Genomic DNA, 113,067 nt, shown 5'->3' with positions numbered 1-113,067 from the left:
CCTCCCGTTAGTCGTGGGGAACCTACAGTCGAGCCGTGCACGGAACCGCGGAACCGGAGACCGGCGGCCGGGTGCTCGCCCCGGCCGCCGTCGCCGAGGTCGCGACACTGGTTTTTCTGCTGCTGACGGTCTCGGCGACCGGGATCCTGCCCTGGACGAAGGGATTCGACCTGGGCTTGCACGCGTGGGTGACCGGCCACCGCTCCGTCGCGGTGGTCTCGTTCGCTGCGACCCTGACGAGCACGGCGTCCTCGGCGTTCGCCGTGCCGGCGGTGTTCCTCGCCGCGATCGCGCTGACGCAAGGCTCGCTCGGTCCGCGACTGGCGCGCGCCGCTATGGTCACCGGGGTCGTCGGGTTGGGCGTGTTGTGCCGGTTCGGGCTCTCCGCGCTGATCGCGCGGCCGCGACCGCCCGAGACCGACTGGGCCGCCGCCGCGTCGGGCCAGTCGTTCCCTTCGGGTCACACCTCGGACGCGATCCTGGCCGCGGGCGTGCTCGCCCGGCTCGCGGCGCAACGGCTGCGCGACCGGCCGGTCCTGCGCGCGACGCTGTGGATCATCGCGGGCACCTACGTGGTGGCGATCGCGTGGACCCGGGTGTACCTCGGCGTCCACTGGCCCACCGACGTGATCGGCAGCATCGCCTTCGGAACCGCGTGGGTCCCCTACGGCTGACCGATCTGATCGGGCTCGACACGACCAAGGCTGTCGCGGACTCCATGTACGCGGAGTTCAAGGAGTCGCTCTACGCCGCCCCTCCGCTGCTGCTGCGCATGGTCGACGCCGGGCTGTACGGCAAGAAATCCGGTCGCGGGTTCTACGACTACAGGAAGGATGCCTGATGTACCAGCTCGCCGTGGAGCACGAGGAGCTGCGCACCGCCGTGCGTGCGATGGTGGAGAAGGAGATCGGGCCGTACGCGGCGGAGGTCGACGAGCACGAGCGGTTCCCGGCCGAAGCGGTCGAGGCACTGAACAAGTCGAGTTTCAACGCGGTACATGTCGGCGAGGCCTACGGCGGCCAGGGCGCTGACGCCATCAGCGCCTGCATCGTGATCGAAGAGGTCGCGCGCGTCGACGCGTCCGCGGCCCTGATCCCCGCGGTGAACAAGCTCGGGACCCAGCCGATCATCCTGTCCGCCTCGGAAGATCTCAAACAGCAAGTGCTGCCCGACATCGCCGCCGGTGCGCTGGCCTCCTACGGCCTGTCCGAACGCGAAGCCGGCTCCGACACCGCGTCCATGCGCACCCGCGCTCGACTCGACGGCGACCGCTGGATCCTCGACGGCACCAAAGCCTGGATCACCAACGCCGGCGAGTCCACCTGGTACACCGTCATGGCCGTGACCGACCCCGACGCTGCGAAGAAGTCCAACGGCATCTCCGCGGTCGCCGTCCACAAAGACGACCCGGGCTTCTCCATCGGCTCGAAGGAACGCAAAACTCGGCATCAAGGGCTCCCCCACCCGCGAGATTCACTTCGAGAACTGCGCCATCCCCGCCGACCGCATCATCGGCGAACCCGGCACCGGGTTGAAGACCGCGCTCGCGACATTGGACCACACCCGCCCCACCATCGGCGCTCAGGCGCTCGGCATCGCGCAGGGCGCTCTCGACGCGGCCGTTGCGTACGTTAGGGAACGTCGCCAGTTCGGGAAGACGATCGCGGAGTTCCAGGGCGTGCAGTTCATGCTCGCCGACATGGGTATGAAAATCGAAGCCGCCCGCCATCTCATCTACGCTTCCGCCGCGGCTTCCGAACGCGGTGACAAACGCGCGGGCTTCATGGCGTCCGCCGCGAAGACCTACGCGTCCGACATCGCTATGGAGGTCACCATCGACGCCGTCCAGCTCTTCGGCGGCGCCGGCTACACCCGCGACTTCCCGGTCGAACGCATGATGCGCGACGCCAAGATCACCCAGATCTACGAAGGCACCAACCAGATCCAGCGAATCGTGATGGCTCTGGCCCTGCTCAAGGGCTGACTCCGCACGCGCGGCCGCGGACGTCCACTGAGGACAGCACGTTCGCGGCGCGCGCAGCGGTGTCAACCCGCGATCGCCATGCGGGCTTCGCGCGCCCGGATGGCGGTGACGCCGCCGTCGACCAGCAGGTCCGCGCCGGTGATGAATCCCGCTTCCGCGCTGACCAGAAAGGCGCAGGCGTTGCTCCACCGCCTTGGTGCGGAGCTCGGCTATCTCGCATTGGATCGCGCCGGCGCGGGCTTCGCCGTCACCACCGCCGACACGCCATGCTGAGACGCGTCGTCGATGTTCGCCGAGCCGGGCGGCAACGGGAACGAGCCATCACGATTGTCGGCACTGACCCCGGTCGTTCCGCCTGCGTCGACATCCCTGCTCACTTAGCCATCACCCGAATGGCCCTGCACGAAACCTCGAACCTCATGCAGCCCGCACCGACGCCAGGCGAAGCCCACCACCACGAAGCAAAACACCAGGTCAGACTGCGCAATTGGCCCCGGTGAGCACAGCAGGAAGAACGGAGACACAACAGAGCCCAGACTGGCCGTTAGCAACCGCAAACATGATCTTGAATTCGATAAAACCGCAGGTAGAAGCCCTGCAATCGACGACTGTTTCAAGATCACTGCGGTCAAACCCGCGGGCTTTTAATCCCCAGGAATGCCGTGTCAACGAGTGCCGCGTAGTGTCGGTCAGGGTTAAATTGTGCAGGCCAGGCCGCATTTTTCATCGACGTTAGTGTTAAGCAGTGTCGCGGCGTATTGGGCGCTCTGCGAGCAATGGAGTCCAATCGGAGACCGGCATCGGTCCACAGCGTCCACCGCAGGCCCCAGGCACGCCACCCGTCGCTTCGCAAAGTCGTAATCTAGCCGCCGTTGGACCACCTTTTGCACAAGCCTATCTACCTCGACATTTCGTCTTTTTCAACGGCGTTGTGGCCGCAGGGCAAACGCGATGGTGCCTGCGGCTGTGTTCAGCGCGATGGAGATTCCAGCGAACAACCTCTGATTCAGCACCTGCGCACGGAGGTAATCATGTGCACTGATCGAAAAGTCGCCGTGGCGGGTATCCATGATGTAGCCGGCGGGGTGGCCTCGGGGACGCCGTCGGGCACCTTCGGGCCGGCCAGAACAGTGAAATGACTGCGCCCAGGGTGACGAGCGGAGCGCCCCACCGAAGCGCGGCCGGAAGCAGCCGGGCCAATCGTGGAGCCATCATCGCGGCAGGCTCCTCGAATAGGCGGAGAAAGATCTTGCCGACCGTGATCACAACTGCCGGAAAGACCCGACGAACGCGACGAACAACACCGGAACCGGCAGATGTGGCGCGCCGGGTGTAAACGAATCGAGGAGGATGGTCAGCGAGGCAACCACCGCGAACGCGCACCATAATGCGATCATGCGCACGGTCGGCCTTCGTCGTCGGTTCGTGCGGCGGCTTCTTCGTTCATATGCGGGCTTTCTCTGGTCGTGGGATGCCGTCGCCGATGCGAATGTCCCAGCCAACGCCGAATTGGCCGCCGTCGTTCGGATTGATGATCCGGCCGGTGACGTCGTGGCCTGCGGCATGGGTGTCGAGCAGGGGTTGACACATGTTCGCCAGCGGAATGGAGACGGTTCTGCAAGTGGATCCGCCATGCCCAGCACATCGCCGGCCAGGACGCGTTCGCCGCACGAGTCGCCTTCGAGGTGGTCGGGCAACCGGCGCAAGGTGAACGCGAATCGCTGATGGCTGAGTGGCGCCGATTCCTCCAACCGGAAGTCACACGTCGCCCACCATGCAGACAGTGATCTGCTAACCAAAGCCGGCGCGCCGGCTCGCACCCCACGGGACGTCGACGCCCGCAACGTTGCTCTGACTCTCCCCGAAATCGGCACCGACGGCTTCAGAAATGCAGCCGATACCGCGATCGCCGACAGCGACGGCACCCCAGCGAGCAATGCGGCCGGCTGTCGGGTCCGGCTACGGCCTGCCCAGGTCAGCGTCCACGAGAGCCTGGACGACTTGCGCCTGGCGTTGCGGCGAATCGCGGACGGTGCGGCTCATCTCGACGTGCAGGAAACCCGTGTCGTCCTTGGCGGCTGCCTTTCCCTGGACGTTCGTGGCGCCCTCCAGGCCCGTGCACCGGTCTGCCCAGCCGCGGCACACCGCGAAGCCAGCCACCATCAAGCGGTCGGCGGCGCGGTGGGCGGCGCCGCCGGCGGTGGCGGCGCCCGACGACAGCACGATGTCCGTCGACGGCAGGTTCTGGTCGTGAAAGCCGTGCAGTTGCACCTGGGTCAGCCCGCGCGCTGCCAGCGAGGCAGCGATGACGTGGAACACCGAGTCCTCTTCGTGGGCGACGTCGGCGTGGCTGTCATCGGCCTTGCGGTGGGCCCCCGCGACCAGCAGCACCGCGCCCGGCACCCGCCGGAACAGGTCCACCCCGAACAGTTCTGTCCGCAAGTCGAACCCTGGGTGCGGCACCTCGACGACCAGCGACGGCGGCGCCGAGCGATCGATCACGTACATCCCCCACGCTCGTCTGGTGCCCGGTTCGTTCGTCGCGATCGTGTAAGGCCGTCCGGTCGCCGGGTCGACGCGGTCCTCGACCGAGAAGCCGAGTTTCCGAAAGTCCCCGGTGTCTCGGCGATCGAGCAGCGCGGTGAGGCCCGCGGCGGCCGTCCGCCGTTCAGCGGCGATGGGCGGGCGGTAGGGCTGGTCTGCGGACAGCGCCGAGGTGAACTCCGTGACCAGCGTGTCCAGACCGGCTTCCGGCCCGTGCGCCACGGGCGCCGGCGTGGCTCCAGATCTCAGCAGGAGGGTCAGCACCAGAGCCAAGGCCAGGCCGACGCCAACAACACTGAGTAACACTCGACGTGACCAGATCACCATATCCAGTGTACGGATTCGCTCCATGTGCCAGCCTTGCCCCCGTTTGCCGAAGGTAGAGGCCTTGTAACGCTACTGTCGGTTTCGTTGATACGTTCATGAAGCCCGAATGGGTGGCAACGTTCCATCAACGGCCGGAGGGCCGGCGATCCTGTCGGATCGAGTGAGTGAAAGGCCTCGAGGGACCAGGTGAACCGGCCGAGAAGACCCGTCGACCGTGCGGCGCGGCTCCGCGAACAGATCCCCGAGTCGGGTTTTCCGCGCGGGGTCGGAGTCTCCTTGGCGACCACCTTCGTGTTGCTGGTGGTGGTCGCCGTCTTCACCGCCGTCTACCTTTCGACCGCCGGGCCGCTGTCGCTGCTCCACGCGGACGAGGCCGCGAGCGCGGTTTCCGGAGAGGTCGCCGCCGACCAGCAGCGGGCGACCACCGCGCTCGCTCAGAGCGCCGCGACCTCGGCCGCCTCGGTTGCGGACGACCTGCAGATCGCCGCCAGTTCCGGCGTGTTCGACACCGTCGACGACGCCGCACTGCTCACCCGGCTTGGCGAGACCTACCCGGAATGGCGCGGCACGGTCTTGTACGACCGGGCGAAGAACAAGGTCCTGGCGGCCCACGGTGAGCCGGTGCCCGTGGAGACGTTGCGCGGGGTCGCGGTCGTCAAGCTCACCCTCCGCCCGGTCGCGCGTTCTGGTGATGCGCCGCTCGTGCTCACGGCTTTCCCGCTCGGCGGCGCGAGGGCCGGGCGGCTCCTCGTCGTCTCGGCGGCGCTGCGCGAAACGACCGGAGATCTGGACAAGGCGGCGCGGCAGCAGGTCCGCCTGGTTACCACCGAGGGCGCGGTCCTGCACTCGCTCGGTACCGCGGTACCCAAGCAAGACACCGCTGCGCAGGAGCTGCTCACCCGCGCCGCGTCGGCTGCCGCCGCCGGTCAGTCCGGTGTGCTCACCGGCGACGCCGGCGGTGACCCCGGCCGGCCGGTCGCCCCCGTCGTCTCCTACGCGCCGGTGACCTCGGCCGAGATCGGCGGGAGTCTCGGCCTGTCCGTGGTGTCCCTGAGCCGGGTTCCGGTTGATCCGGTGCCGGCCCGCTGGCCTGGCCTGATCCCGGCGGCTGCGCTCCTCGGCCTGGCCCTCGCCGGGTTCGTGCTGCTGCGCCGCGCAGTCGTCGCACCGGTCCGGCGCCTGCGCACCGACGCGCTCGCCATCGCGGCGGGCGTGCTCGCCGAGCGGGTCCGGCAGTCGCGGATCCGCGAGGTCAACCGGGTGACCACCGCGTTCGAGTGCTACCAGGCCAAGCTGCGCCGCCGGAAGCCGGCGGCGAGCGTGAAGCCGTTCCTCTCGGCCCAGTTGGTCCTCGTCTTGGTCTCCCTCGCCTTGCTCGGGTGGTCAGGCGCCGTCGCCGCAACACTCGGCCGGCAGCACGCCGAGGTCTCGCCGGCGCTGCTCAGCGAGCACGGCGTCCGAGTCGCGCGTTCAGCCGACAATTTGCGCCGTAGCCTCGTCGAGGGCCTGACCGATCTGCGCTCGCTCGCCCGCCTGGCGGCGGGGAAACAGCCGGATCAGGTGCGCGGCATGCTCGGGCAGCTCGCCGACAGCGAAAGCCGCTTCCGCAGTGTCTACGTCGCCGATGCGCAGGGCGGAGTGGTGCTCCAGGCCGGGCGCGAGTCGTTGCGCGAGCCAGGGAAACTGCCCGCGGGCGAAGGCCTGCACCAGCACAACACCAGCGGCCGCGTCCCAGTTGTCTACGCGTTCACCCCGCTACCCGGCTCGGCGAACACCCTCGTCGGCGAGTACGACGTTCCGCGGATGGCCGAGCTGCTCGGCTCCGCGGGCGGCCGCCTCCGCGTCGTCGACGAGGGCAAGCGCACCATCGCCGACACCGAGGGCTACCTCGCCTTCGCCCCGCTCACCGATCCGACGCTGATCAAGAACGTGGACGCCGCGCGGTCCGGCAAGGACGCCCGCGAGACGACCTCCGCGGCGCTCGTCGCGGCACAGCGGCTGGCGACGGACGGCACCACCGCCTCGTTGAAGTGGGTTGTCGTCGCCGAACAGCCGGTCGGGTCGCTCGGTCTCGCGGACAACACCGTCAGGGACGGCGCGCGCGTGGCGGCACTGCTCGTCGCCGTCGTCGCGCTGCTGCTGTTCGGCTGGCACCTGCTGATCGTCGTGCGGCCGCTGCGCCGCGTCGGGGACGCGGCCGTCCGGATTGCCGACGGCGACACCGGCGACGTCGTCTACCCGCAGCGCCACGACGAAATCGGCACCATCGCGTCGTGCGTCGAGATCTGCCGGCAAGCACTTGCCGATGGCGCGGACCGACTGGGTGAGGTCCGTCGCCCGGCCGGCGCGGCGACGGACAAGACCGAACTGTTCCAACGCGTCCGCCGCGAGCCCGGCCCGCGGCGCGCCAAGCCGAGGGCCGCGCAGCAGGAACCGGCTCCGGCTCGCAAGGCATCGCAGGCCGAACACCGGGACCGGGGCGAATCGGGGCCGCCGCGCGACGAGCGGCGTCGCGAGCCGGCCGGTCCGCGGCGGCGACCGCCGGTGCGGCCTCAGCAGATCTCGGCGGCGCAACCGCGCACGCAGAACCCGCCGCCGGCCCGCGCCCTGACCGCAGAAGAGCAGGCCCGCCGGGATTACCTGCGCTGGCTGGACGAAGCCGGAGTCTGACGTGCTGTTCCTGTACCTCGTGCTGCTGCTGGCGTCGGCGGCCATCCTGATCGCCGGAATTTCCGAGCAACGGCAGCACTACAAGCACCTGCACAGCATCCCGACGCGCGTGCTCGTGAACGGCATCCGCGGGAAGTCGTCGATCACCCGGCTGTGCGCGGGCGCTCTGAGAGGTGGCGGGCTCGTCACCACGGCGAAGACCACCGGCACCGCGGCCCGGTTCATCCACCCGGACGGCAGCGAGGAACCGGTCTACCGCAAGTTTGGCATCGCCAACGTCGTCGAACAGATCGGCATCGTGCGCCGCGCCGCAGCCTACCGGCCGGATGCGCTGGTCATCGAGTGCATGGCGGTGATGCCGGACCTGCAGGAGATCAACCAGAGCAAGCTGATCCGCTCGACCATCGGCGTGCTGTGCAACGTCCGGGAAGACCACCTCGCGGAGATGGGCCCGACGCTCGACGACGTCGCCCGTTCGCTCAGCCGCTCGATGCCGGTCGGCGGGATCTGCCTGACCGCCGAACGCGACCGGCTGCACATCCTCGAGGAGGAGGCGGCGAAGCGGAACTGCAAGCTCATCGCCGTTGACCCGGAGTCGGTCACCGACGAGGAGATGCGCGGCTTCAGCTGGATCACCTTCAAGGAGAACGTCGCGATCGCGCTGGCCGTGGCCGACTTGCTGAAGGTCAACCGCACCTCCGCTCTCGAGGGCATGTGGGCGGCGCCGCCGGACCCGGGTGTGTTGCAGGTGCACCAGTACCGGGCGGGGCGGCGCCTGCTGCGTTTCGCCAACGTCTTCGCCGCGAACGACCCGGAATCGACGTTGATGAACATCGATCAGCTGCGCCGCCAGGGCGCGATCTCGGACCCGCTCCACGTGATCATCAACTGCCGGCCGGACCGCATCGAGCGCAACGGCCAGATGGGCGCGCTCATACCCCGCATCGCTCCACAACGCGTGGTGCTCATCGGCGAGCCCACGCGCAGTGCTCGCGTCGCGATCCCCGCCGAGTGGCAGGATCGCGTGGTCGACCTGGGCGGTTCACGCTCCCCGAGGGAACTGTTGCGCGGCATCGTCAGTGGCGTCGAGGTGGAGGCGTCGTTGCTCGCCATCGGCAACATCCACGGCCAGGGGGAATTGCTCCTCGAAGAACTCGCGAAACTGGAACCCGCCGCCTGATGCTGACCACCTCCCTCGCCCCTGAGGTCGCCACCGTGGGGCTCGCCATCGGCTTGCTGTTCTCGCTGGTGTGCTACCTCACCACGAACCTTTCTCCCGGCGGCATGATCACGCCCGGCTGGATCGCGCTCACGATTGTGGAAGACTACCGGCGGGCGGCGATCATCGTCCTCATGACCGCGCTGACCTACGGCGGTACCAAGCTCCTGCAGCGCATGGTGATCCTCTACGGCAAGCGGTTGTTCGCCGCGGTGGTCCTGCTCGGCGTGGTGCTGCAGACGACGTTGCTGATCGTGCTGCAGGCCGACTTCCCGCTGCTGTTCGTCCATCAGACGCTCGGCTTCGTTGTGCCCGGGTTGGTGGCCTACCAGCTCGTCCGGCAGAAGCCGATGCCGACGATCATCGCCACCGGCGGGGTAAGCCTCGCCAGCTACGCGATCCTGATCAGCGGGGTGCTGGTCGGCTTGGTTCCCACGGTATGAGGTGATGATGCGCAAGGCTCTGCGAATCGGCGTACTGGCAGTGATCATCGCGATCTCCGGCACAGCCGCCGTCTTCGTCGCGACGCGAGACGACAACGAGATCATGGCGGTGTCGGCCTCCTCGATCCCGGCCGGTGCTGCGGCGACCGGCGGTTACACCTACGAGCGGCTGGACAATCCGCCCCGGACGATCGTCCGCGACTCGGCGGGGGCCCAGCTCGCATCTTTCACCGACGGGTCGCGCACGGTGATGCTCACCGGTCCGAGCCGGACCTTCACCGAGTCCCGCTTCACGAAGGTCACGGTGACGTCCACCGCCTGGATCCGCCTGGCCCCGCAGGAGTGGAGCGCGGGCGCGGAAAAGAACACGTGGTTCACCGACTGGCTGCCCAAGACCGTCGGCGACACCTCGGCGGACGTCCTCGCCATCGCACTGCAATACACCGACGGCGCCGCCGATCAGATGTCGAAGAAGTTGCGGGTGGGCGGTGACGCCAGCTTTGGCCCCGACAGCGCCGAAGGCCGGCTGGAGAAGTCCGACTTCTACGACTACCTCGGCGTCGACTGGGACTTTGCCGGCGGCGTGCACGAGCACGCGGAACCGATGCGGGCGCGGTCGCTGGACTGCTCCGGGTTCGTGCGCATGGTCTACGGCTACCGCTCCGGGTATCCGCTACTCGGCACGAACACGAAGGGACCCGGCCTGCCCCGGCGCGCGTGGGCGCTCTCCGAACTCGGCCCGGGCACCGAGGTGATCCACGACGAGAAGAAGCAGGCCACGAATTTCAGCGCCCTGCAGCCCGGCGACATCCTGTTCTTCAACCTGGAGCCGCAGCTCGGATCGCAGGTATCGCACACAGGCATCTATCTGGGCATCGACAGCGACGGGCACCGGCGCGTCCTGTCCAGCCGCAAAGTCGCGAATGGGCCGACGTTCGGCGACGCCGGCGGCGTGTCCCTGATCGATGGCGCGGGCACCTACGCCAAAGCGTTCCGCGCCGCCAAGCGGCTGTGACGTTCGCTGGCGGTCCTGGCCGACGATCGCACGACCCGGCTTCGGCGGTGCATCCAGCTCTCGTGCGCCATGTACGGCCCCTCCGGCCATCTCGAATAGCGGTCGGTATGTCGCACCGATGGGCGCTGAAGTTACGCCGACGAGTTGTGCGGGCAAGCGGCCGGCGAAGTGTTTGCCTGATGACAGCACTTGAGCAAGCACGGCCGGCCTAGACACGATTGCCCTCGGACCGAGCTGGAAACGCGGTGATGACCTTATCTGGCGACATAGACCGTCGAGGTCGCCGCTGGGCGTCCCACAGCCGGTTCTTTACCTTGTCGATCGTGTCTTTGGCGCCGCGGAGCAGGAGCAATGCCTCGAGTTGGGCGATCGTCTCGCTGTTGGACAACTCGTCGCCGACCGGCCGCCGATCGGATTTCAGCCGATCACAGGCATCGCTCAGCCGCGCTTCTGCGGCGGCCGGGTCATTGTTGATCTTGTGGGGGAGGAACAGCCGACGACCATTACATGTGGGCACACCTCTACTACCTCGCCCGCATCGACACGCTCATCGAGCAGCAGCAGCGCCTGATCGAGGTGCTTCGCGAGCGTCGCCGTTCGGTCCTCGCCCACGCTCTGCACGAGGCTGGACCGCGAGTGCGTTTGTTCGGTGCATGACCGCGCAGATTGACTAACGGGGCGCTACGCCGAGAAGACTGACGCCGGAGTTCAACTGGTGACCGCACGGAACGTGAAGCCAGCGACGTCGTCGACCACGGGCAGGACAAGATCGAACGAGCAACCTGCACGACCCTCTCACCGGCCGCGTGCCGGTCGAGCCCGCCGGACTGCTGCGCGATGTCGAATTTAGCCGGTCACGTTCTTCCCGACTCGCGGCGCCAGACTGCGTGATCCACTTCCCACGCGGTGCGCCGCAGGCAGTCGGCGAGCGCGGCCAGCAGTTCCCGGGCCTCCGGCACGGTCACCGGTCGGTCTAGGTGCCGCTGCAGCCAGCGCAGCACCATTCGGTCGGGTTTCACGTGGTTGTCGTCTCCGGCGAGCATCCACAGGTAGGAAAGCCGCGCGCCGGCACCGTGGCCGGGCACCTTCGCTAGCTGCAACTCGGTTTCCGCCAGTCGATCGGGATCGGCGAGCAGCTCCGCGACATCGCCGATGCGTTGCACGCCAGCGTTGGTCAGGACCTCCGAGTAGCGGATCGCGGCCGCGGCCTTGAGGATGCCGCCTCGGGGGCTGGTGCGGCCGCGGTTGCGGAGAACCTCGCCGGCGACCCGCTCGGCGCCGAGCTGGCGTCCGAGATCTGCCAAGGCCTCCACCGGGTGTTCACGGTCGGTGCCGAGCACCGTGTCTGCGGCCGCCGCCGGCAGCATTGGGTCTACCAACGCGTCATGATCGGCGTAGGCGCGGCACACGCGCAGGACGCCGCTGTATCGCGCGTTGATCGAGAAGACCGCGTCGAGCACGCACAGCGGCAGGTGCGTCCACCGGACACCGCGCGGTTCAATGGTCAACTCGGCGGACACGGCCGCCACAAGTCTGTCGATATCGCTGCTCACGGTTATCCCCCCTCTCCCTCGGGCGGCAACACTAGTCACCGGGTACGACAGTCCCGACACTCTTGATTTGTGCAAGACAGTGCATCTCGCGGCCGCCTTGACTTCCGGTGCTGACCGTGCCCGCGCTGGCGTCGCCGCATTCCAGCCGCAGACATGCCGTAGGCCCGATGAATCGATGGCGGTCGGGCCGCCGTTCAGGGGGTGTATGGGCGAAGGCCCTGCTAGATCGCGTATTTCCAGATTGCGAGCCCGTACGCTGAGTACCAGGCGCCGACGAGCACGAACACTGCGGCGACCGTCACCATCGTGGCCGTGCGACGGTGTGCGAGTCCGGCCGCAATCGGCAGCAGCAACGCGAAATCGGGCAACAGAAACCGGGTCTTGAGCGCCGGCAACCCGGCAGTGCACACGACCAGCACGACAACGCCGACCGCATACGCGGCCAGCTGCCACGGCACGCGCCGGCCGGCAACCACAATCACCGTCAGGCCGACCGCGGCCAGCGTCACCAGCACGACAAGCGTTTCCCACGCGCTGCCTGCGCTGAACAGAGACCGCGACACCCACCGCCAGGTGTCGATGCCGGGGTCGGGACGTACGTTCCACCCGCGGCGCTCGACGTCCGCCCACCCGGTCAGGCTGCCTGTGCGTACGGCGACCATGCCCCAGTAGCCGAGCAGGCCGAGCGGCGCGACCACGGCGCATATGAGGGCCAGCCAGCGGCGACGGCCGCGCCACGCGTCGATCACCGCCGCCACGACCACGACAGCGATCAGCACGGATGCCGTAGACCTGGTGAGTCCAGCGAACACCGTCGCGCCGGCGGCGAGGAACCAATTCCGCTCGAGCACGCCGACGAGCGCCCACACCGCCAGCGCGGTAAACAGCGACTCCGTCATGACCATGCTCTCGGTGATCGCCATCGGCGCACCCGCCCATAGCACGGCCAGCAACAACCCGACGCGCGACCCGCTCACCAACCGGCCGATCCGATACAGCCCGCAAGCGGCAGCGATGCCGGCGACCGTCGACACGATCAGGCCGGCCGCAGTCAGGGAGATGCCGGGCAGCTGGCCGACCAGCTCGGTGAACGCCGGGTACAGCGGAAAAAACCCGTACGGTGCTTCAGGAAACGGGTGGCCGCTGATGTCCACCGGGTGGGGGACGCCGGTGTAGTTGGCCTCGGCGATGTGCAGATACCACCAGCCGTCCCACGACCGCAGCCGGTCAAGCAGCGGCCGGTTGCTGTGCGCGGCCATGATGGCCAGCACGCCCACGCTGAACAGCCGGACCGCGAGGAACAGCCCCGCCGCGCGCACGTAACCCGACTGCGCCCACGGCAACGCACGCACGCGAGATCGGAGTGCGGAGAGGAGATCGGCCGAACCAGGAGGAGGCGCGGCGAGCGCCCGTCCCTCCGTGTTCGGCACAGGTCTGTCCGCGACGTCCGTCAACGTTGCCCCCCTTGGGATTTGACTCAGCCATGATCCGTCGAGTCGATCAAGAACAGCGTTACGCCGCTTCCGGGTGATGAGGGTCACCGCTCGCCGTCGGTAAGACGAACCCGAGGCGACCTGCCAAACGTGGCCGCCGACCCGGCGGCAGTGGACCTGCATCGACCCGATGAGATCGACTTCGGGGCGACTACCGGCACCGCGGTCGTCGACCTCGTAATGCTCTTCGGATAAGTCTTTTACGCAGCTCGATTGCGGTCCAAACGTCGTTGCTCGTCCGGCGACGTACCCGCGACTACGGAGTAGCTGTGACGGCCTGTTGGGCATCGTGTTGACGGAGGGGCGCAAGCTCGCTGTCTACGGGGCGAATGGCTTCAAGAAGATTCACAAGGGAGGCGCCAAATGGCCGTGGCGAAGGACTATTACGACGCCCCGGCCCTGGGAGGGCCGTTCGAGCTGGCCGAGCCGGCTGCCGTGCTGGATCTGATGTTGACCGAGGCCACCGAGGCTGAGGTGGGCGTGATCGCCGAGCTGTCCTGGGATAGCGAGGACCACAAGTCGATCCTCCAGTTCGGTATGCGCAGGAAGCACGTCGGGTTCGTGTTCTCCATGGCGAAGGATGACAAGAGCGTGATCAGTGCGTCAGGCGCGACCTCGCGGACGCCAGTGGCCTTTGACTACCAGCTGCACGAGCGCGAGGTGCCGAGCAACGCGGAGGTTTCGCTGGACAGGCGGTCAGCAGCGCGACCGTGTAGACGTGTTCCACCGGCGAGCCTTTGGCGAGCGCCTGCCGCAGGTGCTGGCACACGTCGAGGGCCTGCTCGTAGGCGTCGCGGAGCGCGTTGCGGCCGTCGCTCGGGTAGAAGCGGCCGCCACCGCGCGGACAGGTCCCCGACTTCGAAGGTGAAGCTGTGCCCGCCGGTGTGTTCTTGCGGCAGCAGGCACCGGTGGATGTCAGCGAACTCGTCCGGCTCGCTTGTGTGCACCTGGCAGACCCGCCGGATCGACACGTCCCGCCCGGCGCGGCCGTTTAGGTCGAACGACAGCCGACGAGCTGTCCCGGATCCCGGGCGTGATGTCGACGAGGACCCACCTCGGCACCGAGATGCACCTCGAAGGCAGGCAGTGGCGGCTCGACGCGCTCGACTCCGGTCAACAGGCTGCCGTCGAGAAGGCAGCCAAGGCCGCCGCCCCCATCCGGCGAGGCGCGCCCGTCGACATCACCACGCCCACCTACGCCCCGCTGATGTCCGCCCTGAGCAAAGACGGCAGAGCGACGGCGATCGACATCGCCGACCAGGTCGGCCTTCCGGCGTCGACAGTGCGGCGGCAGCTGGGGCGGCTGCTCAAGGCAGGCGCGCTGGCGATGCGGTGCGAACTGTCACAGCTGCACACCCGGTGGCCGGTGAGCGTCATCTGGTGGTGCCGCGTGCCGAAGCCGCTCCTGCTGTCCGTGGTCGCCAGGATGCGAGCCGAGCCGCGCGTGCGAATGTGCATGTCGATGACCGGGCCCGCGAACTTCGTCGTCTTCGCCTGGACGGCGGGGCTCACCGACCTGATGCAGCTGCAGGGTGTGCTCGAGGACCTGTTGCCTCCCGGCGCTCTCATCGACAGCTCGGTGACCCTGCGGACGCGCAAACGCGCGGGCTGGCTGCTGCGCCCCGACGGCCGGCTGGACACGGACTCGCCGCAGCCTGCCCAGTAATCCCTTGTTCCGCCATCTGATCCGGCGTCCACTCGTCGGGTCCCGGATCGAAGGACGAAATAGGTACGCTGCACACTGCCGAGGAATTGATATTCAAACGCCTCGAATTCCCTGACGTCACCAAGGGCGTTTGCCGCCACCGCCGCAAGAAGGTGGATCAATTTTTGAGCCACCGGAACCGCATCACAAGACGACAGGATCTAAATACTTACTCGCCAGAGATTCGATCGAAACCACCCATGCGCGTCGTCCCGGAACGAGCACACTCACCCCGGACGGAGGCACTTCCTCGTCCGGGGTGACTGTGGGCGGCTGTCAGCCGGCGATGGCATCGGCGGCGCTCACGATGATGTCCGCGACCTTGTCCGGCAGCGAGACCAGCACCGCGTGCGAGGCCCCGGGGACCACGACGGTGTGAGCGCGAGCGCGCTCGGCCATCCACTCCTGGGCGGCCGGCGGGATGTTCTTGTCCCCCGTCGGGATCAGGCTCCACGTGGGAATCCCCTGCCACCCGGCCGCGCCGGAAGGCTCATTGAGCGCCTCGGCCGTGATCGGGCGCTGCGTGACGGCCAACAGCCTCGCCTGTGACAGCGGGACGTCGGCGGCAAACTGCTGCGGGAACAGGTCCTGCTTCACGTACAGGTCGGTTTGCCCGCCCGGCAGTGCCACCTCCCGGAGCGTGTCCCCGAGTGTGCTGCCCGGGAACTTCGCCGACAGCGCAGCCGCGGACTCGCCCTGCTCCGGAATGAAGCCTGCGATGTAGACGAGCGCCTGCACCTTCGGGTCGCCGACCGCGGCAGCCGTGATCACCGAGCCGCCGTAGGAGTGCCCGACCAGCACCACCGGGCCGTCGACGCTGTCGACCAGCGCCTTGACGTACGCCCCGTCCGAGGCGACCCCACGTAGCGGGTTGGCCGCCGCGATCACGGGATAGCCGTGCCGCCGCAGCCGTTCGAGCGTCCCGTTCCAGCTCGACGAGTCGGCGAATGCCCCGTGCACCAGCACGATCGTCGGCTTGGGTTTGCCGCTGCCCTTCGCCGGTTCGCGCGCCGCCGCCGACGACTGCGCGGCGGCGAAGACCGCGGCGCCTACCAGCACGGCGGCCGCCGACGCGACCTTGGTCAGCCCGATGCGTGTGCGCATTTCTTTGCTCCTCGAGGATCCGGTGCGATTCGACCGCGCTGGAGAATACCTCCGAAGCCGATTTTCGCACGCCGTCCTCCCGATCCGCCCGAACACATTTCCCGAAACTACTCGTGCACGTTGCACCAAATGAATCGCTGGCATGATCCTTGCGGAGAATGGCACTGATGCCCCTTGCCCACCGGCCGGCATCCCGGTGTGGCCGACATCACGTCAGGGAGAGCCCGGGCGAGTTGTCGCGCAACGATCCTTCACTGACCGATTTGACCGATTCTATGCTGCGGAAACCTCTTCTTCTACAGATAATCCAGACCAAACGGACATGGCACGAAAACTTTTACTGACAGTCACTGAAAGTGACTACAGTGCAAATTCAGGAGAACCCGTTGTGCCCCAACGCACAGTGGCCTCCAGGAGGCGGCGCTGCAATCATGCTCCGAAGTCATAGGAGGTGCTTAAAGGAGCGGATAACATGACCAACACCATCTCCGTGGACGGCACGGAACGGCATCCCAGCTGTCCGACGATTCCTGCGCCGCCGCGGAAGCGGACATCGAGCCGGCGAAACCCCTGGCTCGACGGCCGCGTCACTATCACCTGCCCGGTGTCGGGGCGGGCGGCCCGAACCCGAGGGAAGGCAGTATCCATGTCCGATTCCGTTCCCCCCGCCCCGCACCCGGCGACCGATTCGGGGATCACCGACGAGGCCATCTCGAAGAGGACCATCGACGGCGTCGACTACATCTTCAACCTGATGACGCCGGCGCCAGGAGCCAGCACCGGCGGGCACACCCACCCCGGCACCATCTACTCGGTCGTCCACAGCGGCGCCCTCACCCACGGTCTGGCCGGCTGCCACACCGAGGTGATCCGCCGGGGCGAGCCCTTCGTCGACCACGCTGACGAGGTCCACATCGGACGCAACCTCGGCTCCACACCCACCGTCGTCGTCGGACTGGCGGTTCTGCCACACGGCGCACCGTTCACCGAAGCCGCGCCGGATCCCGGCTGTGGTCACCGGTGACCGATGGCTGCGGATGCCGGAGGGTCATGTTGGTGTGCCCCTCGTGCCCCTCGTCAGAGGGAGCGGCACGGCTTCGCAGACCCTGTCGCCGACGGTCACCGACAGCACTCGTTGTGCTACTGTCGCCGGAAATGGTACGGAATTCGCGCAGGTTCCGATCTTGCCACGGGACTCGAACCGAGACGTGTGGCGGCGGTGCCCTTTGGCGCCGCACCGGCTGCGTCGAGGTCCGCGCTCGGCGCATCAGTCGGTGGTCAGCCGGCCCTGTCGACCGGTGAAGACACAACAGCGTCCGGGCAACGAGGACTGATTTCCGGACCGGTCCGCACCGGCGCGTGCCTCGCCGGAGCGCGTCGGCGCCTCGGCCCCGCCGGGGAACGAGAAGATTGGGGCTGTCCGTGTCAAAGGAGACCGGCGTACTCGGTGATCGCGTGCTCGCCAAAGTGGCGGTACGGATCATGCCGTTCCTGGCGCTGCTGTACTTCGTGAACTACCTGGACCGGGTGAACATCGGTTTCGCCGGTCCGAACGGGATGAACAAAGCCCTCGGCTTGACGTCCACGGCGTTCGGCTTCGTATCCGGCATCTTCTTCCTCGGTTACCTCATCCTCGAAGTGCCGAGCAACCTCGCGTTGCACCGGTTCGGCGCCCGGCGCTGGCTGGCCCGGATCATGATCACCTGGGGTGTCCTCGCGACGGTGCTGGCGTTCGTGCCCAACGCGACCACGCTGATCGTCCTGCGGTTCCTGCTCGGCGTGGCCGAGGCGGGCTTCTTCCCCGGCATCATCCTGTACCTGACCTATTGGTTCCCGGCCGCGCAGCGGGCGAAGGCCGTGGCGCTGTTCATGGTCGCCGTGCCGGTTTCCTCCGCCATCGGATCCACGGTGTCGAGCCTTCTGATCGTGGGCGGCCACGGGCTGTTCGGCCTGGACGGCTGGCGGTTCATGTTCCTGGTCGAGGGCGTTCCGGCGATCCTGCTGGCCTTCGCGACGTGGTTCTGGCTCACCGACAAGCCGGAAAAGGCGAAGTGGCTCAACGCGGACGAGCGGCAGTGGCTCATCACCGAACTCGAAACGGAACGGAAGGCGACCATTGCCGAGCACCACTGGCCGCTGAAGAAGGCCCTCACCCACCCTCGGATCCTCGCGCTGGCGTTCGTGTACTTCGCCATCGCCTACGGGTTGTACGCACTCGGCTTCTTCCTGCCGACGATCATCGCCGGGTTCGGCGCGGAGTTCGGCACGAAGCTGAGCGTGGTCCAGTCCGGGCTGGTCAACGCCATCCCGTACGTGATCGGCGCCCTGGTGATGGTGTTCTGGGCGCGCCACGGCGACCGCACCGGAGAGCGCAAGTGGCACGTGGCGCTGCCCATGCTGGTCGGCGGGGCCGCCATCCCGATCGCGCTGTACCTCGGCAACCCCTACGCCGCGATGGTCGCCGTGACAATCTGCGCCGTCGGCGTGTGCTGCGCGCTGCCGACGTTCTGGGCACTGCCCTCGAACTTCCTCGCCGGAGCTGCCGCGGCGGGAGGGATCGCACTGATCAACTCCCTGGGCAACATCTCCGGCTTCGCGGCTCCGTACATCACCGGCTGGCTGCGCGACCTGACCGGCACCCAGCGCACGGGTCTGTGGGTCGTCGGCGCCTGCATGGTCGCCGGCGCCATCGTCACCATCGCGCTGGGCGCCCGGCCACGGATGTCCGCGGTGCCGGAGCGGAAGAACAGCTCCGCACAGGAGTCGTAGCCGTTCTCGGCGGACCGGCGGCTACATCATCGCGGCGAACATAATGGCCATGCCGGCCGCCATCAGTGCCTGGGTGGCGATGGCGAGCTGGGCGCGGCCCGAGGCCGGCGGCTTGGCGTGGCGGCGCGCGAGGAGCTCCGAGATCCACCAGGCGCCGGCGACGGCGGAGCCGATGGTCAGCAGCCAGTTGAGTCCGGTGATCAACGGGGATGTGCCGGCGGTGTCAGGTGTCGTGTCCACAATGGGCATGTGCATGCCGGACATGCGCATGCCGGGCATCGGAGGACCGTGCTGACCACCAATACCGGCGACCTCGACCGGAGCCGGTGGCAGGCCGTCGGTCATCACCGCGTACATCCAGGCCATCGCGAGCATCATCAGAGCGTGATAGGCGTTGGCCCGGCGATGTTCCGCGGTCCGCACAGCGCCGGCGACGAACCAGACAGCCGCCGACAGGAAGACCAGCAAGGGAACTGTTGTCGGGAGGTCGTCACCGTGCGTCCACGCCATCAGGGCCATCGCGAAAGCCATGAGCGCGTGCAAGGAATGTCCGATGACGCCCTGCAGAGAGAGGCGAACGACGACGATTCCGTGCACGCGCTCAGCCACGCAGATGGCGAAGAGCGCGGTGACGACCCACCGAAGAACAAGATCGTGGATCATCGGGACAGCGCACGAGTGACATGCGCGGTGATCAGCTCGTACATCCGGCGGATCGTCTTCGTGTCGTCCGTCATGATGTCGTAACCGTGGTCCACATCGGACACCTCGACGTACTCGGCAAGCGAGCCGGCGACCTCGAGCTTGTCCGCGTACTGCCTGGCTTCGTTGCGCAGCCGGTCGTACTCCGCGGTGATGACCAGGGCCGACGCGATGCCCGTGAGGCCTTCGGCGTTGGCTCCCCAGGCCGGGGAGACGAAGCGGTGGCGGCGAAGGGCGCGGTCGGGCACGTAGGCGGTGTCGAAGACCTCGCAGAGCCAGGGCTGAAGCACCGCTTTCGAGCCCAGCGGGGTCGGTTTCCGCGAGGGCGGGGTCACGATGTCGAGCGGTGGGTAGTGCAGGATCTGCAGCGAGATGGCGGGGCCGCCGTTCTCCAGCGCCATCCGCGACACGGCCGCGGACAGGTTGCCGCCCGCGCTCTGGCCGCCGACGCACAGGCGGGTGCCGTCCCAGTCTCGCTCCGGTTCCGAGGCCCAGCTGACCACGTCGTAGAACTGTTCGACAGGCGTGGGAAAACGTGTCTTCGGAGCCAGTGCGTAGTCGGTGTTGAGCACGACGACACCAGCGTGCGCGGCCAGAAAACGGCACCAGGCGTCGTCCTGTTGCCGGTGCCCCACGACGAAGCCGCCGCCGTGGGCGTTGACGTACACGCCGGGGACGCCGGCCGGGGACGGCGGGAAGTACAGCGTCGCGGCGACCGGACCGTGGCGAGTTTCGACGCTGATGTCGGTGGTGCGGACAGTGATTTCAGGGAACCGAGGTTCGCCGGCGGGGTGGATCGCCGAGTTGATCTTGGCGGCGAACCTGCGGGCGACGATGTCGGCCACCGGCCGTCGCGACAGTACTGACATGAATCCTCGTCTCGTTTCGATCCGGTCGCGGCGACGGTCAGCCCTGGTGCTGCCGGGCGCTCGGGTGGCGCAGGTGATCGCGAGCCACGATCTCCTCCGGCTCCAGCATCGTGATCATCTCCACGCCGGGAGCGCAGATGCACACGGCGACGAACCGCGCCCAGGAGTCCGGGTCCGGGTTCGCGACCTGATAGTGCACGACGTCACCGCCGGGCTCCCAGAACGCCTCGCCCGCAACGATTTCCCGGGGCTCCTCACCTTCCAGCTCGAAGAAGATCTTGCCTTCCGTCACGTAACCGAACACCGGTCCGGAGTGGCGGTGCGGCGCGAGGCCCGGGTCGGCCGGCGGGAGTTCGACGAGCTGCGTCATCGCGTGCGAACCCTCCGGAATCGCGGGCGGAGTGGCGTGGAGGAGATCGGTGACCTTGACGTTTCCCTTGGCCAGCATGGCTTTTCCTTTCGTAGAGGACGAGCGCGAGGTGCGCTCCGTCCGGTTTCAGGCGGTGGTCGCGGTGTGGCCCAGCAATTCGCCGACTGCGCCGAAGGTGGATTGCGTCGGCCGTTCGCCGGTCCGGTCCAGACCGAAGACGGCTCCGTACGAACGCAGCGCCGCGAGGTCGCGGTGATCGGCAATGGTGACCGAGGCGGATGGGGCCGCCGTTTCCCGCGCGGCGAAGACGTAGATTTCGGGCCGTAGTTCATAAGTCGTGCACTCGTCGGTGCCGGCGCGCCCGGCCGCAGGGCCGGCCAGGCAGCGCCACGAGTACGAACTCGGTTCGAGGTGGACGTGCTCGTAGCGGCTTCCGTCGCCGTAGGTCCACCGCACTCGCCGGCCCAGGAGCGCGGCCGTGGGTGCCGGTTCGGTTCCGCTCGTCGCCAGTCCCTCGATGCGGCCCGGCAGGAAGGTGTGCTGCACCCTGGTCCGGTCCTCCGCCGGATCCCCGATCGTGCTCACGACGGCCAGGCTGCGTCCGTGTTCGAAGTCGAGGACGAGGCTCACAGCCGCGTTGGGCACGTCCCGACTGTGGTGAAACTGCGTGTACACCAACCCTTCCGCGATGTCGAAGGCCTCGTAGTCGTCCCGCCCGGACACCACCGGGTGCGGGTCGCCGGGTCCGGGCTCGTAGCTCCAGTCGACGATCGTCGCGCCGAACCTGTGCGACACGCGGCTGCCGTGCGAGTTCGTGAACACGATCTCGCGGCCGGTCACAGTGGAATCTCTGGTCATCAGTGCTTTCTCCGTTCGTCGTCGGACCGCAGACACCGGTCAGGTGAGGACGGGGTTCTTTTCGACGTCCCAGCTCACGTGCAGCGATTCCGGGCCCCGGAACGACGTGTTGGGGACGTAGCGGAACTCCTGGTGGTCGAGAGTCATGTGCGGCAGGCGCCGCGTCAGCTCTTCGAGGTAGATGACCATCTCGAGCCGCGCGAGGTGGTTGCCCAGGCACATGTGCGTGCCGGCGCCGAACGCGATGTGCGCCTTGGCGTCCCGGTCGATGTCGAACCGCTCGGGCTCGTCGAACACCGCGTCGTCCTGGTTCGCCGACGCGATCACCATGAGGATCTTCGCTCCGGCGGGAATCGTCACGTCGCCGACGAGCACGTCTTCCTTCGCGATCCGGCGCCAGGCAGCGACCGAAGGGTTGAGCCGCAAGCACTCCTCGACCGCGCCGGGGATCAGCGACGGCTGAGCGCACAGGCGATCCCACTGGTCGCGGTTCCGCAGCAGCGTCACGACCGCGTTCGCGGTGGCGTTCGTCGTGGTTTCGTGGGCGGCCATCGCGCCGCCCATGACGTTCGTCTGCAGCCAGGTGTCGGAGATGACGTCCGGGTGTTCGCGCTGCATCTTGATCGCGTGACCCAGCCAGCCGGGCGGGTCGTCGAGCTCCTTGAGCTTCCCGATCACGCGCTCACCCATCGCCCAGAACTGGCCCAAGCCGTCGGCGGCCCGCACCTGCTCCTCGGGACTCGGCCGTCCCCAGACGAACTCCGTCATCGACGTGGCCAGCCTGCGCACGGTGTCGACGTCTTCTTCGGGAATCCCCAGGAACTGCAACGCAACCAGGCACGGGATGTCCCAGAGCATGTCGGCGATGAGATCGGCGTGGCCGCGCTCGACGAAGCGGTCGATGTAGTCGTTCGTCGTCTGCCGGATGTAGGGAGCAAGGGGGTCGATCCGATCGGGCATGAACGCCGGAGCGTTCAGCCGGCGGTACTGCCGGTGCATCGGCGGGTCGGAATCCGCGAGAACGGGGCAGGGCGCGAACTCGTATTTCTCGAGTTGCGCACCCGCCGCCTCCGAAGGCGGCGTGACCGGCGTCAGCGTGATGGCCGCGGAGAACTTGTTGAACTGACTGAAAACCGATTTGACGTCTTCGTGTCGCGCGACGACCCAGTAGTCCGAGTCGTCGTTGTAGAACACCGGCTGGCTCTCTCGGGCCCAAGCCAGCGAGGCTCCGGGATTCTCCTGGTATTCACGGTCGAAGAACGAGAAACCCGCGGCGGTGTGAGCGACCGGGCATCCGGTCGCCGGTTCGTTGCTGCTGACAGCGCTGTCCATGGGCAGCCTTCCTCTCTTCTTTGTGCGATCAGAGATCGAGCCGGATCTTCGGACACGCGGCTCGGCTGATGCAGATCATCAAGGTGCTGTTCTCTTCCTGCTCCTCAGGACTGAGAACCGAGTCGCGGTGGTCCGCGCGGCCCGACACGATGTTCGTTTCGCAGGTCCCGCACGTGCCTTCCGAACAGGAGAACGGTGCGGGAATGCCGGCCGCCCGCGCGACGCCGAGAATCGAATCGTCCGGCCCGACCGAAACGGTGATCCCGGTTCGCACGAATTCGACTTCGAAGTTGTCGAGGACGGTCTCTTCGAGCTGGGTCTTGGGAGTGAACCGCTCCAGGTGGATCTGGCCGGCGATGCCGAAGTCCGCGGCCATCGCCTCCACCGCGCACAGCAGACCCTCCGGGCCGCACACGTAAACCGCGGTACCCGGAAAGACTCCGGCGAGGATGCCCGCGAGATCGATACGGCCGTGGGTGTCCTCCGGAACCAGGGTCACGCCGTCGCGGTGAGCCTGTTTCAGGTCGTCGGCGAACGCCATGTTGCCCCGGCTGCGGCCACCGTAGACCAAGGACCATTCGGCGCCCGCCCGATCGACCGACTCGATCATCGGCAGGATCGGGGTGATCCCGATTCCGCCGGCGATGAACAGGTACCCGGGCGCTTCGACGAGGCGGAAGTTGTTGCGCGGGCCCCGAACGGTGAGGCTTTCGCCTTCGCGCACTTCCCGGTGGACGCGTGCGGAACCGCCTCGGCCGTCCGGTTGGTACAGCACGCTCACCTGCCAGGAGCGAAGGTCGCTCGGCTTACCGCACAGGGAGTACTGCCGGACCAGGTCCGGTCCGAGGACGAGGTCGATGTGCGCCCCCGGCGTCCACGCGGGGAGGTCACGCCCGTCGGCGGGAACGAGGGTCAGCTGCGTGATGGTGTCGGTGATCGGCGTTTTCGCCTTGACTTCCATCACGAGGTCGTCGTGCGCCTGGTTCTCGGGATCCGCCCACCGGGGCTGTCGACCGGAGTGTCCGGCCTCGAACTGCGATGCCATGGGGACTCCTTCGGATTTCGCCGGGTGCCCCGACGCGTGCTTCGTTGCACCACCGCACGCCGGCGACTCGGCCGGTTCGTGCGTCGCTGACTGGCAGCCCTTGTAATCTCCGTCACTGTGGGACCACGCACATGGGGGAGATCACGGGAGGCGGTACGGAAGTTACGGATGTCCGTACCGAGCGCGGCCGAAGACACAGCTCTGACCTGCTAAGTCCAGTGCCACAACGGATTTCCCGACGAGACGGGCCAGGCCAGGTCCACAGTGGCGGACCTGGCCTGGCTCGGGTGGTGGGTTCAGCGGTTCGTCAGAGGGATTGGGCGATGTACCAGGAAGCGATCTGGCTGCGTGAGCCGAACCCGAGGCGCGTCATGATGTTGTCGATGTGGCTCTCCACCGTGCGCGCGGAGATCACCAGAGCCGCCGCGATCTGCGGGCTGGTCAGCCCTTTCGAGATCAACGCCGCGATCTCCTGTTGCCGGCTGGTGAGCACGGGTGATTCGCCCTCGGGAGCCGACTCGGCGACCTGTTCCGCCAACGCGTAGGCGATGATTCCCGTCGGAGATCGCTTTGCGCCCGCCTGCATGGCGTTGGTCAGCGCCCGGGACGGCATGGTCTGTTCGAGCTGGGCGAGACAGGCGGAGTGGTAGCCGGTGAGTTTCGGCCCGAACGCCACCAGCTCCGTTCCCGTGCGCTGCCAAAGGCTTCGAGACGCGCCGAGCAGCTGCGCCGCTCGCTCGCACTGACCGGTCGACCCCGCGATCCAGGCGAGGAGCTCGGTCATCAACGCGGTGCCCAGGGACGGATCGAAGTCGCGGTGATCGCGCAGCGCGTCGACCGCGGCCGTCTGCGCCGCGGTGCAGTCGCCTCGCAGCCAGTGGTCGAGGCCTTGGCTCCATTTCAGGTAGGAGCGCGCCCAGAGTTCGTTGCGCCGGTGGCACACCGCCAGCGCCGCAGTGCTGACGGCCAACGAATCGTCGCTGCGACCGGCGAGGGAAAGCGTGACGGCGTACTCGAAGGACGTCATGAGCCATTCCGGGGTCTCGTCGACCTCGGCCAGCTCTGGCAGCGCGACCTCGAAGTGGCCCTCGGCCTCGGCGAGGTCGCCGCGAAGCTGTGCGGCGAGTCCCCGCAGACCGCGGCACTGGGCCGCCGCGTCCGCCAGGTGGAGCCGCGTCGCCAACGCTTCGCACTCGTCGAGGCGCTGCGCTGCCGCCTCCTGGTCGCCTTGGAGCAGGCTGACCCTGGCGGCGACCCACAGCGCTTTCGCCCGAGCCGCCGTGGGCGCTCGCTCGCCCTCCGGCGCGCCGAGCGCCTCGTCGGCCCAGGTGCGGCCTTCGGCAATGTACCCGTCGGCGTACCAGCGGTAACGCAGCCCGGCAACCAGCTCGAGCTGGTAGTCGCCGCCCGCGGCAGCGGCTTCGAATGCGGCGCGGAGGTTTTCGCGCTCGACACGCATCCACTTGGCCGAAGCGGCTTGCGCGGGCCCGCTCCACGAACGTTCCAGATCCTTGACCACGTCGAGGAAGTACTGCCGGTGCCGGACGCGGAAGCGCGCGGAGCCGTCCGTGAGCTCGAGGACCTCCGCGCCGTACGCCCGGATGGTCTCCAACATCCGGAAGCGCCTCGACGATTCCTGGTCCTCGACGTTCAGCACGGACTGGTTCACCAGGGAGCTCAAGAGATCGAGCGTGGGGCCGCCGTCGTCGCCGCACACGCCTTCGGCCGCGGTCAGGTCGAAACTGCCCGCGAAAACGGAGAGGCGCGCCCACAGCCGACGTTCCGCTTCCGTGCAGAGGTCGAAACTCCAGTCCACGAGAGACCGGAGGGTCTGCTGGCGCGGCGCGGCCGATCGGCTGCCGATGGTGAGCAGCCCGAACCGGTCCGACAACCGGTCCAGGATCTGGTCGAGCGACAGGATGCGCATCCGGGCGACCGCCAACTCGATGGCCAGCGGAATTCCCTCCAGCTGAATGCACAACCGCGCTGCTGCGGCGGCGTTGTGCTCGCCGAGGGCGAACCCGGGGGACGCGGCCACAGCACGTTCTTCGAGCAGCCGGATCGACTCGAACTGCGCCAGGGCCTCGAGGCTGACCGGCTCCGCGTCGTCCGGAACGGTGAGCGGAGGTACCGGGTAGAGCAGCTCCTCCGTGACGGTCAGCGACGTGCGGGTGGTGACCAGGATCCGGGCCGAGGGCGCGTGCCGCAGCACTTCGTGGACCACCAGGGCGGCCCCGGCGAGGACGTGTTCGCAGTTGTCGAGGATGAGCAGGATCTCGCGATCGCGAAGATAGTCGATCAGCTTCGCGGTGGCGTCGCGATTCGACTGGTCCGCGATCCCCAGCGCGTGGATGACCGCCGCCGGCACGTCGCCTCCGTCCGAGACGGAGGCCAGCTCGACGAAGTACACGCCGTTCTCGAAAAGGTGGTTCATCTCGTCGGCGAACTGCAACGCCAGCCGGGTCTTGCCCACTCCCCCCGGACCGATCAAGCTCACGAGCCGCCCGGCCGACAGCCGGTCGCGGATTTCCTTGCGCTGCTGACGCCGGCCGACGAAGCTGGTGGCGGTGAAGGGAACGTTGCCACTGCGAGCTCTCGCCTTGGCCACGGCACCTCCACGGGTCGGCTGAACGATCAGGCGCGCGCTGCCTGGTCGACGGTTCTGCCCATGATGAGTTCGAACCCGATGGGGGTCAACCGGCGCCGGCGATGCTCGGCTCGCTCAGTGGCCGCGGGCGATCCACTCGTCCAGGTGCGGCGATTCTTCGCCGACCGACGTGCCGTCGCCGTGTCCGGTGTGGACCCGGGTGCCCTCCGGCAGGACCAGCAACCGGTCCCGGATCGACGAGATGATCGTCGGGAAGTCGGAGAACGAGCGGCCGGTCGCGCCCGGGCCGCCGGCGAACAGCGTGTCACCGGTGAACAGGACGCCGGCCTCGGGCAGGTGCAGGCAGATCGAGCCCGGTGAGTGCCCCGGCGTGTGGATGAACTCCAGTGCGGTGCCCGCGACTGCGATCCGTTCGCCGTCCTCGGCACGCCAGAACCGCCGCCCCGGATGGGTCAGCTCCCACAGCTCCCGGTCGGCCGGGTGCAGCAGGACCGGTGCGTGGAGGTGCTCCCCCAGCTGCGGGGCGACGGTGACGTGGTCGTTGTGACCGTGGGTGCACACGATGCCGACGACGTTGCGGTCGCCGACTGCCTCGGTGATCGCCTTCTCGTCGTGGGCGGCGTCCACGACCACCACTTCGTCGTCGTCACCGACGAGCCAGACGTTGTTGTCGACGTCCCACGTGCCACCGTCGAGTTCGAACACGCCCGACGTGACGACGCGGTCGATCCGGAACTCGCCGCTCACAGGATCACCACCGACCGCAGCACCTCGCCCGCGTGCATGGTGTGGAAGGCCTTTTCGACGTCGTCGAGGGAGATCCGCTCGGTGACGAACTTGTCCAGGGGCAGCCGGCCCTGGCGGTGCAGGTCGATCAGCATCGGGAAGTCGCGCTCCGGCAGGCAATCGCCGTACCAGGACGACTTCAGCGAGCCACCGCGGGCGAAGAAGTCCAGCAGCGGCATCTCCAGCCGCATGTCCGGGGTCGGGACGCCGACGAGCACCACAGTGCCGGCCAGGTCGCGCGCGTAGAACGCCTGCTGCCACGTCTCGGGGCGCCCGACCGCGTCGATCACGACGTCGGCGCCGAAGCCGCCGGTGAGCTCCTGGACGGCGGCGACCGCGTCGGTGTCCGAGGCGTTGACCGTGTGCGTCGCGCCGAGGTCGCGCGCCCAGGCGAGCTTCCGGTCGTCGCGGTCGACGGCGATGATCGTCGTCGCGCCGGCGAGGCGGGCGCCGGCGATCGCGGCGTCACCCACTCCCCCGCAACCGATGACCGCCACCGAGTCGCCGCGGCCCACGCCGCCGGTGTTGACCGCGGCGCCGAGCCCGGCCATCACACCGCAGCCGAGCAGACCGGCGACCGCCGGGTCCACGGCCGGGTCCACCTTCGTGCACTGCCCGGCGTGCACGAGGGTCTTGTCCGCGAACGCGCCGATGCCCAGCGCCGGGGTCAGCTCGGTGCCGTCGGTCAGCGTCATCCGCTGCGTCGCGTTGAACGTGTTGAAGCAGTACTGGGGGCGGCCGCGTTTGCACGCCCGGCACTGCCCGCAGACCGCGCGCCAGTTGAGGACGACGAAGTCCCCCGGCCGCACGGATTCCACCCCGGCACCGACGCTTTCCACCGTGCCGGCGGCTTCGTGGCCGAGCAGGAACGGGAACTCGTCGTTGATGCCACCTTCGCGGTAGGTCAGGTCGGTGTGGCAGACGCCGCACGCCGCGATCGCGACGACCACTTCACCGGGGCCGGGGTCCGGGACCACGATGTCGGTCAGCTCGACCGCCGCGCCCTTCGACCGGGCGATCACCCCGCGCACCTGCTGTGGCATTCCCTGAAACCTCCGTTGGTCACCAGCCGAGGCATGCGTGGCAACGCATGCCTGACGCGACCCTAGAACGGGTGAGGGCGGGTGCGACCTGGTCGTTGGTCGAGGGAAACCTGGTCTTCCGGCCAGGGTCGGCGGTCGTTATCGTGATCCCGGTGTCCGACCACATCGAGCTGACCGAGCTGCGAGAGGTCGTCGAGGGCCCGCTGCGTGAGATCGCCGCCCGGTTCTCGCGGTTCCTCGCCGACCGCTGGCCGCACCAGGCGCTCGTCATCTTCACCCTCGAGTGCACCGGGCGTCCGCGCAAGGTCGCCGGTGCCGCGGCGATCACCGAGAAGATCACCATCGCCGAGCTCGAGCAGCTCAAAGCCACCGTGCCGCACGACAGCCAGCTGACCACGCACGCCGGCCTCGGCGGCGCCGACCGGACCGTCTGGGTCGCTCTCGACGCCGGCGGCACCCTGCTCGCGCTCGTCCCGCGGTCGCCACGGGCGCGGTGCCCGCAGCCGGCGCTGCTGGGCGCGCTGTTCGGGATCGTCGCGACCTCCATCCGCCAGCAGGTCGAGCAGGCCAGCCCCGACTACCTGGCCGAATCCCGCGCGGCCTCGACCGAACGGGCCCGCACGATCGCCGAAATGGCCGCGGCCCACGAAACCGCGCTCGTCACGATCCTGACGGCGCTGCGCTCCACCCGCCTGGACGACCGCCCCGCCCGCCTCGCCGCGACCGACTCCGCTTCGGCCGCACTGGTGGCCCTGCGCTCGGCGCAGACATCCGACCTGGCCCTGTCCGAAGAGCCGGCCCACTGCGCGTTCACCAGGCTCCGCCGCGAAGTCCGGCAGATGCTCCGCCACCACGACGCGGAGCTGGAGTTCGTCACCCCACCGAAAGACGCGCACCCGCTGCCCGGCGAAATCGCCCACGCGGCCCGCGCCATGACCTGCACGGCGGTGCTGGCCTTCACCACCCAGCCCGACCTGACCCGCCTGAGGGTCGCCTGGTCCACCGACGCCACCACGCTCCACCTCGACATCCGCGACCGCGAATCCGGCCACCTCGACGCCGCCGGCCTCCGCCGCCAACTCGACGGCCGCGCGAAAACCCTGGGCGCCACCGTCGAGGTCGACGCCGTCCCCGGATGGGGCAGCCGCGTCGCCATCGCCGTGCCGTTCGAGCCCGCCTCGGACCAGCCGGACGACGCCCTGTTGTCCACGCTCAACCGGCGTGAGCTGGAAGTCTTGCGCCTGGTGTCTCGGGGGCAGCGGAACAAGGCGATCGCCGAGGCTCTCGGTATCACGGAGAGCACGGTGAAGTTCCATGTGGCGGGGGTGTTGAAGAAGCTGGAAGTGAGTTCGCGGGGTGAGGCCGCTGCTTTGGCGTTGGCGGCGGGAATCGCTACTGCTGACTGACGGGGTGCGAGGGAACGCCTCGCCCGCGTTGGCTCACCACGATTTCCCACCCCGTTCGAGCAGTCGGCTCAGCTCGTCGGCGAGGGCGACCGATGCCTCGATCTCGGCCTTGCGGATGGACACGCTTTCCACCAGGAACCCGAAGGGCAGATCGAGTTTGCGGCAGAAGGCGATCAGGTCACGGGCGGTCGCCAGGCAGTGCTGGTAAGACTCGGCCAGCGTGTCATCGGCATGACGCAGCGAGTTTTCCAGCCAGCGCGGGACGTGGACGCCGAGCCACTTGAGGAAGGCCAGCGTCTTTACCGAGCCACACACCGAGAGCGTGAACACCACGGGCTTCGGTTCCAGGTGCTGCTCGCGGCAAGCGTAGAAGTAGTCGGAGACCATGCTCTTCGCCGCGTCGGAGCTGTAGATCACCTGCGAAACTCGGCAGGTACGGAAACGGCCGCTCCGCCGGGTTACGGTCACTCTCGTCGTCAATGTCGTACAACGCCAGACCGTCCACCTCCAAGGAGCCCAACCGCGCCAACGTCGCCGCGGTGATCTCCCGGATCCGCTCGGGATCAGTACTCAGACGGGGCGGCGTAATGCCGAACAACAAGATCTCGCTGCCCGCATCGGTCACCAACGTCCGAAGAGCCGCTCCGTCACTGTCGTCCACCATGCCCGGAAGCTAGCAGCTCAGGCGTCGGACAGCAGGCAACGTCCTCGACGGCCCTTCGGCCGGGACAGCGAGTCGCCCATTGAGTGTCCACAGTGGCCATTTTCGCGCCCGGTGAAGCGTGTCCGAAACGTTGCCGTCTCGTGCACCTCAGGCCGTAACGGCCGGCCTCGACCGCCGATGTTTTGCGGCGAGGTCAACGAGGTTGGGTGGTACAGAGTGGACGATCACGACATCGAGAACCATCCGGACCTGATGGACCCGGACTGGCGGCGGCACGCCGAGAAGGAGGCGTGGGTCGATCTGCGGCGCAACCGGAGACGGGGCAAGTGGCGCAAGTGGCTGGTGACCGCGGCGGTCGTGGTGGTCGCCGTGGTGGGGGCCGGGTTCGGGTTGTACTTGTGGGGGAAGTCGACGGCCGAGCAGAGCACCGATGCGGACGTCGGCGCGCCGGCGTCGGCCGTGGTGGCGACGACGGAGGCCGCGCCGACCGAGCTGCCGGAGGACGGGTACGTCGATCTGACGCGGCCGTTCGAGGACACGCCGGCGCAGAACTGGGCCGAGGGGATCGCGGGGCTGACCATCCCGGCGGCGACGAAGGTCGGCTCGTTCTCGGCGAAGCAGGTCGGGCAGGCCGAGGACCAGGTGAAGCAGGCGATCACCGTCGCGGGGCTCGACCCGGACACGTTGGATCGCCACAACCCGGCCAAGTACGTCGCGCTGATCGCGCCGGCGGAGAGGCCGGACATCCAGGCAGACCCGCAGGGTTACCTGATCTACCTCGCGGACGGTTATCACCTGCTGCCCGTCTCGCCGAGGATGACCGGGGCGATGACGGTGAAGCCGGGCCGGACCGGGGAGCTGCTGATCCACACGTCCTACGTCGTGGCCTACGCGTTCGACCCCGGCGACCGCCAGGTCGACGGCCCGGCCGACCAGGTGCCCTTCGTCCGCGTCGACGCCGACTACGCGGTGCGCAGCGGATCCCAGTGGCAGGCGTCGAGCCGCGGACTGACGGTGGACAAGACCAGCTCGTACTACGACAGCGTGGCGTGCACGAATGACGAGAAGCTCACGCCCGCGTTCAGCGACCGCGACTACGCCGCCACGTCCGTGTCCCCCGAGCCCGGCCGGTTCGACCCGAGCAAGCCGATGCCCACCCTGGACAACTGCCACAGCACCCCCGGCTAGACGACGCCGGCTTCGATCAGCTGTTGCCAGATCACGCCCTGGTCCACGACCTCGACACCGAGTTTCTCAGCCTTGTTGAGCTTGCCGGCCCCGACGTCGGCGCCGGTGATGAGGAAGTCGGTACTCGCCGAGACCGACGACGCGGTGGTCGCGCCGGCCTGTTCGCACAGCCGTTGGAAGGTCGGGCGGGGGACTTTCTCGCCCGACCGCGGGTCGCTGATGCCGCCGGTGATCACGACCGTCTTGTCGGCCAGCGGCGCGCCCGCAGCCACGACCGGTGGGAGGTCTTCCTCCAGGACGTCCAGCGAAACGCCGCGCTCGCGCAGCCGCTCGAGCTCGGGCCGCAGCCGCGTGAGGTGCTCGATCAGGGAAGCGGCGACCTTCGGCCCGATGTCTTCGACCGCCACGAGCCCTTCTTCACCGGCCTCGGCGACCGCCTCCAGCGAGCCGAAGCCCGCGCGGCACAGCCGGGCCGCGGTGCCTTCCGACGCCATCGGGATCGCGAGCCCGATCAACGCCCGCCGCAGACCGACCCGGCGGCTGGCGTCGATCGACTCGATCATGCGCGTGGCCGAGACCTCGCCGATGCGGTCGAACTCCAGGAGCCGTTCCTTGGTCAGCCGGTAGAAGTCGGAGGGGTGTTCCAGGATGCCCATCTCGGCCAGTCGTTCGATCCACACCCCGCCGATGGCGTCGATGTCCGCGGCCGCGCGCGAAGCCCAGTGGATCAACCGCCGCACGGTCTGGGCGGGGCAGGCGACGTTGGTGCAGAACAGTTCCCGGCTGTTGCCCTGCTCGGTCAGCGGCTGCTCGCACGACGGGCACCGGGTGGGCGGAACGATGTCCCGCTCCGCGCCCGTGCGCTTCGACGCGTCGAGCACGCCGGCGACGAACGGGATCACGTCGCCCGCGCGGCGCACCAGCACCGTGTCGCCGATCTTGATGCCGCGGGCGCGGATGACCTCCTGGTTGGCCAGGGTCGCGCGGGTGACGGTCGTGCCGCCCACGAACACCGGCTCGAGCCACGCGACCGGCGCGATCTTGCCCGTCTTGCCGACGTCCCAGACCACATCGGACAGCACCGTGGTCTTCTCCTCGGCGGCGAACTTGAACGCCAGCGCGCCCCGCGGTGAGCTGGAACGCGTGCCGGCGGCCGCGTACGCGTCCCGATCGGCCAGACGCAGGACGGCTCCATCGAGGTCGTAGTCGAGGTCGTTGCGCTGCTGCTCGATCTTGGTGATCACCGCCTGCGCGGCCTCGGCGTCGGCACAGCGGCGCATGTCGGCGGCGGTGAAACCGAGCGTCTGGAGGGCGCGGGCGAGGTCGGTGTCGGCACTGTCGGGGTCGGTGTCCAGGTCGAAGGCGAAGAACCGCAGGCGCCGCTCCGCGACCGTCGCCGGGTCCTTCGCACGCAGGGTGCCGGCGGCGGCGTTGCGTGGGTTGATCAGCGGTTTGTCGGGGTGGGCGGTGTTGTAGGCCGCGAACGTGGAGCGCAGCATCACCGCCTCCCCGCGTACCTCGACCCGGCCGGGAGCGTCGACTTTGTCGGGCACACCGTCGGTCAGGGCGCGGACGAGGACGGTCACGTCGTCGCCGGTCGTCCCGTCTCCACGGGTGACGGCGCGGGCCAGGCGGCCCTGCTCGTAGACGAGTGCCAGCGACAGTCCGTCCAGCTTCGGCATCACCACCACAGGCTGCCCGGGGAAGCGGTCGAAGAACGCCGCCACCTGCTCGGGCTTCGTCGCCTTCTCCAACGACAACATGGGCCGCGAATGCCGGATCGGCGCGTGCAACACCGCCGGCGCGCCCACCTGCTCCAGCGGGTTCGGGTCGGGCGCCAGCGCCGGGTTGGCCTCGATCAACCCCCGCAACTCGTCCTCGACCACGTCGTACTCCGCGTCCGCCACCACCGGCGAGCCCCGGTAGTACGCGTCGCGCAGCACCACGATCTGATCGGCGAGTTCCTGAATCCGCTTCCGAGCATCCACGGCTGAGGACGCTACCGGGGCACACCGACAGAAGTGGCGCTGTGGCTGGTCACGGGCAGGGTGATTTTTTCGCCGGCGAGGGGGCCGCCGCGGCCGCGTCAGTACCCGGCCAGGTCCTGCGCGATCGGACCCGAGGCGGGCACGCGAAACCACCACCATCCCCGCCCGGCGAGGTCGATGTGCGCGACCTTCGCCATCCGGTCGCCGGGGTCTTCGACGGTGAAGGACCGGAACAGGTCGTCGGCCGCCGTGACGCCCGGACGGACCCGATCAGCGAGCTCGGGCTCGAGGCCCGCGAGCGCGTCCTCCACGAAGTCGCGCATGAACAGTGCGGCGGCCAGGTCGTTTTCGGTCCACACAGTGTGGTCGGCAGGCGGCAGTGCGCAATCGCTGTCGAGCTCGTTCCAGGGACCGACTCGGCGATCGACAGCTTTATGGTGACAACGTGTTCTTGCGGCCCGAAACAATGCCGTGGCGGGATCCGTCCCGGCCGGTGAGTACATTGTGGACCCTCATCTCACCTTCTTCCGCGGCACCGGAACCGCCGGCCGGTACGGCAGAAGCCAGTGCAGCAGCAGCCCGGACAGAGCCGAGACCGTCACGGCCCCCGCCGAGCCGAAGATCGTGAACTGCTCGTCCACCTTGATGCCGGCCGATGTGGTGATCACCCAGCCCAGGCACCACAACACGGGCATCGCGACGGCCCAGGCCCAGCGCTGGCGCGCGGCGCGGGGCAGGGCGACCAGCTGCGCGGCGCCCAGCAGCACGCCGGTGAAGGCGCCCATGATCGCGAGGTCGGCCGGTGAAGTCCCGTAGTCGACAGCGGCCGCGCCGATGAACAGGCCCGCGCCCATGCCGACGGTGGTGGCGGGGATCCAGCGCAGCGGGTCGAGCCGACGGCGGCTGACGAGCGCCTGGCCGGTGCCGACGACCAGTCCGGTCACCGCGCCGCCGAAAAGCGCGGCCAAGGGGCTGTCCACCCGGCCGACGACGGCGCCGCCCGCCACGCCGCCGAGGGGGAAGGCGAGGAATCCGACCGTCCAGAGCACCCACGTCGCGAGGAACGAGTTACGCGGCATCATCGGCGTCTCCTTTGCTCAGCAGCACCGTCACCCCGAGCGCGGCGACCCACAGCGAGGCCACGCTGCCGAGCAGCCCTGCCAGGTCCCAGACCGGGAAGCCGGGCACGGCCGTGGCGAGGATGTCGCCTTGGTTCAGCAGGTAAAGCGCGCTGACGAACAGCCCGGACACCCCGATCCACCGCGGCAGCACGCCCGTGCGCAGCACGATCGCGCAGAGCACGACCGACCACACGATCACCAGCAGCTGCCCGAAGTGCTCCCCCGGCAACGGCCCGCCGAACTGGTGCTGCGCCGTCCACGCGGCGTTCACAGCGGTTTGGGTGGTGGCGTCGCCGGTGACATACGAGGCGGCGAGCGGCGCGACCACGAAGACCCACCGCAGGAACCCGATGAGCGACAGCACCACCGACGTCGCGCCCACGTACGTCGCCGCGCGCAGCAGCGGGTCGTTCCGGCGGCCGAGCGCGGCCGGGAGCAAGAGGATGGGGACCAGGAAGAGGCCGCCGGTCGTCTGTCCGAGGCGGGTGGTCGTCCCCGCGCACGCTGCGCGTACAAGAGGTGGTGAGTGCCATGCCGGCCCCCTCTGGGCACGATGTGGACGCTGCCGGATCACGGTACGTGGCAGAGTCCTCGGTCGAGGTCACTCGCGGAGACGGCCGACGCGCGCGAGAACAACCGTGTGGCACCTCGTGGCTGTGGCGGAATTGCAGGACCGAGGCGGCATCCGTGCGCGGGAGGTGGTGCGCGCTCGGTGCCGGTCACCGCCACAAAGCCGGAGTTTTCACGGCGGCCGCCGTAAGGTTTCGGTCGTGCGCGAAGACAACGTCCGGAGTGAGCCAGTCGCGAAGATCGTGATCACGGTTCTGGGCGGATTGCTCGTCGCGCTGGGATTCGCCGCCGCAGCCGGGCTTGTGTTCCTGATGGCATTGACGCGCAGCAATCGTGACTTCGCCGATTCCGGGGGAACGTTCACGATGTTCGGCCTCGCGGCAGCGTGGACGATCCTGGCCGGGACAGCGGCGATCTGGGCATCCCGCCGGGCGCGCACCCGGGCGATCTGGCTGGCGGGCCTCCCCTGTGTCGCGCTCGGAGCGGTGCCGCCCGCTGTCGTCGCGGTCGACGTGTTGTTCCTCATTCCTGGCTGACGTTCACGAACGAGGACCGCAGCTGTCCGCGATCGGTTCTAGCGTCGGCGAGGTCTGGAAGCAGTCGGCCAGGTCTGAAAGCAGCAGTGGGAAGGAACCCAGTGAACTTCGCGTCTCTACGGATCATCACCGGCAACGTCGGGCGGCTCGTCGCGTTCTATGAGCGGGTCAGCGGACACGCGGCGAGGTGGAGCACGCCCGATTTCGCCGAGGTGGGACTTCCGTCGTGCACGTTGGCGATCGGGAGTACGCGCACGGTCGGACTGTTCGGGGCCGGGTCGGCGGAGGCGGGTGTGAACCGGTCGGTGATCATCGAGTTCATCGTGGACGATGTGGACGCGCGGTACGCCGAGTTGAGTGAGTGGCTGGAGGAAGTGGTGACCCCGCCGACGACGATGCCGTGGGGAAATCGCGCCTTGTTGTTCCGCGATCCTGACGGGAATCTCGTCAACATTTTCACGCCGGTCAGCGAGGAGGCCGTCGCGAAGTTCGTTGCTGTGTCACGGTAGGCGCCCCTCACCTACCCAGCGAAGCCGGCGACGCAACCTTCATGGCCCGGCGGCTGTCATCGACGCGTGAGCGAGCCGGGCGGTCTGTCCTTTTCAGACAACCCACCCGGCTCGATCACCCCCGGCACTAAGGAAAGATCAGGCGGGTTCGACGCGGAACACCGCGATCCGGTCGGCCGCCTCGGCCACCGCGTCCGGTGAAGCAGCCCCGGCCAGCCCGGTGGTCACGAAGCGTTTGCCGACGCTCGCGGGACTTGTGGCGACCAGTTGACGCAGAAGGGGACGCCGGTCCTCCACCGGGACCTCGACCAGCCGCGCCGTCAGGGCTTTTCGGCCTCTCGTGAGCGTCACGGTGTCCGCGGTGCGCGCGTTGGCGACCCACGCCGCTTTCGGGAAGGCCTGGAAGATGTAGCGGCCGTCGCTGAGTTCGTTGACGGCGATGGGGAACGTGCGCGGCTGCCCGGTGCGCCGGCCCTTCACGGTGAGCAACTGCATCGGTCCGAACGCGATCCCCCCACGCTGCAGTCCGACGATGATCTTGTTGATGGCGTTGGTCATCCGGCGGTAGCTGTCTGTGCTCATGCCGCCGATCGTACTCCAAGCTCTACTGAAACGATATAATATCGAAAGCGTATATCACCGAGGCGCCGGAGCGGCTTCGGCCGCGATACCCTATGGATTCCATACGAACCACGAAGGGGACGGCGGCATGAGTCCAGCCCCCGACCGGGCCACGGCGCGGCGGCGACGGCAGCTGACGACGTCGGTCAAGGACGCCGTCCGCGACCTGAACATCCAGCTGTCGCTGCTCAACCGGCGCTTCGGCAGCCGCGTGGAGCTGCGTGACGTCGACTGGACCTGCCTTGACTTCATCAACCGCCACGGTCCGCTGTCGCCGACCGAGCTGGCGCGCCGCGCCGGGCTGCACCCCGCGACGCTGACCGGCATCCTGGACCGCTTGCAGAAGGGCGGCTGGATCGTGCGCGAGCGCGACCCCGAGTCGGCCGACCGTCGCGCCGTGAGGCTGCGCGGAGTACGCGAACGCAACGCCGAGCTGTTCCAGGTCTTCTCCGGCATGAACACCCGCATGGACGACCTCTGCGACCGCTACACCGACGCCGAGCTCGAAGTGATCGTCGACTTTCTCCGCCGGACGTCGACGGCCGGGGAGGATTCAGCGGAGGAACTGGCGCAAGGCTGACGCAGGCGATGCGGGAGGGCGCCGGCCAGGTCTGACCCCGCAAACGAAAGTGCCGGCGGAATCGCGTTCCGCCGGCACTCCCTCCTTGCGCGTGGTCTTCCGGTCCCCCAGGCACCGAGAGATCAGCTACCCGCGGGCCGGAAGATCGAAACGGCACCGTGTCCTGCGCCACACTCGGCTCAAGCCGGGGCGCCGCCCATCATCCGCAGCATCGAGCGGCCGCCGGTCCGGACGAAGCGGACGACGAGCAGGCCCGCGAGCAGCAGGAAGGCGATGTTCAGCCACGTCGTGTAGTTCCACGAGATGCCGTCCTGCGGGACAGTGGCCGTGCGCTGGGTGGGGGTGAGGCCGGTGACGCCGAAGAGGAGCTCGATGGCGTAGCCGGCCACGACCATGGCCGCGTAGAAGGTGCCGAGCAGGACCAGCGCCATGCGGAAGCCGTAGTACTTCCGGTAGATGTTGAGGATCGGGAGGATCAGCAGGTCGGCGAAGACGAATGACAGCACGCCGCCGAAGCTGATGCCGCCGTTCCAGAGGACGGCGGCCAGGGGAACGTTGCCGATCGAGCAGACGAACGACAGGATCGCTACCAGCGGGCCGACGAGCGGACCCCACAGCGCCGAGACGAACGGGTCGTCGACGAAGAAGAACGCGCGCCAGAAGGAGTCGGGGACCCAGGCGCCGATGGCACCGGCGATGAGCAGGCCGATGACCAGGTCGCGCAGGATCGCGGCCCACTCCATCACGAACACGTGTGCCACGGCGGTGAACCCCGCGCCGGAAGCCAAGCGGTGCAGCAACGATCCCTCACCCGCCACGGACATGTCCATCGCGGCGTGGCCTTCCATGGAGCCGGCTACGCCCTTGTCGGCTTGCGAACGCGCCGCGCGGATCAGCCGTTGCCGTACGAACAGCCGGAACAGTATGGCCACCAGCACGATCATGATCGGACCGCCGATGAACTCCGCGACGGTGAACTGCCAGCCCAGCAGCAACGCCATGATGACGCCGAGCTCCACCACCAGGTTCGTGGACCCGATCTCGAACGCCATCGCCGCGGTGAAACCCGCGCCCTTCCGAAACAGGGACCGCGCCAGCGCCACGGCCGCGTAGGAACACGACGACGAAGCCGCGCCCAGCAGCGAAGACACCGCCAGCGTGCGCGGCCGGTCGTCGCCCATCAGCCGCACGATCGTGGACTTGCGCACCACCGCCTGCACCACGGCGGACAGCACGAACCCGAGGATCAGCGCCCAGAGGATCTCCCAGGCCATCGACCCCGCCAACCCCAGCGCGTGCCCGATCGCTGCCACCTGACCTCCGGATACGGCGTGGGGGTATTCCGCCGGAGACTCTAACCCGCACGAAGGATCCGGGCCAGGCGAGTGACTTCAGCGGACGACCTCGTAGTGGAGGTGGGTCACGCCCGGAGCCGGAACGGCCTCGATCAACCGCAAGTTCACGTGCGCCGGGAGCTCGTGGAAAAACGGGCGGCCGCGGCCCAGGAGGATCGGCACCTGGTGGAGGACGACCTCGTCGACGAGTCCCGCGGCGAGGGCCGAGCTGGCGACTGCTCCGCCCATCACGCCGACGTCCTTGCTGCCGGCGATCTCCCGCGCGGCGGCGATGGCGTCCGCGATACCGGTGGTCACCAGCGTCTGCGCCTCGCTGATCTCGGGCACGTCGTGGTGGCTGACGACGACCAGGGGCGCCGTCGGGTGGGGGCTGCCGCCGCTGAAGTGGCTGGAGTGTTCGTAGGTCGTCCGGCCGGCGACGGCGGCGCCCAGGCGGGAGGCCAGCGCGTCGAAGAAGCGGGCGCTCGGTTCGCTCAGCCTGAAGCCGTCGAACGTGGTGCTCGGCGTGTCGCCGTCGGAGTACCAGTCGAAGAGCATGGCCGCGTCGCCGAGGCCGCGGCCGAACTCGGCCTGGTCTTCGGGCGTGTGGCCGCTGAGGTAACCGTCGACCGAGACGGCGTGGGCGGTGATGACCTTGCTCATGTCGGTCTCCTTTACTCCGGGGCGCCCATTCTGCCCAGGTCAAGGCCGGTGCCGCCACGAAAACGCCGTGGCGGCACCGGCGAAGCTACTCGGCCAGCCGCGCCAGCACCTTCGAGACAGCGTCAGCCGGCGAGGGAGTCACCTGGCGCGCCGAAGCCGCTTCCGCACCACAGAACTCGTCCGCTGCCGGGCGCGTGCCGTCCACCAGGAACCGGGTCACGGCGTTGTAGCCGCAGCCGTTGAGCGTCGGCAGCCAGACGCCGTGGCAGCCCTGGTCGACGGTGACCATGCGGGCTCGGTCGCCGAAGAGGCGGCGGGTCTCCAGCGCGCCGGACAGCGGTGTGCCCGGGTCGCGGGTGTTGTTGACCAGCAGCAGGTTCGACGGGCCCTGATCGCTGAAGCGCACCGGCTTCTCGAGCGGCGCCGTGGGCCAGGAGGCGCACGGCCAGACGTTCGCCACGGCGGCGCCGAACAGCGGGTGCTGGACGCGGTCCGTCGCGACGTTGCGCTGGTAGGTGTCGATCGAGCGCGGCCACGCGTTGTCGCCGCAGACCACCGAGATCATGGTGCTCTTCTGGCTCTGCAGGTCGGCCTCGCTGGGGGCGCCCGCGTCCGCCGCGCCGTCTACTGTGGACCGGGGTGCGCGCCCGGCCGAAGTGGCTTCGCCGGAGCTGCAGTGCGCGGCCATCGAAGTGCCGCTCGCGCTCGCCTGGGTGATTGTCGCGATCGCCCTGCCCAAGCGGCTGTTCCGCTGGGAGCCGCGCCGATGATCCGCCCACTGAACCGAGGGGAAGCCAACGTGCTGAGGAAATCCTTGATCCTGGCGGTGGTCGCCGGGGCGGTCTGGCCCGGCAACGTGCGGCGGATTTCGGCGACGGCGCCGAGACCGTCCACAGTGGGCATCTCGAGGTCGATCACGCGCACGTCGGGCCGGTGCTCCAGCGTCGCCTGCACGGCTCCCTCGCCGTCCTCCGCCTCGGCAAGCACGATGATCTCGCCTTCCAGCGGCAGCAACGCGGCGAGCGCCTTGCGCGGCAGGGCTTCGTCGTCGGCGAGGACCACGGTGGTCATCGGGCCTCCCGCAGCTTCACTTTCACCGGGTGCCCCTCCATCCGACGTCGAACAGCGCTTTCGCCCCAGCATGCCCCAGGCCCGGCGGTGCCACCAGTGACGCCACGTCATGTCCCGAGGGCCAGGAACGTCATGGTCAAGTGGTGACGCGGCCGCACTGCCGGCTGCGGGCGAACCCGTGATCCTGATGCTGACGCGCCACGCTCGGCCGGGCGTGCTGCGCAAGGCGCTGAAGCTCGGCGTGCAGGGGTTCGTGAGCAAATCGGCCGAGCCGGCGCACATCACGTCGGTGATCAAGACCCTGCACGAGGGGAAACGCTGGATCGACCCGGACGTGTCCGCGCTCGCCGTGGTGGACGACAACCCGCTGACCGATCGCGAGGTCGATGTGCTGCGCGCGACTCGTGAGGGGTTCTCCGTGGCCGACATCGCGGCGCAGCTGCACCTGGCCGAGGGGACCGTGCGCAACTACCTGTCGAACGCGATGCAGAAGACGCAGACCCGGACGCGGCACGAAGCCGCCCGGTACGCGCGTGAGCACGACTGGCTCTAGCGTCCGTCCACTGCGGACCTGAAAAAGCGGACACAAAGAAACGCAGGAAATACTCCTCCTGCCACTCCCAACGTATACCGCACCCCGGGGCTTGCGGCAAGACCCTGGTGACGGCGCACAATCGTCCACCGTGGCCGGAACCCGGGGTGTCCGGCCCGGAGTCGAAAGTAAAGCGGGGGAAGTTTTCGTGATCGATGTGCTCATCGCCGGTGGCGGGCCGACCGGCGTGATGCTGGCGTCCGAGCTGCGGTTGCAGGGCCTGGACGTGGTCGTGCTGGAGCGCGACGCCGGGCCGAGCAAGATCGTGCGCGGGCTGGGCCTGCACACGCGCAGCCTGGAGGTGCTGGACCAGCGCGGGCTGCTGGAGCGGTTCCTGGAGCTCGGTACGACCTACCCGATCGGGGGATTCGCGGGCATCGCCAAGCCGATCCCGCCGAACCTGGACACCGCGTTCCCGCACATCCTCGGCCTGCCGCAGACCGTCGTCGAGCGGCTGCTGAGGGAGCACGCGCTCGAGGTCGGCACCGACCTGAGGTACGGATGCGAGGTCGTCGGGCTGAGCCAGGACGACGAAGGCGTGACGGCGGAGCTGGCCGACGGCTCGCAGCTGCGTTCGCGCTACCTCGTCGGCTGCGACGGCGGCCGCAGCACCGTGCGCAAGCTGCTCGGGATCGCGTTCTCCGGCCACCCGTCGCGGCAGGAGTGGCTGCTCGGCGAGGTGGAGCTGACGGCGCCCGCCGACGAGGTGCTCGCCGTGATGACGGAGGTCCGCAAGACCCAGTTCGGGTTCGGGGCCGGCCCGCTGGAGACCGGGGGCTACCGGCTCGTCACGCCCGCCCTGGAGGTGGCCGAGGACCGCACGCGCCCACCGACGCTGGAGGAGCTTCGGGACGCCACGCGCGCGACCGCCGGAACCGATTTCGGCATGCACTCGCCGCAGTGGCTGTCGCGCTTCGGCGACGCCACGCGTCTGGCCGAGCGCTACCGGTCCGGCCGCGTGCTGCTGGCCGGCGACGCGGCGCACATCCACCCGCCGATGGGCGGGCAGGGGCTCAACCTCGGCATCCAGGACGCGTTCAACCTCGGCTGGAAGCTCGCGGCCGCGGTGCACGGCTGGGCACCGGACGACCTCCTGGACACCTACGAAACCGAGCGGCATCCGGTGGCCGCGTCCGTGCTCGACAACACGCGCGCGCAGGCCGAGCTGATGTCCCTGGAGCCGGGACCGCAGGCCGTGCGCCGGCTCGTGTCGGAGCTGATGGACTTCGAAGAGGTGCGGCGGTTCCTGATCGAGAAGGTCTCCGCGATCGGCATCCGCTACGACTTCGGCGACGGCCCCGACCTGCTCGGCCGGCGGCTGCGCAACGTGAACCTGAAGCGCGGCCCGCTCTACGCCCAGATGCACGCCGGGCGCGGGCTGCTGCTCGACCAGACCGGCGCGCTTTCCGTGGCGGGCTGGGCGGATCGCGTGGACCACGTCGTGGACGTCAGCGAGGAGCTGGACGCGCCCGCCGTGCTGCTGCGGCCGGACGGGCACGTGGTGTGGCTCGGTGATGACCAGCAGGGGCTGGCGACCCGGCTTTCGCGGTGGTTCGGCGCCTGATGCCGGGTTCGACGCGGCCGGCGGTCTCGTCGGGCCGCCGGCCGCGTCTGTGCGGTCAAGCCTCGCTGCCCCAGCCGCGCTGGAAGCCGTCCGAGGTGAGGCCCTCGCGTTCGCCCGGAGCGTGGAAGATCGGCAGGTAGCGCTGCGCTTCGAACTCGCCGAGTTCCTTGAGCGCGGCGACTCCGGGGGACGCGAGCCAGGCGTCAAGGTCCGCGGGTGAGTCCCAGTGCGTGAGCAGGAGGTAGCGCACGGGCGCGAGCTCGGGGAACTCCTGCAGCGGCCCGACGAGCTGGAACGGCTGCGCCTCGAACTCGCCGGCCACGGTTTCGAACGGCCGCACGCCGAACCCGGGCAGGCTTTCGGTCAGCTCCGACAGCACCTGCGCGGTTTCGGTTTCCGACAGCGGGGTCTGGCGCGCGAGGGCGATCTCGGAGAACACGCGGCCCCGGATCTCCTCGCCTTCCGCGGGAAGACGCCACTTGCGCAGGTACACCGACTTGAACCACGTCTTGTGGGCCTTGTTCTGCACCGCCGTGTGCGCGCGGTCGTGGTACCAGTCGTCCATCGCCGCCGGCGTCGACCACTTGCCGCAGAAGTACAGCCACGGCGAGTTGGCGATCGGCCCGCCGATCACCGCGCGGAACCCCGGCGACGCCGCCGCCACCGGGCCGAACTTGTCCTGTGCTGCCCAGAATTGATCGTCTACCCCGGGATTGAGCGTGAAGCACGCTTCCATCACGGTGAGCGTCTGTGGAATCGTCGTCGAAGCCGTCATGAGCCGTCCCTGTCGGTGTGGCCGCCGGAGCGAGGTGAAAGGTGGTGGTGTCGCTGACCGCGGCACGGAACTTCGTGCCACCCGGGCCTTCCTGGTGCCGGACACCATATGTCTACCTCGCGACGATCGTCAACGAAAAGCAATACAACTGGAGCCAACCGGGTGAACGCGTTGCCCACCAAGGTGTTCGAGTTTGAGAACACAACCGTGTGCAGTGATGTTGACCCGACTGTCGACCAAGGTTACCGTCCAACTCCGCAGCACACACGTGTGCACCGAAAGATCAAGCGTGCACGCCGCCGTCGAGGCGCAGGGTCGCGCCGGAGACGTAGCCGGCTTCGGGACCGGCGAGGTAGGCCACGGCGGCGGCGACGTCCTCCGGCGTGCCCACGCGGCCCACCGGCACGGACTTGGCGAACTCGACCGTGTCGAAGATGAGCAGGTCCGTGTCGATCGCGCCGAGCTGCACGGTGTTGACGGTGACACCACGCGGGCCGAACTCGCGGGTCCACGACCGCGCGTACGCCTCGATGGCCGCCTTTGGTGGCCGCGTAGTCGCCGAAGTGATCGTCATGGCTCCACCGTGGCAACCCCGGCGACGGACGAACCACACCCCGACGTGGGTACCCTCAGGGTTGCGTGGGCGGGGCTTTCCGCAACTGCCCGAGCACGGCCGGGTCCTGCAGTTCCAGCCACTGGATCACTTCGCTGTAGGGGGCGCAGACCGTTTCCGGCTTCGTGCAGACCTCGCCCATGAAGTCTGGTCGCCTCCGCGAACGCGCCGCAGGCCCGGTCGTTGAAGTGGTTGGCCACGACCAGCGGCGCGCGGTTCCTGGTGAACGCGGCCTGGTACGCGCCGCGGTAGGTCGCCACCGTGTCCGCGCGGAACTCGGCGGTGCGCGTGGCGTCGTCGCGGGCGTGGTTGTACTGGAACCACAGGTTGTAGTCCACCATGATCACTTTTTGTTCAGGGCGGGTACTTTCACGTACGGCATCCAGAACTCCCAGATACCGTCGAGCTGTTCGGGCCAGCGCACGCCCTCGAACGACTGGCTGGAGTCGTAGCGCAGCCCGGCTTCACGCATCGCGGGCAGGGCCTGTTTCCAGTCGCCTCCGAGACACGGCGTGCGGCCGCCGCGGATCGCGGCCGGGTCGACGTTCAGGCCGCGTCGGGCTCGCGCTTGGTCGACGAACTGGAAGAACTGCGCCAGCTCGGCGCTCCACGCGGCCTTCGTCCAGTGCCCGACGCTGGGTTCGGCGCCGTGCAGAAATGACCGTTGTAGTGCGTGCCGCTTGCCGCGCTGCCGCGTTGGGCGGGCTCGCGCCGCCGCCTTCCTGGGCGGGAGCCTCGTCGAAGACCAGCAGCGCCACCAACGTCAGGGCCAGGGCGACGCTCAGCGCGAGCACCGTCCTTCTCCGTCTGATCACTCCCCTGCTGGGCCGCGCCATCCCGTCTCCCTGTCGCCGGCGAGGGACCACCTGGGCAGATGCCTGAAACCCGGTATTGACGGAGTGGCGAGGGCCCGGGATCTATTCCTCTGCCGGACCGATACATGGTGATCGTTGCTCGGGGATTGAGCACTAGAATCGCTGAATGGAGCTGAGGCAGGTCGAGCACTTCCTCGCGGTGGTGCGGTGCGGGAGTTTCACCGCCGCTGCACAGGAGGTGCACGTGGTGCAGTCGGCGCTGAGCGCGTCGATCCGCAAGCTCGAAGGTGAGCTGGGCACGGCGCTGTTCGAGCGGACCACCCGGCGGGTCGAGCTGACCGAGGCCGGGCGCGCACTCGTGCCGGCGGCGCACCGGATCGTCGCCGACGTGGTGGCCGCGCGCGGCGAGGTGGCGGCCGTCGCGGGGCTCGAGAGCGGGCGCGTGTCGATCGGGACCATCCAGACGCTGACGGTCGTGGACCTGCCGGCAAAGCTCGGCGTGTTCCGCACGCGGTACCCGGGCGTGCGCATACACGTGCGCGAGGGTTTGGTGCCCGATCTGGCGGCGGCGGTCGCCAGCGGTGAGCTGGACCTGTCGTTCCTCGCGGGCGAGGAGCCGTTGACCGACGAGCTGAGCAGTTTCGCGCAGTGGAGCCAGCACCTGGTGCTGCTGTGCCACCCCGGCCACCGGCTGGGCCGGCGACGCCGCGTCCGCCTCGCGGAGCTCGACGACGAGCCATTCCTGGACTTCAGTGGCAGCGGGATCCAAGCCATGGTCGCGCGCCGATTCGCCGACGCGGGGCTGCGGCAGAACCGCGTCTGCGAGGCCACGCACATGCCGCTGCTGGTGGAGCTCATCGCCGCCGGGCTGGGCGTCAGCATCGTGCCGGAGCCGGTGGCCGAGCGGTCCGGCCTGCCGTTCGCACGGATCGAGCAGCCCACGTTCAGCCGCGAGATCCACCTGGCTGGCCGGGGCCGGGCTCCGACGAACCCGGCCGCGCGGGCCCTTCTGGCACACCTGCTTTCCTGACCTTGGGGCGCGCGAACAGCAGCCCGAACCCCACGAGCGCGAGCGCCATGGCCACCGTCGTGTAGCCCACGAGCGCCGCGACCGCCGCCAACGCCAGCGCGCGCACGCCGAAGCGCCGCAGCAGGCGGACGAGGTCCATGGTCTCGGTGTCCATGCCGTCGAGTATTCGCTTGCCCGGATCAGCGAGTCCAACGCAGAATTTTGCTGGGATTCAGCTACACAGGAGCTGAATCAGGGCCGTGTCGATTTCGGGGAACGCTGTTCGACGTACTTGTGACCGATACGAGGAGGAAACACATGGCGCACGACACGAACGGTCCCATCAGGCTCTACATGTCGATGTCGCTCGACGGGTTCGTCACCGGGCCCGACGATCGGGCCGGGCAGGAGCTCGGCGAGGGCGGCGGGAGGCTTTTCAACTGGCTGGACGACCGCCACGGGGACGGTCCCAGCGGCCAGATCTACCGCGAGGCCATGGCGACCGGCGCGGTGATCTCGGGGCGGCGGACGTTCGAGCTGGCCGGGCGGTGGCAGGGCGACCACCACGACGGCGTGGCGATCAACGTCCTGACGCATCACGTCGATCCGGACGACCGGCCGCCCGGCAGTGCGCGGTTCTTCACCGACGTCGGCGAGTGCGTGGCCGAGGCGCGAGCCGCCGCGGGTGGGCGCGCGGTGCTGGTGCACGGCGCCGGTGCGGCGCAGGCGTTGCTGCGCGCGGATTTGCTGGACGAGCTGGAGATCCACCTCGTCCCGGTGTTGCTGGGCGGCGGACGCCGGCTGTTCGACGACACGCGCGTCGAGCTGCGGCAGGTTCGGCAGTTGACCGATCGGGACGTCACGCACTTGCGGTATGCCGTGGCGGGCCGCCCCCGGTGAACGGAGGCGGCCCGCTGCGGTTTCACGAAATCAGCTGTGCGCCGCGGCCAGCTGGGGCTGGTCGGTGGCCGGCGGAACGAGCTTCGGGTATTCCTTCTGGAACTTGGTGATCATCGTCGCGGAGGGGACGATCTTGTTCGGGTTGGCCTGGCTCGTGGCCTGCTTCTCGCCCCACGCGCCGGCGGCCTTGCGCTGATCGGGGGTGCCGTGGCTGTGCTGGCAGTCGCCGATGGAAGCGTTGAGGTAGGTCACTTCCTGCTGGGTGCGGGCGTCCCACGCCTCACCCTTGGCGTGCGCGACGAAGTAGCCGCCGTACGCGTCGGGGCCCATCTCGCCGGACTCGTTGCGCGGGAAGTTGTCGTGGGCGAAGTCGACCTGGTGGCCGTATTCGTGGCCCAGCACGGCTTCCACCGCGACGTCGTCGAAGCCGAGCAGGTTGGTGGTGTCGAGGATGCCGTCACCGAGCATCACGCGCTTGCCACCGAAGCTGTCGGCGGGCGCGGAGAACGCGTTGAGCGTGAGCAGCGGGTTGCGGCCGCCCTGCAGCACTGGCAGCTCGAAGAGCACCTTGTTGGCGAGCGCGGCCGCGTCCTTCACGCGTGCCGGCGCAAGGCCGAGGCCGAAGGTCTGCGCCATCTTCGCCGGGCTGCCGAGGTCGGTGCCCTTCCACGCGACGAGCTGCACGTTCCAGCTCTCGATGTCCCAGAACCGGCGCAGCTTCGAGATCGCCGAGGTGGCGCGCGACGTGTACTGCCCGTCGGTGCCGAACACCTGCGGCTGCTTGTCGGTGGCGACGCCCTGCGCGTAGAGCTGGCCGAGCGCGGAAAGCGCGTCGAAGGCCTGCCCTTCGACCGGCGTGAGCTGCGAGGCGAGCTGGTTCGCGTACGTCAGCAGCGCGCCCTCGGTGCAGTCGGCGGCCGGCTTCTGCTTCGCGTTGCCCTGCTTCTGGCCGATGTGGTCGATCGGCGAGTCGATCAACGAGTCGACGCCGGCCCGCGCGCTCGCGGGAATTCCGCCGTACAGGTCCACGACGTCCTGGTACAGCTGCGTCACGTCCTGCTCGACCGTCGACGGCGCCGGCTCGGCCGCGAAAGCCGGCACGGCCGTCGCCACCGTGAGCGCGCACAAGGTGCCCGCCGCGGCCAGGGTTCTGCTGAGCGTGCGTGGAAGTTTGGGCACAGGTGTTCCCCTCCTGAGAAAAGACCCGGGATCAAGATCACTAAGCAAGATCACCCTAGGACGGACTCAGGCCCCGAAACGGGCGCCGGGTGAAGACCCCCGAGATGGCCTACACCATTCGGTGGGTTCGGCCGGCCGAAAGTACTAGGTCTGGACCGGTCGTCAACAAGGACCGACGAAAGTGTTGGACCAGGCAGGGGAAATCGAGGCTGGGACGCAACCTTTTCGGACCACGGCGATTCCGGCGGGAGAGATGGTGCCCACTCCGCCCAGAGAGAAACCCGTGGCAGAGCTCGACGCGTCAGCTGTGGGCGTCGGCGGCCCAGAATTCCTTCGGCCGGCCTTCGTGGACGGACACGGCGGCCGCGGCGATCGCTCGGGCGACCATCATGCTTGCAGCTCGCCCTTCTCAGTGCATTTCGAACGAGTGCAGCAACGCCGGAAAGCGTTCGAACGCTTCCCCCAGCCGTGAAGCCAGTTCTTTCAGCAAAGGCAGCCGCGTGGCCACGAACTCGTCCACCGGCAGGTAGCCCGACACCGTCGAGCAACTGACGCCGGCGACCACCGAGCCGCCGAACACTGGGCAGCCCAGCGCGGTGATGCCGACGTCGAGCTCGTCGACGACCACCGCGTAGCCGTCTTGGCGAGCTTGGGCCAGCGAACCGCGCAGCGACTCGGCAGAGGTGATCGTGGAGGCCGTCCGCGGGGCGAGCGTGGCGGCGACGAAAAAAGCATCGACCACAGCCGGACGCTCGTGCGCCAGGATCGCGCGACCGGAAGCGCTGACATAAGCCGGCACCCGAGCCCCGGGAGTAATCGCGAAGCGCATCAACCGGTCCGTCTGCACGTGGCAGACGTGGAGGATGTCCGTGCCCGCCAGAGCCGTCAAAGAAACGCTGTCGCCGGTTTCGTCGCGGACGCGTTGCAGCAGCGGCTGCGCCAGGCTGCTCAGGTTCATCGCGCGGGTGTAGCCCGCCGAGAGTTCCAGCACGCGCGGCGTGAGGACGAACCGCTTGTCGACCTGCGCGAGGTAGCCGAGCTCCACGAGGGTGAGCAGGAAGCGGCGCGCGGCGGCCGGACTGAGGCCCGTCGCGGCGGCGACCTGGCTCAGGGACATTTCGGGCTGATCGGGACCGAACGCCCGCAACACGGTCAATCCCCTGGCCAGCGAGGTGACGAACTGTTCCTTGTCCGCGCTTGACATCGTCGCGCTGCCCTTCCTAATCTCCGTTTGCCGCCTAGCGGAAAACTATTCGCTAGGCGAAATTTTAGCACTGCTCCGGCTCAACGAGGAGGCTCGGCGTGCGAACCAACGAACAGTCGGCACACCTGACAAGACGGGCGACCATCGCCGCGACGTTCGGCACCGTGATCGAGTGGTACGACTTCTTCCTCTACGGCACGGCTTCCGCGTTGATCTTCCCGAGCCTGTTCTTCCCGTCCGCCGGCTCGCTCAACGGTTCACTGCTGTCGTTCGCCACGTTCGCCACCGGGTTCGTCGCCCGCCCGCTCGGCGGGGCGATCTTCGGGCACGTCGGCGACCGCATCGGGCGCAAGAACGCGCTGGTCATCACGCTGCTCGCCATGGGCCTGGCGACGCTGGCCGTCGGCCTGCTGCCCACGTACGGGCAGATCGGCGCGCTGGCCCCGATCCTGCTGGTGGTGCTGCGGATCGTGCAGGGCATCGGCACCGGCGGTGAGTGGGGCGGCGCCGCGCTGCTGACCAAGGAGAACGGCAGCAGCCGGCCCGGGTTCTGGGGCGGGTTCCTGTCCAGCGCCGTGTTCGTGGGGCTGATCCTCGCGTCGGTCGTCTACGTCGTGATCGGCGCGCTGGTGAACAACGACCAGCTGCTGTCGTGGGCCTGGCGCATCCCGTTCCTGCTCAGCGTCATCCTCGTCGGCGTGGGCTTGTGGGTGCGCAAGGGCCTGCCGGAGACGCGTGAGTTCGCCCGCATCAAGCAGGCCGGCGAGCAGGAGCGCGCACCGCTGGTCAAAGCGTTCAAGCAACCGCGCAACATGCTCGCGATCTTCCTCATGCGGGTCGGCCAGAACGCCACGTTCAACATCGTCTCCGTCTTCATCCTCACCTACGCGACCAAGCAACTCGGCCTCGGCAAATCGCAGATCCTGTGGGCCACGGTCATCGGCGCCGCCGTTGCGTGCGTGCTCTGCCCGGTCTACGGCCACCTCGGCGATCGTTTCGGCTTCGGCCGCGTGATGATCGTCAGCCTGCTCTTCCAGGCCCTGTTCGCGTTCCCGTTCTTCCTGCTCGTGGACAGCAAGGGCGTCGCGCCGGTGATCATCGCCGTCACGGTCGGGATCGCCGGTGCCGGAGCGGCGACGGACGCCATCCAAGCCGGCTACTTCGCCGGGCTGTTCAGCACGCGCAGCCGCTACAGCGCCATCTCCGTCGGCCGCGAAGGCGGCACCGTGGTGGGTGGTGGCCTCGCGCCACTGATCGCCACAGCGTTGCTGGGCTGGCTGCACGGCAGTCCCTGGGCGATCGCGGGCTGGATGGCGCTGACGAGCTTGATCGGCATCGGCGGAGTGCTGCTGGTGCGCCCGCACCACGCGGCCGAAGACGTCGTCACCGAGTCCGGCCGCATCGGTTCGGCCCTGATCTGAACGGGAACCGCGCATGACAACGGGAAACCTCGTGCTCGACGCCGCCGGCAGCACGGTGGGCACGCTCTTCGAAGACCGCGCCCGGACGCACCCCGGCCGCGTCGCGCTGCAGTCCGGCGAGCGGCAGGTGACCTACGGGGAGCTGGCCGAGCGCAGCCGCCGGGTCGCCGCGCTGCTCGCGAGCCGGGGCGTGCGGCGCGGCGACCGGGTGGCACTCGTTTCGGAGAACCGCACCGAGTACCTCGAGATCACGCTCGCCGTGGCGCTGCTGGGTGCGATCGTCGCGTGCCCCGGCCTGCGGGCCGGCGCGGACGAGCTCGTGGCCTGCCTCGACCTCGTCGAACCCACGGTGCTGGTGACGTCGCCGCGAGCCGACGAGAAGTTCGCCGCACCACTGGGTTCCCGGCCGCGGCTGCAGCTCGGCGAGGCTTTCGAAGCGGAACTCGTGGCGACGACCCCGTGGGCCGGACCGTCCGCCGCGCGGCCGGAAGACGTCCTGATCATTATTTACACCAGCGGCACCACCGGCGTGCCGAAGGGCGCGGCCATCAGTCACCGCGCCGAGATCGCGCGCAGTTCCGCGACCCGCGCGGAGTACGGCCTCGCGGGTGACGACGCGTTCGTCGCCTGGTCGCCGTTGAGCCACATGGGCGCGTTCGACAACTCGGTGAGCACGCTCATCAGCGGCGGCAAGGTCGTGGTGGTCGACGGGTTCGACGCGGCCGAGCTCGCCCACGTCGTGGCCACCGAACGGCTCGGGTGGCTGCTGCTCATGCCCGGCACCGTCCGGCGCTTCGCGGACACCTTGCGGGACAAGCAGATCACGCCCGCCGGAGTGCGTTTGTGCGGGGTGATGCCGGACCTCATCGGGCCGGACGAGATCGCCGAGATCACCGCGCTGCTCGACGCGCCGTTCGCGAACACCTTCGGCACCACCGAAACCGGGTGCCCGCCGTGTTCGGGCGACGCGCTCGCCGTCGGAGTGGAACCGCGGTCACTGTCCAAAGTGCAGAGCGGCTACTGCGAAATCCGGCTCGTCGACCCGGCAGATCACGACGTCGCCGACGGCGAACCCGGCGAAATCTGCATGCGCGGGCCCACGGTGTTCAGCGGCTACTGGAACGACCCGGCCACCACCGCGCACGACTTCCGCGGCGGCTGGTTCCACCTCGGCGACGTCTTCGTGCGCAACCCCGACGGCACGCTGGACTTCGTCGACCGTGCGAAGTACCTGATCAAGAGCGGCGGCGAGAACATCTACCCCGCCGAGATCGAGCGCGCCCTGCTGCGACACCCCGATGTGCTCGAAGCCGTTGTCGTCCGCCGCGCCGACCCGACGTGGGGTGAGGTGCCGGTCGCGTTCGTGGCGCGCGCCGCCGAAACGTTGACCGCAGAAGACCTGATCGAGCTGTGCGGCGAACGGCTGGCGAAGTACAAGCGGCCCCGCGAGATCCGGTTCGTCGCGCCGGAGACGTTGCCGCGCAACGCGTCCGGGAAGGTCGTCCGCAGCGAGCTCGAGAAGCAAGCCTGAGCGTCGAAGGAAGGAACACGCATGTTGGGTGATTCACCGGAGTTCCGCTCCGACATCAGCTGGAGCACCTCGAAGAGCATCACGGTGTTCGGCCACGACCTGGTCGACGACCTCGTGGGCAAGGTCGACCTGGGCGACATGGGGTTCCTGGAGCTGACGGGCCGCCTGCCGACGCCGGGCGAGTCCACTGTGTTCAACGCTCTGACCGTCAGCCTGGTCGAACACGGCATGACGCCGAGCGCCATCGCTTCGCGGCTGACGCACTACGGGGCGCCGGATTCCTTGCAGAGCGCGGTCGCGGCCGGGCTGCTCGGGCTCGGGACGACGTTCGTCGGGTCCATCGAAGGGGCCGCGCGCTACGTTCAGGAAGCGGACCTCGAAGGCGACCTCGCCGCGGAGGCGGGCGCGATCGTCGAACGGTTCGTCGCCGCGAAGAGGCTCATCCCCGGCATCGGCCACCCCATCCACAAGCCGCTCGATCCGCGCGCGGAACGGCTGTTCACGCTGCTCGACGAGGCCGGCCTCACCGGGCCGGAGGTCGCGTTGATCCGGGAAGTCGCGCGCCAGGCGGGAACCGCGCTGGGCAAGGAGCTCCCGGTCAACGTCACCGGCGCGATCGGCGCCATCGCGTCGCGGCTGGGCATCGACTGGCGGGCCGCGCGCGGCATCGGCGTGATGGCGCGGGCCGTCGGCCTCGTCGGCCACGTGCTGGAGGAGATCCGCAGGCCGACGGCGCCGACCATCTGGCGTGAGGTCGACGAGGCCGCGACCCGCCACCACGAGTGAGCGCCACGGGGGCCGGGCTCGTGCCCGGCCCCACGCGTTCAGATGTCGATCGGTTCCAGCCGGCCGAGGATCTCGTCGCGGCGGGACTCGAACTGGTCCGGCAGCTGGAAGCGCTTACCGAGCTCCTGCGGTGACTCGTCGCAATCCCAGCCGCCCTCGTTGTGCGTCACGGCGAGCTCGAACAACGCGCCGCCCGGCGACCGGACGTAAATCGACTTGAAGTACTTGCGGTCCCGCAGTTCCGACAGATCCGTGTACCCGGCGCCCTCGATCTCGAACTTCAGCTCGTCCTGGTTCTTGAGGTTGTCGGCGTTCCACGCGAAGTGGTGGATGGTGCCGGCGCCGTAGATCCACGTGCCCGGGCCGTCGGTGCGGTTGACCACGAGCTCGACCGCGCCGCCGAGCCCGGATCGGCCCGCCTCCAGCGCGAACCGGTCGCCCTCGGCCAGGCCTTCTCGCGCGCCGAGGTGGTTGGCGGCGAACTCGACGGCGGTGTCCGGGCCGGTCACGTGCACGCCGACGCCGTAGATGCCGTGGATCGCGTACTCCTGCGGCACGCCGGCGCCGGTGAAGCCGCGCCGCGGGTCGTCGTCGACCTCCACGAGCTGGTACTCGATGCCGCACGGGTGGCGGAACAGGCACGCGGCGGCGGTCGAACACGTTCGCGTCGTGCACGTCGGCCGCGCGGTCTTTCAGGCGGTCGGCCCAGAAGTTCAACGAACCCGACGGGACGGCGAGCAGCACCTCGCGCGCCTGGTTGGTGCCGCGGCGGCCGTTGATCCCGACCTGCCCGAAGGGGAACGTGGTGAGCACGGCGCTCGGGTCGCCGTCGGCGTTGCTGTAGTAGAGGTGGTAGATCGGGATCTTGCCGTCGAACAGCACGGTCCGCTTGATCAGGCCGAGGCCGAGGACGTTCACGTGGAAGTCGACGTCCTCCTGCGCGCCGGCCACCGACATGGTGATGTGGTGGCTACCGTTGAGGTACGACATTCGGGCCTCCTTTTCTGTGGTGTTCACGTTTTCCGGCCACCGGTGCTGCACGGCCCCGGTCAGCCGTTGTACGAGCTCGCCGGTGTCCAGCAGCAGTTCTTCGCGCCACGGCGCGGCGGTGAGCTGGATGCCGACGGGGAGTCCGGCGGCGTCGAAACCGCCGCGGACGACGAGGGCGGGTAGTCCGGCGGAGGCGAAGCGGTTCCCCGACGACACCGCGGCGTGGCTCGGCCGCGTGCCGGCGGAGCTGCGGCGAGTGCTCGAAACCGCGGTGCGCGCGTTGCCGGGCATCCGGATTCCCGACCGGGCCGCGGCGGTGAGCCAGCTGTACGCGCTGTGCGTGCAGCCCGGTTCGCCCGACGTGATCGAGTCCGGGGTCGCGATGTTCCTGAAGTTCTACGAAACGCCGCCGAGCACCAAGCCCAGCAAGGCGTAACCGCCGGCGCCGAGGGCCACGAGCGGCAGGGTGGCCGCGGCGGGCCGCCACGAACGTCGGCTGAGGAGGGCGAGCAGCACCGCGGCCACGACCAGCACCGTCACGCCGGCGCCGGGCGAGCCGAGGACCACGAGCCGGTACAGCCCGTCCACCGCGAAGAGCGCGACGAGCAGCGCGAGGCCGACGGCGCCGCGCCGGCTGTCCGGCCGGTGCCGCCACCACGCCGCGCCGAGGCCGAAAACGATCCCCGCGAGCACCGCACCAGCCGCCCACACCGCGGCGGTGACCAGCGCACTCGCCGAATACAGGCCGTTCACGGCTTGGGCCACGCCGTACCAGACCACGAGCGCCAGCAGCAGCGAACCCACCGCCGCCGCGGCGACCCGCCACGACGGCCGGCCGCCGGCGCAGCCGACGAGGAAGGCGAGCGCGGACCAGGTCGCGATCGAGTTGGTCGTCCAGCCGAACGGAGTCAGCTGCGTCAGGTAAGTGCCGACGCCCAGCACCACGCCACCGGCCAACGCGACGGTTTTCTGCATCAGCCTTCCAGGAACTCGAGACGGTTACCCACCGCGTCGAACGTGTGGAACCGGCGCCGGCCGGGGATCTCCGCCGGATCCGCCCACACCACCCGGTGCCCGGCGGCTGCCACCGCCTCCGCCGTGGCGTCCACGTCAACCACGAACGCCGGGTGGGCCTTCGCCGCGGGCCGGAAGTCCTGTTCGACGCCGATGTGGAGCTCCCCGTCCGGCCCGCCGACACCGGGCACGCGGAACCAGCAGCCGCCGCGCCGGGCGAGCAGCGGCGGTTTCGGCAGCTCGGGCCACCCGAGCACCCCGGTGTAGAAGGCGCGCTGCGCGTCCTCCGCCCCGGCCGGGCAGGCCACTTGCACGTGGTGGATCACGGCGTCGAGGCTACCCGGCAGCGAAGGCACTTCAGGCCGGATGACGACAGCCGGCTGCCTCGCCGGTTTTCCGACACATGGGTGAAATGACGCTAAACACGCACCTGGGACTGCCGTGGCGGGCACAGTGAGCGCGCTCGCCGAGGTCCGGCGGACAAGGGAAGAACTCACCATCTTCAAGCGCGTTCTCGTGGTCGCCGGCGCCTTTCTGGCGACGACCATCGGCTTCGGGCCCGGCGTCGCGGTGCCCAAAGCGGCGCGGGCGGCTACGGCAGTGGCAATTTCCCTACGCCCACAGCGACTGGGGCTGGTGCGGCTGACCCGCCCGGTTCACTCGAACGGGAAGCCACTCGGGCCGCCTGCCCGGCCATGATCGCCTTATCTTCTGAGCGTGGCCTACCTGCTCACGTCGATCCCGTTCTTCGCCGGCTTCGCGATCAGCTTCCGCTTCGAGCGGCGGCGGTTGCTGAACGGCGTGCTGTTGCTGGCCGGGCTGTTGTTCCTCGCGATCGGCGTGATCTTCGCGCTGCTGGACATCCCCGCGGTGCACGACGTGGTCGACGGCAGCACGCTGGCGATCGCGTTCTTCCTCGTGGTCGCGGTGCTGCTGCCGGCGTTCCTGGTGCTCAACGGGCTGCAGATGGTGCGCCGCGAGGGGCGGCGGCTGGGGAACCTGCTGTCGCTGCTCGCGGGGCTGGCGATGTTCGCCTTCGCGCCCGCGTTGCTGGTGCTGGGGAAGAACCCGGTGCCGCGCGCGGCGGAGGTGGTGATCATCAGTGTGTCCATTGTGCTCGGTTACCTCAGCCTCGCGTTCGCCGCGTTCGTGCTGTGTTCGGTGGGGTACGGGCTGCTGCGGCCACCGAAGGGCGCGGATTTCATCGTGGTGCACGGGTCGCGGCTGATCCGCGGTGCGGTGCCGCCGTTGCTGGCCAGCCGGCTTGACCGGGGGCGGGCGTTGTACGACGCGGGGGTCGCGCGAGGAGCGGCGCCCACGCTCGTCACATCCGGCGGTCAGGGTGCCGACGAAACGCAGCCGGAAGCCGAGGCGATGGCCGATTACCTGGTGGCGCAAGGCATTCCGCGCGAGGAGATCGTGCTGGAGGCCCGTTCCACGACCACGCGCGAGAACCTGATCTACAGCCGCGAGCTCATGACCGAGCGCAAACCCGGCTACCACTGCCTGCTCATCACCAACAACTTCCACGCCTTCCGCACCGCGATGCTGGCACGGCGCCTCAAGGTCAACGGCCAGGTCGTCGGCTCCCACACCGCCTGGTACTACGTGCCGAGCGCCACGATCCGCGAGTTCATCGGCATCCTGCGCGACTACCGGATCCTCAACGGCGTGGTGATCGTGCTCCTCGCGGCGGCATACCCGGTGTCACTGGCCTTCTGACCCGCAACGACACCGGGTCGGCGCCGGGAATCAGCCGCGATGGATCTGCCGAAGACACGTCTCACACCACCGGGGCACCGGTCCGCGCCCGAACGCCGGCCGCGTCCTCCCCTGGCGCCACTTCCACCAGCCGCAGGCCGTGCGGGGTGATGTCGAGGACGGCGAGGTCGGTGATGACGCGATCGACCACGCCGGTGCCGGTCAGCGGAAGCGTGCAGCGCGACACCAGCTTCGGCTCGCCGTCCTTCGTGACGTGATCGGTCAGCACGACCACGCGTTTCGTGCCGGCAACCAGGTCCATCGCGCCGCCCATGCCCTTGACCATCGTGCCGGGGACGCTCCAGTTGGCAAGGTCCCCGTTGGCGGCGACCTGCAACGCGCCCAGCAGCGCCAGGTCGATGTGGCCGCCGCGGATCATGGCAAACGACGTGGCCGAGTCGAAGAAGCTCGCGCCCGGGGCCACGGTGACGGTCTGCTTGCCGGCGTTGATGAGATCGGCGTCCTCCTCGCCCTCGACCGGGAACGGGCCGAGGCCGAGGATGCCGTTTTCGCTCTGCAGCGTGACGTGGACGTCGTCGGGCACGTGGTTCGCGACCAGTGTCGGGATGCCGATGCCGAGGTTCACGTAGTCGCCGTCGCGCAGTTCGCGGGCGGCGATGGCGGCCATTTCGTCGCGGGTCCAGCTCATGCGCAGGCCACCTCCTTCGGGCGGACGGTGCGTTTCTCGATGGCCTTTTCCCGTTGCCTCGCGAGGACGAGGCGCTGGACGAACACGCCCGGCGTCATCACGTTTTCCGGGTCGACGAAGTCGTCCGGCAGGATCTCCGCTTCAGTGAGGCAGACCCGTCCGCAGGCGGCGACGAGCGGGTTGAAGTTGCGGGCTGCCAAGCGGTACGTGAGGTTGCCGGCGCGGTCGGCCGTGTGGGCGTGGACCAGCGATACGTCGGCGACGATGCCGCGTTCGAGCACGTAGGTCCGGCCGTCGAACTCCGCGTGGGGCTTGCCGTCGGCCACCGGGGTGCCGACGCCCGTCGGCGTGTAGAACGCGGGAATGCCGGAGCCGCCGGCGCGCAGGCGTTCGGCGAGGGTGCCCTGCGGGACGAGCTCCACGTCGAGCTCGCCGTCGAGGAACTGGCGGGCGAAGAGCTTGTTCTCGCCGACGTAGGAAGCGACCACTTTGGACACCTGATGGTTCTCGAGCAGGATCCCGAGGCCCTGGCCGTCGACGCCCATGTTGTTGGACACCACGGTCAGGTCGCGCACACCGGAGTCGCGCACGGCCTCGATGAGGTCCGTCGGATTGCCGCTCAGGCCGAACCCGCCCACGGCGAGGGTCGCGCCGTCGGTGAGCACGCCCGCGAGCGCTTCGGCTGCGCTGGGGTAGATCGTCGGCAAGGTGTTCCTCCCGTCCACTGAATGATCGGACGGGATCACTCAAGAGCATGAGTTCGCGCCTGGTCAACGACGTCGCGCGGGCCTCTCGCCCGGCGGTCACCGGTCGGGAGCGGCGTTCACTCAGTGAACGTGGGAACGTAAGCTGCAGAGCATGAGCAACGCCCCGGACCACCTCGTCGGCCGCGCGGCCGCGGTGCTGCGCGCGCTGTCCCACGGCCAGGGCTCCACGACCACCGAGGTCGCGCGCGCCGCCGGCCTTGCCCGCCCGACCGCGCACCGCCTGCTCACCGCGCTGGGCGATGAGGGGTTCGTGGACCGCGACCAGCGCACCGGGCAGTGGCACCTGGGCCCGGAGCTGTACCTGCTCGGCGAGGTCGCCGCCCAGCGCTACGACGTGACCGAGCACGCGCGCGCGAGCGTCCACCGCCTGGCCGAGGCCACGGGCGAGAGCGCGTTCTTCTCCGCCCGCCGGGGCGACGAAACCGTGTGTCTCCTCCGCGAGGACGGCAGCTTCCCGATCCGCTCCTTCGTCCTGTACGAGGGCGCGCGCTTTCCCCTCGGCGTCGTCTCGGCGGGGCTCGTCGTGCTGTCCTTCCTGCCCGACCGCGACATCGACGAGTACCTCGGCCGCGTCGACCTGACGCAGAGGTGGGGCGCGGCGCACAGCGCGGACGAGCTCCGCGCCCGCATCGCGCGCACCCGCGAGACGGGCTATTCGCTCAACCCGGGCCTCGTCGTCGAGGGCAGCTGGGGGCTGGCGGCCGCAGTGTTCGGCCGCTCGGGCGCGCCGGCGTGGGCGCTTTCGCTGACGGGTGTGCAGTTCCGCTTCCCGCCGGACCGGCTCACCGAGCTGGGCGCGCTGCTGCTGCGCGAAGCCCATGCGCTGACCCGGAAACTCTCCTCGGCGTAGGCTCGCCATGACCTTTCGTCCACAGTGGACCACGACAAGAGGAGAGCGGCAGTGACCGAGACACCGGCCTTCGCCGAGCGCATGACGACGATGCTCAACGAGGCGTGCCTCGCCCTGCAGGTGAGCGTCGGGCACCAGACCGGCCTGTTCGACGTGCTGGCCGGCCTGGCCCCGTCGACGAGCGAGCAGATCGCCGCAGCCGCCGCTCTGAACGAGCGTTATGTCCGGGAATGGCTCGCCGCGATGACAGTCGGCGGCATCGTCTCCTACGACCCCGAGACTCGTCGCTACACGCTGCCGGCCGAGCACGCCGCGTCGCTCACCCGCGCCGCGGGCCTGGGCAACCAGGCCTCGATGCTGCAGTACCTCGCGATGATGGGTGAGGTCGAGCAGCAGGTGGTGGCCGCGTTCAAGGACGGCGGCGGCGTGCCGTACTCGGCGTACCCGCGGTTCCAGAAGCTGCAGGGCGAAGAGTCCGCGCGCACCTTCGACGCCGAACTGCTCACCACCGTCCTGCCGCTCGCGCCCGGCCTGGCAGAGCAGCTGACCCGCGGGATCGCAGTGCTCGACGTCGGCACCGGCCAGGGCCACGCCGTCAACCTCCTGGCGCGCGCGTTCCCCGCCAGCACCTTCACCGGCGTAGACGTCTCCGAAGCCGGCATCGCCGCCGCGCGGGAAGAAGCGCGGGCCTGGGGGCTGACGAACGCGTCGTTCGCCGTCTCCGACGCCACCGGTCTCGAAGGCGAGTACGACCTCGTCACCACCTTCGACGTGATCCACGACTCCGCGGCGCCCGACGATGTCCTCGCGGCCATCCGCCGCGTGCTGCGCCCCGGCGGCACCTACCTCATGCAGGACACCGCGTGCTCGACGCGGCTCGAGGACAACATCGCGCACCCGCTCGCGCCCGCGTTGTACACGTTCTCCGTCTTCTACTGCATGAGCGTTTCCCTCGCCCAAGGCGGCGTCGGCCTCGGCACGATGTGGGGCGAGCAGGACGCGCTGGCCCGCCTCGCGAAGGCGGGCTTCACCGACGTGACCACCGGCAAGCGTCCCGACGACGTGATGGACCTCTACTACGTCGCGCGCAAACTTGCGTAGCTCTCAGTTCTTGCGCGCGAGCGGCCAGCGGCGGCCGATCGCGACGTGCAGGATCACCGACACGCCGATGGCGTTGAGGGTGACGTGGCCGACCCAGCCGATCGGCGTGCCGCGGTTCCAGTGCAGTTCTTCGGCCAGCGCCAGCAGGACCACGTGCAGCACCGCGGCGAGGGCCAGCGTCAGCAGCAAGGACACCGTCCGTTCGAGCCACGCGGGCCAGCGCGCCGGCAGGGCGTCTTCGAAGAGCATGCCGACCACGAGCCCCGCGGCCACGAAGTCGCCGGCGAGCGCGGACAACGTCGGAACGGGCAAGCGCTGCAGGAACACGTACGTGAGGATGCCGGCGCCGATCGTCGCGACATTCGCGCAGACGAATCGCACCCACTGCGTTCGCAGGTGGTGGAACGGCCAGCCCCGCCACATCACGAACAGCAGCACCTGCCACACGCCGATGAACGTGAGCACCGCGCCGAACACGCCGGGGTCGAGCAGGCCGTGGCCGCCGCCCTTGAACGGGGTTCCGCCGAGCAGCAGCACGTAGAGCAGGATCGAGATCGCCCACGACAACACCACCGCGCAGATCCCGCCCGGGATGGGCTTGAGCCACAACCGCAGCGGCCAGTGCTCGCTCACCAGCGTCAACTCGAGCATCACCACGAACGCCGCGCCCGCGAGCGGCATCGTCACGGGGAACGTGCTCAGCTCGAGGTTCTCCGGCGTCGGGTCGAAGATCGCGGCGAACGACAGGTGCCCCACCACGGCTTCGCCGAAGAACGTGAGCGCGATCCCGCCCGCCGCGATGAGCGCCAGGTCCGCCCACCCCGCCCAGTCCGGCCCGAGCCGCGTGCCCGGCCAGTCCTCCCACCAAAACGCGATCATCGAGACCACCGGCAACGCGAACGTCACGATCGGCGCCAACACCAGCAACGACGACTCCGCACCCCCGGCCCCGGCGGCGATCAGCACCGCGACCACGACCACGGGCAGCAGGCCCGCCACGCCGAGCCCGGGCTGCCGCGCCCAGCGCGAGGTGCCAGGCCCGGTCGGGTCGGTTCTGCGGTGCCGTTCGCGGCGGGTGATCGCGGGGTGGGGTGTTGGTTCGGTGGTCGCTGCTTGGTCGGCGCCTTCCGCTCGGCCGCTCACCGCGAGCCGCACTCTCCGTCGGTCACGAGCCTGCCCGCCTGTTGCCTTGGCTGCAGTTCCATGCCCGTCCTCCGCGGTACCGCGCTTGTCCTCGACGTTCCAGTCCCAAGAACGCCGCACCGCGAACACCGACGGGCCGCCCACGTGACTCGGGTGCGGCCAGGCTAACCAGCGCCTCAGGTCATCTCAAGAACGCCGCCACCGGCGATGACGTTCGGGCATGACCCGGTCCCAGCGCCAACTCTCGACGGAAATCCCGTCCGGGAGGCGAAGTCATCACAGCGCAGCGAGCCGATCCAGCAACCGTTCCGCCAGGCTGATCTCGGCGCTCAGCGGGTGGTCCTCCGCGATATAGGGCAGAGCGCCCTCCGCGAGGCGGAAGGCTTCGCGCAGCGGGGTGTTCGGCAGGGCGACCCCGGAGAGGCGCAGGGCGCGCACGGCGGCGAGGAGTTCGCAGGCCAGGGCGGTGCGGTAGGCGGCGGTCGCGGCGACCGTGCTGCGGACGGCGTGCGTGGAGAAGCTCGCGTGGTCCTCGAGGCCGCGGGAGATGACCGCGGTGCCGAGCGTCACGGGGGACGAGGCGTGGCGGAGGGTGCCCAGGGCGTCGTGGGCGACGTATTCCAGGATCATGATTCCGGAGCTTCCGGCGGGGCCCTGGGCGAGAAAAGGGGGCAAGCCGCTGAGATCCGGCTCGACGAGGTCGCCGAGGCGGGCGGTGGACAGCTCGGCGACGTGGTGCAGAGCGGCGCGCAGGTGGTCGAAAGCCAGTGCGACGTGGGCCGTCGAGAACTGGCCGTGGTGGTAGGCCTGCTGGGTTTCCACGTCGATCAGCGGGTTCTCGGCCGCGGCGTTGATGTCGATGTCCAGGACCCGCTCCACCGAGGCCGCCGCGTCGAGGGCCGGGCCCTGGACCTGGGGGAAAGCGCGCAGGCCGAACGGGTCCTGCAGGCGGCGGCCCTCTACGACCTCATCGCCTTCGAACAGCAGCCGGCGGAGTTCGGCGGCGCAGAACACGGCGCCGGGGTGGGGGCGGGCGGCGTGGACGCGCGCCGAATAGGCCTCGGCGGAGCCGCCGAGCGCGCAGAAGGTCAGAGCCGTCACCACATGGGAAGCGGACAGCAGCCGGCGCAGGTCGTGCCAGGCCAGGACGGCCTCGGCGAGAGTGGCGGCGTTGCTGGAGATGAACGCGAGCGCGTCGCCCGGGCTGATCGGCAGCGGGTCGAGGTCGCCGGCGGCCCACGGGAGCTCACCGGCCAGTGTCAGGGCGACCTCGGCCAACGCGGTCAAGTCGCCGGTGCCGATGGCGCCGCGCGAGTGCACCAGAGGCAGAGCCCCGACCCGCAACGCCGTCTCCAAAGCACGCAGCAGCCGCGGGTGCACACCGCTGCCCCCGGCCGCCAGTTGGTTGAGCCGGACCGCCATCACGGCGCGCACGACCTCGTCCGCCAGCGGCTCGCCCGTCCCGCCGGCGTGGCTGCGCAGCAAGCGCAACCCGTGGCGGTCAGCCGACTCCGGGTCGACGACCGTGTGCCGGTTCGCGCCGACGCCGGTCGTGCGGCCGTAGACCGCGCGCTTGGCGCCCAGCTCCACCGCCAGTTCGTAGCTCGCCGCGGCGCCGGTCACGGCTTCGGGCGCCAGCTCCGTCCACGCGCTGCGACGAGCCACGCGGACCACGTCGGCGCAGCGGAGGCCGGACCCGCTGATCTCGATGCGGCTGGAGTCGGTCATCGCCACCCCTCTTGACAAGTTTTCATTCATTCCTATGGTGACATGAAACTATTCATTCGCGATCAACGCAAGGACGGGAGGCCCGGGTTGTCCCGGTCGCTGCACGAGCTGCTCACCGCCCACCGGCTCACCCCCGCGCAGCGGCGCATCGCCAGCTACCTCACCGACCACGCGGCGGAGGCGGCAGCGCTCACCAGCGGCGAGCTCGCGGAGTACGCGCAGGTCAGCCAGCCGTCGGTCACGCGGTTCGTCGCGTTGCTCGGCTTCGACGGCTATGCCGGGTTCCGCCGCTACCTGCGCGAGGCCGCGGCCGAGCCCGAGTCGGAGTGCGGCGGCAACAAGTTCCAGGACGCCATCGACGCCGACCTGCGCAACCTCACCGCCCTGCGCGCGCAGCTGGCCGACGACACACGGCTGCGCGCGATCGCCGCGACGCTCATGGACTCGGTGCCGCTCGTCGTCGCCGGCTACCGCGTCTCGGCCGCGCAGGCCGCGTCGTTCGCTTATCTCGCCACCAAGATCCACCCGGACGTCCGCCTGCTCACGGACCCCGGCAGCGTCTTCGGCGACGCCCTGCGCCACGCCCACCGGCTTGGCGCCCGGACGCTCGTCCTCGTCGCGCTCCCCCGCTACCCCCGGGAGAGCGCCGCGGCCCTCGAGCAGGCTCGCGCACTGGGCCTGCGCACCCTCCTGATCACGGACCGGCCCGTCTCGGCGCTCACCCCGCTCGCCGACGACGTGCTGCATGCGGGCGTCGCCTCCGAGTTCGTGTTCGACTCCCACGCCGCGGTCACCTCCCTGACCGTGGCGCTCGTCGAGGCGATGGCCGACGCGGCCGGCGCCCTGGCCCGGCAACGACTGGAAGGCTTCGAAGACTATGCCGCAGAGCAAGACCTCTTCCTCCCCGAGTAAAGAGGGAGGAGGGTCCGCAGCGTCAAATTCTGCAGGGTTCGACGACGTCCCGCTCAACCGCTTCCACCTCCGCATCACCGCGCTGACCTTCTGCGCCAACTACTCCGACGGCTACGGCTCGGCATCATCAGCATCGCCCTGCCGTTGATCGCGGCGCAGCTCGGGTTCGGCACGGTGTGGGAGGGGCTGCTCGGCGCGTCGGCGCTGATCGGGATTTTCCTCGGCAGCATCGTCGTCGGCTGGGCGGCGGACAAGATCGGCCGCCAGCGGCTGTACACAGTGGACTTCCTGTTGATCGCCGTCGCGTCGGCCGCCGAGTTCTTCGTGACCAGCCCGACGCAGCTGTTCATCCTCAGACTGTTGATCGGCATCGGCATCGGCGCCGACTACGCACTCGGGCCGACACTCGTCGCGGAGTTCGTGCCCCGCAAGTACCGCGGCGGGCTGCTGGCTTCGCTCACCGTGCTGTGGACGGTCGGCTACGTCGCGGCGTTCTTCCTCGGCAACTACGTCGTGAGCCTCGGTGGCGAGTCGTGGCGCTGGCTGCTCGCGTCGAGCAGCATCCCCGCGATCGCCGTGGTGCTGCTGCGCATCGGTGTGCCGGAGTCGCCGCGGTGGTTGCTGTCGCAGGGCCGCGTCGACCAGGCGCGGGCGGTCGTCGAGCGGCTGCGCGGCGACGTCGAGGCGTTCGAAGACCTCGTGCACAACCACGTCTCGGCGCGGCGCGTGCGCTACCGCGAGCTGTTCGGCAAGAAGTACTGGCGCAACACGGCGTTCGGCACGATCTTCTACAACGCCCAGGTGGTGCCCTACTTCGCCATCTACACGTTCCTGCCGCTGGTGCTGCTGAAGATGGGGGTCGGCGAGGAGGACACGACCAGCGACGGCCTGCTGAACCTGTTCCTGCTCGCCGGCAGTCTCTGCGGTCTGTGGCTGGTGGCGAAGATGTCGCGGCGCGGGCTCACGATCTGGTCGTTCGTGGTCCTCATCGCGACGATGGCGCCGATGGCGATCTGGCCCGACGCGCCCACCGCGTTGCTCTTCCCGCTGTTCCTGGTCTTCACGTTCACCATGTCCGCCGCCGTGAACCTCGACCAGGTCTACCCGCCGGAGCTGTTCCCCACCGACCTGCGCAGCTCCGGCGTCGGCCTGCTCAACGGCCTCAGCCGCGTCGGCTCGGCCATCGGCACGTTCCTGCTGCCCCTGGCGCTGGACGGCATCGGCTTCTCCCCCACCATGCTGATCCTCACGCTGGTGCTGGTGGGCGGCCTGGTCGTCTCGCTGCTGTGGGCGCCGGAGACGAAGAACTCGACGATGGACTGACCTATCGCGGACTGACCTACCGCGCAGCCTCTGCCGCGAGCCGAGGCTGCGCGAGGCCGGTTTTCAACGCCGCGGCCATGGTCGCCACACGGTGGCCCTGCGCGCGGGCCGCGGCCAGCGCCGGCTCGTCGACGGATATCGAGCCGTCCTCGCCCGTGATGTGGCTTGCGCCGTAAGGGTTTCCGCCCGAGTCCTTGGCGTGGCCCTTGAAACCGGGCGGCACGAGCACGCCACCGAAGTGGTAAACGGAGTTGTACAGCGCGAGCAACGTCGTCTCCTGCCCACCGTGGGCCGAGGCGCTCGAGGTGAACCCGCGGCAGGGCGATCCTGCAGCACCCTTCGGACATGACCCGCTCCCCTCGCTGCTCCGGCACGTCAGATCGTGTCATCCAATACAGTCTCACCCGACACATTGATCGAAACTAGCCAACGCGACGCCCACCTCATCCCGCACGGGCGAGGACTCCGGCGCGCGGCCGGTCCACCGTGGGGCGACGGGAAACCGACGAGAGGCACCGCTATGTCTGACTACATCCGGATGCAGGGAACGGACCCGCGGGCGATGGACTCGGCGCGGCCGGGCTTCGCCGAACCGCGCGCGGCGAACGGGTGGACCGCGTTCGCGGCCACGATCGCGATGCTCGCCGGCTTCTTCAACATCATCATCGGGCTCGTGGCGCTGTTCAAGAACGACTTCTACGTGGCCGCGCCGGGCGGCTACCTCGTGCTGAACCTCACCGGCTGGGGCTGGCTGCACCTCATCGTCGGCGCGCTCGCGGCCGCCGCCGGCGCCGCCCTGTTCAGCGGCGCCGGCTGGGCCAAGGTCGTCGTGGTGATCCTGGCCGGGTTCAACGCGCTGGCGATGCTCGCGTTCATCTCGGCCGCCCCGGCGTGGGGGCTGATCGTGATCGTGCTCGACGTCCTCGTGATCTGGGCCGTGATCGCCCACTCCTCGGAACCCGAAACTTCAGTCTGAGAGCTTCCCGGGCATGACCTCACCCAGCGCGGGTGAGGCCTTTCCCGTGAGCGGGGTGCTGTCGACGTAGTGCATCTCGTACGCGCGCTCGGTGAACTTCCAGCCGTCGGCCGTGCGCCGGTAGCTGTCGTGGTACACGGAGTGGCTGAGGTGCGAGATGCCGTCGCGCAGCCGCCCGAACTCCACGATGTACGCGCGTCCGGTGGCGGTGTCGCCGTCGAGGTGGATCGAGCCCGGGTGCACGGTCTGCAGGAAGTACTCCCACAGCTGCCGCGAGCGCTCGATCCCGCGGCGGATCCCGTCCCGGCCGACGAGCTCGATGCCGGCCTCGGGAATGCGCCAGATGCCGTCCTCGTCGAAGAGCGAGGCGAGGCGGTCGAAGTCGCGCATCATCCCGGCGTCGGTGAACTCCGCGCACAGCGCGCCGAGCTCGACGCGGTCGGCGATGGCCTGGAAGTCGGTCATGGTTCTCCTGTCACATCTTTCGTCCGTGGTCCGTCAACCCTCTGACGGACCACGACGGAGGAACCTGACAGTGGACGCAGTTCTGGTTGAGCAGTTCGAAGCCCACCGCGGCCACCTTCGCGGGGTCGCCTACCGGATGCTGGGCTCGGTGACCGAGGCCGAGGACGCTGTGCAGGAGGCCTGGCTGCGGCTTTCGCGCGCCGACACAGGCGGCGTGGCGAACCTCGGCGGCTGGCTGACCACGGTCGTCAGCCGCGTGTGCCTCGACGTGCTGCGCTCGCGCAAGTCCCGTCGCGAGGAGCCGCTGGAGACGCACGTGCCGGACACGATCGTCGCCGACCCGGACCCCGCCGAGGAGGCGGTGCTCGCCGACTCGGTCGGGCTCGCGCTGCTCGTGGTGCTGGAGACGTTGTCGCCGGCCGAACGGCTCGCGTTCGTGCTGCACGACCTGTTCGGCGTGCCCTTCGCCGAGATCGCGCCGATCGTCGACCGCACCCCCACCACCGCCGCGCAGCTGGCCAGCCGTGCCCGCCGCCGGGTCCGGGGCGCCGCGCTGCCCGACGCCGGCGTCGCCGCGCAACGCGAGGTCCTCGACGCGTTCCTGGCCGCCTCCCGCTCGGGTGACTTCGACGCGCTGCTCGCTGTGCTCGACCCGGACGTGGTGCTCCGCGCCGACGCCGGTGTCACCGGCGGCTCACGGCTCATCCGCGGTGCCGCCCGGGTGGCGAGCCAGGCGGTGCTGTTCGAGCAGCTCGGTGCCGAGAGCCGGCCCGTGCTCGTGAACGGTGCGCCCGGCCTGCTCGCGATCCTCGACGGCACGCCGCGGGCCGTGTTCTGCCCGACGGTGCGCTCCGGGCGGATCGTCGAGATCAACATCCTCGCCGACCCGGCGCGGCTCGCCCTGTTGGGCCTGTGACCCCCGAACTCAGCCGGCCAAGGTGGCGCCGGGCACTCGCACGTTGAGCGCGCTGCCCTCGTTGAGCAGCAAGTCGCGGGTCGCCAGCTCGGCCGCGAGCTCGCGCACCGCCACGGCGCGGAACTCCTGGCCGGGCTGTGATTCGGGCAGGTAACCCTCGGACGTGTAAGCGGGAACCACCTCACCGTCCTCCTGCGCCATCGTCACGACCGGGCGGTCCGGTTCCGCGACCACGTAGACCGTGGCGCCGAGCAGCGCCGCGTGGACGCCCTCGTTACCGCCGTTGCCGGTGATGACCGCCTGCAACGCGGCCTCCAGCTCGTTGGTGGGCCGCGGAATACCCAGCGCCAGCGTGCTCGGGCGGTAGTCCGGGTTGGGGATGAACTCGCCCGCGACCTCGCCGTGCTCGTCGACGCGGTAGGCGCCGGCGATCGCGGCGCCCGGCACGTCCTCGGCGCCTTCCATCGCCGGGTCCACCACGTAGAGCCAGCTGTCCGGCGACTGCCGCGCACGCTCGCGCAGCTCCGCGGGCAGCGGTTCCGGGGTGGTATCCACAACTTTCTCCGATCCGTCGTCAGGCTCAGGCTAGCTCGGCGTGCTCAGTCCTTGGGTGGCACGGGCGGAGGTGGTGGGTCCTGGGGCTTCGGAACGAAGCCTGGGTTGGGCTCATATTGGAGCTGGGGCACGAGCTTGTGATCATTCGGATAGATGATGTTCGGGTGCGCGCCCGGCTGCCCGGCGCCGACGTTGTAGTACCCCTCCACCTTGTACGCGCCGGAGATCTGCGAGCCCGGGATGTGGTCGACCGCGGCCCATTCGTTCTGACCATCCATGGTGGGCACGTGGTCCGGGTGTGAGGGCAGGTGGACCATTTTCCCGGGATCGGTTTCGATCTCGTAGATGTAACCCTCGTGCTTGAAGAACATCGTGTCGTCGGACTTGCCCCAGAACCCGGTCTTTGTCGACTGCGTGATTTCCCCGCCGACCTTCTGCGGCACGAACTGGTATCCGGTCTCGACGTCGCCCGAGGTGGACACGTACCCACTCCCGGAACCGTACGACCGGTGCTGGTGCCCGGCGATGTCGTAGTTCGGACCCTTCGGCCCCGCGCCCTGTCTGATCGCGTCGGACGTGAGGCCGTCCTTGAAGATGGTCTCCGGCGGCGCGCCCGAGCCGTGGTAGACGTACTTCGGCGTCTTGTCCGGTCCCGGGTTGTGCGAAAAATCGGGCGCGTCCTGGTGCTTCTTCCCGTCTGCCGCGGAGTTCGACGGACCGGCTTCGGCCGAGGTGTCCGCGTCACCCGACTTGTGCGACGGCCCGGGTTCCGGCGACGGCGAGCGCGACGGGTTCGGCGTGCTGCCGGTGTCGCCGACGTGGGCGGGTTCGTCCGTGCTGCCCGCCCGGCTCGACGTGGTGCCGGTGCCGCCTCCCGACTTGCAGCTCGTCGGTGCCAGGCCCAGCGGGTCGGCGACGCGGAGCGGGTTGCTCACGTACGCCGCCGGGTTGGGCGCGGGCGCGAGGCCCAGTGGGTCCTGGCTGACGTAGCGGCCCGAGGCGGGGTCGTAGTAGCGGTAGACGTTGTAGTGCAGCCCGGTTTCCACGTCGAGGTACTGGCCGGGGAAGCGCAGCGGGGTGGCCGTCGCGCCGCCGCTGCCCGGCAGGTCGCGGCCCCACACCGTGGTGCGGCCCGACCAGACCGGCCGGCCCTCGGCGTCGAGCAGCTCGGCGGGCCGTCCGACGGGGTCGGTCACGATCGTGTGGAACAGCCGGACGCCGCCGGTGCTCTCGTGCTGTGCCACCGGCGCGTCGGTGTCCGGGTCGTAGTCCCACGTGCGCACGCGGGTGGTTCCGTCAGCGAGCCGGTGCGACTCCTCGACGAGTTTCCCGCCGTCCCACACGAACTCGACCTGCTCGGCGATCTCGCCGCCCGGCCCGAACCGCTGCTTCGCGATTCGCCGGCCGACGGGGTCGTAGCGGTACCGCCACCGCGTGCCGTCGGGGGTGGTCACGCCGGTCAGCCGGTCCTGGCCGTCCCAGCCGTAGCTCCATACGAGCTCGCCGACACGGCGCTGGACGACCCGGCCCTGTGCGTCGTGGCGGTAGGAGATCGCGCCCGCCGAGGTGAGGGTGTTGCCCACGTACGCCCGCGGGCCGCTTTCGGGCGCTGCCTGTCCCGCCACGCCGCTGAAGACGATGTTGCCCGCCACGTCGTAGCGGAAGCCCTCGCGCCGATCGGCCGCGATCGCTTCGACGACGCGGCCGGCCGGGTCGAGCCGGAAGTCCGCGGTGCCGGAGAGGCTGTCGGAGGTGCGAACGAGGTGGCCGTCGGCCCGGTAGTCGTAGCGCCGGCGCAGGCTCGGGCCCTCCTGCGCGGTGAGGCGCTGCTCGGCGTCGTACGCCTGGGTCAGCACGACCGTGCCGTCCAGCGAACGGCCCGTCTCCTTGCCCGCCGGGTCGCGGTCGAAGGCGAGCACGTGTCCCCCGCCGGCGAGGCCGACCGGAGCGCCCCGCTCGCCGAAGGACCACGAACTGTCCACTCCGGACGGTGTGCGCCGGGTGACCCGGGTGCCGTCCGGCGCGTAGGAGAACGTGGTGGTGCGGCCGTTGGTCGTCTGGGCGATGACGCGACCCCGGTCGTCGCGGTCGTACTCGATGACCGCGTCGGCGTTCTCCGCGCGGCGGAGCCGGCCGACCGGGTCGTGGGAGTACGTGGTGAGCCCGTGGGGCGCGCGCCGCGCGACGACGTTGCCCAGCGTGTCGTAGGTGAGCTCGGTGAGCTCGCCGAGGCCGTTGAACGCGCGGGTGAGCTGTCCGGCGGCGTCGTACTCGAACCGCAGCGTGCGGCCGTCGAAGTCGCGCTCTTCGGTGACGCGGCCCGCGTGGTCGTAGACGTAGCGCCAGGTCAGGCCGAGCGGGTTGGTCACCGCCAGCAGGCGCAGCTCGGTGTCATACGCGTACGTCGTGCGCCCGCCCGCCTCATCGATCTCGGCGACGACCACGTCGAACGGGCCGTACTCGCGCCGCGTGACGGCGCCCGTCTCGCTGACGTGGGCGACGTCGTTGCCTTCGCCGTCGTACGACCACTGCTCGCGTCCGCCGGCAGGGCCGGTGCGCGCGGTCCGCAGGCCCTCGACCGTCCAGTCGAGCCGCACCTGGCCGCCGGGCGTGTCGACGAGCGCCGGCCGGCCGAACAGGTCGGGGACGTAACCCTTCGTGGTCCGCCCGGCCTCCGCGACCGCGTCGGGCAGCACAGCCGCGCTGCCGACGCCCTCGTGGCGGAACTCGCCCGCCACGCCGAGGCGCGCCGAGAACGGGTCAATCGGCTCGTCGTACGTGCGGGTCCAGGTGCGCTCGCCGTCGCGGACCGCGATGGCCGCGACGAGCCCGCCACGCAGCGCGACCTGCACGACGCTGCCGTCGGGCCGGACCACGCGGCTCAGCGCGCCGGCGTCGTCGTACTCGTAGGACGTGGTGCGCCCGAGCTTGTCGGTGCGCATGAGCAGCCGGTCGTAACGGTCCCAAGTGGACACCGTGGCGTGGCCCGCCGCGTCGACCTCCCGTACGACCTGGCCGGCCTCGTTGAGGTGGTACTCGGTGCGGTGGCCGAGCGAGTCGCTGTAGACGGTGACGAGGCGTTCGCGGTCGTAGGTGAAGCTGCCGTCGCGGAAGCCCTTTTCCCCCAAGGTCTTCACGCAGCGTCCGGCCGCGTCGTACACGTAGCGGTACCAGGTTCCGGTGCGGTCCTGCCAGCCCGTGACGCGGCCCTGGGTGTCGTAGTCGAACAGCATCGGGCGGCCCGAGGAGTTCACGACCTGGGTGAGCCGGCCGTCGGGGTCGTAGCCGTAGCGGGTGACCAACACGCTCTCACCCGAGGCGGGGTTCACGACCGACATCGCGGTGATCCGGTCGCGGGTCACGGTGAAGGCGACCTCGTACCCGTCGGAGTGGCGGATCCGCGCCGGGCGCCCCGTCCGGTCGTAGTCGACGTCGAAGCGCTGCTCGGCCCCGGCCACTGCCGTGAGCGGCAGCACGCCGGGAGCTTCTCCCACCACCGGGTCGAAGCGGAGACTGGTGCCACGCAACGGTTCTTCCAGCACGTAGCTGCCGTCGAGCCGCCGGGTCAGCGGCAGCCGCGGCCCCTCCACCGGCAATCCCGTGGCGCCCGGTGCCGGCAGCGGGTACACGAGCACCATGCCGTCGGGCGAGAAGTAGCAGACGTCCTCGTCGTCGATCTCCAGGCGCTGGTCCACTGTGGACGCCCAGGAGCGGCCGAACCACCGCCCGGCGCGGTAGGAGGAGACGTGCGTGCGCTCGAGCGAGAGCTCGAGGTCCAGCGGCAGCACCAGATCGATCTGGTCGAGGATCATCTCGCCGGTGGCGACGTCGACGGGGTCCGACGCGCACACGCGGCTGTCCTTGTCGACCGACGTGTCGCGCGGGTTGTCCGGTTTGTTCGACGGCGGGGCGCTCTTGGGCGTGCCGCCCTTCGGGGTTCCGCCACCACCGGCGCCCGCCGGCACCGGGTCCGGATCAGCCTTGAGCGGGGGTGGGTCGCTCTTCACCGGCGGCGGGGTGCCACCTCCACTTCCGGAGGAGCCACCGCCGCCGGAACTCGACGCGTGGGTGGAATCGTCGCCACCCTTCGACGCCGGCGGCGGGGTGTAGTCCTTGGCGTCGCCGCTGTAGCCCGAGGCCGACGTGCTGTCGTCGCCGCCGGATTTGCCGGGCGGCGGGGAGTAGTCCTTCGGCGTGCCTTCGTAGCCGGAGCTTTTCGTGGAGTCGTCCGCACCGGATTTACCCGGCGGCGGCGTGTAGTCCTTGGGGGTGCCTTCGTAGCCGCCGCCCTTGGGCGTGCCGCCGCCGTCGCCGCCGGGGGTTTTCACCGGCGGCGCCTCGGGGGTGCCAGAGAGGTCCTTGGTCTTGGGCGACGGGGCGACCTTGCCGCCCTTGAGGCCCTTGAACGCCTTCCCCGCGTCCTCGAACAGCGTCCCGGCCTTCTTCAGCAACGGCACCAAGGCCTTGAGCGCCTTCACCAGCTTCGTGACCAGACCGGTGATCTGCGACGCCGTCTTCGCCACCGCGCTCACGACCTGCGGCACCACCCAGGCCAACCCGATACCCAGGGTGAACACCACCTGCAACGCCCAGCTGATCATGTGCCCAATCAGCTCGGAAATGATGTCGCGCACCAAAGTGCGGACCGCGGCCACCACCTCACCCGCGGTCTTCACCCCGGACGAAGCGCCTTCACAGCCCTTCTGCGCCGCCTGCAACGACGTCGCCAGGTCCTGCCCCCGCTGCCGGTAGGCATCCGAGGCCGAACCCGACCACGACTGCAAGTCCGCGTTGATCGCGTCGTTGAGATCGGAGGCGACGCTGCCCAGCTCCTTGGCGACGTTCGCCCACGTCTCCGACTGCGCCTTGATCTGATCCGCGTTGCCGGTCAACCCATTGAGCGCGTCCTTGAGCGGACCGACGTGCTCCATCAACCACGACACGCCCGCCGCCAGGATCGCCCCGAACGGATCCATCGCCATCGACAACGCATCCAGCGCCGTCCCGACCGCGCCCATCGCCACCGACGCCCAGTCACCCGACTCGATGGCCGTCGACAGGTCGTTCGCGGATTCGAGCAGCGAAATACCCGAATACGCCTTGGTGGAGTCTTGCGTCGGCGCGATCAGCGGATTACTCACCGCGTCAAGTTAGCAGCGCCGAACGGGCGGATCGCTTGCGCGATGGGCTATTGACTCGTTGGTGCCCCTTTGGTACAGCCTGCCTGGCAGGGCGGGCAGAATGCCCGCGCTCCTGAGGCGGTCAGACCGCGTCGGCGCAGGCGACGGCCTCGGGCTCGGGCCGGGCCGCGGGTTCCGGCTCGGTCACCCGCTCGTCGCCGGCCGACTCGTCCGGGACCGTGAGCTCCCACGGCCGGGCAACAACCCACAGGACGACGCCCGCCAGCAGGATGCCGCTGAACATCACGATCCCCATGGCGGCGGCGTTGTTGCCGATCAGGCCCACGACCGGCGACACGGCCGCGCCGATGCCGAACTGCACGGCACCCAGCAGCGACGCCGCGGTGCCGGCGTTGTCACCGTGGGAGTTCAGGGCGACCGCGGGCGCGTTGGGCAGGATCAGGCCGGCGAAGAACAGCACCGCCCACACGGGCACCGCGACGCCGAACATCCCGCCGAAGCCGGTGAGCGCCGTGACCAGCAGGACCGCCGAGGCCACGACGGCCGCCACGCTCGCGACGAGCAGCACCTGGGCCGGCTCGTAGCGGTTCATCAGCCGCGCGTTGACCTGCGTCGCGGCGATCAGCCAGATCGCGCTGGCGCCGAAGAGCAGGCCGAACTGCTGCTGGTTGAGACCGAACTCCTGCTGGAACACGAACGAGCCACCGCTGATGAACGCGAACAGCCCGGCCATCGCGAGGCCGGCCACGATCACCAGGCCGATGAACGAGCGGTCGGTGAGCAGCCCGCGGTACGAGCGGACCGTCGCCTTGAGCTCCCACGGCTGGCGGCGCTGCTTCGGCAGCGTCTCCGGCAGGGCCAGCGCCGCGGCGATCGCGCTCGCGAGCCCGATCACGGCGAGCACCACGAACACGCCACGCCACTCGGTCCAGCTCAGCAGGGCGCTGCCGAGCGTCGGCGCGAGCACCGGCGACACACCCATCACGAGGATCAGGCGCGACAGCAGCTTCGCGGCGTTGCGGTCGGTGTAGAGGTCACGCACCACAGCCAGCGCCAGCACCGCGCCCGCGGAGGCGCCGAGGCCCTGCAGGATGCGCGCGCCCGTGAGCAGCTCGACGTTCGGCGCCACCAGGCAGAACAGCGAGGCACCGACGTGGATCAAACTGCCGGTGATGAGCGGGATCCGCCGGCCGAACGCGTCGGACAGCGGCCCGACCAGCAGCTGCCCGAGCGCCAGCCCGAGCACGGTGCCGGTCAGCGTCAGCTGGATGGTGGACTCGGACGTGAGCAGGTCCTGCGCGATGGTCGGCAGCGCGGGCAGGTACATGTCGATGGACAGCGGGCCGAGTGCCACGAGGACACCCAGGATCAACACCAGCTTGAGCTGTCCGCCCCCAGCGGACACTCCTGCGCCGGGTGCGGCTTCCAGCCTGTTCGTCACAGCATCTCCCTCAGTCGGTAGCCACCTCACTCCTACGACGAACGGGACTCGCCTATTCCGACATCCTTCCCAGATCACACCGCGCCTTTCTCCGGGTGACGCCTCGTGGTTGCACCGCTACGACAAGGTAATCCGGGATTCACCCGCCAGAAATGTCCACAATAGACAGTTCGCATACGACAGATCACCCCCGCGGGGAGACTCTGTCGTGGCAAGGTGACGCGGTGGTGGAATCACTGCCCTCGGGGCCGGGAATGGCGGTGCGGCGAATCGCCGCGGGAGTGCTGGTGCTCGTGGGGCTCCTGGGGCCGTTCACGGCGTTCGGGTGGAGCACGACACCCGGGCTGGGCGCGCCGGTGATGCTGCGGGGCTTGAGCCCGTACGTGCTGCTGGTGCTGGGCTTCGTGCTCGTCTACCACCGGCGCCCGACGGTGTGGCCGGTGGCGCTCGGGTGGTGCGGGCTGCTGCTCGGGTTCGAGCTGCTCTCCTCCGGGGCGATCCAGATGGCAGTCGGCTTCGGCGAGGGCTGGCGAGGGCTCGTCGCGGCGCCGGTCGCCGTGGTCGTGGCGTACGGATGCGGTCGCCTCGCGCAGCTCGTGCTCAACCGGCCGCTCGGGCTCGACCTGGCCGGGGCCCGCACGGAGGTGGTGGTGCGCCTGACCGACGGCCGGCTGCTCCTCCAGTGGGACCGGCTCGTGCACGGCAGCACCGGCAAGCTCGGCAACGCTCGCGCCAACGGCCCCGGCCTGCTCTACAGCGAGCTCGCCTACGCCCAGCTCGGCCAGGTCGGCGACCAGTCGGTGCTGCGGGTGGCCGGCGAAGGTCGGCAGTGGCTGCTGCACCTGGAGCACGCGAACCCGCAGCAGGTGCTCGACCTCGTCGTCGCCCGGGCCGAGAAGGCGCGGAAGGACCCGAAGCTCGCCGGCGAGAACAACGCCGACCGCGCGGTGGCCGTGCAGCGCCACGGCGAGGCCGTCGCCGACGTCCGGGCCGGCACCACCGCGATGGCCGGCGGCAGCCCCGGGTTCAAGGCACCGGTGTTCGTGCTCGTGGTCGCCATCGCGTGCCTGACGATCGCGGTGATGTCCTTCTTCCCCGCGCTGCCCAACCTCGTGTTGACCGGACCCGCGTCGCACACCAACGTCGCGGGCGGGATCGTGTTCGGGCTCGTCGGGCTGATCGCCGCGCGCACCTATCGCCGCTCCCGCCGGGGTCTGCGGTACCTGCGGAACCACTCGGGCGAAGGGCTCGGGCAGCCCCTCGAACCGCAGGTCGCGCCGGTGCCGGGGTGGAGTGCCCTCGGGCCGGCCGTGATGATGCCGGTCAGTCCGGCGACGGCGCCGGCAGCGGAGCACTGAGCCACGGCGAGCCCGAGCCACGCACCTCGCCGACGCCCAGGCCACGCCGGCGACGGATCAACGTCCGCAGGGTGCCGCCGTTGAGGTAACCGACGCGGGTGGCCACGGCGTCGACGGTCAAGCCGGTCGTGCGCGGCAGGTGGATCGCGCGCTGCAGCCGGATCTCGGTGATCAGCTCGCGCGGCGACATTCCCAGCTCGGCCTGCAGGGTGCGTTGCAGGCTGCGTTCGGTCACCCCCAGCTCGCCCGCCAGCGCCGCCACCTGCAGCGACTCCCCCAGCCGCGACCGCACGCGGCGTTCGAACGCGGCGACCAGCGGGTTGCCGCGCACGAGGATCTCCGTGGCCGCGAAGTCCTGTTGCGTGGTGCGGTTGCCGATGAGCAGATAGCGGCTCACGAGGTCGGCCAGCGCCGGACTGGAGGCCGCGACCAGCGACAACGCCAGGTCCAGGTGCGCGAGCGCCGCCCCCGCGGTGATCACGTCCTCGCCAACGCAGAGCGTGCGCGTCTCGTCGACGTCGACGCGCGGGTAGCGGCGGCGCAGCGCCAGGCCGAGCCACCAGCTGGTGGTGGCGCGCACGCCGTCGAGCACGCCGGCCTCGGCCAGGAAGAACGCGGCCGTGCAGGCCGCGGCCACGCGGGCGCCGGCTTCGCGCGCGGCGTTGAGGGCGTGCACCACGGTGCGACCCGACGCCCCGCTGACCTCGCGCACCGAGCGCTTCGGGCTGCGGGATTTCGACGGCGGGCACCAGCAGCAGGTCGGGACCTTCGGCCAACACGGTTTTCACGGGTTCCGCGGGGATCGTGTACCCGTGCGCCGAGCGGACGGCGCCACCGGCGGACACCGTGCGGATGCCGAACGGACGCGGCGGATCCGGCAGGTCAGCGGCGAGTCCGTTGACCGTCCGGAGCACTTCCAGCACCGCGGTGAGGCCGAAATCGGCCACGCCGTCGACGACGAACACCGCGACGTCCAGGTCGGGAACGGTGCCGAACTCGTCGGACCCGACACTTCCGAGGCGACCAAAGTGGACCTAGCGTGCGAACCAGGCACCGTCGCCGAGGGGTGGCGGGCCGAACCGGAAGGCGGCCACCATGCCGATCCTCAGCGCCCTGGGCGGCGTCCACCACCTGCGGCTCACCGTGACCGACCTCGACCGCTCGCGCGCCTTCTACACCGAGGTGCTCGGCTTCGGTGTCGCGGCCGAATCGCCGGGCAGCCCGGACGACCCGGCCATCCGGGCCGACCGCGAAGCGCTCTACGGCGGAGTCGTACTCGCCAACGAGAACCTGATCCTCGGCCTGCGTCCGGTGGCCGAGAAGGCCGACCGGTTCGAGTCCGAACGCGTCGGCCTCGACCACCTGAGCTTCCAGCTCGGCTCGATGGCCCGGCTGCGGGAGGCACAGGAGCGCCTCGACGCCACGGACGTCGTGCACGGCACGATCCGCGAGCTGCCGGCGTTCGGCATCGCGATCCTGTCCGTCGACGACCCAGACGGCATCCACCTGGAGCTCACCGCCGCGCTCGAATAGTCCACTCAGGACAGTCCGGTGCACGGATGCCGGTACGGACGGTCAGCGGTCGTTGATCTTGGCGGCCGCTGATCGTTAGTGTCGGCGCATAAGCCGACCCGAAAGAGGAGTTCCCATGAGCGGCCTGCCGGCCACGATGCGAGCGGCGCGGTTCGACGCGGCGTCGAAGAAGCTGAGCGTGGAGACGGTGCCCGTGCCGACCCCGGGGCGCGGTGAGGTCGTGGTCAAGGTCGCGGCGTGCGGGATCTGCCACTCGGACCTGACCCAGCTCGACGGGCACTTCACCCCGAAACTGCCGGTGATCACGCCCGGGCACGAGACGGCCGGAACCGTCGCCGCCGTCGGCGAAGAGGTCGGCTTCTGGTCGCCGGGCGACCGCGTGGTCGTGGCCGCGGGCCGGCCGTGCGGCACGTGCCGCGAATGCCGCCAGGGCGGCGGGATCGACGTGTGCGAAAAGCTCGAGATCATGGCCTTCGACTACGACGGCGCCTGGGCCGAGTACGTGGTCACGCCCGCGACGACGCTGGTCGGTGTGCCGGAGCACGTGCCGCTGGAGCAGGCCGCGGTGCTGGCCGACGCGGTCTCGACCCCGTACGGCGCCCTCGACACAGCCGGCCTGCGCCCCGCGGAGGCCGTCGGGATCTGGGGTCTCGGCGGGCTGGGCACGCACCTGGTGCAGCTCGCGCGCATCTGCGGCGCGTCGCCGATCGTGGCGCTCGACCCGCTGCCGGCGGCCCGCGAACGCGCGCTCGGCCTCGGCGCCGACTTCGCGCTCGACCCGCTCGACGAAGCCACGCCGGACAAGCTCGCGGACATCACCGGTGGCCACGGGCTCGACGTCGCGTTCGACTGCGTCGGCCGGGGTGCCAGCGTCAAGCAGGCCGACCGCGCGCTCGGCCACCGCGGCCGGCTGGTGCTCGTCGGGATGTCGCCCGACCAGCTGGAATTGGGGGCCGAGCTGAACTTCGTGCGGCGGCGCCACACCGTCGTCGGGCACCTCGGCTACCGCATGAAGCACCTGTCCGACCTGGTGGAGCTCGTCGCCCGCGGGCGGCTGGACGTGTCGGGCTCCGTGAGCGCGATCCTGCCGCTGGAGGAAGCCGCCGAGGGCGTGCGGCGCCTGCGCGAGCACGACGGCGACCCGATCCGGGTGTTGCTTCGCCCTTGACCCTGACGTAGCAGGAGGGTCGAGCATCGAAGGCGTGACCGAATACACCAGCCCCGTCCCGATGCCGGCACTCGACGCGATCGCGCCGGAGCCCTACCGCGGCATCTACGGCATGCCCATTTTCCCGCTGCTCCCGACGGCCGACCTCGAGGAGTCCAAGGACTTCTGGTTGCGCGGCCTCGGGTTCATCGACCTGTTCTCCATCCCCGGCCGGATCACCCACCTGCGGCGGTGGGCGTTCCAGGACGTGCTGCTCGTGCCGGGTGAAGTCGGGCCCGGCTCCGCGTTGGCCATCAGCTTCTCGTGCGTTCTCTCCCAGATCGACGAGGTCGCCGCGCGGTGCGAGCAGCTGCGGCCGGGCTGCACGAGCGGTCCGGAGGTGAAGCCGTGGAACTCCGTCGAGCTCACGGTGGAGACGCCAGAACGGGTGCGGATCGTACTGACCGCCGCCCGGCCGATCGACCCCGACAGCGCCCAGGCCGCCGAGCTGCGCGCCGTCGGGATCGACGTTCCGCGCGGGTGAGCCACACTGGCCTGATGAGTGAAGGCCTCACCGTCGGCCGCGCGGCGGCGCTCGTCGGGGTCAGCGTGAAGACGCTGCACCACTGGGACGCGATCGGTCTCGTGCGCCCGAGCGAACGCACGGTTGCGGGGTACCGGGTGTACTCGGGCGACGACATCGCCCGGGTGCACCGGGTCCTCGTGTACCGCGAGCTGGGCTTCCCGCTCGCCGAGATCGGCCGGCTCCTCGACGACCCGGCCGTCGACGCCCGCGAGCACTTGCGGCGCCAGCGCACCGAACTCGTCGACCGGATTTCCCGCCTGGAGACGATGGTGTCGGCCGTCGACCGCATGCTGGCCGCCGCGAAGACCGGCATCCAGCTCACGCCGGAACAACAGGTGGAGATCTTCGGGTCCGACTGGCGCCCGGAATGGATCGGCGAAGCCGAAACCCGCTGGGGTGACAGTCCTCAGTGGACTCAGTACGCCGAGCGCGCCGCCGCGCTGAGCCCCGCGGACTGGCGGGAAGTCACGGCCCGGGTGGAAAAGCTGAACGCCGACCTGGCGACCGCGCACCAGACCGGCGTCAAGCCGGGCTCCCCCGAGGCCAACGCGCTGGCCGAGCGCCACCGCGCGGCCATGACCACCTACTTCGACTGCCCCCACGCCCGCCACGTCTGCCTCGGCCGGCTGCTGGCGGAGGACGAGGGTTTCGCGAGTTACTACAGCGGTTTATCGCCGGACCTGGCGCCGTGGCTGCGCGAGGTGATCAGCGCGAACGCCGCGGCCCACGGCGTCGACCCGGAAACCGCCACCTGGGACTGACTTGTCGCCCGGCACAACCGGAAGTGCTCGCCGGCGGCGCAGCGCGACCGGCCCCGCCGACGAGCGTTCCCCCGCACGGCGGTGCCTCACCGCCACCGCACGCAACCCGGACCACCGTGCGCCGTCCCCCGACGGCGTCGCCCGGTGGTCCGGAACTCGAATCAGTCGGTCAGCAGCTCCGACTTGTGCTCCCGCAGCCACTCCTCCAGCGGCTTCAGCCGCGGGTTGATGCGGCGCACGCGCTCGAGGTCGCGGGACTCGACGAACGAGTCGGCGGCGTCGGCGTAGAACTGGTACATGTTGCCGATTTCGACGGCGCCCGGGTAGCCACCGGCGCGGACCTCGTCGTGGGTCTGGGGCCGGTAGACGACCTCCTCGCCCAGCACCTTCGTGAACAGCTCCGCCAGCTCGACTCCCGTGTAGTGCGCGCCGGCGAGGCCGACGGTGCGGCCGATGTACGTCGGGCCGGCTAGGAAGATGCCGTAGGCGGTGCGGCCGATGTCCTCCGACGCGACCAGCGCCATCACGGAGTCGCCCATCGGGTTGGTCAGCACGAGCTTGCCGTCGGCGCCGCGGTGCACGCCTTGCCCCTTCAGGAACGACTCGTAGTAGAACGTCGTCTCCAGGAACGTCGTGGGCACGCCCTGCTCGGTGAAGAACCGGTTGCCCTCACCCTTGGCGTCGAAGTGGGGCACCGTGTACTTCTCGAGCAGCGTCGGCAGCTCGAGGCCCTGGTGCTCGAAGTGCGGGCGCGTGTCCTCCAGCGTCGACCAGACCACGTGCTTCAGGCCGGCCTGCTTCGCGGCGCGCGCGGCGATCTCCGCCTGGTCGAGCTCCATCTGCGCCCGCGTGCGCGCCGCCTCCTCCTCGGGTGTGCGCTGGACCCAGAAGTTCGTGACCACGTACGCGCCATACGCGCCTTCGAACGCGCGCAGCACGCCGGCCTCGTCGTCGAGATCGGCCGCCACGACCTCAGCGCCGCGCGCCGCCAGCTCCTTCGCCGCCGGGGACTCGACGTCGCGGGTCAGCGCGCGAAGGCTGAACGGTCCCTGCGGGTCGTCGAGGATCGCCCGGGCCAGACCACCGCCCTGCGAACCGGTCGCCCCCACCACGGCAATGATCTTCTTGTCGGTCATCGGGTTCCTGCCTCTCTTGTCGGATTTTTCCCGAACGAGTTCCAGGCTGTCCCTCTTTTCCGGACGACACCTCGCCACGCCGTGGGTACCCACAGCGGGGGACGGCACAGGCTGTCACAGCCAGCCACGCTCGTCGGCGACCCGCAGTGCTTCCATCCGGTTGCGCGTGCCCGTCTTGGCGATCGCCGCCGACAGGTAGTTGCGCACCGTGCCCTCCGACAGGTACAGCGTCGCCGCGATCTCGGCGACCGAGACCCCCGACCGGGCGGCGATCAGCACGTCGCGCTCGCGCGCGGTGAGCGGCGACTCCCCCGCCGCCAGCGTCGCGACGGCCAGCGCCGGATCCACCACGCGCTCACCGGCGACCACGCGGCGGATCGCGGCGGCCAGCGTCTCGGCCGGCGCGTCCTTCACCACGAACCCGACGGCACCCGCCTCCATCGCGCGCCGCAGATAGCCCGCACGCCCGAACGTGGTCAGCATGACCACGCGACAGCCCGGCGCTTTCTTGGCGAGCACGGCCGCCGCGGCCAGACCGTCGAGACCCGGCATCTCGATGTCCAGCAACGCGACGTCCGGCTGCTCCGCCAGCGCCGCGTCCACCACTTGGTCACCGCGGCCGACCGACGCGACGACCGCGAAGTCGTCTTCCAGCTCCAGCAGGGCGCACAACGCCTGGCGCACCAGGGCTTGGTCGTCGGCCAGCAGCAGTCGGATGGTCATGCCCGAGCCCCCATCGACACGCACAGCCGCCACCCCCGCGGCTGCACCGGCCCCGCCTCCATCCGGCCACCGGCCTCGGCGACGCGCGAGCGCAACCCGTCCAGACCGTTGCCCGGAGTAACCACCGCGCCCACCCCGTCGTCGCGCACTTCCACCTCCGAAGCCGAAAGCCGGACGGTGCAGCTCGTCGCACGAGCATGGCGCGCGACGTTGGTCAGCCCCTCCCGCACGACCCAGCCGAACAGCTCCTGGTGGGCGCCGTCGACCACGTCCGTCGCGGTGGGCAGGTCGGCCGTGACCCCGGAGGCGCGCAGCAGCTCCCGGCCGCGCGCCAGCTCCCCGGCCAGCGTCACGTCGCGGCTGCCCGAGACGGCCGCGCGCACGTCGGCGAGTGCCTGCCGGGAGAGGCGTTCGACCTCGCCGATCTCCTCGAACGCGCGTTCCGCGTCCGTCTCCCCGAGCCGGCGGGCGAGATTGCTCTTCACCGTGATCGCGGTGAGCGAGTGGCCGAGCAGGTCGTGCAGGTCGCGGGCGATGCGGGTGCGCTCGGCTTCGGCCGCGAGCCGCTCGACCTCCGCGCGAGCCTCGACCAGCGCGCGGTTGGTACGGACCGCCTCGGAGAAGGCGTAGACCATCAACGCGGTGAACACGAGCGCGATGGCCTGCGCCCACGCCGGCCCGGAGTGCCACGGCCGCACAGCCGGCGGCACGACGATCGCCGCCAGCCCGGCCCCCAGGAGCACCGCCACCGCCGCTCTGCCGCGCAACTGCCGCATCAGAAACGCCACGACGACCGCGGCCAGGAAGAACGCGTCGGCCTGCGCGAAGGGCAACACGGCGAGGAACAGCACCGCCTGCGCGCCCAGTGACCACCAGAACACCCGCGGGGCCACGCGGTCCGCGGCGATCGTGGCCACCACGTAGCAGCAGCTGAACAAGCCCACGAGCACGCAGCCCACCACCGCGGTGGTGCCGCCGCGCGGCACCAGGCCGGCCACGGTCACCGCCGGGTACACGAGCATGCCGGCGTCGAGCACGAACCGGCGCCGCCCGAGCACCCAGCGATCGGCGTTGTCGTCCACGTGCGGCACGCTACCGGGGCCGTGGTCAGGCCCGTGCGAACAACGAGCGGACGTGCCGCCCGTTGACGATCAGCACCACGCCCAGCAGGAGCAGCGCGCACACGCCTTGTTCGGCTCGCAGCCACACCGGGAACGCGCCGGGCAGCGCCGCAATGACGACCAGGGCCACCAGCATGATCGCGGTGACCAACCGCAGCCGCAGGTAGGCGCGGCGCGAGCCCTTGCTCGTCCGGAGGGTGAAGGACAGCGTGAGCAGGGCGCTGGCCACGACGATCACCGTCCGCACCCAAACCGCGTCGGTGACCATCGTGGCGTTGTTGCGCAGCAGCACCACGGCGATGACCGTGAGCACGCTGAGCGTGAGGTAGGCGATGACGAGCAGTCTCGTGGTGCGGAAGGCCGAGAGGCTGCGCGGGTGGTTGAGGTTTTCGTGGGACACGGCGGCGGATCTGGCGTTCATGATTGTCCTTTCCGGACTGAGTGGAGGTCGCCCCTTGTTCTCCACCCATGCTGGGCGAGTGCGCCGGCTCGCAGCAGTGAGCCGGCGCATCAACCGCCCATGACATTTGTCAGGAATCCGACGGCGGCCCCGTTTCGGTCAGCTTGCCCTCGGCCAGCGTGAGCCAGCGGCCGATGCCCAGTTCGGCGAGGAAGCGGTCGTCGTGGCTCACGACCACGAACGCGCCCTGGTACGCGTTGAGCGCGCCCGTGAGCTGCTCCACGCTCGCGAGGTCGAGGTTGTTCGTGGGCTCGTCGAGCAGGAGCAGCTGCGGCGCCGGCTCCGCGCACAGCACGCACACCAGCGTCGCCCGCAGCCGTTCGCCACCCGAGAGCACCCGGACCGGCAGGTGCGCCCGCGGCCCGCGGAACAGGAAGCGCGCGAGCAGGTTCATCAGATCGGCCTCGGGCAGCTGCGGCGCGGCCGCGCGCAGGTTCTCCGCCACGGTGCGGTCGTCGTCGAGCAGGTCGAGGCGCTGCGAGAGATACGCGACGCGGCCGTCGGCCCTGGTCAGCAGCCCACTGTCGGGTTCGAGCAGGCCGGCGACGAGCCGCATCAATGTCGACTTGCCGACTCCGTTGGCGCCGATCAACGCGATCCGCTCCGGCCCGCGGATCGCCACCGTCGCGCCTTCGCCGGCGAACAGCTCCCGCACGCGCAGGCGCTCGCCGTGAAACACCGTGCGCCCGGCGGGCACGGCGGTGTCGGGCAGCTCCAGCACGATCGTGTCGTCCTCGCGCGCGGCGCGGTCGGCCTCGTCGAGCCTGGCCTTGGCGACGCCGAGCCGCTGCGAGTGCATGTCGTTGGCCTTGCCAGCCGACGACTCCGCGCGGCGCTTGATGTTGCCGAGCGCGATACGCGGGATGTCGGAGCCGGTACGGGCGCCGGTGGACGCCCGCCGAGCCGCGCGTTCGCGGGCCTGCTGCAGCTCGCGTTTCTCGCGCTTGACCTCCTGCTCGGCCGAGCGCACGTTCTTCTCCGCGACCTCGCGCGCGGCCTTCTTCGCGGCCTCGTACTCGGTGAAGCTGCCGCCGAACAGCCGCAGCGAACCGTGGTCCAGCTCCGCGACCCGGTCCATGCGGTCGAGCAGGTCACGGTCGTGGCTGACCAGCAGCAGCGTGCCCTTCCAGTCACCGAGCACGGTATGCAGCCGGCGGCGGGAGTCGCGATCCAGGTTGTTGGTGGGCTCGTCGAGCAGCAGCACGTCGGGCTGTTTGAGCAGCTGCGCGGCCAGGCCGAGCGACACGATCTGGCCACCGCTGAGGGTGTCGAGGCGGCGGTCGAGCGCGATGTCGCCGAGCCCGAGCCGGTCGAGCTCCGCGCGGGCGCGTTCTTCGATGTCCCAGTCGCTGCCGACTTTCGCGAAGTGCTCTTCGCTCGCGTCACCACCTTCGATGGCCGCGAGCGCGCGCACGATCGGCGCGATCTCCAGGACCTCGGCCACGGTCGGTTCTCCGGCGAGCGGCAGCGTCTGCGGCAGGTAGCCGAGCACGCCGTCGGTGGTCACCGACCCGGCGAGCGGGTGGAGCTCGCCGGCAATGAGCTTGAGCAGGGTGCTCTTGCCGGCGCCGTTGGGCGCGACGAGGCCGGTGCGACCCGGCCCGAGCGTGAAAGACAGGTCTTCGAAGACGGGGGTGCCGTCGGTCCAGGAAAAGGACAGGCCGGAACAGACGACGGAGGTCTTGGACATGGCAGGACTCTCAGGGTGGAGCGGGCGTGCGTGAGCCGCCCGGAGAACGACAGGGCAGGGTTTCAGGAAACGACAAGATGCGGTGTCGCTGCGGTGGTAAAAGCACCGAGCGCACCGCTGTCGTCGCCGGATTCACCCGGAGATGTCGTCCTCAGCCACCATGGTGGTGGTCAACTCCCTGGTCCCTCGCGTTCACAAGCACCACGACCTTATCAGCCGCGCGGTCGACGCGCCGCTGAAACCCCGCTCGCCGGTGCCGTCACCCGTCCGTCGTGAATGGACGGACGGGTGACGAATGCCGAGGTCAGGAGGTCTTCGGCCGGTGGCCGGGCTCCTGGTGGGGGAAGCTCTGCTGCGTGGTCGGGATGGGCGGCAGCGTGAACTGGCTGACCTCGTACTGCGCGAGGTTGTACTGGCCCGTGGTGTCGGGCAGCGTCGGCGCGTGCTTGGTGGCGTCGTGGAAGCGGAACGCCGAGGTGAGGTCGCCCACGGTGTGGCGGCGCCAGTCGGTGATGTTGGTTTCGCGCACGCCGGTCACGTGTTCCAGCAGCCGCAGCTGCGACGTGTGGTCGGACAGCTCCGAACACACCCAGCCACCCACGGTCCACGGCGACACGATGATGCACGGCACGCGGAAGCCGAGGCCGGTGGGCAGGCCGGCGCCGTCGACGCCGGTCACCGACTTCTTGAACACGAACTCACCCGGGGTGCCGGGCTTCGGGGTGGGCGGCACGACGTGGTCGAACAGGCCGTCGTTCTCGTCGTAGGACAGGATGAACGCCGTCTTGGCCCACACGTCGGGGTTGGCTGCGATGGCGTCGATCTTGCCGGCGACGAAGGTCGCGCCCGCCGCGGGCAGGCCGGCCGGGTGCTCGTCGAAGCCCGAGGGCGGCAGGATCCAGCTCACGGTGGGCAGCTGGTCGTGGGCCGCGTCGTACTCGAACTGGCCGAGCGGCTGCGGGTTCATGCCCTTCTCGAACAGGTCGTCGCCCGGCTTCGCGTTGAAGTACTGGGCGATGTGGGCGAGCGAGGCGAGCCCGGTCGTCCCGCCCGGCGAGTGGTAGATCTTCCAGCTCACGCCGGCCTCGGTGAGGCGCTCGGGGTAGGTCTTGAACGAGTACTGGCCGTTGGGCGCGCTCGTGGTCAGCGACGGGCCACCGAAGTCGCCCGCGGCGTCGATCGTGCCCGCCATCCACATGTGGCGGTTCGGGCCTGTGGGGCCGAGCACCGAGCAGTGGTAGGAGTCGAGGATCGTGAACGCGTCGGCCAGCGCGTACTGGAACGGGATGTCCTCACGGGTGAAGTAACCCATGGTGTACTGACCGTTGGTCTCGCCGTCGGCGGCGCGGTGAGCAGGCAGCCACTGGTCGTTCTTGCCGCCGTTCCAGGCCGCGTGCTGCACGGCCCACTCGTGGCTCGTCGACGGGATCGCCTGCGCGGCGGTCGACTTCGTGTCCAGGTGGTAGGGCAGCAGGTAACCCTTGGGGTTCTTCGCGTCCTTCTGGTAGAAGACCGAACTGCCGTCCGACTGGCGGGCGGCGTGAGGGTCGCCGAAGCCGCGGACGCCGGACAGCGTGCCGTAGTAGTGGTCGAAGCTGCGGTTCTCCTGCATCAGCATGACGACGTGCTTGAGGTCGGAGATCCGGCCGTTCTTCGGCGCGGGCGAAGCGATCGCCTTGCGGACGTTCGCCGGCAGCGCCATCGCGGCGGCGGCGAGACCGCCCGCGGCGGCCGCGGAACCCAGGAGGCGTCGGCGCGTGAAACCGTTGCCCTGGTCGGTGTTCTCGGTCATCGAGGTCCTTTCGGGGTGGGAGCCACGGGGAACACTCGTCTGCCGCGGTGAGCCATTCGCCCAGGAGTTGATGAGCAGCGGCTGAACTTCGGCCGAACTCGCCGTGGCGCAGTGACGTGCGCAACTCGATTTCCGGACTAATCGGTGGAATCAGACGTAGGATGCGTCCACTATGGAGTGTCATTTTTTCCGTCAGCGGAACGGCCGGTGGTTGCTAGGGTGCCGGTGTGAATCGCACGATCGCGGTGAACTACCCCGCGCCGATCCCGGTGGGCCACGTCGTCGAGGTGACCGAGTTCGCCGACACCCGCCCGGAGAAGAAGCGCCGCGGGTTCGACATGAGCGAGGCCTTCCGGCACCCGATGCTGTTCGACCGCACCACCGGGATCCGGTACATGAACCACGTCCACGCGTCCACGGGCGGCAACGGCGGGAACACGTTCACCCCCGTGCTCTACCCGGTGGTCCCCCGATCGGACCTCGCCGTGTCGGCTGTCTGGCTGGGCACCGTGGTGGCGTGCGCGCTCGTGATGAACGAGGGGCTGAGCGGGCAGCACACGACGTTGGTGCTGGCGCCGGCCTGACGGCTCGGCTTGCCGTGCTGAGCGGCACCGGCCGACGGCTGGCGTCGCGCTCTCGGGAGACCGAGCGCGCGGTCTCTGCCGCGGCGGCGCGCACGGCGCCGGCCACCAGCCAGCTGGCGACCGGCACCACGACGCCGATCGCGCCCGCCACGGCGTCGGCGGCGGCGAATCAATTCGGTTCGTGAGTGCGCCGCGGTGGTTGCCTGGTCGCTCACCCGAAGCGGCCGGTCACCGCGCGGATCCTGCGGGTTGGGCCACTCGGTTGGGCCCTCCGGCCACGCGAAGCAGGGCCCGCAAAGCCGAGTGCGCCCGGGGCGGTGATCACCCGGGCGCATTCGCCGTTGCGCTGGTCTGCGCGAGGATCCCTTGTGGAGGGTCAGGGCATGGCCGCGGCCTGGCGCGGGCCCATGGCCGCGCCGGCGATGACCAGGGCGGCGCCGACCAGGAGGAGGATCGGGCCGAGGCCCAGGGAGGGGAAGTTGCCCCAGTAGAGGGTCGCGATGCCGACGGCGTGGAGGATCAGCATGACGGCCGCGCGGCCGCTGAAGACCGTGCGGTACCACCAGAAGCCGGAGCGGGTGAGTTCGCGGCTGCGGATGCCCGACAGCAGGAACGCCGAGCGCTTGGCCCGGAGGGCGCCGAGAGTCCAGGGCAGCACCGAACCGGCCGTCGCGGCGGTGATGATGAAGGCGAGGAACTGCACGTAGGTCGCCGCGAAGCCGGAGGCGGCCGCGTTGTCGCCGGCCGCCTTGACGAGGTCGAGGAAGGACATCGTCACCGACTGGGTGCCGTTGGTGAAGGTGATCCACGAAACGCCGAAAAGGGCCACCAGCTCCAGCACCACACCGAGCACCGCCGGGATCGCGCCGAGGCCGGGCAGGGTCAGCGGGCCACCTGCTGGGCCCGGCTGCGACGGGAAGCCCTGCGGCGGCTGGGAGAACTGCTGCTGCGGGGCGCCCCACTGCTGCGGCTGTCCGTACTGCGGGAGGGGTTGCTGGTAACCGGGCTGCGGGTACCCGGTCTCACCGGCCTGTTGCGGGTACCCGGCCTGGCCCGGCTGACCCTGTTGCGGATAGCCCGACGGAGCCGGTTGCCCTTGCTGTTGCGGATATCCGGGCTGACCCGGCTGCCCTTGCGGCTGCGCGTAACCCGGTTGTCCCGCCGGCTGCGGGTATCCCGGTTGGGCCTGCTGCTGCGGGTAACCCGGCTGCGGCTGACCGGCCTGGCCGAAACCTTGCTGCGCCTGGCCGCCCTCGGGAAACCCCGGCTGCGGCTGCCCCTGCTCGGCAAAACCCGGCTGACCCGGCGCGGGATACCCCGGCTGCTGCGGATACCCCGCCGGATACCCCGGCTGACCTTGCGGATGACCCTGCGGTTGCTGACCCCCTGGGTGACTCATGATCCAGGATCGGAGCCGCACCCAGGGGATTCCACCGAGCGCTCAGGACAGTGGCTTGTCGAGCACCGCCTTGACGTTGCTGAACGTGTCGATGGAGTACTTCCCGTGGTAGCGCCCCATGCCGCTCTCGCCGACGCCGCCGAACGGGAGTTCGGGCGCGACGAGGTGCAGCACCGGCATGCCGAACGTCACCGCGCCCGAGGAGGTTTCGGTGAGGATGCGCTGTTTGACCTCTTCGGACCCTGTGAACGCGTACAGCGCCAACGGTTTGTCGCGGCCCGTGATGAAGGAGATGGCGTCGTCCAACGACGAGACGGGCAGCACCGGCAGGATCGGCCCGAAGATCTCCTCGCCCATCACGGGCGCGTCCGGCGCGACCTCGGCGAGCACGGTCGGCGCGATGAACTTGGCGTCGCGGTCGGTCTGGCCGCCGGTGACCACGCGGCCACTGGCCAGAAGGTGAGACAGGCGATCGAAGTGCCGGGTGTTCACGATGCGCCCGTAGTCGGGGCTCGAAGCCGGGTCGTCGCCGAACTTCGCCTGCAGCGCCTCGGTCAGCAGCGGTTCGAGGCGGGCCGCGGTGTCGCCGATGGCGAGCACGTAGTCGGGCGCGACGCACGTCTGGCCGGCGTTCATGAACTTCGTGTCCACGATCCGCTGCGCGACCACCTGAAGATCGACGTCCGTGTCCACGATCACCGGGCTCTTCCCGCCCAGCTCCAGCGCCACGGGCGTGAGGTGCTTCGCCGCGGCCGTCATCACGATCCGCCCGACGACACCGTTGCCCGTGTAGAAGATGTGGTCAAAGTGCTGCTCCAGCAGCTCCGTCGTCTCCGGAATGGCGCCCTCCACCACGGCCACCGCCTCGGGGTCGAGGTACGCCGGCACGTGGCGCGCGATGGCGGCCGACACCGTCGGCGAAAGCTCGCTCGGCTTCACGACGGCGGCGTTGCCCGCGGCCAGCACCCCTACCAACGGTGCCAGCGCGAGGTGCAGCGGGTAGTTCCACGGCCCGATGATCAGCGCGACACCCAGCGGCTCGCGCACCACGCGGCCCTCGGCGGGCAGCAAGCGTTCCGGCAAGCCCGCGGGCTCTGGCGCGAGCCACTCGTCGAGGTGCTCCAGCGTGTCGTCGACCTCGTTGACGATGAACATCAGCTCGGTGCGGCGTGCCTCGGTGGCGTTCTTCGCGAGGTCGGTGTGCAGGGCGGCGAGGAAATCGTCCTCCTGCTCCAGCAGCATGCGCTTCAGCGCGCCGAGCTGCTCGCGCCGCCACGACAGCGGCTTGGTGCGACCGGCGGCGAAAGACTTGCGCAGGCGGGAAACCACGTCCGGGATCATGATCACGACCCTAACCGCGGCAGCCACTCGGCGCGTCCGGACCCGCGCGGCACGAGGATCGTCGAGAACTCACCCGGCGTCTCCGACATGCGCACCTGGTCGGTCACGCCCTGGTAAAGCCCCAGCGGCGTCTCGGCCGTGAACGTCTCCGGGTCGATGTACGCGTGCTGTTCACCGGTGCCCGCGACCGTGCGCGCGTACTCCTTGTCGAACACACCCAGGCTGATGATCCACCACGCGATGCGCGTCAGCGAGATGTGCACGCGGTAGCTGCCGCCTTCGGTCGCCCGGCGCATCAACGCCGCGCAGATCCCGGTCGTGGCGAGCCACGGCACGAGGTAGTCGTTGACCACGCCGATGTGCGGCAGCACGGGCTGGTCCGGCGAGCCCTCCAGCGTCATCATCCCGGCGACGCACCCCGCCGTCTGGTCGAAGCCCACGCGCTGCGCCCACGGTCCACGTTCGCCGTGCAGCGACACGGTGGTGTGGATGATCCCGGGTCGCAGCTGCGCGGCACGCTGGGCGGACAGCCCGAGCCCGGCGACGAGACCCGGCCGGCGGTTGGCGTAGAACACATCCGCGCCCCGCATGAGCTCGTGGACCTTCGCCAGCGCGGTCTTGTCGCGCAGGTAGTCCACTGTGGCCGATCGGACGCCGACGTTCGCCGTCGAGTACGTCACCGGGTTTTCCCACTCGGTCGGGCGCCAGAGGTTCAGCGCGTCGGCTCCGTGCTGCGCCAGCGCGCGCCCGATGGCGGCGCCGGCGATCACGTGTCCCATCCCGAGCGCGCGAACGCCGTCGAGCGGCTGGCGAGCACCTTCGGGCAGCGGCTCCGGATCGGAATCGCCGATCTTCTCGATCTCGATGAGCGGCAGACCGGCCAGCACGTCGCGGTATTGGCGTGTCTCGAGGAACTCTTCCGTGCTGCGCACCATCGGCATCACAAGCCCCGCGTCGGCGCCGGCCTCCTCCAGGTCGAGCGCGCTCCAGCGGGCGACGGCGTTGGCCACGGCGGTCTCGTCGTCGTAGGTGCGAAGAAGCTTGAGCGCGGCGGACTTCAGCTTGGGGTAGATGTTGAGCGGCATCACCCAGCGGCCGTCGCCGGCCCGGTAGAACTTGAGCGTGAACGGGCTGCCCGGGTCGGCCGTGTTGGCGGGCGGCAGGCCGTTGATCAACTCCCACTTCTTGTCGTAGAACGGGCACAGCCGGTGCGGCGCCGTGCGCACGTCCATGCTGATGTCCTGCCCCGGCCCACCGCGGTGGCGCCACAACGCGGCCAGCGCCACGGACTTGGCGACGAGCCCGATCGCCGGCGCCGCGCCCAGCCGCACCGCGCTCGGCACGATCGGGTCCGCGCCGAGGAACTCGACACTGCCCCCACAGTCCTTTTCGGACAGTCCGGCGTCGGCGAGCACTTCGGCCAGCGCGGCGTGGATGTCGAACCGGTCGTCCGCTTCGGAGCGAATGGGGTTGGCGAGCGCTTCGCGGATCCGGTCGGTGACGGTCATCGCTGCTCCTGTCCCGGCGTGGTCCCCAGCGCCCTCATCACGGCGATCTGCTTCTCGTCCCGAGCGTGAGCCAGCTCGTCGATCGTGCCGCCGAAGTCCTCCGACTGCGCGCTCAGCAGCGCGACGGTCGGTTCGTCGAGGTCCGGCGTACCCAGCTGGCCCCAGCGTTTCCGCAGGCCCGGACCCAGGTGTTCGAGGAAGTGCGGCAGCCCGCCGGCCCCGCCGCCGAGGTGGAAGCTCAGGAACGGCCCGCTCACCGCCCACCGCTGCCCGAGCGAGGAGGTGACCACTTCGTCGAGTTGCTGCTCGGTCACCACACCCTCGGCGACGAGGTGCACGCACTCGCGGAAGATCGCGGCCTGCAGCCGGTTCGCGACGAACCCTGGCACCTCCTTCGCCAGCACGATCGGCTTCTTGCCCAGGCTTTCGTAGAACGCGACGGCACGCGCCACGTTCTCCGCCGAGGTCTTCTCCCCCGCCACGACCTCGACCAGCGGAATCAGGTGCGGCGGGTTGAACGGGTGCCCCACCACAAGCCGTTCCGGCTGCTTCATAGCCGTGGCGATGTCGGTGGCGGGAATGCCCGACGTGGACGTGAGCAGCAACGCGTGCGCTGGAGCGTGGGCCTCGATGGTGCCGAAGATCCGGTGCTTCAGGTCGAGCCGTTCGGGGCCGTTCTCCTGCACCACGTCCGCCTCGGCGACGGCCGTCGCGAGGTCCGGCTCGAAGCTCACCGCCAAGTCACGAGCGGGCAAGCCGAGCTCCCGCAACGCCGGCTCCAGCTCCGCCAGCCCGGCGCGCACGGTGTCCTCGATGCCCGGCGCCGGGTCGCTGACCGTCACGTCCAGGCCGCGCGAGGCCATCAGTCCGGCCCACGACACACCGATGACCCCGCCGCCGACGATGGTCGCCTTCATGGTTTCCCCTCAAGCCAGGTAGTCGTGCACGACCGCCAGCCGGCCGAGCGTGAGATCGGTCAGAAGGTGGCTGGCCGACACGATCTCCAGCACCGGCAGGTCGGCCAGCGGCGCGAGCGCGTGGGCCACGAGGTACAGCCGCGCCGGGCCGGTCCACGCGCCCTTGATCGTCACGTCGCTGATCCGGCTGCGCGCGAGCTCGCAGATGCGCGGCCGGCCGTCGTAGCCGGGCACGATCTTGAGCATGAACGTGGGTGCGGTCAGCTCCGCGCGTGCCTGGGCTTCGTCGAGTGTGCGGTGCTTGTACCCCATCGTGGCGAGCGCGACCTGGATCGAGCCGTAGGCGAGCGAACCGACGAGGGTGTCGGAATCCGTGTACAGCCTGGGTTTGCCGAGTTTCTTCGGGTACGCGGCGACCTCGCGGCCGCTCGCGATGGCGGGCAGGCTGTCCACGTACATGCCGAGGGTGAACTCACCGGCCTCGTCGCCGTGGCGCACCATCGCGACCTGGCCGGACTCCGTGTAGTCGCCGAGGCCGGTCACGTCGGGCATGCGCATCACCTCGAACCGCACCAGCGGCTCGTCGACGACCAGCGGCTCCGGCACCAGCGCCCGTAGCGCCACCGGATCCGTCCGATAGGTGATGTTCAGGTATTCGCGGTCGGTGAACCGGTAGGGCCCGCGCGGAAAAGCCGGCGCGGCCAGGGGCGTGGTCAGCTGGGCGAGGACCTCGTCCTCACGCATGAGCGACTTCCCGCAAGATCACGAACCGCAATCTACCTGCGACTTTTCGCTGCCGCATCTCGGTGACGGGCATGATGGGCGCCATGACCGCGCCCGCTTTCGACTACGACGCCGAGCTGTGCCGTTACCAGCCTTGGCTGCGCGCAGCCGTGGCCGTGGGCCCGGAGGACACAGTCCTCGACATCGGGTGCGGCGCCGGCACGACGACGTGCGAAGCAGCGCGGCTGGCGATCCGGGGAAGCGCCCTGGGCATCGACGTCTCGGCGGCTCGGCTGGAGATTGCGCGCCGGCTCGCCGGGGATGTCGCCAATGTGCGGTTCGAACAGGCCGACGCGCAGGTGCACGAGTTCCCGCCCACCGAGTTCACCCTGGCGTTCAGCCGCTTCGGGACGATGTTCTTCGCCGATCCGGTCGCCGCGTTCACCAATCTCCGACGCGCGCTGCGGCCGGGCGCGCGGCTGGTGCAGCTCGTGTGGCAGCGCGGCGATCAGCAGGAGTGGCTGTCCGAAATCAGCCGGGCCGTCGGGAATCCCCCCGTGCCCGACGACAGCCCGTTCTCGCTCGGCGACCCCGCCGTGGTCAGCGAAGTGCTGACCACGGCGGGGTTCACTGATCTGAGCCTCACCGACGTCGCCGAACCCCTGTGGTACGGCCCGGATCCCGGCACCGCCGTCGCCGCGGTGAAGCCGTTGCGCCTGGTCGGCGACGTGCTCGCTCAGCTCGACGACGCCGAGACCGAGCGTGCGCTCGACCGGCTGCGCGAGGTCATGGCCACCCACCAAAGCGCCGACGGCGTGTGGCTCGGCTCCCGCGCGTGGCTCGTCACGGCGTGCCGAGGTGCCGGCTGAAGAAGCGGACGGCGCTGGCCGCCTCGAACCGTGGGAGCTGCTTGTGCTTTCCCGCGTTGGCGTGCACCGTCTTCTCCGGTGAGGCGAAGGCGTCGAACAGCGCGAGCGCGTCTTCCCGCGGGATGTGCTCGTCGTCCCACTGCACGGCGAACTCGATCGGGATGGTGATCCGCTTCGCCAGGTCGACCAACGTCGACGGCCAGAACTGGCCCAGCGCCGCGGCCTTGATGCGGGGTTCGACCGCGATCAGCGGAACACCGATCGCCGTGCCCATGTTGATGCCCCAGTAGCCGACGGGGCCGGGCACCTCGTCCTGCAACGCGTCGAGCGCCGCCTGCCATTCGGGCACGGCACGCGCTGCGAGGGCACCGTTGTAGCGCTCGACGATCGGGCCCACGGGCTTGCCCGTCGCCATCGCCTCCTGCATCAGGTCGACCTCGCGGTCGTCCTCCGCCGAGCGGGGCCGGTCGCCGTGCCCGGGCGCGTCGAGCACGGCGACGGAGAACCCGGCGGCGATGAGCAGCCCGCCCCGACCGGTCATGGCCGGGTGCTTCTTGTGGTTACCACCGCCGTGCCCGAGGAGCACGAGTGGGCCGGGGCCCGCCGTGGGGGTCCAGAGAACGCCGGGGACATCGCCGACGATGAACTCGCGTTCGACGAGACCGTGCGCCGAGGTTTCGGAAGTGAAGTACATGGCATGCCGCCTTTCGGAAGTGCTCTCGGCGCTCCCGGCGACATCTACCGCCCGACCACGAAACTGAGGGGGAGCACCCACATCGATCCACTGAACATGGGTCCCACCTCCTCGAGCCGAATCGCGGTCGGGAGCAAGCTACCGGCCCCGGCGTCCGCTGGGCAAATCGTTTTCGCGCTACAGGCCGGCGAGCCCGTCCGGCGTGCCGACGCCCGTGGGCGCGTCGTACCCGGCGGCGGCGACGCACAGGTAGTCACCGCCGCACTTGGCCCCGCCCGAGACCTGGTCGTCGGAACCGTCGGTGACATCGAAAAAGTGCCCCGCACCGGTGTACAGGGTGGCGGCCGTCGTGGTGCCCGCGTGCCCGGCCCGCGCGATCAGACCGGCGATAAACGGTGCGGAGCCACTCGTGCCGTTCGCCGTCGCCCAGCCACCCGCATCGGTGAAGTAGATCGACAACTACTCGGCGACCGCCGAGACATCGGCAACTGTCCGATTGCGACAGTGCGGATCCCGCTGCCACGCCGGTTTCGCGACGTACGCCGAGCAGCCGCTGCCTCCGGAGAGCCACGCCGACTCCGCGAAGGCGCGGTCGGACGGGTCACGGCTCAGCGTCGTGCCACCGACGGCCACCGCGTCCGGCAGCACCGCCGGACAGCCGGCGGCGGTGAACCCGTCGTCACCCGAGGACACGACGGTGGTCACGCCGGAGTGCTGGTAGCTGCTCGCGAAGGAAAGCGAGTACCCGTTCTCCCGCCCGCCGTAGCTGTTGGTCACGATCTTCGCACCCAGCCGCACGGCGGTATCCTCCGTGGCAGCCAGATCCGGCAATAGCGGACTGTCACCCTCCACCACGAGGATCCGGCACGACGGGCACGCCGCCGAAACCACCGACACGTCCAGTGTGGACTCCAGATTCCAGCCGAAGCTCGAGCCGGGCAACGGAGCCGCGTCGCCGCGCTGGTTCACCTTGCGGAAGCAGCCGGTGTCCGAAGTGCACGGTGGCAGCCCGAGCGGTCGCGCCACCCGCCGTGCCGGTGGCGGCGGTGAGCGCCGCCCCCACGATCACCGCGGCGGTGAAGACTTTGCTCCGCAGTCGCTCGATGTCACCTTCGCTCACGTGCAGACGTCCGCTGGGGAACGGCCGTGGCCTTGCGCGTCACCGCCGCCGACGCCGGTGGCAGCACCGTCGCCGAGACGATCACCGCCTACCGCGCGGACTTCTGAGGGGAGTGTCCACTGTGTTCACCTACGTGAAGGAGCCGGCGGAGGTTCCACCGCCGTTCCGAATTGCTCCGTTCGGCCCAACGCTCAGGTCACGGCGTAGTCCGACGCGCGGAAGTGCCGGGTCCGTCGCCAGAACTCCACGGTGCCGGCCGGCCACAGCACGGTGTTGCGGCCGGACTTCGGGTCCTGGTACCAGCTGCGGCACCCGCCGGTCTGCCAGACGGTGGCGGCCATCCGCGAGTCGAGCCAGTCGTTGAACGCGTCCTGAACCTCGGCTCGCACCTCGAACGCCTTGGCGCGGCGCAGCCGGCGCAGCGCGGCGACCACATAGGACGCTTGCGCCTCGATCATGAACACCTGGGAGTTGTGGCCCAGCCCGGTGTTCGGTCCGACCATGAGGAACAGGTTGGGGAACCCGGCGACGGTCGTGCCGAGGTAGGCCTCGTTGCCCTTGCTCCAGGCGTCGGCGAGCGTGCGGCCGTCGCGGCCCTCGACCTCGAACCGGATGGTCTGCTGCGTGTCGAACCCGGTGCCGTAGATGATCACGTCGGCGGGCACCGCCACCCCGTCGGCGGCGACCACTGCGCCCGGCCGCACGGACGCGACGCCGCCGGAGCGGACGTCGACGTGCGGCTTCGTCAGCGCCGGGTACCACGTGCTGGAGATGAGCAGGCGTTTGCAGCCGATGGTGTAGTCGGGTGTGAGCCGCGCACGTAGATCCTCGTCGGGCACCTGCTTGCGCAGCAGCCGCTTCGCAAGACTGGCGGTCTGCTCCATCGCGGCCGGGTCGGCGACGAACCCGACCGCGCGGCGTTCGTGGATCCAGTACAGCCGGTCGCGCACGTACCAGCGGAACGGCGGGAACCAGCGCGCCCAGAACTTGTGCCGGGCGTCGAACGCGCGGTCGGCCTTCGGCACGATCCAGGGCGGCGTCCGCTGGAATACCGTCAGCGCGGCGACCTGGTCGACGATCGCCGGCACGAACTGGATCGCGCTCGCCCCCGTGCCGATCACCGCCACGCGCTTGCCCTTCAGGTCCACATCGTGGCGCCACTGCGCGGAGTGGAACACCTCGCCGCGGAACGACTCCACACCAGGAAGTTCCGGGAAAGACGGGTGGTGCAGCGGACCGACGGCCGACACCACGAACCGCGCGCGGTAGGTCTCCCCCGTCGCCGTGGTCACGTCCCAGCGCCCGGCGTCCTCGTCCCACGCGGCACGCGTGACGCGTTGCCCGAAGCACAGCCGATCGAGCAGCCCGCGCCGGCGCGCGACGTCGTGCAGGTACTCCAGGATCTCCGGCTGACCGGCGAACAACCGGCTCCAGTCGGATTTCTGCGCGAACGAGTACGAGTACAGCGGCGAAGGGATGTCGCAGCCACAGCCCGGATAGGTGTTGTCGCGCCAGGTGCCACCGAGGTCGTCGGCTGCTTCGAGGACGCGGAAGGAGCGGAACCCGGCCTTGTCCAGCCGCGCCGCGATGCCGAGGCCGCTGAAGCCCGCGCCGATCACGACGACATCGACGTGGTCAGCCGGCATCCGAGAGCTCCCGCTTGAGGACCTTGCCCGACGGGTTGCGCGGCAACTCCGTCACGAACCGCCACTCCACAGGCACCTTGAAGTCGGCCAGCAGCTTCACCGCGTGCTCGCGCAGGCTTTCCTCGCTCGGCGTGCGCCCGGGCCGCGGCACGACCACCGCCCGCACCCGCTCGTCGAAGATCGGGTCGGGCACGCCGACCACGGCGACCTCGGCCACGTCGGGATGCTGCGCGAGCGCGCTCTCCACCTCGAGGCTGTAGATGTTCTCGCCGCCGCGGATGATCATGTCCTTGAGCCGGTCGAGCACGCGGATGAACCCTTCGCCGTCGATCGAGCCGACGTCACCCGTGTGCAGCCAACCGTCCACAAAGGTCGACGCGGTGGCCTCCGGGTTGCCCCAGTACCCCGCGGCCACCACGGGTCCGCGCACGCACAGCTCGCCGACCGTGTCGCGCAGGTCGCGCGGCGGCTCGCCGGGCAGGGCGATCGCGACCTCCACGCCCTCGACCACTGGGCCGACGCTCCACGCGTGGCTCAGGTACTCCGCGCCGGCGGTGAACGTGACGATCGACGTGCCTTCCGTGAGGCCCCAGACGTTGCCCAGCACCAGATCCGGCAGCTGCTCCTTCACCTGCGCGGGGAACGACTCCGGCACCGGCGAGCCGCCCATCACGAACAGCCGCAGCGACGACAGGTCCGCGCCCGCGTCTTCAGCCTTCAACAGGATCAGCCGCAGCATGGCGGCGACACCCGCGAAGAACGTGATGCGCTCCGACGCCATGAGCGCCACCGTCGTCTCCGCCTTGAACGCAGGCGTGAACACGCAGCACGCGCCGTTGGCGAGGAAGCCGATGAACTGCGACACGATCGCGGTGGCGTGGAACATCGGCGCGGCCACGAGCGTGCGTTCGCCGGGACCGGCGCCGAGGCGTTCGCGCACGGTGCCGGCGTTGAACATCAGGTTGGCGTGCGTCTGCATCGCGCCTTTGGGGCGGCCGGTGGTGCCGGACGTGTAGAGCAGGTGCGCGACGTCGCCGGGCTCACTCCGCTGACCCGGCTGCGCGGCCGGGTCGGCGGTTTCGCCGGTGTCGGCCGTGAGCACGGCCGCGTCGACAGCGCCGGGCAGGTCGCGGTCGGTGATCACGAGCTTCGCGCCGGAATCGGTGAGGACGTGCTCGATCTCGGGCTGGGCGAAGCGCGTGTTCACGAGCACGCCGATGGCGCCGGCGAGCTGCACGCCGAAGTAGCTCACGGCGTACTGCCAGCCGTTGGGCAGCAGGATCGCGACGCGGTCGCCGGGCTCCACGCCGAGCTCGCGCAGCCGCGTGGCGACGACGGCGGAGCGGCGCACCATGTCGGCGTGCGAGATGCGGGTCTCGCCGTCGACGAGGGCTTCGCCCGGGCCGTGTCTTCCGGCGACGTCGAGCAGCATGGCGGGCAAGGTTCTGGCGGGCACGGGGATCTCCTGGGTGCTCAGCGGTACTGGATGCTCAGCGGTGACGGGGTCTCAGCGGTAGAAGCCGCCGCGGGTGAGCCCGGAGCCGCCGTCGAGGCGCAGCGCCTGACCAGTGGTGTAGCCCGCGGCCGGGGACAGTAGGTAGAGGACCGAGCCGACGACTTCACCCAGCGTCGCGACGCGGCCCATCGGCACGCCGGCGAGCAGCCGCTCACGGGCCGATTCGGGCATCGCGAGCACCTTGGGCGTCGCGAAGAGACCAGGCTCGACGGCGTTCACGCGCACGCCGTCGCCGCCCCACTCCGCGGCGAGCGAGCGCGTCAGGCCGAGCACGCCGGCCTTGGCCGCCGCGTACGCCGCTTGGCCGGGCAGGCCGTCTTCCGCCGCGACGGACGAGAGGAACACGATCGAGCCGGCAGATTCCTTCAACGCCGGGTAGGCCGCGCGGGCGAGCACGAACTGCGCGACGAGGTTGGCGTCCACATCGGACCGGAACGCGTCGAGCGGGAACCTGCTCGCGCGATGGACGGTGTCGACGATCCCGGCGGCGCCGATCACGGCGTCGAGGCCGCCGAGCCGTTCGACCGCTTCGGCGACGGCCCGCGCGGCGGCGGTTTCGTCGGTGAGGTCGGCGATGAGGTGCTCGGGTTCGGCGGCAACGCGGTCGATACCGACCACGCGGGCGTCGACCTGCGTCAACGCGGCGACGAGCGCCCGGCCGAGACCGCCGGCGGCGCCGGTGACCACCACGCGGCTGCCCGGCCGCGGCAGGGGCGACCAGTCGTGTTCGGTCATGAGATCCTTGTCCCGTGTCGATCGATTGATCGACACCCAGGCTAATCAGGTGGAGTTCGCCTCGTCAACGTGTCGATCGTACGATCGGCACGTTCGTACCCCCACCTCTTCACCGGAAGGAGGGCCTTGGCCAGGAAGAAGTCACTCGACGAGGGGCCCGATCTCCGGGTCCTGATCCTCGAACGCGCGAGTGAGCTGTTTCACGAGCGCGGCTACAGCGCCACGTCGATCCGCGACCTGGCCGACGCGGTGGGCATCTCGTCCTCGACGATGTACCACCACTTCACGAACAAACAGGAAGTGCTGCACGCGATCGTCTCGCGGTTCATGACCGACTTCGTGGACGCGACCGTGCCCGTGCTGCGCGACGAGTCCCTTTCGCCCGGCGAACGCGTGCGGCGGGTCGTGCGCCTGCACCTCGAGCTGAGCGACGACCGGCGCCCGGAGTTGCTGGTCGGCAACCCCATCCGGTACGCGCTCGACCCCGCCCAGCAGGCCGAGGGGATCAAGCTGCAGACCGCGTACCACGACGCTTTCCGCGATGTCCTCACCGAGGGCGTCGCCGCCGGCGAGTTCCGGATCGACGACGTCACCGTGACCACGATGGCCGTGCTCGACATGCTCAACGGCGTGCGCGAGTGGTTCGCCCCTGCCGGCCGCCTGACGCGCGACGCGATCGTGGCGCAATACACCGCACTTGTCGAGCGGCTGATCGGACGATGAACACAGCCCCGGCCGAGGTGGCCGAGGCTGTGTTTTCAGGGTTTCAGCGGCGAGTCACTTGGTGGTCGCGTTCGCGGCACTCACGATGATGTCGGTGACCTTGTCGGGGCGCGAGACCAGCACGGCGTGCGAGGCACCCGGCACGACGACGGTGTGGGCGTGGGCGCGCTCGGCCATCCACTTCTGCGCGGCGGGCGGGATGTTCTTGTCACCGGTCGGGATCAGGTCCCACACCGGGATGTTCTTCCACGCGGGCGCACCCGACGCCTCGCTCAGCGCGGACGCGGCGACCGGGCGCTGACCGGCGGCCATCTGGCGGGCCTGCGACAGCGGGACGTCGGCGGCGAACTGCTTCGGGAAGAGGTCCTGCTTCACGTAGAGGTCGGTCTCCCCGCCGGGGAGGGTGACCTGCTGCAGCGTGTCGCCGAGCGTGCTGCCCGGGAACTTGTTGGTCAGATCGAGCGCGGACTCGCCCTGGTTCGGGATGAAGCCCGCGATGTAGACGAGCGCCTGCACCTTGGGGTCGTTCAGCGCGGCGCTGGTGATCACCGAGCCGCCGTAGGAGTGTCCGACCAGCACGACCGGTCCGTCGACGCTGTCGACCAACGCCTTGATGTAGGCACCGTCGGACGCGACCCCGCGCAGCGGGTTGGCGGCGGCGACCACCTTGTAGCCGCGCTGCTCGAGCCGCGTGACCTCGCCGTTCCAGCTCGACGTGTCGGCGAACGCACCGTGCACGAGCACGATCGTCGGCTTCGCCTTCGCCGGCGCGTGGTGGTCGGCCTGCTGCGGCGCCGCCGACGACGGCACCGCCACGAACACGGCGGCCGCGGCCAACGCGGCGGTCGCGGCGGCGATCCGGGCCAGGCGAGTACGTGTGCGCATCTCTTGCTCCTCGGGAAGTTCGGGCTTCGCTTGCCCTGAACACTACAACTTAATTGTGCGCAATCAAGTTGTGCGCAGTGCGTGAAAGATCATCGTAAGATCCGGAATACCGAAGCCGCCGGCTGACGACGGGGCTCCGCACGGATCCGGACGGGGTAAGACGAGTCCCGACACGGGGGCTGATCGTGGGACTATCCGGACAACTCGGCTAAAGTTGCCGCTCCGTCGGGGTCACAGGTTCGTCCAGCCACGGGGTTCGTCATGACCATCACATCCACGTCCGAAGCAGCCGGCGGCGTCGAAACCGCCAGACCGCGCCGCCGCGCCCTGGTGCTCACCGGCGTCGGCCTGCTCGTGCTGTTCCTCGCCGGCGCCTGGTCGGCGTGGTTCTTCACCATCGACGACGCGTTCATCAGCTTCCGCTACGCCGCCAACCTCGCCGCGGGCCACGGCCCGGTGTGGAACGTGACCGGACCGCGCGTGGAGGGCTTCACCGACTTCTCCTGGGTGCTGTGGTCGGGGCTCGGCTCGTGGCTGGGGCTCGCGCTGCCGCTGTTCACGAAGATGACGTCGCTGGTCTTCGGGGTGCTCACGCTGCTGATGCTGGTGACGACCGGCCACCGCCGGGGCGGACTCGCCGGCGCTCTCATGTCGGGCGGCGCGTACGTGGTCTTCCTGCCGACGTACTTCCACATCACGAGCGGCCTCGAAACGGCCGTGTTCGCGGCCGTGCTCCTGCGCGCGGCGGTGCTGGGCCTGCGCGCGCTCGACGGTGAGCGCGTGCACCCGTGGGAACCGCCGTTGCTGCTGCTCGTGCTCGGCACGCTGCGGCCGGACGGCGTGCTGGCCGCGCTGCCGACGGTGGCCGTCTGGCTGTGGACGACGCGGCGCAGCCGGGCGACGTGGTGGTGGACGGCAGGCGCTGCCGTGGTCGGCGCCGGGTATTTCGGGTGGCGCTGGCAGTACTACGGGCAATTCCTGCCGAACACCTTTTACGTCAAGTTCGGCGACCTCGCGTCCGGCCGGATGTGGACGGAGCACACCTTCTGGCTCCTGCTCCCCCTGCTCGTGCTGACGTTGTCGCTGCTGCTGCGCCGCGCCACCCGCGCGGCCGGCGGACTACTGGTGGCCACCGTTGTGCTGACGTACGTGACCTACGCCGTGTCCGGGCCGACCATGGACTACCTCGACCGCTTCGCGGACCACGGCGTGCCCGTGCTGTGCCTGGGCGCGGGTCTCGGTGCGGCCGCGCTGGGCGGGCGGTGGCTGACGGCACTGACCGGGGTCGTCGCCGTCGGCTGGTCGGCCGTGGCCGGCGCGACGGCACCCGACCTGGGCACGATCGCGAACTACGGGCCCGACCTGCACCGCGCGCACGTGGCGATCGGCAAGGGACTCGGCGCGGCCGACGTGCCGGAGCGCCAGCGCACGCTGGCCGTCGGCGACGCCGGCGCCATCCCGTACTACAGCGGCTGGCAGGCGATCGACTACATCGGCCTCAACGACGCGCAGATCTCCCGCGGAGCCGATCCGACCGAGGTCATCCTGAAGGCGCGCCCGACCGTCTTGATCATCACGTCGGGCGCGCCGCAGATCCCCGAATCCCGTTACGGGGTGCGCAACCGCGAGGTCACCGCCGGGTACCAGGAAGTCGCCGCCGTGCGGATGCGCGCCGACTACTTCCAGACCGTGTGGGTGCTGCCGGAGTGGGCAGACACGGTGCGCGACCACGTGAACGCCGCCGTCGCCGAGGCCGCGCCGTCGAACGACCCCGGGCGGTACGAGCTCACCGTCGACCGGTGGCTCGACCGGCTCCGGAGCCAGCTGCCCGGCTGAGTCCACAAAGGACTTACCCGAGCCGCGCCTCGAACCCGGAAGTCGCCGACGCGGCCGGCACCAGCGCGTGCCGCACCGCCAGCGCCGCGGCCTCCAGCCGCGAGTGGACCCCGAGCTTCACCAGCACCCCCTGCACGTGGCTGCGCACCGTCGCCGTGGACACGCCGAGGCGGCGCGCCATCGTCTGCGTCGTGTCGCCGTCGATGAGCATCGCGAGGCACTGGCGTTCGCGGCTGGTGAGGAAGCGTTCGCGGAGGTCGACCTCGCGCGAGCGGTCCGCGGTGGGCGCCGAGGTGCGCATCGGGACGTCGACGAGGGTTTCGCCAGCGATCACGCGGTCGATGGCGTTGATGAGGTGCTCCACGCCGCACGTCTTGTGCACGTAGCCGGCCGCGCCGGAGCGCAGGGCGTCGGCGACCGCGCCGTTGCCGGGGCTGGCCGTGAGCATGATGACCTTGGTGCCCGGGCTCGCCGCGAGCGTCGCCGCGACGCCGTCTTCCACAGGGCCGGCCCCGAAGTTGCGGTCGAGCAGGCAGACGTCCGGACGCGTCTCGCGCACGGTGTCCACCACTTCCGCGAGCGTGAGGGCGGTGCCCACCACCCGCATCCCGTGCCGTTCCAGCAGCCCGGCCAGTGCTTCGAGAAAAACCTTGTGGTCGTCACCCAGGACGATGCTCGTCATTCGTGCTCCCCTTCACTCAGGTGGCTGGGGAAGACGATCCGCACGCACGTGCCCTCCGGTTCACCCGGACCGACCAGGGCCTGCGCACCCGACGCCTCGGCGAGGTGCGCGACCGTGACCAGGCCGAGCGACGCCGTGCCCGGCGGGATGCGCCCGAACCCGGGCCCGTCGTCCGTGATCGACACGGTGACCGGCGAGTTCGCCGTGAGTTCCACGCGTACATGACCGTCGGGCCCCGCGGCGCGTACCGCGTTGCCCAGCACGTTGGCCAGGATTCGCCACAGCACCGTGCCGTCCCCGCGGACGGCAGCGGCCGCTCCGTCCTCGAGTACCACCGAAGGCTCACTGACCCGATCGGCCAGCTTCACCAGCTGCGTCAGCAACGGCCGCAGCGGCACGATCTCCTCGTGCGTCTCGGCTGCCAGCGCGTGGGAGACCAGCGTGCGCAACCGCGAGACCTGCTCACCGATCAGCTCCACGCCGGCCACGTCTTTCAGTTCCGACTCGACCAGGTAGGTCAACGTCGTGATCTCGTGGCCGAGATCGTGCAGCACTCCCCACAGAGCTTGAACGGTCCGATCCTCGCTGCGGCGCCCGGTGGCCGCCCGGCGTTCCGGCACGGTTTCCATGGCTTTTTCCCTCGCCTTTACCTTTTCCCCGACCGAAGGGAGTCGTCCGCGATCTTGGGGACGTTACTGGCGCATAACCCAGGCGTCGGTGAATAGGCGGGAATCAGCTCTCGTGCGTGACACCGCTCGTGGTGACGATGATCTTCCAGGGTCCCCGTGGCACTGCTGCGTCGTCGACGAACTGCCAGTCGATCCGATCGTTCTCCCCGTCGAGCTCGGCGAATCCGAGGCATCCGTTCAACGCAGGTGAGACGTCCATTCCGGCCCCGTTGAAACGATCATTCGCCGGCCGGGCATCGTCGGTGCCGAACACGTACTTCGCGTCGTCGTACCGGCCCGGGCCCGCGTCCTGGATCTGTCCGTAACAGACCTTGCCCGCGTGGCGGATGCGTACCCAGCGATTTTTCAAGAGGCTGAAGCCTGGATCGGAAACCCGTGCGGAATAGCGTTCGTCAGATGCCCACGGAACCACTGCGGCGCGTTGGCGATTTGCCACCTCGTCTCCCACATCGTCGTAAGGGAGGTCGAGATAGAACGGATTCTCCTGCGGTGTCATGCGCGTGGGAAAGAATCCGTTGGCCGCCGTGCGCGGTTCGGTCTCGCACTTCCCGCGCGTGACCACTCCGTCGCAGCCGCCGAAGTGGTCGAGCCACCGGTCGTCGTAGGCGGACTCCACTTGGCTGCCGTCCTCTGCGTTCGGGTCGAAGATCTCGCCGACCCAGAACGTCGTCGCCACGATGTTCGTGTGCCAGGGGTAGGCCGAGGGGGCCGAAGGCGGGACGACCGGTGCGGCCGAGGGCGGGTTCGCCGGCGCGCCCGCCCCAGGGGAGTGGACGGGCGCGCCGGTGCAGGACGCGGTGGTCAGTACGGCCGCCAGACCCCACACCGCGTGCCTGATCCGGGTCGCTGCCCGGCGGCGAGCGCCGGGCAGCGACGGGGAACGGGCGTCAGTCACCGGGCTCCACGGGAGCGATGACCTGCCCGGGCTGCGCGCCGACCAGCGGCTTCGCGTTGCGGCCGAACGTGCCGGCCTTCGAGGAGTTGCGGCTCGTCACGCTGAACCGCTGCGGACCCGTGGTGGACGCCTGGATGGCGGCCGCCGCTGCCGAGCCGGTACCCGCGGCGAACGAGTAGTCGTCCGTCGTCACCGAACCGTTGGCGATGAGCGAGAGTCCGAAGCTCAGCCCGGTCGCACCCGCGGGCGCTGCCGGAGTGGTGAACGTGCCCTGCGTCCAGTTCGACGCCGCCGCGAGCCACGGGCCGGACGTCCAGTACATCCAGAAGCCCTGGGTGTTGCGGTAGTACAGCGCAAACTGCGTGATCGCCGTCGACTTGTACCAGACGCCGACCGTGTAGGTGTTGCCCGCGGCGATCGTCGGGGTACAGGCTCCGAGGTCGAACGCCGGCAAGAGCTTCGCGTCGCCGTCGGTGTAGTTGGAGACGTCGAGCCTTTGCGCGTAAGTACCCGTGTGCTTGTCCGTGGTTCTCGTCCACGTCGGCGTGTTGCCGCCATAGCCGCCCGGCATGTAGCAGTCGGGGAACCCGGTGCCGCTGGTCGAGGTTTCGAGCGACGTGTTCACCACGCCGGTGTTCGTCGACGCCGGTGCCGTCACGACCGGCTTCGTGGCGCCACCGATCGCCTGTTGCATGGTCTTCACCGTCGTGCCCACGCTCTTGCGCCCGTTCAGCCACGAGAGGAACTGGTCCAATCGCGAAGTGGAGATGGACAGTTCGTCACACCCGGCGCCGTCGCAGACGTGGTGGAAGGTGAAGGTGAGCAGGCCGCCATTGGTCTCGGCCGCGGTGACCGCGCTCTGCATCTGGGCCAGGGTCCAGGTGTTGTCATCCTCGTCGAGCGCCTTGATCTCGTACGCGTCGGCGGGTTTGGTCGTGTCGGCCGCCGGACAGCCTGCGCAACCGTGCGCCGAAGCCAGGTCGCCGAGACCGCGGGCGCTGTTGAAGCCGCACGCCTTCACGTTGTTCTTCACCGAGGTGTTCAACGCTGCGTACGGGTACGCGAAGCTGGTCACGGAGAAGCCCATCGCGGCCAATGAGGCGCGGCCGTTGCAAATCTGCCGCTTCGCCTCGTCAGCAGGCACCGTGGTGAGGTCGGGGTGCGTCACCGTGTGACCACCGATCTCGTGCCCGGCGTTCTTGATCGTGTTCAGATTCGCCTGCGTCAGATAGTTGGGCGCGCCGACCGAACCGCTGATGATGTAGAACGTGCCCTTCATGTTGTACTTCTGCAGGATCGGCAGCGCGGTCATCTGATCCGAGTTGCCGTCGTCGAAGGTGAGCACCACGCCCAGCGGCCGCGCCAGCGACGCACTCGCCGTGGAACTCCCCACCGCCAACGCGGGCAGCACACACAGCAGCGCGGCCGCGCAGACCGCGAGCCGCGTGCGTGCCCGCCGGAAGTCCAATCCCTTGCGGGCTTTGCGGTGTTTCCGCGTACTTCTTTCCATGGGTGGCCACCAAAATGATCGGGGATACCTCAGCTGACCGTAGGGTCAACACCCGGCACCCGGATCCCCCTAAGGGACGAGCCCGCCTACCGCAAATGCCGGACCTCCGTCATCTGCATGAGCCGTCTTTCGCACAGCTGGCTGAGGACAACCGGTTTCAGGGCCTGTTTGCTGTGCGGCGTGGACATCACCCGTCTGTTCCTGATCGAGGACCACCGCATGGTGGCCGACGTGCTGACGTCGAGCCTCGCCGCGGTGCCCTGGATCAGAGTGGTCGGCACGCGCGCCACCTCCGATCCGACGCTGCGCTCCGCGCTCATCGCACAGCAGCCGGACGTGGTGACCGTGGAGCTGGAGCCGCTCACCGACGTGCGTGAGCGGATCCGAACCTGGCGCGCAGCGGCGCCGACGGCCCGCTTCGTCGCCCTCACCGCGAGCCGGGACCGAGATCTCGCGGTGGGCGCTGCCCACGCGGGGATCGACACCTGGATTCCCAAGGAAAGTTCGCTCGAAGACCTGCTGGACCGCGTGCGCGGCGCTCGCGCCGGGCACGCGTGGTACCCGCCGGAGCTGCTGGCCGTGCTGTTCGATCGGTTGCGCCGCGACGGCGCCACCCGGCACCGGCCGGCTTCGAGCCCTCTCGACGTGCTGAGCGAGCGTGAACGCGAAGTGCTGGTGGCGATGGTCGACGGCGACCGCAGCGACCAGATCGCGGCACGCCTGCAGCTTTCCCGCAACACCGTGCGCACGCACACCCGCAACTTGTTCCGCAAGCTGAAAGTCCACAGCGGACTGGAAGTCGTCAAGATCGCCCGAGCTGCCGGCATCGAGCCCCAAGGCGAGGCGCCGATATGGAAAGGGGAAATCCCTTGACACTCATGGCCGAATCCCCCCTCAGCGAGACCGAGGGCCTCATCTCCGTCGCCATCGTCGGCATGGGCTACGTGGGTCTGCCGACCGCGTTGGGCCTGCACGCCGACGGTGCGCGTGTGCTGGGTCTCGACACCAGCGCCGACCGGCGCGAGTCGATCCTGGCCGGCGAGCCCGACCTCGTCGAGGCCGACCTCGCGCGCCTCGTCGTCGCGCGCCGGGACGGCCGGTTCGAGCTCACCGGCGACCCCGCTCGGCTGGCCGAGGCCGACGCCGTGATCATCTGCGTCCCGACGCCGCTGGACCGTTATCTGACACCGGATCTGGGCCCGCTCCGGGCGGCGTGCCGGTCGGTGGTCGAGCACGCCCGCCCGGGCCAGACGCTCATCCTCACCTCCACCAGCTACGTGGGAACCACGCGCGAGATGCTCGTCGAACCCTTGCAGGACCGGGGTCTCGTGATCGGCGGCGACGTGTTCGTGGCGTTCAGCCCCGAGCGCATCGACCCCGGTGTCGCCGAGCACACGCAGCAGAGCACGCCCCGCGTCGTCGGCGGCTGCACGCCGGCGTGCAGCCGCCACGCCCGGCGCGTGCTGCAGAAGCTGACGCCGCTCCTGCACGAAGTCTCCTCGGCCGAAGCGGCGGAGCTGACGAAGCTGTACGAGAACTCGTTCCGCGCGGTGAACATCGCTCTGGCCAACGAATTCGCCGGCATCTGCTCGACGCTGGAGCTCGACCCGATCGAGGTGACGCGCGCGGCCGCCACGAAACCGTACGGGTTCATGAGTTTCTACCCCGGCCCCGGCGTCGGCGGGCACTGCATCCCGTGCGACCCGCACTACCTGCTGTGGCAGCTGCGCGAGGCCCACGGCGACGCGCCGTTGATCAGCCAGGCCATGACGTCGATCGCGCACCGGCCCGGCCAGGTCGCCGACCGCGTCACGGCCACGCTCTCGGCCGCCGGCCGCGGGGTGGCGGGCGCGCGGATCGTGGTGGTGGGCGTGACGTACAAGCCGGGTGTGCGCGACCTGCGCGAGTCGTCGGCGCTGGAGATCATCGAGCGGCTGGCGGCCGGCGGGGCGAAGGTCGAGTACCACGACCCGCTCGTGCCGGAGCTGAAGCTGGGCCAGCGCTCGTACCAGAGCAACCCCGACCCGCACGGCACGGACTTCGACCTCGTGCTGATCCACACCGTCCACCCCGGACAGTCCTACGACTGGATCGAGCACTGCCCCTTGGTGCTCGACGCCACCTACACGTTCGACGCGGCCCCCCACCGCGAACTGGTCTGAACAACATCCACGAGAAAGGGCGTACCCCATGCGGTGCTTGGTAACCGGCGGGGCCGGCTTCATCGGGTCCCACCTGACCGAGCGGCTGCTCGGCGAGAACCGCGAGGTGGTGGTGCTGGACGACTTCAGCACCGGCACCGAGCAGAACCTCGCGGTCGTCGCCGGCGACCCGCGGTTGCGGATCGTTCGCGGTTCCGTGTGCGATCAGGCCGCCGTCGAGTCGTGCATGGAGGGGGTCGAGCAGATCTACCACCTGGCCGCGGCCGTCGGCGTGTTCACGATCATGCAGAAGACCCTCGACAGCCTGCGCACCAACCTGCTGGGCACCGAGGTCGTGCTCGACGCGGCGCTGCGCCACGACGCGCGCATCCTCGTCACGTCGACCAGCGAGGTGTACGGCAAGAACACCTCGATCGGGCTGAAGGAGGACGACGACCGCGTGGTCGGGTCGCCGTTGAAGAACCGCTGGTCCTACGCCGAGGCGAAGGCGCTCGACGAGACGTTCACCTACCTCTACGGCAGTGAGCTCGGCGTGCGGACGGTGCTGGTGCGGCTGTTCAACACCGTCGGCCCGCGCCAGCGCGGCCGCTACGGCATGGTGGTGCCGCGGTTCGTGGACCAGGCGCTGACCGGGCAGCCGCTGACGGTGTTCGGCACGGGCCGGCAGACGCGGTGCTTCTGCCACGTGCTCGACGTGGTGCCCGCGCTCGTGGCGCTGCTGGACGACGAGTCGGCGCACGGCCGCGTCTACAACCTCGGCAGCCCCGAGCAGGTGAGCATCGAGGAGCTGGCGAAGCTGGTGATCTCGGCGACCGCGTCCAACAGCACGATCGTTCGAGTTCCGTACCAGGAGGCGTACGGCGCAGGGTACGAGGACATGCAGCGGCGGGTGCCGAACTGCGCGCGGGCGGCGCAGCAGGTCGGGTTCCGTGCTGTGCACAGCCTGCGGGAGACCATCGACGCCGTCATCGAGGACCGGCGGGCGCAGCTGCGGACCGCCGTCGCCGGTTGATGACGCGCCGGACGTCCCGGTCGCGTCACCGCGTCCGGGTCGCCGTGCTTCTCCTGTGTGAGCTGCTGGTGTTGACGTTGTTGCGAGACGGAGGAGCGCGCGCGGCCGTGCAGCCGCACACGATCGCGGCGCTCCCCTACTGGAACCTGGCCGGAGGAACCTCGACGGTGCAGGCGCACGAGTCGCAGGTCACCGAGGCGTCGCCGTGGCTCTACGGCCTCGACGCCCAGGGCCGGCTCGTCGCGCAGTCTCAGCGCACGGACGATCTCACGCGGCTGCGCGCCACGGGAGTGGAGATCACGCCGACGATCGCGAACGTCACCGAGGGGCGCTGGCATCCGCAGATCGTGCAGACCATCCTGCACGATCCCGCGGCGACCGCGCGGCACATCTCGGACATCGTGGCGCTGGTCGTGCAAGGGGACTTCTCGGGAGTCGACATCGACTACGAGGAGCTGCGCTCGACCGACCGCGCCGCGTTCACGGCGTTCATCACGCGGCTGGCGGATGCTTTGCACGCCAACGAGAAACGCCTGTCGGTGGACGTGTTCGCGAAGACCACCGACGCGGGCTACGACGAGCGCAATCGAGCGCAGGACTACGCCGCGCTGGGCCGCGCCGTCGACCAGGTGCGGTTGATGGCGTACGACTACCACTGGCAGACATCGGCGCCGGGCCCGATCGCGCCCGAGGGCTGGGTTCGCGACGTGCTGACGTATGCGACGTCGCAGATCCCGAGGGCGAAGATCGTGCTGGGCGTGCCGATGTACGGCTACGACTGGGTGGGCCACAACGCCGTGCCGGTCACGTGGGTGCAGGCCTACGGGCGGTCGCGGGAGTTCGGGGTGCCCGTCGAGTGGGACGGGTTCAGCGAATCGCCCCACTTCTCCTACACCGACGCCGCCGGGCAGCGGCACGACGTGTGGTTCGAGAACGCCTACAGCGCGTCGATCAAGTTCTCCCAGGCCCGGCAATTCGGGATCGGCGGGGTGTACCTCTGGCTCTTCGGCACGGAGGACGACCTCGTCTGGTCGAAACTCGACACCTACTGGACTCCGGCGGAGGCGCGATGATCCCCCTGTGGCTGCTGGCAATCTTCGTCTTCGGGGTGAACTTCACCCTGTGGGGCACTGCCGGTCTGGCGCGCGCGCTCGAAAACTGCATGCGGTCACCACAGCCGCCGTGGCCGTCACCGGTGCCCCGCGCGCGGCCCGCCCGCGTGCACCGCTCGCGCGTCGCCGTGCTCATGGCCGCGCACAACGAGGAGGTGGTGATCGGCGAGTCGCTGGCCGCCATCACCCGCCTCGTGCCGGCGTCGAACGTCCACGTCGTGTCCGACGGCTCCACCGACCGTACCGTCGAGCTCGCCCTGGCATGCGGTGTGAACGTCACCGAGACGCCCAGCAACGTCGGCAAGGCAGGCGCGCTGGAGGAAGGCGTGCGCCACTTCTCCCTCGCCACCCGCTACGACGCCGTGCTGCTGCTGGACGCCGACACCCGCCTCGACCCGGACTACTTCGATGCCGCCCTCCCGCAGTTCGACGACCCCGACGTGGTCGCCGTGGCCGGCTGCGCCGCCACCGACTGGTCCGCCTCCCGCCGCGGGTTCCCGGCGTTCCTGTTCACCGCGCACCGCGCACGCATTTACGCGCTGCTGCAACGCCTCCTCAAGTTCGGCCAGACCTGGCGCCGCACCAACGCGACCCTCATCGTCCCCGGCTTCGCCAGCCTCTACCGCGCGGAAACCTTGCCGTTCATCGACATCAACCCCCCGGGTCTGGTCATCGAGGACTTCAACATGACGTTCGAGGTCTACCGCAAACGCCTCGGCAAAGTCGGCTTTTCCTTGAAGGCCATCGCCGTCACCCAGGACCCGGACGCCTTGCGCGACTACGTCCGCCAGACGCGCCGCTGGGCCCTCGGCTTCTGGCAAAGCGTCCGCCGCTTCCGCCCGAGCGCCGACCTGTTCAGCTTCATGCTGGGGCTGTACGTGCTGGAGCTGGTCCTGGCCAGCCTCTTCATGGCCTTGCTGCCATTGATGGTCGTGCTCTTGTTGCTGGCCCTCATCCCCGGCTTCCTGTCCGTACCGATCGCGGGCGACCTGACCTTGGCGATCGGCCACTACGTCAACCTCCCGACCATCGCGTTCGGCATCCTCGTGCCGGACCTCCTCCTCACCCTCGCCGTCGTCCTGACGGAACGCCGCGCCCGCTACCTGCTCATGGCGCCCCTCTACCTCCCCCTCCGCTGCCTCGACGCCTGCGTCGCCCTCTGGACCCTCCCCCAAGCCTGGCGCGGCAGCTCCGGCCGCTGGCAAAGCCCCACCCGCCGCGGCACCGACATCTCCGCGGCCCCGGACCTCGCTGCAATCGGTGCGGGTGCCGATGCGGATGTGGGCTCCGGCGTGGGCGTGGGCGTGGGTGCGGGCTCCGGCATGGCGGCGGGCCTGGGTGCTGCCGCGAGTGCCGGAGTGCCAGGAGGCACCGAAGTCGGTTCAGGCCTG

109 protein-coding genes and 5 pseudogenes are annotated in these 113,067 nt (G+C 69.7%); 47 read left to right on the top strand and 67 right to left on the bottom strand.

Annotated elements, in window-relative coordinates:
- Window positions 1-335 precede the first annotated feature (335 nt).
- The 3 genes and pseudogenes from AB0383_RS19270 to AB0383_RS19260 all read left to right on the top strand — a co-directional run bounded on the left by AB0383_RS19270 (window position 336) and on the right by AB0383_RS19260 (window position 1,984).
- Entirely contained in the window at window positions 336-674 is a 339-nt protein-coding gene (locus AB0383_RS19270; RefSeq protein ID WP_366188078.1) for a phosphatase PAP2 family protein, read from the top strand.
- Window positions 656-841, top strand: a pseudogene (locus AB0383_RS19265) (3-hydroxyacyl-CoA dehydrogenase family protein); the annotation flags it as partial. The gene AB0383_RS19270 and the pseudogene AB0383_RS19265, both read left to right, overlap by 19 nt.
- Window positions 841-1,984: pseudogene (locus AB0383_RS19260) on the top strand (acyl-CoA dehydrogenase family protein). The pseudogenes AB0383_RS19265 and AB0383_RS19260, both read left to right, overlap by 1 nt.
- A 62-nt stretch (window positions 1,985-2,046) precedes the next feature.
- On the opposite strand, the gene AB0383_RS19255 reads toward AB0383_RS19260, so the two are convergent.
- From AB0383_RS19255 to AB0383_RS19245, 3 genes are all read right to left on the bottom strand, one after another.
- Window positions 2,047-2,151 (bottom strand): hypothetical protein, encoded by a 105-nt coding sequence (locus tag AB0383_RS19255; RefSeq protein WP_366188077.1) that lies wholly within the window; start codon window positions 2,149-2,151, stop codon window positions 2,047-2,049.
- 1,095 nt (window positions 2,152-3,246) lie between these two features.
- Complete coding sequence (locus tag AB0383_RS19250) at window positions 3,247-3,681, bottom strand: hypothetical protein (RefSeq protein WP_366188062.1); 435 nt, start codon at window positions 3,679-3,681, stop codon at window positions 3,247-3,249.
- Window positions 3,682-3,943: 262 nt separating this feature from the next.
- A complete protein-coding gene (locus AB0383_RS19245; protein ID WP_364179831.1) occupies window positions 3,944-4,750 on the bottom strand; it encodes a hypothetical protein in 807 nt (268 codons plus the stop codon).
- A 381-nt stretch (window positions 4,751-5,131) separates the two neighbouring features.
- Between AB0383_RS19245 and AB0383_RS19240 the strand changes: the two genes are divergently transcribed.
- From AB0383_RS19240 to AB0383_RS19225, 4 genes are read left to right on the top strand one after another with little or no spacing between them, the layout of a single operon-like run.
- Window positions 5,132-7,525: a HAMP domain-containing protein gene (locus tag AB0383_RS19240; RefSeq protein WP_366188061.1), complete on the top strand. Its 2,394-nt coding sequence runs from the start codon at window positions 5,132-5,134 to the stop codon at window positions 7,523-7,525.
- A gap of 1 nt (window position 7,526) precedes the next feature.
- The gene (gene pgsB / locus AB0383_RS19235) at window positions 7,527-8,705 is read left to right on the top strand and encodes a poly-gamma-glutamate synthase PgsB (RefSeq protein WP_366188060.1); all 1,179 of its coding nucleotides are present in this window, start codon (window positions 7,527-7,529) and stop codon (window positions 8,703-8,705) included.
- Window positions 8,705-9,187 carry a poly-gamma-glutamate biosynthesis protein PgsC/CapC gene (locus AB0383_RS19230; protein ID WP_366188059.1) on the top strand — a complete coding sequence of 161 codons (483 nt, stop codon included), beginning with the start codon at window positions 8,705-8,707 and terminating at the stop codon, window positions 9,185-9,187. Before pgsB ends, AB0383_RS19230 begins: the two co-directional genes overlap by 1 nt.
- Window positions 9,188-9,191: 4 nt before the next feature.
- Entirely contained in the window at window positions 9,192-10,202 is a 1,011-nt protein-coding gene (locus tag AB0383_RS19225) for an NlpC/P60 family protein (protein ID WP_366188058.1), read from the top strand.
- A gap of 208 nt (window positions 10,203-10,410) precedes the next feature.
- On the opposite strand, the gene AB0383_RS19220 is transcribed toward AB0383_RS19225, so the two are convergent.
- Window positions 10,411-10,719 (bottom strand): hypothetical protein, encoded by a 309-nt coding sequence (locus AB0383_RS19220; RefSeq protein WP_366188057.1) that lies wholly within the window; start codon window positions 10,717-10,719, stop codon window positions 10,411-10,413.
- Between AB0383_RS19220 and AB0383_RS19215 the strand changes: the two genes are divergently transcribed.
- Entirely contained in the window at window positions 10,710-10,859 is a 150-nt protein-coding gene (locus tag AB0383_RS19215) for a hypothetical protein (protein ID WP_366188056.1), read from the top strand. The two genes, AB0383_RS19220 and AB0383_RS19215, sit on opposite strands and share 10 nt — an antisense overlap.
- 197 nt (window positions 10,860-11,056) lie before the next feature.
- Here the strand turns inward: AB0383_RS19215 and AB0383_RS19210 are convergent, their stop codons facing one another.
- Both AB0383_RS19210 and AB0383_RS19205 read right to left on the bottom strand, forming a co-directional pair.
- Complete coding sequence (locus AB0383_RS19210; RefSeq protein WP_366188055.1) at window positions 11,057-11,731, bottom strand: hypothetical protein; 675 nt, start codon at window positions 11,729-11,731, stop codon at window positions 11,057-11,059.
- A 245-nt stretch (window positions 11,732-11,976) separates the two neighbouring features.
- On the bottom strand, window positions 11,977-13,296 hold the full coding sequence (locus tag AB0383_RS19205; protein ID WP_366188054.1) for a hypothetical protein: 1,320 nt from the start codon (window positions 13,294-13,296) through the stop codon (window positions 11,977-11,979).
- Window positions 13,297-13,611: 315 nt separating this feature from the next.
- Here AB0383_RS19205 and AB0383_RS19200 point away from each other — a divergent pair.
- Window positions 13,612-13,929 (top strand): annotated as a pseudogene (locus AB0383_RS19200) (Imm1 family immunity protein); the annotation flags it as partial.
- A 355-nt stretch (window positions 13,930-14,284) separates the two neighbouring features.
- Window positions 14,285-14,914, top strand: coding sequence for an Lrp/AsnC family transcriptional regulator (locus AB0383_RS19195; RefSeq protein ID WP_366188053.1), 630 nt, complete (start codon window positions 14,285-14,287; stop codon window positions 14,912-14,914).
- 315 nt (window positions 14,915-15,229) lie between these two features.
- Here AB0383_RS19195 and AB0383_RS19190 read toward each other — a convergent pair whose 3' ends face one another.
- Window positions 15,230-16,057, bottom strand: a complete 828-nt coding sequence (locus AB0383_RS19190) for an alpha/beta hydrolase (RefSeq protein WP_366188052.1) — start codon at window positions 16,055-16,057, stop codon at window positions 15,230-15,232.
- Window positions 16,058-16,703: 646 nt separating this feature from the next.
- Between AB0383_RS19190 and AB0383_RS19185 the strand changes: the two genes are divergently transcribed.
- Both AB0383_RS19185 and AB0383_RS19180 read left to right on the top strand, forming a co-directional pair.
- On the top strand, window positions 16,704-17,081 hold the full coding sequence (locus tag AB0383_RS19185; RefSeq protein WP_366188051.1) for a cupin: 378 nt from the start codon (window positions 16,704-16,706) through the stop codon (window positions 17,079-17,081).
- Window positions 17,082-17,539: 458 nt separating this feature from the next.
- Window positions 17,540-18,826: an MFS transporter gene (locus tag AB0383_RS19180; protein ID WP_366188076.1), complete on the top strand. Its 1,287-nt coding sequence runs from the start codon at window positions 17,540-17,542 to the stop codon at window positions 18,824-18,826.
- A gap of 21 nt (window positions 18,827-18,847) precedes the next feature.
- On the opposite strand, the gene AB0383_RS19175 is transcribed toward AB0383_RS19180, so the two are convergent.
- The 9 genes from AB0383_RS19175 to AB0383_RS19135 all read right to left on the bottom strand — a co-directional run bounded on the left by AB0383_RS19175 (window position 18,848) and on the right by AB0383_RS19135 (window position 28,439).
- Window positions 18,848-19,435: a DUF5134 domain-containing protein gene (locus tag AB0383_RS19175; protein ID WP_366188050.1), complete on the bottom strand. Its 588-nt coding sequence runs from the start codon at window positions 19,433-19,435 to the stop codon at window positions 18,848-18,850.
- Window positions 19,436-19,485: 50 nt separating this feature from the next.
- A complete protein-coding gene (locus AB0383_RS19170) occupies window positions 19,486-20,397 on the bottom strand; it encodes an alpha/beta hydrolase (protein ID WP_364179855.1) in 912 nt (303 codons plus the stop codon).
- 37 nt (window positions 20,398-20,434) lie between these two features.
- A complete protein-coding gene (locus AB0383_RS19165) occupies window positions 20,435-20,845 on the bottom strand; it encodes a cupin domain-containing protein (protein ID WP_220246780.1) in 411 nt (136 codons plus the stop codon).
- Between the two features lie 48 nt (window positions 20,846-20,893).
- Window positions 20,894-21,625 (bottom strand): MoaF C-terminal domain-containing protein, encoded by a 732-nt coding sequence (locus AB0383_RS19160; RefSeq protein WP_366188049.1) that lies wholly within the window; start codon window positions 21,623-21,625, stop codon window positions 20,894-20,896.
- A gap of 39 nt (window positions 21,626-21,664) precedes the next feature.
- Entirely contained in the window at window positions 21,665-22,957 is a 1,293-nt protein-coding gene (locus tag AB0383_RS19155; protein ID WP_364179859.1) for a cytochrome P450, read from the bottom strand.
- Between the two features lie 28 nt (window positions 22,958-22,985).
- On the bottom strand, window positions 22,986-24,002 hold the full coding sequence (locus AB0383_RS19150; protein ID WP_366188048.1) for a PDR/VanB family oxidoreductase: 1,017 nt from the start codon (window positions 24,000-24,002) through the stop codon (window positions 22,986-22,988).
- Window positions 24,003-24,309: 307 nt separating this feature from the next.
- Entirely contained in the window at window positions 24,310-26,610 is a 2,301-nt protein-coding gene (locus tag AB0383_RS19145; RefSeq protein ID WP_366188047.1) for a LuxR C-terminal-related transcriptional regulator, read from the bottom strand.
- Between the two features lie 114 nt (window positions 26,611-26,724).
- Entirely contained in the window at window positions 26,725-27,357 is a 633-nt protein-coding gene (locus AB0383_RS19140; RefSeq protein ID WP_364179864.1) for an MBL fold metallo-hydrolase, read from the bottom strand.
- Window positions 27,354-28,439, bottom strand: coding sequence for an S-(hydroxymethyl)mycothiol dehydrogenase (locus AB0383_RS19135; RefSeq protein ID WP_366188046.1), 1,086 nt, complete (start codon window positions 28,437-28,439; stop codon window positions 27,354-27,356). The genes AB0383_RS19140 and AB0383_RS19135 overlap by 4 nt, the downstream gene beginning before the upstream one ends.
- Before the next feature lie 152 nt (window positions 28,440-28,591).
- On the opposite strand from AB0383_RS19135, the gene AB0383_RS19130 reads away from it, so the two are divergent.
- Window positions 28,592-29,845: a LuxR C-terminal-related transcriptional regulator gene (locus AB0383_RS19130; RefSeq protein WP_366188045.1), complete on the top strand. Its 1,254-nt coding sequence runs from the start codon at window positions 28,592-28,594 to the stop codon at window positions 29,843-29,845.
- Window positions 29,846-29,878: 33 nt separating this feature from the next.
- On the opposite strand, the gene AB0383_RS19125 is transcribed toward AB0383_RS19130, so the two are convergent.
- A complete protein-coding gene (locus AB0383_RS19125; RefSeq protein WP_366188044.1) occupies window positions 29,879-30,232 on the bottom strand; it encodes a hypothetical protein in 354 nt (117 codons plus the stop codon).
- 493 nt (window positions 30,233-30,725) lie between these two features.
- Between AB0383_RS19125 and AB0383_RS19120 the strand changes: the two genes are divergently transcribed.
- Window positions 30,726-31,697 (top strand): hypothetical protein, encoded by a 972-nt coding sequence (locus tag AB0383_RS19120; protein WP_366188043.1) that lies wholly within the window; start codon window positions 30,726-30,728, stop codon window positions 31,695-31,697.
- On the opposite strand, the gene ligA is transcribed toward AB0383_RS19120, so the two are convergent.
- The 4 genes from ligA to AB0383_RS19100 all read right to left on the bottom strand — a co-directional run bounded on the left by ligA (window position 31,694) and on the right by AB0383_RS19100 (window position 35,245).
- Window positions 31,694-33,685 carry an NAD-dependent DNA ligase LigA gene (gene ligA / locus AB0383_RS19115; RefSeq protein ID WP_364179873.1) on the bottom strand — a complete coding sequence of 664 codons (1,992 nt, stop codon included), beginning with the start codon at window positions 33,683-33,685 and terminating at the stop codon, window positions 31,694-31,696. The two genes, AB0383_RS19120 and ligA, sit on opposite strands and share 4 nt — an antisense overlap.
- A 98-nt stretch (window positions 33,686-33,783) precedes the next feature.
- The gene (locus AB0383_RS19110; RefSeq protein WP_366188042.1) at window positions 33,784-34,044 is read right to left on the bottom strand and encodes a hypothetical protein; all 261 of its coding nucleotides are present in this window, start codon (window positions 34,042-34,044) and stop codon (window positions 33,784-33,786) included.
- 153 nt (window positions 34,045-34,197) lie between these two features.
- Entirely contained in the window at window positions 34,198-34,767 is a 570-nt protein-coding gene (locus tag AB0383_RS19105) for a hypothetical protein (protein ID WP_364179877.1), read from the bottom strand.
- Window positions 34,754-35,245, bottom strand: coding sequence for a DUF4386 family protein (locus tag AB0383_RS19100; RefSeq protein WP_364179879.1), 492 nt, complete (start codon window positions 35,243-35,245; stop codon window positions 34,754-34,756). The genes AB0383_RS19105 and AB0383_RS19100 overlap by 14 nt, the downstream gene beginning before the upstream one ends.
- Window positions 35,246-35,576: 331 nt before the next feature.
- Here AB0383_RS19100 and AB0383_RS19095 point away from each other — a divergent pair, with 331 nt between their 5' ends.
- Window positions 35,577-35,912, top strand: a complete 336-nt coding sequence (locus tag AB0383_RS19095; RefSeq protein WP_364179881.1) for a hypothetical protein — start codon at window positions 35,577-35,579, stop codon at window positions 35,910-35,912.
- A 101-nt stretch (window positions 35,913-36,013) separates the two neighbouring features.
- A complete protein-coding gene (locus AB0383_RS19090) occupies window positions 36,014-36,421 on the top strand; it encodes a VOC family protein (RefSeq protein WP_366188041.1) in 408 nt (135 codons plus the stop codon).
- Between the two features lie 138 nt (window positions 36,422-36,559).
- Here AB0383_RS19090 and AB0383_RS19085 read toward each other — a convergent pair whose 3' ends face one another.
- Complete coding sequence (locus tag AB0383_RS19085; protein ID WP_366188040.1) at window positions 36,560-37,003, bottom strand: nitroreductase/quinone reductase family protein; 444 nt, start codon at window positions 37,001-37,003, stop codon at window positions 36,560-36,562.
- A gap of 127 nt (window positions 37,004-37,130) precedes the next feature.
- On the opposite strand from AB0383_RS19085, the gene AB0383_RS19080 reads away from it, so the two are divergent.
- Window positions 37,131-37,622, top strand: a complete 492-nt coding sequence (locus AB0383_RS19080; protein WP_366188039.1) for a MarR family transcriptional regulator — start codon at window positions 37,131-37,133, stop codon at window positions 37,620-37,622.
- Between the two features lie 179 nt (window positions 37,623-37,801).
- On the opposite strand, the gene AB0383_RS19075 is transcribed toward AB0383_RS19080, so the two are convergent.
- The 4 genes and pseudogenes from AB0383_RS19075 to AB0383_RS19060 form a co-directional block, all read right to left on the bottom strand.
- Window positions 37,802-38,935, bottom strand: coding sequence for a permease (locus AB0383_RS19075; RefSeq protein WP_366188038.1), 1,134 nt, complete (start codon window positions 38,933-38,935; stop codon window positions 37,802-37,804).
- A gap of 78 nt (window positions 38,936-39,013) precedes the next feature.
- Window positions 39,014-39,619 (bottom strand): dihydrofolate reductase family protein, encoded by a 606-nt coding sequence (locus AB0383_RS19070; RefSeq protein WP_366188037.1) that lies wholly within the window; start codon window positions 39,617-39,619, stop codon window positions 39,014-39,016.
- Window positions 39,620-39,704: 85 nt separating this feature from the next.
- The gene (locus AB0383_RS19065) at window positions 39,705-40,307 is read right to left on the bottom strand and encodes an alpha/beta hydrolase (RefSeq protein ID WP_366188036.1); all 603 of its coding nucleotides are present in this window, start codon (window positions 40,305-40,307) and stop codon (window positions 39,705-39,707) included.
- Window positions 40,308-40,477: 170 nt separating this feature from the next.
- Window positions 40,478-40,690, bottom strand: a pseudogene (locus AB0383_RS19060) (response regulator); the annotation flags it as partial.
- Window positions 40,691-40,868: 178 nt separating this feature from the next.
- Here AB0383_RS19060 and AB0383_RS19055 point away from each other — a divergent pair.
- Together AB0383_RS19055 and rox are read left to right on the top strand one after the other, a co-directional pair.
- A pseudogene (locus tag AB0383_RS19055) lies at window positions 40,869-41,243 on the top strand (response regulator transcription factor); the annotation flags it as partial.
- Window positions 41,244-41,430: 187 nt separating this feature from the next.
- Window positions 41,431-42,846 (top strand): rifampin monooxygenase, encoded by a 1,416-nt coding sequence (gene rox / locus AB0383_RS19050; RefSeq protein WP_366188035.1) that lies wholly within the window; start codon window positions 41,431-41,433, stop codon window positions 42,844-42,846.
- A 55-nt stretch (window positions 42,847-42,901) separates the two neighbouring features.
- On the opposite strand, the gene AB0383_RS19045 is transcribed toward rox, so the two are convergent.
- The 3 genes from AB0383_RS19045 to AB0383_RS19035 form a co-directional block, all read right to left on the bottom strand.
- On the bottom strand, window positions 42,902-43,621 hold the full coding sequence (locus AB0383_RS19045) for a hypothetical protein (protein WP_364179899.1): 720 nt from the start codon (window positions 43,619-43,621) through the stop codon (window positions 42,902-42,904).
- A 283-nt stretch (window positions 43,622-43,904) separates the two neighbouring features.
- Window positions 43,905-44,195: an SDR family oxidoreductase gene (locus tag AB0383_RS19040; RefSeq protein WP_364179901.1), complete on the bottom strand. Its 291-nt coding sequence runs from the start codon at window positions 44,193-44,195 to the stop codon at window positions 43,905-43,907.
- Between the two features lie 382 nt (window positions 44,196-44,577).
- Window positions 44,578-44,706: a hypothetical protein gene (locus AB0383_RS19035; RefSeq protein WP_364179905.1), complete on the bottom strand. Its 129-nt coding sequence runs from the start codon at window positions 44,704-44,706 to the stop codon at window positions 44,578-44,580.
- Between the two features lie 509 nt (window positions 44,707-45,215).
- Here AB0383_RS19035 and AB0383_RS19030 point away from each other — a divergent pair.
- The gene (locus AB0383_RS19030; protein ID WP_364179907.1) at window positions 45,216-46,079 is read left to right on the top strand and encodes a LysR family transcriptional regulator; all 864 of its coding nucleotides are present in this window, start codon (window positions 45,216-45,218) and stop codon (window positions 46,077-46,079) included.
- Here the strand turns inward: AB0383_RS19030 and AB0383_RS19025 are convergent.
- Window positions 45,994-46,233, bottom strand: coding sequence for a hypothetical protein (locus tag AB0383_RS19025; RefSeq protein ID WP_364179909.1), 240 nt, complete (start codon window positions 46,231-46,233; stop codon window positions 45,994-45,996). The two genes, AB0383_RS19030 and AB0383_RS19025, sit on opposite strands and share 86 nt — an antisense overlap.
- Window positions 46,234-46,376: 143 nt before the next feature.
- Here AB0383_RS19025 and AB0383_RS19020 point away from each other — a divergent pair, with 143 nt between their 5' ends.
- Window positions 46,377-46,958: a dihydrofolate reductase family protein gene (locus AB0383_RS19020; protein ID WP_364179911.1), complete on the top strand. Its 582-nt coding sequence runs from the start codon at window positions 46,377-46,379 to the stop codon at window positions 46,956-46,958.
- Between the two features lie 30 nt (window positions 46,959-46,988).
- Here AB0383_RS19020 and AB0383_RS19015 read toward each other — a convergent pair whose 3' ends face one another.
- Together AB0383_RS19015 and AB0383_RS19010 are read right to left on the bottom strand one after the other, a co-directional pair.
- Window positions 46,989-48,137 carry a hypothetical protein gene (locus AB0383_RS19015; protein WP_366188034.1) on the bottom strand — a complete coding sequence of 383 codons (1,149 nt, stop codon included), beginning with the start codon at window positions 48,135-48,137 and terminating at the stop codon, window positions 46,989-46,991.
- Window positions 48,138-48,546: 409 nt separating this feature from the next.
- Entirely contained in the window at window positions 48,547-49,341 is a 795-nt protein-coding gene (locus AB0383_RS19010) for an IclR family transcriptional regulator C-terminal domain-containing protein (protein ID WP_364179915.1), read from the bottom strand.
- 98 nt (window positions 49,342-49,439) lie between these two features.
- On the opposite strand from AB0383_RS19010, the gene AB0383_RS19005 reads away from it, so the two are divergent.
- The 3 genes from AB0383_RS19005 to AB0383_RS18995 are packed head-to-tail and all read left to right on the top strand — an operon-like array spanning window position 49,440 to window position 53,079.
- The gene (locus tag AB0383_RS19005; RefSeq protein WP_366188033.1) at window positions 49,440-50,762 is read left to right on the top strand and encodes an MFS transporter; all 1,323 of its coding nucleotides are present in this window, start codon (window positions 49,440-49,442) and stop codon (window positions 50,760-50,762) included.
- A 13-nt stretch (window positions 50,763-50,775) separates the two neighbouring features.
- On the top strand, window positions 50,776-52,293 hold the full coding sequence (locus AB0383_RS19000; protein ID WP_364179919.1) for an AMP-binding protein: 1,518 nt from the start codon (window positions 50,776-50,778) through the stop codon (window positions 52,291-52,293).
- Between the two features lie 21 nt (window positions 52,294-52,314).
- Complete coding sequence (locus AB0383_RS18995; protein ID WP_364179921.1) at window positions 52,315-53,079, top strand: citryl-CoA lyase; 765 nt, start codon at window positions 52,315-52,317, stop codon at window positions 53,077-53,079.
- A gap of 38 nt (window positions 53,080-53,117) precedes the next feature.
- Here the strand turns inward: AB0383_RS18995 and AB0383_RS18990 are convergent, their stop codons facing one another.
- Window positions 53,118-53,681, bottom strand: a complete 564-nt coding sequence (locus tag AB0383_RS18990; protein ID WP_366188032.1) for a hypothetical protein — start codon at window positions 53,679-53,681, stop codon at window positions 53,118-53,120.
- A gap of 67 nt (window positions 53,682-53,748) precedes the next feature.
- Here AB0383_RS18990 and AB0383_RS18985 point away from each other — a divergent pair, with 67 nt between their 5' ends.
- Window positions 53,749-54,252, top strand: a complete 504-nt coding sequence (locus AB0383_RS18985; protein ID WP_366188031.1) for a hypothetical protein — start codon at window positions 53,749-53,751, stop codon at window positions 54,250-54,252.
- Window positions 54,197-54,505 (top strand): hypothetical protein, encoded by a 309-nt coding sequence (locus AB0383_RS18980; RefSeq protein ID WP_366188030.1) that lies wholly within the window; start codon window positions 54,197-54,199, stop codon window positions 54,503-54,505. The genes AB0383_RS18985 and AB0383_RS18980 overlap by 56 nt, the downstream gene beginning before the upstream one ends.
- On the opposite strand, the gene AB0383_RS18975 is transcribed toward AB0383_RS18980, so the two are convergent.
- Both AB0383_RS18975 and AB0383_RS18970 read right to left on the bottom strand, forming a co-directional pair.
- Window positions 54,466-55,044 (bottom strand): DUF6518 family protein, encoded by a 579-nt coding sequence (locus AB0383_RS18975; protein ID WP_366188029.1) that lies wholly within the window; start codon window positions 55,042-55,044, stop codon window positions 54,466-54,468. The genes AB0383_RS18980 and AB0383_RS18975 overlap by 40 nt on opposite strands.
- Window positions 55,044-55,409: a glyoxalase gene (locus AB0383_RS18970; protein WP_364179929.1), complete on the bottom strand. Its 366-nt coding sequence runs from the start codon at window positions 55,407-55,409 to the stop codon at window positions 55,044-55,046. Before AB0383_RS18970 ends, AB0383_RS18975 begins: the two co-directional genes overlap by 1 nt.
- A gap of 391 nt (window positions 55,410-55,800) precedes the next feature.
- Here AB0383_RS18970 and AB0383_RS18965 point away from each other — a divergent pair, with 391 nt between their 5' ends.
- The gene (locus tag AB0383_RS18965; protein WP_364179931.1) at window positions 55,801-56,805 is read left to right on the top strand and encodes a YdcF family protein; all 1,005 of its coding nucleotides are present in this window, start codon (window positions 55,801-55,803) and stop codon (window positions 56,803-56,805) included.
- Window positions 56,806-56,866: 61 nt separating this feature from the next.
- On the opposite strand, the gene AB0383_RS18960 is transcribed toward AB0383_RS18965, so the two are convergent.
- Together AB0383_RS18960 and AB0383_RS18955 are read right to left on the bottom strand one after the other, a co-directional pair.
- The gene (locus AB0383_RS18960) at window positions 56,867-57,493 is read right to left on the bottom strand and encodes a 3-oxoacid CoA-transferase subunit B (protein ID WP_364179933.1); all 627 of its coding nucleotides are present in this window, start codon (window positions 57,491-57,493) and stop codon (window positions 56,867-56,869) included.
- Window positions 57,490-58,200, bottom strand: coding sequence for a CoA transferase subunit A (locus AB0383_RS18955; protein ID WP_364180026.1), 711 nt, complete (start codon window positions 58,198-58,200; stop codon window positions 57,490-57,492). Before AB0383_RS18955 ends, AB0383_RS18960 begins: the two co-directional genes overlap by 4 nt.
- A gap of 151 nt (window positions 58,201-58,351) precedes the next feature.
- On the opposite strand from AB0383_RS18955, the gene AB0383_RS18950 reads away from it, so the two are divergent.
- Together AB0383_RS18950 and AB0383_RS18945 are read left to right on the top strand one after the other, a co-directional pair.
- A complete protein-coding gene (locus tag AB0383_RS18950) occupies window positions 58,352-59,110 on the top strand; it encodes an IclR family transcriptional regulator (protein WP_364179935.1) in 759 nt (252 codons plus the stop codon).
- Window positions 59,111-59,161: 51 nt separating this feature from the next.
- Window positions 59,162-60,211, top strand: coding sequence for a class I SAM-dependent methyltransferase (locus AB0383_RS18945; protein WP_366188028.1), 1,050 nt, complete (start codon window positions 59,162-59,164; stop codon window positions 60,209-60,211).
- 3 nt (window positions 60,212-60,214) lie between these two features.
- Here AB0383_RS18945 and AB0383_RS18940 read toward each other — a convergent pair whose 3' ends face one another.
- Both AB0383_RS18940 and AB0383_RS18935 read right to left on the bottom strand, forming a co-directional pair.
- Complete coding sequence (locus AB0383_RS18940) at window positions 60,215-61,354, bottom strand: hypothetical protein (RefSeq protein ID WP_366188027.1); 1,140 nt, start codon at window positions 61,352-61,354, stop codon at window positions 60,215-60,217.
- Window positions 61,355-61,630: 276 nt separating this feature from the next.
- Window positions 61,631-63,082 carry an aromatic amino acid ammonia-lyase gene (locus AB0383_RS18935; RefSeq protein ID WP_366188026.1) on the bottom strand — a complete coding sequence of 484 codons (1,452 nt, stop codon included), beginning with the start codon at window positions 63,080-63,082 and terminating at the stop codon, window positions 61,631-61,633.
- A gap of 42 nt (window positions 63,083-63,124) precedes the next feature.
- Here AB0383_RS18935 and AB0383_RS18930 point away from each other — a divergent pair, with 42 nt between their 5' ends.
- Together AB0383_RS18930 and AB0383_RS18925 are read left to right on the top strand one after the other, a co-directional pair.
- Window positions 63,125-63,994, top strand: a complete 870-nt coding sequence (locus AB0383_RS18930; protein ID WP_366188025.1) for a MurR/RpiR family transcriptional regulator — start codon at window positions 63,125-63,127, stop codon at window positions 63,992-63,994.
- Between the two features lie 144 nt (window positions 63,995-64,138).
- Window positions 64,139-65,317, top strand: coding sequence for an MFS transporter (locus AB0383_RS18925; protein WP_366188024.1), 1,179 nt, complete (start codon window positions 64,139-64,141; stop codon window positions 65,315-65,317).
- 16 nt (window positions 65,318-65,333) lie between these two features.
- Here the strand turns inward: AB0383_RS18925 and AB0383_RS18920 are convergent, their stop codons facing one another.
- Window positions 65,334-65,585 carry a hypothetical protein gene (locus AB0383_RS18920; protein ID WP_366188023.1) on the bottom strand — a complete coding sequence of 84 codons (252 nt, stop codon included), beginning with the start codon at window positions 65,583-65,585 and terminating at the stop codon, window positions 65,334-65,336.
- Window positions 65,586-65,837: 252 nt separating this feature from the next.
- Here AB0383_RS18920 and AB0383_RS18915 point away from each other — a divergent pair, with 252 nt between their 5' ends.
- Entirely contained in the window at window positions 65,838-66,293 is a 456-nt protein-coding gene (locus AB0383_RS18915) for a hypothetical protein (protein ID WP_364179947.1), read from the top strand.
- Here the strand turns inward: AB0383_RS18915 and AB0383_RS18910 are convergent.
- Window positions 66,285-66,758, bottom strand: a complete 474-nt coding sequence (locus tag AB0383_RS18910; RefSeq protein ID WP_366188022.1) for a nuclear transport factor 2 family protein — start codon at window positions 66,756-66,758, stop codon at window positions 66,285-66,287. The two genes, AB0383_RS18915 and AB0383_RS18910, sit on opposite strands and share 9 nt — an antisense overlap.
- A gap of 64 nt (window positions 66,759-66,822) precedes the next feature.
- Here AB0383_RS18910 and AB0383_RS18905 point away from each other — a divergent pair, with 64 nt between their 5' ends.
- Window positions 66,823-67,674, top strand: coding sequence for a sigma-70 family RNA polymerase sigma factor (locus AB0383_RS18905; RefSeq protein ID WP_364180028.1), 852 nt, complete (start codon window positions 66,823-66,825; stop codon window positions 67,672-67,674).
- A gap of 9 nt (window positions 67,675-67,683) precedes the next feature.
- On the opposite strand, the gene AB0383_RS18900 is transcribed toward AB0383_RS18905, so the two are convergent.
- The 3 genes from AB0383_RS18900 to AB0383_RS18890 form a co-directional block, all read right to left on the bottom strand.
- Complete coding sequence (locus AB0383_RS18900) at window positions 67,684-68,229, bottom strand: type VII secretion system-associated protein (RefSeq protein ID WP_366188021.1); 546 nt, start codon at window positions 68,227-68,229, stop codon at window positions 67,684-67,686.
- A 44-nt stretch (window positions 68,230-68,273) separates the two neighbouring features.
- The gene (locus tag AB0383_RS18895; protein ID WP_366188020.1) at window positions 68,274-73,370 is read right to left on the bottom strand and encodes an RHS repeat-associated core domain-containing protein; all 5,097 of its coding nucleotides are present in this window, start codon (window positions 73,368-73,370) and stop codon (window positions 68,274-68,276) included.
- A gap of 121 nt (window positions 73,371-73,491) precedes the next feature.
- The gene (locus AB0383_RS18890) at window positions 73,492-74,811 is read right to left on the bottom strand and encodes a Bcr/CflA family multidrug efflux MFS transporter (protein WP_366188019.1); all 1,320 of its coding nucleotides are present in this window, start codon (window positions 74,809-74,811) and stop codon (window positions 73,492-73,494) included.
- Window positions 74,812-75,035: 224 nt separating this feature from the next.
- On the opposite strand from AB0383_RS18890, the gene AB0383_RS18885 reads away from it, so the two are divergent.
- Window positions 75,036-76,169: a hypothetical protein gene (locus tag AB0383_RS18885; protein WP_366188018.1), complete on the top strand. Its 1,134-nt coding sequence runs from the start codon at window positions 75,036-75,038 to the stop codon at window positions 76,167-76,169.
- Here AB0383_RS18885 and AB0383_RS18880 read toward each other — a convergent pair.
- Complete coding sequence (locus AB0383_RS18880) at window positions 76,135-76,881, bottom strand: helix-turn-helix domain-containing protein (RefSeq protein WP_366188017.1); 747 nt, start codon at window positions 76,879-76,881, stop codon at window positions 76,135-76,137. The two genes, AB0383_RS18885 and AB0383_RS18880, sit on opposite strands and share 35 nt — an antisense overlap.
- 383 nt (window positions 76,882-77,264) lie before the next feature.
- On the opposite strand from AB0383_RS18880, the gene AB0383_RS18875 reads away from it, so the two are divergent.
- The 4 genes from AB0383_RS18875 to AB0383_RS18860 all read left to right on the top strand — a co-directional run bounded on the left by AB0383_RS18875 (window position 77,265) and on the right by AB0383_RS18860 (window position 80,196).
- Window positions 77,265-77,702: a VOC family protein gene (locus tag AB0383_RS18875; protein WP_364179963.1), complete on the top strand. Its 438-nt coding sequence runs from the start codon at window positions 77,265-77,267 to the stop codon at window positions 77,700-77,702.
- Between the two features lie 115 nt (window positions 77,703-77,817).
- Window positions 77,818-78,870, top strand: a complete 1,053-nt coding sequence (locus AB0383_RS18870; RefSeq protein ID WP_364179965.1) for a zinc-binding dehydrogenase — start codon at window positions 77,818-77,820, stop codon at window positions 78,868-78,870.
- 34 nt (window positions 78,871-78,904) lie between these two features.
- The gene (locus tag AB0383_RS18865; protein ID WP_366188016.1) at window positions 78,905-79,393 is read left to right on the top strand and encodes a VOC family protein; all 489 of its coding nucleotides are present in this window, start codon (window positions 78,905-78,907) and stop codon (window positions 79,391-79,393) included.
- A 14-nt stretch (window positions 79,394-79,407) separates the two neighbouring features.
- The gene (locus AB0383_RS18860; protein WP_366188015.1) at window positions 79,408-80,196 is read left to right on the top strand and encodes a MerR family transcriptional regulator; all 789 of its coding nucleotides are present in this window, start codon (window positions 79,408-79,410) and stop codon (window positions 80,194-80,196) included.
- Between the two features lie 161 nt (window positions 80,197-80,357).
- Here the strand turns inward: AB0383_RS18860 and AB0383_RS18855 are convergent, their stop codons facing one another.
- The 6 genes from AB0383_RS18855 to AB0383_RS18830 form a co-directional block, all read right to left on the bottom strand.
- Window positions 80,358-81,332: an NmrA/HSCARG family protein gene (locus tag AB0383_RS18855; RefSeq protein ID WP_366188014.1), complete on the bottom strand. Its 975-nt coding sequence runs from the start codon at window positions 81,330-81,332 to the stop codon at window positions 80,358-80,360.
- 114 nt (window positions 81,333-81,446) lie between these two features.
- Window positions 81,447-82,055: a response regulator transcription factor gene (locus tag AB0383_RS18850; protein WP_366188013.1), complete on the bottom strand. Its 609-nt coding sequence runs from the start codon at window positions 82,053-82,055 to the stop codon at window positions 81,447-81,449.
- Complete coding sequence (locus AB0383_RS18845; protein ID WP_366188012.1) at window positions 82,052-83,137, bottom strand: sensor histidine kinase; 1,086 nt, start codon at window positions 83,135-83,137, stop codon at window positions 82,052-82,054. The genes AB0383_RS18850 and AB0383_RS18845 overlap by 4 nt, the downstream gene beginning before the upstream one ends.
- A gap of 25 nt (window positions 83,138-83,162) precedes the next feature.
- A complete protein-coding gene (locus tag AB0383_RS18840) occupies window positions 83,163-83,597 on the bottom strand; it encodes a hypothetical protein (protein WP_366188011.1) in 435 nt (144 codons plus the stop codon).
- 109 nt (window positions 83,598-83,706) lie between these two features.
- Window positions 83,707-85,326, bottom strand: a complete 1,620-nt coding sequence (locus tag AB0383_RS18835; protein WP_366188010.1) for an ABC-F family ATP-binding cassette domain-containing protein — start codon at window positions 85,324-85,326, stop codon at window positions 83,707-83,709.
- Window positions 85,327-85,630: 304 nt separating this feature from the next.
- Window positions 85,631-87,118 carry an alkaline phosphatase family protein gene (locus tag AB0383_RS18830; protein ID WP_364179979.1) on the bottom strand — a complete coding sequence of 496 codons (1,488 nt, stop codon included), beginning with the start codon at window positions 87,116-87,118 and terminating at the stop codon, window positions 85,631-85,633.
- Between the two features lie 227 nt (window positions 87,119-87,345).
- Here AB0383_RS18830 and AB0383_RS18825 point away from each other — a divergent pair, with 227 nt between their 5' ends.
- A complete protein-coding gene (locus AB0383_RS18825; protein WP_366188009.1) occupies window positions 87,346-87,702 on the top strand; it encodes a hypothetical protein in 357 nt (118 codons plus the stop codon).
- A gap of 376 nt (window positions 87,703-88,078) precedes the next feature.
- Here the strand turns inward: AB0383_RS18825 and AB0383_RS18820 are convergent, their stop codons facing one another.
- The 5 genes from AB0383_RS18820 to AB0383_RS18800 are packed head-to-tail and all read right to left on the bottom strand — an operon-like array spanning window position 88,079 to window position 93,611.
- Window positions 88,079-89,101, bottom strand: coding sequence for a hypothetical protein (locus AB0383_RS18820; RefSeq protein WP_366188008.1), 1,023 nt, complete (start codon window positions 89,099-89,101; stop codon window positions 88,079-88,081).
- A gap of 42 nt (window positions 89,102-89,143) precedes the next feature.
- Window positions 89,144-90,442: an aldehyde dehydrogenase family protein gene (locus AB0383_RS18815; protein WP_366188007.1), complete on the bottom strand. Its 1,299-nt coding sequence runs from the start codon at window positions 90,440-90,442 to the stop codon at window positions 89,144-89,146.
- Window positions 90,443-90,444: 2 nt separating this feature from the next.
- Window positions 90,445-91,950, bottom strand: a complete 1,506-nt coding sequence (locus AB0383_RS18810; RefSeq protein ID WP_366188006.1) for a CoA transferase — start codon at window positions 91,948-91,950, stop codon at window positions 90,445-90,447.
- On the bottom strand, window positions 91,947-92,867 hold the full coding sequence (locus AB0383_RS18805) for a 3-hydroxyacyl-CoA dehydrogenase NAD-binding domain-containing protein (RefSeq protein ID WP_366188005.1): 921 nt from the start codon (window positions 92,865-92,867) through the stop codon (window positions 91,947-91,949). The genes AB0383_RS18810 and AB0383_RS18805 overlap by 4 nt, the downstream gene beginning before the upstream one ends.
- Window positions 92,868-92,876: 9 nt before the next feature.
- Complete coding sequence (locus tag AB0383_RS18800; RefSeq protein ID WP_366188004.1) at window positions 92,877-93,611, bottom strand: acetoacetate decarboxylase; 735 nt, start codon at window positions 93,609-93,611, stop codon at window positions 92,877-92,879.
- 83 nt (window positions 93,612-93,694) lie between these two features.
- Here AB0383_RS18800 and AB0383_RS18795 point away from each other — a divergent pair, with 83 nt between their 5' ends.
- A complete protein-coding gene (locus tag AB0383_RS18795; protein ID WP_364179992.1) occupies window positions 93,695-94,459 on the top strand; it encodes a methyltransferase domain-containing protein in 765 nt (254 codons plus the stop codon).
- On the opposite strand, the gene AB0383_RS18790 is transcribed toward AB0383_RS18795, so the two are convergent.
- The 6 genes from AB0383_RS18790 to AB0383_RS18765 form a co-directional block, all read right to left on the bottom strand.
- Window positions 94,434-95,153, bottom strand: a complete 720-nt coding sequence (locus AB0383_RS18790; RefSeq protein WP_366188003.1) for an alpha/beta hydrolase — start codon at window positions 95,151-95,153, stop codon at window positions 94,434-94,436. The genes AB0383_RS18795 and AB0383_RS18790 overlap by 26 nt on opposite strands.
- A 177-nt stretch (window positions 95,154-95,330) precedes the next feature.
- Window positions 95,331-95,612 (bottom strand): hypothetical protein, encoded by a 282-nt coding sequence (locus AB0383_RS18785; protein WP_366188002.1) that lies wholly within the window; start codon window positions 95,610-95,612, stop codon window positions 95,331-95,333.
- A complete protein-coding gene (locus AB0383_RS18780; RefSeq protein ID WP_366188001.1) occupies window positions 95,613-96,179 on the bottom strand; it encodes a hypothetical protein in 567 nt (188 codons plus the stop codon). It abuts the gene before it with no gap.
- 285 nt (window positions 96,180-96,464) lie between these two features.
- The gene (locus AB0383_RS18775; RefSeq protein ID WP_364179998.1) at window positions 96,465-97,919 is read right to left on the bottom strand and encodes an NAD(P)/FAD-dependent oxidoreductase; all 1,455 of its coding nucleotides are present in this window, start codon (window positions 97,917-97,919) and stop codon (window positions 96,465-96,467) included.
- A complete protein-coding gene (locus AB0383_RS18770; protein WP_364180000.1) occupies window positions 97,909-99,375 on the bottom strand; it encodes an AMP-binding protein in 1,467 nt (488 codons plus the stop codon). Before AB0383_RS18770 ends, AB0383_RS18775 begins: the two co-directional genes overlap by 11 nt.
- Window positions 99,376-99,426: 51 nt before the next feature.
- Window positions 99,427-100,170 (bottom strand): SDR family oxidoreductase, encoded by a 744-nt coding sequence (locus tag AB0383_RS18765; protein WP_366188000.1) that lies wholly within the window; start codon window positions 100,168-100,170, stop codon window positions 99,427-99,429.
- 126 nt (window positions 100,171-100,296) lie between these two features.
- Between AB0383_RS18765 and AB0383_RS18760 the strand changes: the two genes are divergently transcribed.
- Window positions 100,297-100,893, top strand: coding sequence for a TetR/AcrR family transcriptional regulator (locus AB0383_RS18760; protein WP_366187999.1), 597 nt, complete (start codon window positions 100,297-100,299; stop codon window positions 100,891-100,893).
- A gap of 54 nt (window positions 100,894-100,947) precedes the next feature.
- Here AB0383_RS18760 and AB0383_RS18755 read toward each other — a convergent pair whose 3' ends face one another.
- Window positions 100,948-101,778, bottom strand: coding sequence for an alpha/beta hydrolase (locus AB0383_RS18755; protein ID WP_366187998.1), 831 nt, complete (start codon window positions 101,776-101,778; stop codon window positions 100,948-100,950).
- A 261-nt stretch (window positions 101,779-102,039) separates the two neighbouring features.
- Between AB0383_RS18755 and AB0383_RS18750 the strand changes: the two genes are divergently transcribed.
- The gene (locus AB0383_RS18750) at window positions 102,040-103,614 is read left to right on the top strand and encodes a hypothetical protein (RefSeq protein ID WP_366187997.1); all 1,575 of its coding nucleotides are present in this window, start codon (window positions 102,040-102,042) and stop codon (window positions 103,612-103,614) included.
- A 13-nt stretch (window positions 103,615-103,627) separates the two neighbouring features.
- Here AB0383_RS18750 and AB0383_RS18745 read toward each other — a convergent pair whose 3' ends face one another.
- From AB0383_RS18745 to AB0383_RS18730, 4 genes are all read right to left on the bottom strand, one after another.
- Window positions 103,628-104,296 carry a response regulator transcription factor gene (locus AB0383_RS18745; protein WP_366187996.1) on the bottom strand — a complete coding sequence of 223 codons (669 nt, stop codon included), beginning with the start codon at window positions 104,294-104,296 and terminating at the stop codon, window positions 103,628-103,630.
- Window positions 104,293-104,925 carry a HAMP domain-containing sensor histidine kinase gene (locus AB0383_RS18740; RefSeq protein WP_366187995.1) on the bottom strand — a complete coding sequence of 211 codons (633 nt, stop codon included), beginning with the start codon at window positions 104,923-104,925 and terminating at the stop codon, window positions 104,293-104,295. The genes AB0383_RS18745 and AB0383_RS18740 overlap by 4 nt, the downstream gene beginning before the upstream one ends.
- A 103-nt stretch (window positions 104,926-105,028) precedes the next feature.
- Window positions 105,029-105,661, bottom strand: coding sequence for a hypothetical protein (locus AB0383_RS18735; protein ID WP_366187994.1), 633 nt, complete (start codon window positions 105,659-105,661; stop codon window positions 105,029-105,031).
- A 211-nt stretch (window positions 105,662-105,872) separates the two neighbouring features.
- The gene (locus AB0383_RS18730; RefSeq protein WP_364180860.1) at window positions 105,873-107,390 is read right to left on the bottom strand and encodes a polysaccharide deacetylase family protein; all 1,518 of its coding nucleotides are present in this window, start codon (window positions 107,388-107,390) and stop codon (window positions 105,873-105,875) included.
- Window positions 107,391-107,570: 180 nt separating this feature from the next.
- Here AB0383_RS18730 and AB0383_RS18725 point away from each other — a divergent pair, with 180 nt between their 5' ends.
- The 5 genes from AB0383_RS18725 to AB0383_RS18705 form a co-directional block, all read left to right on the top strand.
- Window positions 107,571-108,263 (top strand): response regulator transcription factor, encoded by a 693-nt coding sequence (locus AB0383_RS18725; protein WP_364180857.1) that lies wholly within the window; start codon window positions 107,571-107,573, stop codon window positions 108,261-108,263.
- Between the two features lie 5 nt (window positions 108,264-108,268).
- Complete coding sequence (locus AB0383_RS18720; protein ID WP_366187993.1) at window positions 108,269-109,552, top strand: nucleotide sugar dehydrogenase; 1,284 nt, start codon at window positions 108,269-108,271, stop codon at window positions 109,550-109,552.
- A gap of 28 nt (window positions 109,553-109,580) precedes the next feature.
- The gene (locus AB0383_RS18715; protein ID WP_366187992.1) at window positions 109,581-110,564 is read left to right on the top strand and encodes an NAD-dependent epimerase/dehydratase family protein; all 984 of its coding nucleotides are present in this window, start codon (window positions 109,581-109,583) and stop codon (window positions 110,562-110,564) included.
- 107 nt (window positions 110,565-110,671) lie between these two features.
- Window positions 110,672-111,637, top strand: a complete 966-nt coding sequence (locus AB0383_RS18710; RefSeq protein WP_366187991.1) for a glycosyl hydrolase family 18 protein — start codon at window positions 110,672-110,674, stop codon at window positions 111,635-111,637.
- Window positions 111,634-113,067, top strand: a 1,434-nt coding sequence (locus AB0383_RS18705; protein WP_366187990.1) for a glycosyltransferase family 2 protein, incomplete at its 3' end; no start/stop codon positions are given. The genes AB0383_RS18710 and AB0383_RS18705, both read left to right, overlap by 4 nt.

Origin of the sequence: Amycolatopsis sp. NPDC051373 (assembly GCF_040689465.1) — a bacterium.
In the GTDB taxonomy this organism is placed as follows: Bacteria; Actinomycetota; Actinomycetes; order Mycobacteriales; family Pseudonocardiaceae; genus Amycolatopsis.
This window is presented reverse-complemented; position numbering and strand designations above follow the sequence as displayed.

Bases quoted from the DNA above. Each gene is read 5' to 3' on its own strand.
- AB0383_RS19270 (WP_366188078.1), top strand. From the start codon at position 336: ATGGTCACCGGGGTCGTCGGGTTGGGCGTGTTGTGCCGGTTCGGGCTC.
- AB0383_RS19230 (WP_366188059.1), top strand. From the start codon at position 8,705: ATGCTGACCACCTCCCTCGCCCCTGAGGTCGCCACCGTGGGGCTCGCC.
- AB0383_RS19225 (WP_366188058.1), top strand. From the start codon at position 9,192: ATGATGCGCAAGGCTCTGCGAATCGGCGTACTGGCAGTGATCATCGCG.
- AB0383_RS19215 (WP_366188056.1), top strand. From the start codon at position 10,710: ATGTGGGCACACCTCTACTACCTCGCCCGCATCGACACGCTCATCGAG.
- AB0383_RS19195 (WP_366188053.1), top strand. From the start codon at position 14,285: ATGTCGACGAGGACCCACCTCGGCACCGAGATGCACCTCGAAGGCAGG.
- AB0383_RS19190 (WP_366188052.1), bottom strand. From the start codon at position 16,057: ATGCGCACACGCATCGGGCTGACCAAGGTCGCGTCGGCGGCCGCCGTG.
- AB0383_RS19185 (WP_366188051.1), top strand. From the start codon at position 16,704: ATGTCCGATTCCGTTCCCCCCGCCCCGCACCCGGCGACCGATTCGGGG.
- AB0383_RS19180 (WP_366188076.1), top strand. From the start codon at position 17,540: ATGCCGTTCCTGGCGCTGCTGTACTTCGTGAACTACCTGGACCGGGTG.
- AB0383_RS19170 (WP_364179855.1), bottom strand. From the start codon at position 20,397: ATGTCAGTACTGTCGCGACGGCCGGTGGCCGACATCGTCGCCCGCAGG.
- AB0383_RS19165 (WP_220246780.1), bottom strand. From the start codon at position 20,845: ATGCTGGCCAAGGGAAACGTCAAGGTCACCGATCTCCTCCACGCCACT.
- AB0383_RS19160 (WP_366188049.1), bottom strand. From the start codon at position 21,625: ATGACCAGAGATTCCACTGTGACCGGCCGCGAGATCGTGTTCACGAAC.
- AB0383_RS19155 (WP_364179859.1), bottom strand. From the start codon at position 22,957: ATGGACAGCGCTGTCAGCAGCAACGAACCGGCGACCGGATGCCCGGTC.
- AB0383_RS19150 (WP_366188048.1), bottom strand. From the start codon at position 24,002: ATGGCATCGCAGTTCGAGGCCGGACACTCCGGTCGACAGCCCCGGTGG.
- AB0383_RS19135 (WP_366188046.1), bottom strand. From the start codon at position 28,439: ATGCCACAGCAGGTGCGCGGGGTGATCGCCCGGTCGAAGGGCGCGGCG.
- AB0383_RS19125 (WP_366188044.1), bottom strand. From the start codon at position 30,232: ATGGTCTCCGACTACTTCTACGCTTGCCGCGAGCAGCACCTGGAACCG.
- AB0383_RS19105 (WP_364179877.1), bottom strand. From the start codon at position 34,767: ATGATGCCGCGTAACTCGTTCCTCGCGACGTGGGTGCTCTGGACGGTC.
- AB0383_RS19085 (WP_366188040.1), bottom strand. From the start codon at position 37,003: ATGAGCACAGACAGCTACCGCCGGATGACCAACGCCATCAACAAGATC.
- AB0383_RS19080 (WP_366188039.1), top strand. From the start codon at position 37,131: ATGAGTCCAGCCCCCGACCGGGCCACGGCGCGGCGGCGACGGCAGCTG.
- AB0383_RS19070 (WP_366188037.1), bottom strand. From the start codon at position 39,619: ATGAGCAAGGTCATCACCGCCCACGCCGTCTCGGTCGACGGTTACCTC.
- AB0383_RS19065 (WP_366188036.1), bottom strand. From the start codon at position 40,307: ATGGCCGCGCACTGCAGCTCCGGCGAAGCCACTTCGGCCGGGCGCGCA.
- AB0383_RS19045 (WP_364179899.1), bottom strand. From the start codon at position 43,621: ATGACGGCTTCGACGACGATTCCACAGACGCTCACCGTGATGGAAGCG.
- AB0383_RS19040 (WP_364179901.1), bottom strand. From the start codon at position 44,195: ATGACGATCACTTCGGCGACTACGCGGCCACCAAAGGCGGCCATCGAG.
- AB0383_RS19035 (WP_364179905.1), bottom strand. From the start codon at position 44,706: ATGCGTGAAGCCGGGCTGCGCTACGACTCCAGCCAGTCGTTCGAGGGC.
- AB0383_RS19030 (WP_364179907.1), top strand. From the start codon at position 45,216: ATGGAGCTGAGGCAGGTCGAGCACTTCCTCGCGGTGGTGCGGTGCGGG.
- AB0383_RS19025 (WP_364179909.1), bottom strand. From the start codon at position 46,233: ATGGACACCGAGACCATGGACCTCGTCCGCCTGCTGCGGCGCTTCGGC.
- AB0383_RS19020 (WP_364179911.1), top strand. From the start codon at position 46,377: ATGGCGCACGACACGAACGGTCCCATCAGGCTCTACATGTCGATGTCG.
- AB0383_RS19010 (WP_364179915.1), bottom strand. From the start codon at position 49,341: ATGTCAAGCGCGGACAAGGAACAGTTCGTCACCTCGCTGGCCAGGGGA.
- AB0383_RS19000 (WP_364179919.1), top strand. From the start codon at position 50,776: ATGACAACGGGAAACCTCGTGCTCGACGCCGCCGGCAGCACGGTGGGC.
- AB0383_RS18995 (WP_364179921.1), top strand. From the start codon at position 52,315: ATGTTGGGTGATTCACCGGAGTTCCGCTCCGACATCAGCTGGAGCACC.
- AB0383_RS18980 (WP_366188030.1), top strand. From the start codon at position 54,197: ATGCCGACGGGGAGTCCGGCGGCGTCGAAACCGCCGCGGACGACGAGG.
- AB0383_RS18975 (WP_366188029.1), bottom strand. From the start codon at position 55,044: ATGCAGAAAACCGTCGCGTTGGCCGGTGGCGTGGTGCTGGGCGTCGGC.
- AB0383_RS18960 (WP_364179933.1), bottom strand. From the start codon at position 57,493: ATGAGCTGGACCCGCGACGAAATGGCCGCCATCGCCGCCCGCGAACTG.
- AB0383_RS18950 (WP_364179935.1), top strand. From the start codon at position 58,352: ATGAGCAACGCCCCGGACCACCTCGTCGGCCGCGCGGCCGCGGTGCTG.
- AB0383_RS18935 (WP_366188026.1), bottom strand. From the start codon at position 63,082: ATGACCGACTCCAGCCGCATCGAGATCAGCGGGTCCGGCCTCCGCTGC.
- AB0383_RS18930 (WP_366188025.1), top strand. From the start codon at position 63,125: ATGAAACTATTCATTCGCGATCAACGCAAGGACGGGAGGCCCGGGTTG.
- AB0383_RS18915 (WP_364179947.1), top strand. From the start codon at position 65,838: ATGTCTGACTACATCCGGATGCAGGGAACGGACCCGCGGGCGATGGAC.
- AB0383_RS18910 (WP_366188022.1), bottom strand. From the start codon at position 66,758: ATGACCGACTTCCAGGCCATCGCCGACCGCGTCGAGCTCGGCGCGCTG.
- AB0383_RS18875 (WP_364179963.1), top strand. From the start codon at position 77,265: ATGCCGATCCTCAGCGCCCTGGGCGGCGTCCACCACCTGCGGCTCACC.
- AB0383_RS18870 (WP_364179965.1), top strand. From the start codon at position 77,818: ATGAGCGGCCTGCCGGCCACGATGCGAGCGGCGCGGTTCGACGCGGCG.
- AB0383_RS18860 (WP_366188015.1), top strand. From the start codon at position 79,408: ATGAGTGAAGGCCTCACCGTCGGCCGCGCGGCGGCGCTCGTCGGGGTC.
- AB0383_RS18855 (WP_366188014.1), bottom strand. From the start codon at position 81,332: ATGACCGACAAGAAGATCATTGCCGTGGTGGGGGCGACCGGTTCGCAG.
- AB0383_RS18850 (WP_366188013.1), bottom strand. From the start codon at position 82,055: ATGACCATCCGACTGCTGCTGGCCGACGACCAAGCCCTGGTGCGCCAG.
- AB0383_RS18840 (WP_366188011.1), bottom strand. From the start codon at position 83,597: ATGAACGCCAGATCCGCCGCCGTGTCCCACGAAAACCTCAACCACCCG.
- AB0383_RS18835 (WP_366188010.1), bottom strand. From the start codon at position 85,326: ATGTCCAAGACCTCCGTCGTCTGTTCCGGCCTGTCCTTTTCCTGGACC.
- AB0383_RS18830 (WP_364179979.1), bottom strand. From the start codon at position 87,118: ATGACCGAGAACACCGACCAGGGCAACGGTTTCACGCGCCGACGCCTC.
- AB0383_RS18820 (WP_366188008.1), bottom strand. From the start codon at position 89,101: ATGAGTCACCCAGGGGGTCAGCAACCGCAGGGTCATCCGCAAGGTCAG.
- AB0383_RS18815 (WP_366188007.1), bottom strand. From the start codon at position 90,442: ATGATCCCGGACGTGGTTTCCCGCCTGCGCAAGTCTTTCGCCGCCGGT.
- AB0383_RS18810 (WP_366188006.1), bottom strand. From the start codon at position 91,950: ATGACCGTCACCGACCGGATCCGCGAAGCGCTCGCCAACCCCATTCGC.
- AB0383_RS18805 (WP_366188005.1), bottom strand. From the start codon at position 92,867: ATGAAGGCGACCATCGTCGGCGGCGGGGTCATCGGTGTGTCGTGGGCC.
- AB0383_RS18800 (WP_366188004.1), bottom strand. From the start codon at position 93,611: ATGCGTGAGGACGAGGTCCTCGCCCAGCTGACCACGCCCCTGGCCGCG.
- AB0383_RS18795 (WP_364179992.1), top strand. From the start codon at position 93,695: ATGACCGCGCCCGCTTTCGACTACGACGCCGAGCTGTGCCGTTACCAG.
- AB0383_RS18790 (WP_366188003.1), bottom strand. From the start codon at position 95,153: ATGTACTTCACTTCCGAAACCTCGGCGCACGGTCTCGTCGAACGCGAG.
- AB0383_RS18775 (WP_364179998.1), bottom strand. From the start codon at position 97,919: ATGCCGGCTGACCACGTCGATGTCGTCGTGATCGGCGCGGGCTTCAGC.
- AB0383_RS18765 (WP_366188000.1), bottom strand. From the start codon at position 100,170: ATGACCGAACACGACTGGTCGCCCCTGCCGCGGCCGGGCAGCCGCGTG.
- AB0383_RS18755 (WP_366187998.1), bottom strand. From the start codon at position 101,778: ATGCGCACACGTACTCGCCTGGCCCGGATCGCCGCCGCGACCGCCGCG.
- AB0383_RS18750 (WP_366187997.1), top strand. From the start codon at position 102,040: ATGACCATCACATCCACGTCCGAAGCAGCCGGCGGCGTCGAAACCGCC.
- AB0383_RS18745 (WP_366187996.1), bottom strand. From the start codon at position 104,296: ATGACGAGCATCGTCCTGGGTGACGACCACAAGGTTTTTCTCGAAGCA.
- AB0383_RS18740 (WP_366187995.1), bottom strand. From the start codon at position 104,925: ATGGAAACCGTGCCGGAACGCCGGGCGGCCACCGGGCGCCGCAGCGAG.
- AB0383_RS18730 (WP_364180860.1), bottom strand. From the start codon at position 107,390: ATGGAAAGAAGTACGCGGAAACACCGCAAAGCCCGCAAGGGATTGGAC.
- AB0383_RS18720 (WP_366187993.1), top strand. From the start codon at position 108,269: ATGGCCGAATCCCCCCTCAGCGAGACCGAGGGCCTCATCTCCGTCGCC.
- AB0383_RS18715 (WP_366187992.1), top strand. From the start codon at position 109,581: ATGCGGTGCTTGGTAACCGGCGGGGCCGGCTTCATCGGGTCCCACCTG.